Consider the following 81,397-nt stretch of genomic DNA (forward strand, 5'->3'; position numbering starts at 1 on the left):
CTCCCACTTGCGATTTACAAGTAACAAGCATAGCGCCGTTTGTGCGGTTCAGGTGCGCTGACAACCCGCCGGCAGCCCTTGACCCAGCAGTTTTTGCTGGTGGTCGTAGAGTTTTATCCAAGGGCGGAAGCCAATGCTGCCAGCCTGCAGTTGATAACGCTGCCCGGCGCTGAAGTCCTTGAAGGTCAGCTTGACCTGGCAATCGCGCCATAGTGGCTCATTGACGGGGCCGATATTGCTGGGATTAACCGGAAACTGATAGCGCACGGTCAGTTCGTGGCTGCCGGGTTGAACCTCGAAATAGCGGCTGTCAGCCCAGTCACGCTCATCTACCTGCACGGCGTACAGCGAGGTGTTGCCGTAGCGCGTGAGGTCGACCCACGCCTGATTCGGGTCTGGGTCTGGCAATGTTGAACAGGCAGAGATCAACAACAGTGAGCCGGCGACCAACAATGCACGCATGGCGAAACTCCCCCTTGGCGAGATAGTCTTGGAGCGAAATGGTCTTGAGCGAGTCAGACAGTACCGGATGCTTCGACTTTTTCTTATGCAGCGCTCAGGCCTTGGGGCACTCGACCGCATTTTCACCCGTTTGGTTCCGCTGCTTGCGGCGCTCCTGCTGAACGGTTGCAGCAATGCCGCCTACTATGGGCAGCTGGCCCAGGGACAGTGGCAATTGCTGCGGGCGCGGCAGCCTGTAGAGCAGGTATTGGCCGACCCTGCTACCCCTGCACCTTTGCGCGCGCACCTGCAACAGGCCGAACAGGCGCGGGTGTTTGCCAGCCAGCAATTGAAACTGCCAGACAACCGCAGCTACCGGGTATACGCCGACCTTGGCCGCCCCTACGTGGTGTGGAATGTGTTCGCCACGCCCGAGTTGTCGTTGCAACCGGTAACGCACTGCTTTCCGATAGCAGGGTGCGTGGCGTACCGCGGCTACTACCAGCAAGGCGCGGCGCGGGGCGCGGCGGCGTTGATGCGCCAGGATGGCCTGGATGTTTACGTCGGCGGCGTGGAAGCTTATTCGACCCTGGGTTGGTTCGATGACCCGATTCTGTCGTCGATGGTGGGCTGGGGCGATGAGCGCCTGGCTACGTTGATCTTCCATGAACTGGCCCACCAGCGCTTCTACGTGCAGGACGATACCGAATTCAATGAATCCTTCGCCTCGTTCGTCGAGCAGGAGGGCACGCGGCAATGGCGGGCGGCGCGCGGGCTGGCAGCGGTTGGCGCAGGGCAGAGGCAGCAGCAGCGTGACCAGTTCATCCGCCTGGTGCTGGCCTGTCGTGAGCGATTGCAGGCCATTTATGACGGGCCTTTGGATGATGCGCACAAGCGGCTGGCCAAGCGGGCGGAGTTCGACCGGTTAAGGCAGGAATACCGGCAGTTGCGTGATGGCCAATGGGGTGGGGACAAACGCTATGACGCCTGGATGCATGGGCCGATGAATAATGCCAAGTTGTTGCCGTTCGGGCTGTATGACCAGTGGGTGCCGGCGTTTGCCGCGCTGTTCCATGAGGTTGATGGTGACTGGGCCCGGTTTTATGAGCAAGTCGAGCAATTGGGGCGTTTGCCCATTGATGAGAGAAAGGCAGCGCTACAGGGGTTGATGGCTGGCCGGTAAGATCCAGGGGGCCGCAAGGCAGCCCCCAGGGCCGTCACGCCTTGAGGAATGCCTGATGCATCTCGGCCAAGGTGGCAAAGTGGAAGGCAGGCTCCTCTGCCATCAACTCTTCCCGGCTGCCAAACCCGTACCCCACCGCTACTGCCTGCAGCCCGTTGCTGCGCGCGCCGATCAGGTCATGCTTGCGGTCACCGATCATCAGCGTCTGTGCAGGGTCCAGCCCTTCTTCATCCAGCAAATGGCGAATCAGCTCGACCTTGTTGGTGCGCGTGCCGTCCAGCTCACTGCCGTAGATCACCTTGAAGTGATGATCGAAGGCGAAGTGCCGGGCGATTTCGCGGGCGAACTCCCACGGTTTTGACGTGGCAATGTACAGCGTGCGGCCCTGGCCGTTCAGGGCTTCGAGCAATTCGGGGACGCCAGCGAACACCAGGTTTTCGTACAGCCCGGTCACGCGGAAGCGCTCCCGGTAGAAGTTCACCGCATCCCAGGCCTTGGCTTCGTCGAAGTTGTAGAACTGCATGAAAGCCTGCAGCAGGGGTGGGCCGATGAAATGCTCGAGGCGGGCCAGGTCCGGTTCATCGATGCCCAGTTTGGCCAGGGCGTACTGGATCGAGCGAGTGATGCCCAGGCGTGGGTCGGTCAGGGTGCCGTCGAGGTCGAAGAGGATGTTTTGCTGGTGCATGTACAGGGTTCCACTTGAGTGCTGCGTGGCCTTCTTCGCGGGCATGCCCGCTTCCACAGGTACAGCGCAGGCCTTGATGGCTCCACTGAACCCGTGGGAGCGGGCGCGCCCGCGAATGCGGTCATTCAGGTTGATCGTAGCCTTCGGCCAGGTGCTGGTCCTTGAGCTTCACGTAGTTGCCGGCGCTGTAGGAGAAAAATGCGCGCTCCTTGTCATTCAGCAGCCGGGCCTGTTTCACCGGGCTGCCCATGTACAGGTAGCCACTGACCAGGCGTTTGCCTGGCGGCACCAGGCTGCCAGCGCCGATGATCACTTCGTCCTCGACGATGGCACCGTCCATGATAGTGCTGCCCATGCCCACCAGGATGCGGTTGCCCAAGGTGCAGCCATGCAGCATCACTTTGTGCCCGATGGTCACTTCGTCACCGATGATCAGCGGGAAACCGTCCGGGTTGAAAGGCCCGGCATGGGTAATGTGCAGCACGCTGCCGTCCTGCACGCTGGTGCGCGCGCCAATGCGGATGCGGTGCATGTCGGCGCGCACCACGGTCAACGGCCAGACCGAACTGTCTTCACCGATCTCCACGTCGCCCAGCACCACCGCCGAACGGTCGACGAAGGCCCTGGGCCCAACTTTCGGAGTGTGTTGCTGGAAGCTGCGAATGGCCATGATAGCGTCTCTCATCTGTGCCGATAGGCAGGCTGCCTGCTGCGGTCGGCGTCGATTGTAATTAAGATGGGGCAGTGTTTCTTCTGCCAAGGTATCCAAACCGTGACTGCGAACAACCCGCTTCTGCAATCCCACGATCTGCCGCCCTTCTCGCAAATTCGTGCCGAACACGTGTTGCCGGCGATCGAAGCGATCCTGGCCGACAACCGTAAAGCCATTGCCGAGATCCTAGAAAAGCAGGGCAAGAACCCTACATGGGCCGGCCTGGTGCTGGCCATGGACGAACTGAACGACCGCCTGGGCGCGGCCTGGAGCCCGGTCAGCCACCTCAATGCGGTGTGCAACAGCGCCGAGCTGCGCGAGGCTTACGAGTCTTGCCTGCCAGCCCTGAGTGCCTACTCTACCGAACTGGGCCAGAACCGCGCGCTGTTCGAAGCCTACCAGGCGCTGATCAACAGCCCGGAGGCCGCCAGCTTCGACGTGGCGCAAAAGACTATCCTCGAGCACGCCCTGCGTGACTTCCGCCTGTCGGGTATCGACCTGCCAGCGGACAAGCAGCAGCGTTACGCCGAGGTGCAGAGCAAGCTCAGCGAGCTGGGCAGCCGTTTCTCCAATCAGCTGCTCGACGCCACCCAGGCATGGACCAAACATGTTACCGACGAAGCTGCGCTGGCCGGCCTGACCGATTCGGCCAAGGCGCAGATGGCCGCTGCAGCCCAGGCCAAGGGCTTGGACGGCTGGTTGATCACCCTGGAGTTCCCCAGCTACTACGCGGTGATGACCTACGCCAGTGACCGCGCCCTGCGCGAAGAGCTATACGCCGCCTACTGCACCCGCGCCTCCGACCAGGGCCCGAATGCCGGCCAGTTCGACAATGGCCCGGTGATGCGCGAAATCCTCGACCTGCGCCAGGAGCTGGCCGAACTGCTGGGCTACAAGAACTACGCCGAGCTGAGCCTGGCCACCAAGATGGCCGAGTCCAGCGACCAGGTGCTGAGCTTCCTGCGTGACTTGGCCAAGCGCTCCAAGCCGTTCGCCGCCCAGGACCTGCAACAGCTCAAGGCCTACGCTGCCGAACAAGGCTGCCCCGAGCTGGCCAGCTGGGATGCCGGCTACTTTGGCGAGAAGCTGCGCGAGCAGCGCTACAGCGTGTCGCAGGAAGCCCTGCGCGCCTATTTCCCGATCGACAAGGTGCTGGGCGGCCTGTTCAGCATCGTGCAGCGCCTGTACGGCATCGAAATCGCCGAGCTTGAAGGCTTCGACAGTTGGCACCCGGACGTACGCCTGTTCGAGATCAAGGAAAATGGTCAGCACGTTGGCCGTTTCTTCTTCGACCTGTACGCCCGCGCCAACAAGCGTGGCGGCGCCTGGATGGACGGCGCCCGTGACCGTCGCCGCACTGTCGGCGGCCAGCTGCAGAGCCCGGTGGCCAACCTGGTGTGCAACTTCACTCCGGCCGCGCCCGGCAAGCCCGCGTTGCTGACCCACGATGAAGTCACCACCCTGTTCCACGAGTTCGGTCACGGCCTGCACCACATGCTGACCCGCATCGAGCATGCCGGCGTGTCCGGCATCAACGGCGTGGCCTGGGATGCGGTCGAGCTGCCAAGCCAGTTCATGGAAAACTGGTGCTGGGAGCCGGAAGGCCTGGCACTGATTTCGGGTCACTACGAAACCGGCGCCGCCCTGCCCCAGGACCTGCTGGACAAGATGCTGGCCGCGAAAAACTTCCAGTCGGGCATGATGATGGTGCGCCAGCTGGAGTTCTCGCTGTTCGATTTCGAGCTGCACGCCAGCCATGGCGACGGCCGCAGCGTATTGCAGGTGCTCGAAGGTGTGCGTGATGAGGTGTCGGTCATGCGCCCGCCGGCTTACAACCGCTTCCCCAACAGCTTTGCGCACATTTTCGCGGGCGGTTACGCGGCGGGCTACTACAGCTACAAGTGGGCCGAAGTGCTGTCGGCTGACGCCTTCTCGCGCTTCGAGGAAGAAGGCGTGCTGAACGCCGAGACCGGCCGCGCCTTCCGCGAGGCGATCCTGGCCCGTGGTGGTTCGCGCGAGCCGATGGAGCTGTTCGTCGACTTCCGTGGCCGTGAGCCTTCCATCGATGCATTGCTGCGCCACAGTGGTCTCACCGAGGACGCTGCAGCATGAGTGAGGTAGCTGTGAACAAGACAAAGAAGCGCTTCATTGCCGGTGCCGTGTGCCCGGCGTGCAGCGAGCCCGACAAGCTGATGATGTGGAACGAAGACGGCATACCGCACCGTGAGTGTGTGGCTTGCGGCTTTACCGACACCCTCAACGAGCAGGGCTTGTCGGTGCCGAAAGAACTGGGCACCCGGGTCAACCACCTGACGCCGAAAGCCGCGCCGGCCAAGGTGCAGACCGTGCAGTTCTTCCCTAATCCGAAGCTGAAAAAGCCGGCTGAGTAATACGGTCATGCCGCCCGGGTGCAATGCCCGGGCAGGCATGGACAGGTGTTAGATAGTCAGGCCACCTGGCGCACGTTGGCCATGCAAGCTCTCTTGCTCATTTCTACCAGCAAGGTGTGCGTCATGGCCAACCCTCTTCTGCAAAATAGCCATATCCCCGTCGATTACTCCTCCATCACCCTCGAAAACATGCAGGCGGCATTCGCTCACGTGCTGCTGGCACACGAGAACGGTGTAGAACGCATCATCCGTGATCAACGAACCATGCCCACCTGGGATGACATGGTGCTGGCGGTGGATGGGCTGGATAGCCGGCTGCTGGCAGTGTTGTATGCCGCTTCACCACTGGTCGGCCGGGATACGGCCTGGGCCAACGCCATCATCGATTTCTACGGCAGAGCGACGGCATGCTTCGAACAGAAGTTCGCCAACACTGGCTTGCATGAGTTGTATGAACGCTTGGCCTGCAGTGACATCGGCAAACAACTGGATGCCGGGAAGCGCGCCACCTTGCGTTGGCATCTGGACAAGTTCGCCGCTGGCGGCGCGTTACTCGACTCCGCAGGCAAAGCGCGTCTGGCAAACCTTCAGGCGCAGATTGGCACCGCACGCGAGGCGTTCCGCAGCAACATCAACCGGCCTGGGTTGAATATCACCGATGAAGCCGAGCTGAGCGGCATACCACAGCGGGTACGCGACGAATTGGCTGCAGGAGCACAACAAGCAGGTAAGCAGGGGTGGTTGATTGCGTGTGACACGGTGACTACTCGTGAGGTGCTCAAACATGCTGGCAACCGCCAGCTCCGTGAGCGTGTGTACCGGGCTTTCCACGCCCGCGGCGTCAGCCATGATCCGCAACAGGACAACGGCACGTATCTGCAGCAACTGGCGCAGTTGCTTGAGGCGAAGGCCCTCCTGCTCGGTTACTCCGGCCATCTGGAGCAGAGCTTGCAGGTGAAGAGTGCGGGTTCGGTAGCCCAGGTGTGCGGTTTTCTCCACGATCTGGCCGATCATGTGCGACCTGCCATGTTGCGGTGGCGTTCGCAGGTGGAGCGCGGGGCTGCCGAGCAGGGCCTGGGCCAACCCCTACCCTGGGATTTCGAGTACCTGCGGCGTGCTTCGCGCAGTGAGTTTCCTGCCGAAGCGCTGCGCGATTACTTCCCGCTGAATACCGTTGTCAGTGCGTTGCAGCAATTGGCGCAGAAGTTGTTTGGTGTAGTGCTGCAGCCCAAAGCGCTGCCTGCTTGGGATGACAGCGTGCAGCCGTTCGAGGTGTGGCAGGACAGCGCTTTCATTGGTTTTCTGTATCTGGATGCCGTGCAACACGCAGGCAAGCAGCCAGACGCGGTGTTTACCACCTATGTAAGGAATCGTCGGGTCGATGCAGAGGGTATCTACCAGGCAGCCTCGGTGGTGGTGTTCAGTGATGTGCCGCAAGCGCTGTCAGGTTTACAGCCGTTGCTCGATCATTTGTCACTGCGCAAGCTTTTCCATGAATTCGGCCATGCCTTGCACCACCTGCTGGTACGTACGACGAACCACGTCATGTCCAACGTGACCGAGCTGGGCACCGATGGTGTGGAGTTGTTCGGCAAGCTGTTCGAGCGTTGGGTCTGGGACGCGGACTATCTGGTGGCGATCTCGGCGCGCACGCAGGACGGCCGTCAACTATCCCGCAAGCAAGCCGATGAGTGCCTGCAGCAGTTACGACAGCAGGGCGTGGAGGAGATCGCGAGTGATCTGTGCCTGGCGTTGTTCGACATGGACCTGCATGGCACACCAAACGATGGCAGGTCCTTGGAACAGCGATTGGGTGATGCCCGCGAACGTTGTGGTTACTGGCCGCTGGCTGATTTCGAACATCCGGCGCATGCCTTCGACCACCTTGTGAACGGCTACGATGCTGGTTACTACGCCTACCTGTGGTCGGATGTGCATGCCTTCGATTTGTTCACCCGCTTCGAAGCCGAGGGCCTGTTGAACGAAGCCACGGGTCGGGCACTGCAGGAAGCACTGTTCGCTCCAGGGGCATCGCGCCCGTTACGTGAAGGCATCGAGGCGTTTCTTGGGCGGCCATCGAGCCAGGCAGCGTATCTCAGCTGGCATGGCCTGAAGTAGTCAGACCAGAGGTGCTGGAAAGATCCCGGCATGCACGATACTGTATATGAATACAGTATATAGGTGAGCCATGATTCCTCCAGCACCGCAAAAGGGCCGTGGCACGGCGCACAACCCACACAACCGCTTTGCCCCTGGTCATTCGGTGGCGGAAGATGATGGCTGGTACCAGGAAGTGCCGCAAACCCAGGGCACCGAGGTGCGGATTGAGACAGCCAAGTCGGTGATCAGCCGCAACACTTCACCCGACCTCCCTTTCGATCGCTCCATCAACCCTTACCGTGGCTGCGAGCATGGCTGCATCTACTGCTATGCCCGCCCCTCGCACGCCTACTGGGACCTTTCTCCCGGCCTGGATTTCGAGACCAAACTGATAGCCAAGACCAACGCAGCCGAGGTGCTGGCACAGCAATTGAGCAAACCGGGCTACGTGTGCGCGCCGATCAATCTGGGCTCCAACACCGACCCCTACCAGCCGATTGAGCGGGAACAGTTACTGACCCGGCGCTTGCTCGAAGTGTTACTGCGTTTTCGTCACCCGGTGACCATTGTCACCAAGGGTTCACTGGTGCTGCGCGACCTTGACCTGCTGGCTGAGATGGCCCGCCAGCGCCTGGCACGGGTGATGATCAGCCTGACCACGCTGGACGACAGCCTCAAGCGCGTGCTCGAACCCCGAGCGGCCTCACCCGGTGCGAGGTTGAGGGCCATCCGAGTATTGCGTGAAGCGGGCGTACCGGTGGGTGTTTTGTGTTCGCCAATGATTCCAATGATCAACGACAGTGAGCTGGAGCGCCTGCTGGAGGCGGCCAGGGAGGCTGGCGCACAGAGTGCGGCCTACATGATGCTGCGCCTGCCGCTGGAAGTGGCGCCGTTGTTCGAGCAGTGGTTACAGGACCATTACCCGCAGCGGGCGGCGCATGTGTTGAGCCTGATCCGCCAGAGCCGCAGTGGCGCGCTGTATGACAGCCGGTTCGGCGTACGCATGCGTGGTGAAGGGGTGTTTGCCGAGTTGCTGGCGCAGCGCTTTGCCAAGGCAATGAAGCGGCTGGATTTCGAAGGGCGCGAGGCGCAGGCGCTGGATTGCTCGGCGTTCTGCCCGCCGGGTGGGCAGATGACGCTGTTCTGACTTGATCCCGCTCACACAAGGGCTGCGCATTGCTCACAACGCTACTAATAACAACCAATAATTGCGCTAATACATATTGGCAACTGATGTTTTTTTGCTATTATCCAACTCCCGCCTTTTTCTCTGGAACGCCCGTTCTAGAGCCTTCTAATTAAGTTTCAGTTAAGTTTTCCCCGCTAGCGTAGGTAATAAGTCCACACCGACTGTGATCTATGGCCCGTGCGTGTCATCTAAAACCCTGCATAGCCTGAATCTTTCACCGGTAAAATGGATTTACCTACACACCGTCAAGAGGATGAATCATGCCCGTCAAGGACCCATCCAAGGTCGTACCGCAGGTCCCCGCGGAAAGCGCCGATGCTGCCCTTAAGCACATCGTCGACGGCTTCCTGCGCTTTCACCATGATGTTTTCCCTGATCAGCAAGAGCTGTTCAAGAAGCTCGCCACCGCGCAAACACCACGCGCCATGTTCATCACCTGTGCCGATTCGCGCATCGTTCCCGAGCTGATCACCCAAAGCTCGCCAGGCGACCTGTTCGTAACCCGTAACGTGGGTAACGTGGTACCGCCTTATGGCCAGATGAACGGGGGCGTTTCCAGCGCCATCGAGTACGCCGTAATGGCGCTTAAAGTGCACCACATCATCATCTGTGGCCACTCCGACTGCGGCGCCATGCGTGCGGTACTCAACCCGCAGTCGCTGACCAAGATGCCTACCGTTGGCGCCTGGTTGCGCCACGCTGAAGTAGCCCGCACCGTGGTCGAGAACAACTGCTCCTGCGGCAGCGAGCACGAGACGATGCAAGTGCTGACCAAAGAGAACGTCATCGCCCAGTTGCATCACTTGCGCACCCATCCTTCGGTGGCTTCGCGCCTGGCGGCCGGTGAGCTGTTCATTCATGGTTGGGTGTACGACATCGAGACCAGCAAGATCGAAGCCTACGACGCCGCCAGCGACAGCTTCCTGCCCTTGGCCGCTGGTGAACCCGTTCCCTGCGCCACTCCGAGAGGCCGCTACTAAGCGACCCGTCCGCCGCTAGAACCTTGATAGCCGGCTGCACCCTACAGGGGTGTGGCGCGGCCTTCGGCTGCCTTGAATTCCCTGACTGCCCTGCCGGCGTGCTCGCTGGCGGCCCGCGCCTGCGCGCTTGTCAGGGGCAAACGTGCCCACGGCCAGGGGAATGGCCGTGCGACTAGAGAAAGGAGAAACACGGTGAACATTACACAGTTGAAAGCGGCCCTGCCGCGTGAGTTGCTGGCATCGGTGGTGGTCTTCCTGGTGGCCCTGCCGTTGTGCATGGGCATTGCGATCGCCTCGGGCATGCCACCGGCGAAAGGCCTGATTACTGGGATTATCGGCGGCATTGTCGTCGGGTTCCTTGCCGGATCGCCGCTACAGGTCAGCGGCCCCGCTGCCGGTCTGGCGGTACTGGTGTTCGAGCTGGTACGCCAGCACGGCATGGCCATGCTTGGGCCGATCCTGCTGTTGGCCGGCTTGCTGCAGTTACTGGCCGGGCGCCTGCGCCTGGGCTGCTGGTTCCGCGTCACTGCGCCGGCGGTGGTGTACGGCATGCTGGCGGGGATTGGCGTGTTGATCGTGCTGTCTCAGGTGCATGTGATGTTCGACACGGCGCCGCAACCGTCAGGCCTGCAGAACCTGCTGGAGTTCCCGGCAACCGTGGCGGCAGCCCTGTCACAGGAGGGTGTTGGCTCAGGTTGGATGGCCGGTGCGCTTGGCCTGGGGACCATCGCCATCATGTGGGGTTGGGAGCGCCTTCGGCCGCAGCGGCTGCGCTTTGTCCCGGGTGCCCTGCTCGGCGTGGCAAGCATGACCGCCATCAGCATGTGGCTGGTCCTGCCGGTAAACCGCGTGCAAGTGCCGGCAGACCTGACTGAGGCCATTGACTGGATTCGCCCGGGTGACCTGATGCAACTGGCTGACCCTGCTCTGCTGGTCGCCGCCTTTGCCCTGGCTTTCATCGCCAGCGCCGAAACCCTGCTGTCGGCTGCAGCGGTCGATCGCATGCACAGTGGTCAGCGCTCGGATTTTGACCGTGAGCTTTCAGCCCAAGGCATTGGCAACATGCTTTGCGGGGTGCTGGGCGCCTTGCCGATGACCGGGGTGATCGTGCGCAGTTCGGCCAATGTCCAGGCCGGAGCGCAGACCCGGGCCTCGGCGATTTTCCATGGCCTATGGCTGTTGGCGTTCGTGGTGGCGCTTAGTAGCGTGCTGCAACAGATACCGGTAGCGAGCCTGGCGGGTGTGCTGGTGTTTACCGGGATCAAGCTGGTCGACTTCAAAGCGTTTCGTGGGCTAGGCCGTTATGGCCGCATGCCGATGTTCACCTATGCGGCGACGGCGCTGGCGATCATCTTTACCGACCTGTTGACTGGGGTACTGCTTGGCTTTGCCCTGACCTTGCTGAAACTGGCGTTCAAGGCTGCGCGGCTGAAGATCAACCTGGTCAGCCTGGAGAAGCCGGGACATATGGAGCTGCGGCTCAGCGGTGCGGCGACGTTCCTCAAGGTGCCGGCGTTGACCCAGGTGCTTGATAGCGTTCCGGCGGGCACCACGTTGCACGTCCCGCTGGGTAACCTGAGTTATATCGACCACTCGTGCCTTGAGTTGCTGGAGGACTGGAGCCGCAGCAATTCTGCCAATGGATCACGGTTGCGGATAGAGCAGCGGCGCCTGAAGCGGCGGATCGAGGGGCGCTTGCGGACCACGGCGGGGGTTGGGGCCTAGCCCCAGTGTAAGGAGCGGGTTCACCCGCGAATACGATGGCAGCGGCAGCGGTGAACGGCGGGTGGAAATTGGTTAGCAGGCCCGGCCCATTCGCGGGCAAGGCCGCTCCTACACCGGGCACGCTTCGGTGGTTCGGCACAGGCCGTTGTAGGAGCGGGTTCACCCGCGAATGGGCCGGGACAGGACAATCAGGCCGGCTGACCCAGCTCCACACCCAGCTGGCGCGACAGGCATGGCCAGCGCTTCCACGCCGCGCCGGTTTCCGGGCTGCTTAGCTTTTCGCGGTAAGCCTCCACCGATTCCACCGCAAAGCTTTCGTCATTGAGCATTTCGTCAACCGAGTGGTGCACCACTTCATCCAGCTGGTTGGCAAAGCTTTCGCCAATCAACTGGTGGGCAATCAGGTTGGCCACCGTGGTGTCGACCGGGATCAACGGCTGCTGGAAGTGGCGGATGTACAAGTCATTCACCTCTTCCACCAAGCGGTGCGCCAGGTAGGCCTCATCCAGTAGGCAGTCCAGGCCCACATGCCCTTGCATCACACTGGGCGGCTGAAGGAAGTAGGCCTCGGCAATTTTCAGTACCGGTTTGATCTGGGCTTCGATGCCGGCTTCGCGAGCGACCTCGTGGGCGGCCTCCAACAGTTCCGGAACCTGATCGATGTAGGCGCTGACGAAGCGCGCCAAAGTACCCTGGGCGTCCTGCTCAGGCAGTTGGATCGAGGGGTGCAGGTGGGGCAGTTGCAACTCGAGACGCTGTTTCAATTGGCCGGTCTGGCCTTCATGTTGATGGGCTTGGCTTACCTGCTCGCGTACAGCAGCGATGTTCATGACAACTCCAGGGACATTACGTTTCAAACGGAAGACACTAAATTAGCTCGGTATACAGAATACCTAAGACGTATTTGTTATAAACCACGCAAACGTGTGCTATCTCTGGCATAACCGAATGCCACTATTTTGCCATGAACTCTCAAGCGCGCGGTTTTCAGGCGTTCTGGCCATTTCGTGAAGTTCATTTCACAGGCGTCATTGCGTGCCATTGGTCGCTGTCTATACTCCCGTTGAACGTGATTCGTTGATGAGGCCCGACTGCTTTTAGCAGGGGCTCGGTCGTCGAAGCCAGGCAGTCTTGACCGCCGTTCCCTCTTGCCGCAGGCCACGCCTCCGGGACAACAAGAATTAGAAGGGGAACCCGCAATGATGCGACATCCACATGTCTGGATGGGCCTCCTGTTGTGGTCGGTTTTTGGTCAGGCGAACGCCGCCTGGACCGTGAACATGCACCCAGGGGCGACGGAAGTTTCCAACGCCGTCTTCGACCTGCACATGACCATCTTCTGGATCTGCGTGATCATTGGCATCGTGGTGTTTGGCGCGATGTTCTGGTCGATGGTCATCCACCGCCGCTCCACTGGCCAGCAGGCTGCGCATTTCCACGAGCACACCTGGGTGGAAATCCTCTGGACCGTAGTCCCCTTCCTGATTCTGGTGGCCATGGCTATCCCGGCCACCAAGACGCTGATCGACATCTACGATGCCAGTGACTCGGACATCGACATCCAGGTCACTGGGTACCAGTGGAAATGGCATTACAAGTACCTGGGCCAGGACGTCGAGTTCTTCAGCAACCTGGCTACCCCTGCCGACCAGATCCACAACAAGGCGCCCAAGGATGAGCATTACCTGCTGGAAGTCGACCAGCCGCTGGTGCTGCCGGTGGGCGCGAAAGTGCGCTTTCTGGTCACCGCTGCCGACGTGATCCACTCCTGGTGGGTGCCGGCCTTCGCGGTCAAGCGCGACGCCATCCCGGGCTTCGTCAACGAAGCCTGGACCCGTATCGAAAAGCCCGGCATCTACCGTGGTCAGTGCACCGAGCTGTGCGGCAAGGACCACGGCTTCATGCCGGTGGTGGTCGACGTCAAGTCCAAGGCCGATTACGAGACCTGGCTGGGCGAGCGCAAGGCTGAAGCCGCCAAGCTCAAGGAGCTGACCAGCAAGGAATGGACCCTGAACGAGCTGGTGGAACGAGGCGACAAGATCTACCACACCACCTGCGTGGCCTGTCACCAGGCCGAAGGCCAGGGCCTGCCGCCAATGTTCCCGGCGCTCAAAGGCTCGAAGATTGCCACCGGGCCCAAGGAAGACCACTTGAGCATTGTCTTCCATGGCAAGCCCGGCACGGCCATGGCCGCTTTCGGCAAGCAGCTGTCGGAAGTCGACATCGCCGCTGTGGTCACCTACGAGCGCAACGCCTGGGGCAACAACAAAGGCGATATGGTCACGCCGAAGGACGTGCTGGCGCTGAAGCAGGCAGAAGCCAAGTGAACCGGGTTACTCGCGGCAATCATTGGATTGCAGGAGACAGGACATGAGTGCAGTGATCGACGACCACGCCCACGGCCAGGACCATGCGCACGGCCCGGCCAAGGGCCTGATGCGCTGGGTACTGACCACCAACCACAAAGACATCGGCACGATGTACCTGTGGTTCAGTTTCATCATGTTCCTGCTCGGTGGCTCGTTTGCCATGGTGATCCGCGCCGAGCTTTTCCAGCCGGGATTGCAGATCGTGGAGCCGGCGTTCTTCAACCAGATGACCACCATGCATGGCCTGATCATGGTGTTCGGCGCGGTGATGCCAGCCTTCGTCGGCCTGGCCAACTGGATGATCCCGCTGATGATCGGCGCACCTGACATGGCACTGCCACGGATGAACAACTTCAGCTTCTGGCTGCTGCCGGCGGCCTTCCTGCTGCTGGTATCAACCTTGTTCAGCCCGGGCGGAGGGCCGAACTTTGGCTGGACGTTCTACGCGCCGCTTTCCACCACCTATGCGCCAGCCAGCGTCACCTTCTTCATCTTCGCCATCCACCTGATGGGTATCAGTTCGATCATGGGGGCGATCAACGTGATTGCCACCATCCTCAACCTGCGTGCCCCCGGCATGACCCTGATGAAAATGCCGCTGTTCGTCTGGACCTGGTTGATTACCGCGTTCCTGCTGATTGCGGTGATGCCGGTGCTGGCCGGCGTGGTAACCATGATGCTGATGGACATCCACTTCGGTACCAGCTTTTTCAGTGCCGCAGGTGGCGGTGACCCGGTGCTGTTCCAGCATGTGTTCTGGTTCTTCGGTCACCCTGAGGTTTACATCATGATCCTGCCCGCCTTCGGTGCGGTCAGCTCGATCATCCCGGCGTTCTCGCGCAAGCCGCTGTTCGGTTACACCTCGATGGTGTACGCCACCGGCGCCATCGCCTTCCTGTCATTCATCGTCTGGGCCCACCATATGTTCGTGGTAGGCATCCCGGTGGTCGGCGAATTGTTCTTCATGTACGCCACCATGCTGATTGCCGTGCCCACCGGGGTGAAGGTATTCAACTGGGTCAGCACCATGTGGGAAGGTTCGCTCACCTTCGAAACGCCGATGCTGTTCGCCATCGCCTTTGTCATCCTGTTCACCATCGGCGGTTTCTCCGGGCTGATGCTGGCGATCGCCCCGGCGGACTTCCAGTACCACGACACTTACTTCGTGGTGGCGCATTTCCACTACGTACTGGTGCCTGGTGCAATTTTCGGCATCTTCGCCTCGGCCTACTACTGGCTGCCGAAATGGACCGGCCACATGTACGACGAAACCCTCGGCAAACTGCATTTCTGGCTGTCGTTCATCGGCATGAACATGGCCTTCTTCCCCATGCACTTCGTAGGTTTGGCCGGCATGCCACGGCGCATTCCCGACTACAACCTGCAGTTCGCCGATTTCAACATGGTGTCGTCGATCGGCGCGTTCATGTTCGGTGCCACGCAGATCTTCTTCCTATTCATTGTCATCAAGTGCATTCGCGGTGGCGCGCCGGCACCGGCCAAACCCTGGGATGGCGCCGAGGGCCTTGAGTGGTCGATACCCTCACCTGCGCCCTACCACACCTTCCAGACACCCCCGGAAGTGAAATAGGAACCTGCCATGAACGGCCTGTCGCTGAAACGCCTGGTAACGCGCCTGCTGATGCTGACGGTGGTGATGTTCGCCTTCGGCTTCGCGCTGGTGCCGATCTACGACGTGATGTGCAAAGCCTTCGGTATCAACGGCAAGACCGGCGGCCAGTACGAAGGTAGCCAGGTCAGCGACCCGACGCGTGCGGTGCGGGTGCAGTTCATGTCGACCAATGCCAGCGACATGGTCTGGGACTTCTACTCCACTGCCGACCAGCTGGAGGTCAACCCGGGGGCGGTGAACCAGATGATTTTCATTGCCCACAACCCGACCGACCGGCCGATGAGTGCGCAGGCAATACCCAGCATTACCCCGGCCGAGGCCGCGGCCTACTTCCACAAGACCGAGTGCTTCTGCTTTACCCAGCAGGTGCTGCAGCCCGGCGAACGCATCGAGATGCCGGTGCGCTTCATCGTCGACCGCGACCTGCCGGCCAGCGTGAAGCAACTGACACTGGCCTACACCTTGTTCGACATCACCGCTCGCCACCCGCCGGTCGCGCACGTTGCGGCGCAGGACGTCCAGGGCGCCCGTTAAGGGAAGGAGAACAGCAATGGCAAGTCATGAGCACTACTACGTTCCGGCGCAGAGCAAATGGCCGATCATCGCCACCATCGGCATGTTCATCACGGTGTTTGGCCTGGGCACCTGGTTCAACGACATGAAGGCGGGCCACCCGGATTCGCACGGGCCGCTGATTTTCTTTGTGGGTGCGTTGTTTCTGGCCTACATGCTGTTCGGCTGGTTTGGGGCAGTGGTCAAGGAGAGCCGCGCCGGGTTGTACAGCCCGCAGCTGGATCGCTCGTTCCGCTGGGGCATGAGCTGGTTCATCTTCTCTGAAGTGATGTTCTTCCTGGCCTTCTTCGGTGCGCTGTTCTATGTGCGCGTACTGGCGGGGCCGTGGCTGGGTGGCGAAGGGGCAAAAGGTGTTGCGCACATGCTGTGGCCAACCTTCGAATTCACCTGGCCGCTGCTGCACACCCCCGACCCCAAGCTGTTCCCACCGCCCAAGGAAGTGATCGACCCGTGGCACTTGCCGCTGATCAACACCATCCTGCTGGTCAGTTCCAGTGTGACAATCACCATTGCCCATCACGCCTTGCGGCGTGACCACCGCGGCCCACTGAAATTCTGGATGGCGTTGACCATTGTCCTGGGCATCAGCTTTATCGCGCTGCAGGCCTTCGAGTACCACGAGGCCTATACCAAGCTGGGGCTGACACTGGGCTCAGGGATCTACGGTGCGACGTTTTTCATGCTTACCGGCTTCCACGGTGCCCACGTGACATTGGGCACGATCATTCTGATTGTGATGTTCGTGCGCATTCTGCGCGGGCATTTCAACCCGGAAAAACACTTCGGCTTCGAGGCGGCCAGTTGGTACTGGCACTTCGTCGATGTGGTGTGGGTGGGGTTGTTCATCTTTGTCTATGTGTTGTGAACACGAGAACGCTGTAGGGGCGGTTGAGAACTTCAGAAAGGGGCGTGAGAGACCAGTTGACCGCTGATCAAACCCCAGGCGACCAGGCCTATGGTCAGGGCTGCCAGGGTCACCCGTACGGTCAGGGCCTTGAGCAGACGGGTCGAGTTTTCATCATCTTTGACCAGAAACACCAGGCCACTGAACAGGCTGGCAATGGTGGCCAACAGCATCAGGACAATCGCGGCCTTGAGCATGATGTTACTCCGGGGGGATGCGGTGATGTGGATAAGTATAGCGAGGCGCCCGTGAGGCCGTTTCGCCCAGGCTGGGTACCGACGCTGGTAGTGCTTGCGCTGCTGCCGGGGCTGATTGCGCTTGGTTGCTGGCAACTCGGCCGTGCCGAGGAAAAGCGCGTGCTGCTGGCCACTTATGCAGAACGGCGGATTGAAGCGCCGATCACCACCGCCCAGCTCCTCTCGAAAGAAGACAACGCCTTCCGCCGCGTGCATTTGTATGGCCGCTTCGACGCCGAGCACAGCGTGCTGCTGGACAACCGCATGCGCGACGGCAAAGCCGGTGTCGAGCTGCTGCAGCCCTTCCACGACCAAGCCAGCGGCCTGTGGTTGCTGATCAATCGTGGCTGGCTGCCATGGCAGGACCGCCGGCTGCCGGTGCACTTCGAAACCCCTGCGCAGGCCTTGGCGCTGGATGCCTCTGTGTATGTCGCGCCTGGCAGCACCTTCCAGCTGCACCCGGACCCCATCGGCGGGCAATGGCCACATCTGTTGACCGCTATCGATGCCGCGCTGCTATGGCAACAGCTTGATCGCGAAGGCTTCGCCCAGGAATTGCGCCTGGAGCCGGGCCCGGCGAGCTATCGCCTGGACTGGCCGGTTGTCGCCATGAGCCCCGAAAAACACGTGGGTTACGCCGTGCAGTGGTTTGCCCTGGCGACCGCTCTGGTTCTGCTCTACCTCTTCTTCGGCTGGCACCAAAACAAGGAGAAACGCCATGGCCACCGCCACTCCACTGGACGCGCATGAACGTAGCAAACCCAGAGCCCGTGGGCGTTTGCAGCTGTTGCTTATCCTGCTGGTGGTGCTTGGGCCGATGGTTCTGGCCACCAGCATGTACAAGCTCAAATTCTGGGTGCCGGAAGGCCGCAGCTACCATGGTGCCATGATTGGCAATGGGGAAAGCCGTGCCGATCTCGGCGTGGCAGGGCAGGACAATCGCTGGCAGTTGCTGGTCAGCGCACCCCAGGCTTGCACCGAAGACTGTCAGCGCCTGGTGTACCTGGCTCGGCAGATTCAGGTCGGGCTGGGGCGTGATGCCAGCCGCGCCAGCCACGCGCTGGCCGCCGCCCAGCCGCTGAGTGCCGACTACCAGGCACTGCTCGGCCGCGAGTACCCGCAGTTGCAGCGCTACCCGCTGGATGCGCAACGTTACCAGCAGAAGGTTGTCGAGCCCGGCCCGCAGCTGTGGATCGTCGACCCGCACGGCAACCTGGTGCTGCGCTATGACGGCAAGGTCAACGGCAAGCATGTGCTGGATGACCTGCGCCACCTGCTCAAGCTGTCCAATATCGGCTAGGAGCCTGCCATGGCCAGACCTGGATTTCGCCTTGCTGTGTTCGCCACCCTGCTGGCACTGCTGGTCGTCCTGCTCGGTGCCTATACCCGCCTGACCCACGCCGGCCTCGGTTGCCCCGACTGGCCAGGGTGCTATGGCTTTATCAGCGTGCCCAAGAGCGACGCGCAGTTGGCCCATGCCGAGCTGCACTTTCCTGAGCACCCGGTGGAGGCTGCCAAGGGCTGGGCCGAAATGGTCCATCGCTATTTCGCCGGTAGCCTGGCCGTGGTGATCGCCCTGCTCGTCTTTCAGGCAGTGCGCCGGCATGCCCGCGATGGGCAGCCTTATCGCCTGCCCATGCTGCTACTGGGTGTGGTGCTGGCCCAGGCAGCCTTCGGTATGTGGACCGTCACCCTGAAGCTATGGCCGCAGGTGGTCACGGCGCACTTGCTGGGTGGCTTTACCACGTTGAGCTTGCTGTTTCTGTTGTCTCTGCGTCTGTCCCGGGCCTTTGCGCCCTTGCCGAAACTGCCGCTGAGCCTGCGCCGAATCGCGGCGTTGGCGCTACTGGTGGTAATCGGCCAGATCGCCCTGGGCGGTTGGGTCAGCGCCAACTACGCCGCCGTGGCCTGCATCGACCTGCCGACTTGCCATGGCCAGTGGTGGCCAGCGGCGGACTTCAGCAACGGCTTCCACCTGACCCAACATGTCGGGCCCAATTACCTTGGCGGGCAGCTGGACAGTGATGCGCGTACGGCCATCCACATCAGCCACAGGCTGGGCGCGCTGCTGGTGACCTGCGTGCTACTGATGCTCAGCTGGAAGCTGCACCGCTGTGGTCTCCCCGGCCTGGCACGGCTGGTGCTGCTGGCGCTGGCCCTGCAAGTGGGCCTGGGCATCAGCAATGTGGTGTTCCACCTGCCGCTGGCGGTGGCTGTTGCGCACAATGCCGGCGGGGCGATGCTGCTGCTGAGCATGGTGCTGGTGAACTACCGCATTCGAGTGGTCGACAAGGTTCGAGTGGGCGTCGGCCATGGCTGGCGTCTGCGGCCCGTGGTCGGGGTGGGCATTTCCCATCATATGAGGAACGACTCGTGGCGACGCTTCTAAGCGTACGACGGGCTCGCTGGCGCGATTACCTTGAGCTGACCAAGCCCAAGGTGGTGGTGCTGATGCTGATCACCTCGCTGGCGGGCATGTTCCTGGCCACCCGGGCGGGCGTCAGCTGGAGCGTGCTGTTGTTTGGCAACCTGGGTATCGGCCTGTGCGCGGGTGGCGCGGCGGTGGTCAATCATGTGGTGGATCGGCGCATCGATGCGCTGATGGCGCGCACCCACAAACGGCCTTTGGCCCAAGGCCGAGTCGAGCCCCTGCCGGCGCTGTTGTTCGCCTTGGCCCTGGCCCTGTTGGGCATGGTTCTGCTGCTTGTGTTCACCAACGCCCTCACCGCTTGGCTGACCCTGGCCTCATTACTCGGTTATGCGGTGCTCTACACTGGCTTTCTCAAGCGCGCCACGCCACAGAACATCGTCATCGGTGGCCTGGCCGGCGCCGCTCCACCGTTGCTCGGCTGGGTGGCTGTAAGCGGCCATGTCAGCGCCGAACCCTTGCTGCTTGTGCTGATCATTTTTGCCTGGACCCCGCCGCATTTCTGGGCGCTGGCCATCCACCGCAAGGAGGAATACGCCAAGGCCGATATCCCGATGTTGCCGGTGACCCACGGCGAGTACTACACCAAGCTGCATATCCTGCTGTACACCCTGGTCTTGCTGGCAGTGAGCCTGCTGCCGTACGCCATCCACATGAGTGGCCCGCTGTACCTGGCCTGTGCCCTGGCTTTGGGCCTGCGCTTCCTGCAATGGGCCTGGGTGTTGTACCGTAGCAGCCGGCCGCACGCAGCGATCGGCACCTTCAAGTACTCTATCGGCTACCTGTTCGCGCTGTTCATTGCGTTGCTTCTTGACCACTACCTGTTGCTGAACCTATGACCCGAACCCAGAAAACCGTCTTCATCCTCGTTGCCCTGGTCGCGTTGATCATGGGCCTGACCGTCAACAAGGTGCTTAATGGTCGTGACCAGCCCAACCCTGCCGAGCTGATCGATGCGGGCATCATCCTGCTGCCGCAGAGCCGCGCCGTGGCCGATGTCACCATGACCAACCAGGACGGCCAGCCGGTGCAGATGGATGCCCTCAAGGGCAAATGGTCGCTGCTGTTCTTTGGCTACACCTACTGCCCGGATATCTGCCCGACCACTCTGGCCCAGCTGCGCCAGGTGAAGAGCGAGCTGCCCAAGGATGCCGTCGACCGGCTGCAGGTGGTGTTGGTGAGTGTGGACCCTAACCGCGATACGCCGAACCAGCTGAAGCAGTATCTGGGCTATTTCGACAAGGACTTTGTCGGCGTGGCGGGGTCGATCGAGGATACCCAGAAGCTGGCCAATGCCTTGAGCATTCCGTTCATTCCTGCGGATACCAGCAAGCCGGGGTATACCGTGGATCACAGCGGTAACCTGGCGATTGTCGGTCCGGATGGACGACAGCGTGGGTTCATTCGGGCGCCGTTCAACAACCAGAAGCTGGGGGCGCAGCTGCCGGGGCTGGTCAAGCGGGATTGAGTCAGCCCCAAAAGCTTCGCGGGTAAACCCGCTCCTACAACGATGTGTGTAGGAGCGGGTTTACCCGCGAAGAGTCCAGCGTGATAGTTCGGCTCAGAACGCCGGAACCACAGCGCCTTTGTACTTCTCGATGATGAACTGCTTCACCTCTGGCGAGTGCAGTGCAGCCGCCAGTTTCTTCATGTCGTCCGAGTCCTTGTTGTCCGGGCGGGCAACCAGAATGTTCACGTAAGGCGAGTCGCTGCCCTCGATGGCCAGCGCGTCTTTTTCCGGGTTCAGCTTGGCTTCCAGCGCGTAATTGGTGTTGATCAGGGCGGCATCTACCTGGGTCAGCACGCGCGGGATGGTGGCGGCTTCCAGCTCACGGAACTTCACGTTTTTCGGGTTCTCGGCAACATCCTTCACGGTCGACAGGATGTTCTTGTTGTCCTTGAGCTTGATCACGCCAGCCTTGTCCAGCAGCAGCAAGGCGCGGCCGCCGTTGGTGGCGTCGTTGGGGATGACCACGGTGGCGCCGGAGGACAGCTCGTCGAGCTTCTCGATCTTGGTCGAATACACGCCCAGTGGCTCGATGTGCACGCCAGTCACGCTCACCAGGTTTGTGCCCTTGGCCTTGTTGAACTCATCCAGGTAAGGCTGGTGCTGGAAGAAGTTGGCGTCCAGGCGCTTTTCGGCCACCTGCACGTTCGGCTGGATGTAGTCGGTGAATTCCTTGACCTTCAGCTCTACGCCTTCTTTCGCCAGTTGTGGTTTGACGAAGTTGAGGATCTCGGCGTGCGGCACCGGGGTGGCGGCGACGGTGAGGGTATCGGCCTGGGCCGAGAAGGCCGCGACAGCGGCAGCGACAGCAAGCAGCTTCTTCATTGATCACTCCTTGTGAGGGCCGCGACGGCCCCCGAACGGGTCGGCCAGGCCGACCCCATTGGGGTTACTTACGGGAAAAATGCACGACCAGTTTGTCGCCCACGCTCTGCAGTACTTGAACCAGTACCAGCAGCAGTACCACGGTCACTACCATCACATCTGTCTGGAAACGCTGGTAACCGAAGCGGATAGCCAGGTCGCCAAGGCCACCGGCACCCACCACACCGGCCATGGCGGTGTAAGAAACCAGGGTGATGGCGGTTACGGTAATGGCCGCGAAGATGCCCGGACGGGCCTCCGGCAGCAGCGCACTGGTGATGATCTGGCGGGTGGTGGCACCCATTGACTGGGTGGCCTCGATGATGCCGCGGTCCACTTCACGCAGGGCGGTTTCAACCAGGCGCGCAAAGAACGGCGTGGCACCCACTACCAGCGGCGGGATGGCGCCCGCAACGCCCAGCGAGGTACCGGTGATCAGCACGGTGAACGGGATCATCACGATCAGCAAGATGATGAATGGCAGCGAGCGCAGGATGTTGACCACCAGCGACAGCAGCGCATAGACGCCTTTTTGTTCGAACATCTGCTTTGGCCCGCAGAGGAACAGCAGCACACCCAGTGGCAGGCCCAGCAGCACGGTGAAGAACAGCGAGCCGAACAGCATGATCATGGTATCGACGGTGGCCAGCCAGATTTCGGCCCAGTCGACGTTGGCGAAGAAACTCAGAGCGTCCATCAACGCATTACCTCCATATGTACGTCAGCTGCCTTGAAGCGGGCGAACGCCGCTTCCATGTCTCCGCCGATCAGGGCGAGAGTGAGCTGGCCATAGGGGACATCCTTGATGCGGTCGATACGCCCGGCGAGGATGCTGTAGTCGACACCGGTTTCGCGGGCCACGGTGCCCAGCAGCGGCGCGTAGGTAGCGTCGCCCTGGAAGGTCAGGCGTACGATGCGGCCTGGAACGTGGGCAAAGTCGTCGCGCTGCTCACCTTCGTCGACCTGCTCGTCTTCCTGGACGAAGCGCTTGGTGGTGGGGTGCTGCGGATGCAGGAACACCTCGGCCACCGAGCCTTGCTCGACGATCTTGCCGGCGTCCATCACTGCCACGCAGTCGCAGACACGGCGGATCACGTCCATCTCGTGGGTGATCAGCACGATGGTCAGCTTCAGTTCACGGTTGATCTCGGCCAGTAGTTGCAGCACGGAGGCCGTGGTTTGCGGGTCGAGGGCACTGGTGGCCTCGTCGCATAGCAGGATCTTCGGGTTGGTCGACAGGGCGCGGGCGATACCGACGCGCTGCTTCTGGCCACCGGACAGCTGTGCCGGGTACTTCTTGGCGTGGTCCGACAGGCCAACGCGAGCCAGTAGCTCGGTGACGCGCTTGTCGATTTCGCTGCGCGACAGCTCGCCGGCCAGGGCCAGCGGCAGGGCGACGTTGTCGGCGACGGTCTTGGAGGCCAGCAGGTTGAAGTGCTGGAAAATCATCCCGACCTGCTGGCGGAAGCCGCGTAACTGGCTGGCGTTGAACGCGGTGACGTCTTCGCCGTCGACGATGATCTTGCCGCCGGAGGGTTCCTCCAGGCGGTTGATCAGGCGCAGCATGGTGCTTTTGCCGGCGCCGGAATGGCCGATCAGGCCGAACACCTGGCCATCTTCGATGGTCAGGCTGGTCGGATTCAGTGCGGGGATTTCCCTACCGGCAACGCGGTAGGTTTTATGTACCTGTTGGAACTCGATCACGTAGCGAACCTTGTGGGGCGCATTGAAATTTGGGTCAGCGGTTAGCTGGGGTCGCGCATTTTAGCCTTTTCCCATAGCTGTTCTTAGCATTTATTTCGTCATGTACCAATCCATCGGGCATATCGCGACAACCGGTAATCCTGATTGAACGCTCGGCAACGCCCTCCAGTCACTACTTGCACAAGCCCTGAACGGGCACGCCTTAAGACTGATGAGGAGAGCCGATCATGCCCAGCAAGAAAACGGATGCGCCCAAGCACAGCGAGGCCGCCGGCACCCAGACCCCCGACCGGGCCAACACCAATGCCAAGCTGCAGAGCCTGGAGGCCGACCGCAGCGATGCGACCGGGCATGCGCTGCGCACCAACCAAGGCGTGCGCATTGCTGACAACCAGAACTCCCTCAAGGCGGGTGATCGCGGGCCGTCGCTGCTTGAAGACTTCATCATGCGCGAGAAAATCACCCACTTCGACCATGAGCGTATCCCCGAGCGCATCGTGCACGCCCGCGGTACCGGGGCACACGGGTTCTTCCAGAGCTATGGCAACCACGCCGAGCTGACCAAGGCCGGCTTCCTGCAAGATCCGGAAAAGATCACCCCGGTTTTTGTCCGCTTCTCGACGGTTCAGGGCCCACGCGGTTCTGGCGACACGGTGCGAGATGTGCGGGGCTTTGCCGTCAAGTTCTATACAGATGAAGGCAATTTCGACTTGGTCGGCAACAACATGCCGGTGTTTTTCATCCAGGATGCCATCAAGTTCCCCGATTTTGTCCACGCGGTGAAGCCGGAGCCACATAACGAGATACCTACCGGCGGTTCAGCTCATGACACCTTCTGGGATTTTGTATCGCTGGTGCCGGAGTCGGCTCATATGGTCATGTGGGCCATGTCTGACCGCGCCATCCCGCGCAGCCTTCGAATGATGGAAGGCTTCGGCGTGCATACTTTCCGCCTGATCAATGCCAAGGGCGTGGCCAGCTTCGTCAAGTTTCATTGGAAACCACGCCAGGGCGTGCATTCCCTGCTGTGGGACGAAGCCCAGAAACTGGCGGGCAAGGACACCGACTTCCAGCGCCGTGACCTATGGGAAGCCATCGAAACCGGTGACTACCCGGAATGGGAACTGGGCGTGCAGATTGTGCCTGAGGCCGACGAACACAAATTCGATTTCGACCTGTTGGACCCGACCAAGATCATCCCGGAGGAACTGGTACCCGTCACGCCGCTGGGCAAGATGGTGCTCAACCGCAACCCGGACAATTTCTTTGCCGAGGTCGAACAGGTAGCGTTCTGCCCGGGCCATATCGTGCCGGGTATCGACTTTACCAACGACCCGCTGCTGCAGGGCCGACTGTTCTCGTACACCGATACCCAGATCAGCCGCCTGGGTGGGCCGAACTTCCACCAGATCCCGATCAACCGGCCGGTATCGCCGAACCACAACAACCAGCGTGATGCGCTGCACCAGCACGTTGTGCACAAGGGGCGGGCGTCCTACGAACCCAACTCGATTGACGGCGGCTGGCCGAAGGAAACCCCGCCTGCGGCGCAAGACGGCGGCTTTGAGAGCTATCAGGAGCGTATCGATGCGCACAAGATTCGCCAGCGCAGTGAGTCGTTCGGCGATCACTTCTCGCAGGCTCGGCTGTTCTTCCAGAGCATGAGCCCGACTGAGCAACAGCACATCATCAAGGCTTACAGTTTCGAATTGGGCAAAGTCGAGCGTGAACATATCCGCGCCCGGGAAGTGAATGACATTCTCGCCAACATCGACTTGAAGCTGGCGGCGGCGGTTGCGGCCAACCTGGGCCTCCCCGCGCCGAAAGCGGGTACGGTGCAGGTAAAGGGTAGCCAGCCGGCGCAATCGCCTGCGTTGAGCCAGATGAACCACCCAGGTTCGGTGGGTATCAAGGGGCGCAAGATTGCTGTGCTGGTGGCAGATGGCGTGGACGCTGCCAGCGTCGACAAACTGGTCAAGGCCCTGGAAGCGCACAGTGCCCGGCCGATGCTGCTGGGGCCGACCTCGGCGCCGGTGAAGGCGGCGGATGGCAAACAACTGCCGGTAGCGGCGTCGATGGAGGGGATGCCTTCGATCATGTTCGATGGGATTGTCGTGCCTGCGGGCAAGGCCTCTACGGATGCGCTGGCGGCTAGCGGATTGGCCAAGCACTTCTTGCTGGAGGGCTACAAGCACCTGAAGGCGCTGGTGCTGACCAAGGAATTGGCGAAAGCATTGGGGCTCAAGGAGGATAAGGGGCTGCTGCTCGGGGATGAGCAGAAGGCAGTGGATGCCTTTGTCAAAGCGGTTGAAGGCCACCGGGTGTGGGAGCGGGAGGCGGCAGCTGAAGCGGTTCCTGCCTGATAAGGCCTTTTCGCGGGTCAACCCCCTCCTGATATAGGAGCGGGTTGACCCGCGAAGCGTTTACTGCCGATGTGGGACCAGCACCACCTGTGCCGGCAGCGAGCGCTGGATCTGATGCTTCTGCTTCAGCTCAAACCCACTGTCAATCTTGCGCACGCGCTTCTCCAGCAAGGTCTTCAGCCAGGGTGCATCCTCGGTGCGCGGTACCTGAAATACCACTTCACACTGGTAACTCACCACATCGGCGGCAATGTCGTCCAGTTGGCGGCGCAGCGCGCGGCTGTCAGTGGTCTTCAAGGCCACCACGGTACTTGGCGCTGTCGGGTCGATGATGCGTGCCTTGGGCTTGGCTTCGGCGGCTTTCAGCGCAGCTTCCGCCTTTTCCAGCTCGGCCTTGCGGGCCTGGGTCACAGCATCCCCGCCGGTCACCGCTGGCGCCTGCGGCATCAGTGCACGGGCGCGGGCCAGCGCGGTAGCTGCCGCGTTCACATCGCCCTTTTGCAGGACGATCTGGCTACGTTGCAAGTAGGCTTCGGCCAGTTGGCGCTGGTATTGCTCCAGGCGTGCATCATCCGGCGACTGGGCCTGCAGTGCTGCAAGCTGGTCTTCGGCGGTAGCCAGCTCATTGCTGGCGATGTTCTGTTGCAACTGCTGCCAGGCATCTGCTTGGGCAGGTGCGGTGGCCTGGTCGACCGGCGCATTGGAACAGGCAGCCAGGATCAGGGAAAACGCGGCAACAAGCAGATAACGGGAGGCGAACGGCTTCATTCCTGCGACTCTCTATTTGCGCAAAAAGCGAGCAAGTCTACACCCAGGTGCGCACGCTCGAAAATAGGCCTTACAGACCCTTTACCGGCCAAAGGTTGCAAGGTGTGCCTGCACACACCCTGCCTCTCAGCGTTTTGGCAGGGCCAGGCTCAGCAAGAATAGCACCGCGGCGCAGACCACGATCGACGGCCCGGCGGGGGTGTCCTTGAACCAGGACATGGCCAGGCCGCCGCAGACCGCGGTGACGCCCAGCAGGCTGGCCCCCAGGGCCATTTGCTCTGGTGAGCGGGCGTGCCGCTGTGCCGCAGCCGCAGGGATGATCAGCAGCGAGGTGATCAGCAGCACGCCAACGATTTTCATGGCAACTGCAATCACCACTGCAATCAGCAGCATCAGCGCCATGCGTAGGCTGGCCACGGGCAGGCCTTCGACCATGGCCAGCTCTTCGTGCACGGTAATTGCCAGTAGCGGCCGCCACAGCACAGCGAGCAGCAGCAGGACCAGTGCACTGCCGCCGAGGATCCAGGCCAGGTCGGTTGGGCTGATGGCCAGCAGATCGCCGAACAGGTAAGCCATCAGGTCGATGCGCACATCGTGCATGAAGCTCAGCACCACCAGGCCCAGCGACAAGGTGCTGGGGGCCAGGATGCCCAGGAGGGTGTCGGAGGCCAACGGCTGGCGTTGCTGCAATGTCACCAGCAGAATCGCCAGCAACAGGCAGCCCACGGTTACCGCCAGTGCCGGGCTGACATCCAGGGCGAAACCCAGGGCCACACCGAGCAGGGCGGCGTGAGACAGGGTGTCGCCAAAGTAGGCCATGCGCCGCCATACCACGAAAGAGCCCAGTGGGCCTGCAACCAGTGCCAGGGACAAGCCGGCAAGCAAGGCGTAGAGAAGAAAGTCAGCCATGCTTGCAGTGCTCTCCGTGAACATGGGTGCCAGGGGCGACCACCGAGCCATGCAGGTCGTGGCTGTGGTCGTGATGGTGGTGGTAGATGGCCAGGCTCGGTGCGGTTTTGCCGAACAGTTCGACGAACGCTGGGTCACCGCTGACTTGCTCGGGGTGGCCCGAGCAGCATACGTGGCGGTTCAGGCACACCACCTGGTCGGTGGCGCTCATGACCAGGTGCAGGTCGTGGGACACCATCAGCACGCCGCAGCCGTGGCGGTCGCGCAGGCGGGTGATGAGGTTGTAAAGCTCGGTCTGGCCGACTACGTCTACACCTTGTACCGGTTCGTCGAGCACCAGCAACTGGGGTTCGCGCAGCAAGGCGCGGGCCAGCAGCACGCGTTGCATTTCGCCGCCGGAAATAGTCTGGATCGGGCTGTCGATGACTTGCTCGGCGCCCACTTCCTGCAGCGCCGACAAGGCTGCCGCGCGGTCTACACCTGGCACCAGGCGCAGGAAGCGCAGCACCGAAAGCGGCAGTGTGGCATCAACCTGAATCTTCTGGGGCATGTAGCCAATGCGCAGCTTGGGCTTGCGCCATACCTTGCCGCGATGTGGCTTGAGCAGGCCAAGTACGGCGCGCACCAAGGTAGTCTTGCCCGCCCCGTTGGGGCCAATCAGGGTGACGATCTGGCCTGGGGCGACCGACAGGTCGATGCTGTCGAGCACCGCCTCGCCGCCAAAGGTGACGCCGACCTGCTCCAGGCGAATCAGGGCCTCGCTCATGCCGCGCTCCGGCAGCTACCGCACAGGCCGACCACTTCCACGGTCTGGGTCTCGACCGTGAAACCCACGCCTTTGGCGCTGTTGATGATGGCCTCGCTGATGCTGCTCTGTTCAAGCTCGATGGCCACATGGCAGGCCCGACAGATCAGAAACTGGCCTTGGTGCACGTGCTCGGGGTGGCTGCAGCCGATGAAGGCGTTGAGCGACGCGATGCGATGCACCAGGCCGTTTTCCAGCAGGAAGTCCAGCGCGCGGTACACCGTGGGCGGCGCGGCGCGGCGGCCGTCCTGCTCACTGAGCACCGCGAGGATGTCGTAGGCACCCAGCGGCTTGTGGCTCTGCCACACCAGCTCCAGCACACGGCGGCGCAGGGCGGTCAGGCGCAGGCCCTGGCGGGTGCACAAGGCATCGGCTTCAGCCAGTGCGCTGTGTACGCAATGGGAGTGGTCGTGAGGACGGTTGGCCAGCGGTGTGATGGACATGGGCAGCGACGGTTCTGGACAGAGACGTTATTATGTTACCTGTTTCTGACGACTCGAGTATTCACCGTGTCCCGATTCCTGGTTCTGTTTGTCGCTTTCATCGCATTTTCCGCGCAGGCCGACGTGCGTGTGCTCACCAGTATCAAGCCCCTGCAGCAGATTGCCGCTGCCGTGCAGGATGGTGTTGGCAGCCCTGAAGTGCTGCTGCCACCCGGGGCTTCACCCCACCACTATGCGCTGCGCCCCTCCGACGTGCGGCGGGTAGGCGATGCCGACCTGCTGTACTGGATCGGCCCGGACATGGAGAACTTCCTTCCGCGTGTGCTGGGAAGCCGTAGCAAGGCCACAGTGGCTGTGCAGGCGCTGCCTGGCATGAAGTTGCGCCACTTTGGCGAGGACAGCCATTCCCATGAGGAAGAAGACCACAGCGACCACGACCATGACCACCGCCCAGGCAGTCTTGATGCACACTTGTGGCTATCGTCGGTCAATGCGCGAGTGATCGCAGCTAAAATGGCAGCTGATCTGGCCCAGGTCGATCCGGCCAATGCGGCTCGCTATCAGAGCAACCTGAAGGCCTTCGATGAACGCCTGGATGCGTTGGACGGGCGTATCAAGGCGCGCGTGGCCGGTATTGCCGGCAAGCCGTACTTCGTCTTCCATGAAGCCTTCGATTATTTTGAGGCTGAATATGGCTTGAAGCACGCGGGCGTGTTCAGCGTAGCGTCCGAGGTGCAGCCTGGGGCGCAACATGTGGCGGCCATGCGCCAGCGCCTGCAGGAAGTAGGGAAGACCTGCGTGTTCAGCGAGCCGCCAATACGGCCGCGATTGGCCGAGACCCTGACTGCCGGGTTGCCGGTGCGCCTGGCCGAGCTGGATGCCCTGGGCGGCACCGATCCGGTGGATGGCAAAGGGTATGAGCGCTTGCTCGAGAAACTGGGCGGTGACCTGGCAGGCTGCCTGGAGCAGTTGTAAGCCTATACCGGCCCTTCGCGGGCACGCCCGCTCCCACAGGGATAAACTCAAACATTGAGTTTATCGTTGTACCTGTGGGAGCGGGCGTGCCCGCGAAGAAGCTGAAGAGGGCTAGAGGGCGAACGGCAGGTGCAAAGCCACCTGCTGGCGCTGCGCCAGACGCACTTCGAACTCGCTCGGATCGTGGATCATCACATCCATCCCGGCGAACGACTCGGCCGCAATCAGGCGCGACAGCCAGAAACGCACGCAGCCTACCCGCAACATTTCCGGCCACAGCTCGGCTTCGGCTGCAGTGAACGGCCGTAGCGCCGCATAGGCTGCCAGCAGCGCCTGGGCGCGTGGTACATCTACCGCGCCCTGCTCATCCAGGCACCAGTCGTTCACGGTGATGGCGATGTCATACAGCATCGGCCCGGAGCAGGCATTGTAGAAGTCGATCACACCGGTCAGGTGGGTGCCTTCGAACATCACGTTGTCGCGGAACAGATCGGCATGCAGGTTAGCCCGCGGCAAGGCCAGAATCTGCGCCTTGTGTGCGCTGATTTCGTCCAGCGCCGGCTGCAGTAATGCGGCTTGCTCTGCAGTCAGGCGTGGCAGGAGCTCGGCACCCGAAGCCAGCATCCAGTCCAGACCGCGGTCGGTGCGGCGTTCGATGATGTGCTCGCGGGTGGCCAGGTGAATGTGTGCCAGCAACTCCCCGACCTGGGCGCAGTGCTGGTTGTTGGGGGCCTTGATGTGCTTGCCCGACAGCCTGGGCTGCAACAATGCCGGCTTGCCGCACAGCTCGCGCAGGCCATTGCCGTCGCGGTCACGAATGGCATAGGGCACCGGCATGTCGGCAGCGTGCAGGGTGTCGAGCAGCTCGATGAAGAACGGCATGTCCTCGCTGGGCCCACGCTCGATCAGCGTCAGGACGAACTCCCCCTGTTCGAGGCTGACGAAGAAATTGCTGTTCTCGGTACCGGCGGCAATGCCCTGGAAGTCGAGCAGACGGCCCAGCTCGTACGGCGCCAGAAAGGTTTCCAGCTCAGGCCGGGTCACGGGGGTGAAGACTGACATGATGAAAAATTGCCCATACGGGCACTTCCGCCGGGAAGTGCCGGGTTGATGTGAACGGTGCGCGTCAGCTTACCACTCGAAGATCTTCCAGGACGGAATCAGCATGTCCGGCTGGTCGGATCGAATGAAATTGGCATCAGTGCCATCGGCGCGTACCAGAAAATAAGGCTTGCCGTTTTTCGGCGTGATCTTGATCGCATACAGGAAGCCGTTCTGCCGGTATTCCTGGATGGTTTTGTCGCCTTCCGTGCGAATGGTCACCTCGGGATCGGCCGAGGGGGCGTCGTCCGCCGCCAGGGTGACGACAGGCGTGGTTGCCAACAGGCCGAGCAGTAACAGGCGATTGAGTGTGCGCATGATAACCTAGTCCCTTTGTCGTCAATGATTCTGGCTATTCTAGCGCCGGACCCGTCGAAAAGGTTGATTCTGCTCATGAGCCAAGCGCCCCTCGTCCTGGTGGACGGTTCCTCCTACCTTTATCGCGCCTTCCACGCGCTGCCGCCGCTGACCACGTCCAAGGGCATGCCGACCGGTGCGGTGAAGGGTGTGCTGAACATGCTCAAGAGCTTGCGCAAGCAATACCCCGACAGCCTGTTCGCCGTGGTGTTCGACGCCAAGGGCGGCACCTTCCGCGATGCCATGTTCGCCGAGTACAAGGCCAACCGCCCCAGCATGCCGGACGACCTGCGGGTACAGATCGAGCCGCTGCACGCCAGCGTCAAGGCACTGGGCTACCCGCTGCTGTGCGTGGAGGGTGTCGAGGCTGACGACGTGATCGGCACCCTGGCGCGCAGCAGCGCCGCCCTGGGTCGCCCGGTGATCATCTCGACCGGTGACAAGGACATGGCGCAACTGGTGGATGGGCACATTACCTTGGTCAACACCATGACCGGAAGCGTGCTGGACGTGGCTGGCGTGCACGAGAAATTCGGCGTCGGCCCGGAACACATCATCGACTTCCTGGCCCTGATGGGTGACAAGGTCGACAACATCCCCGGCGTGCCGGGCGTGGGTGAAAAAACGGCGGTGGGGCTGCTGACCGGCATCGGCGGTGGTCTCAGCGACCTTTACGCCAACCTGGACAAGGTGCCAGCGCTGGCCATTCGCGGCGCCAAGACCTTGCCGGCCAAGCTGGAGGAGCACCGCGACGCGGCATTCCTGTCCTACGAGCTGGCCACCATCAAGGTTGACGTGCCGCTGGACGTCGAGGTCGAGGCGTTGGTATGCGGTGAACCTGACCGCGAGGCGCTGTTGGCGTTGTACACCGAGATGGAGTTCAAGAGCTGGGTCGCCGAGGTGCAGCGTGATGCGGCCAAGGCCGGTGACGATGTTGCCCCGGCTGCGGAGCCGGCGGCCAAGGTCGAGCCTAGGTACGAAACCATTCTCGACCAGGCCCGTTTCGACGCCTGGCTGGAGAAGCTGCGCCAGGCACCGCTGTTCGCCTTCGACACCGAGACCACCGGCCTGGACGCCCAGCAGGCGCAGTTGGTCGGCCTGTCGTTCGCTGTCGAGCCGCATGAAGCGGCCTATGTGCCGCTAGCCCACGATTACGAGGGCGCGCCGGTTCAGCTGGACCGCGAGGCCGTGCTGCTGGCGCTGAAACCACTGCTGGAGGACCCGGCCAAGGCCAAGGTCGGGCAGAATGCCAAGTACGACATCAACATCCTCGCCAATGGCTCCCCCGCCATCGAGATGCGCGGCGTGGCCTACGACACCATGCTCGAGTCGTATGTGCTGAACTCCACCGCCACCCGTCATGACATGGACAGCCTGGCGCAGAAGTACCTCGACCACACCACGATCGCCTTCGAGGACATCGCCGGCAAGGGTGCCAAACAGCTCACCTTCAACCAGATCAACCTGGACAAAGCTGGCCCCTACGCCGCCGAAGATGCCGACATCACCCTGCGCCTGCACCACGTATTGCAGGCCCGCCTGGCACAGACGCCGAGCGTGCAACCAGTGCTGATGGATATCGAGATGCCGCTGGTGCCGGTACTGGCCAGGATCGAGCGCCAGGGTGCTCTGGTCGATGCCGAGCTGTTGAAAGTACAGAGCGGTGAGCTGGGCGTGAAGATGGCTGAGCTTGAGCTGCGTGCCTACGAGCTCGCCGGTGAGGCGTTCAACCTCGGTTCGCCCAAGCAGCTGGGCGCGATCCTTTACGACAAGCTGGGCATGCCGGTGCTGAGCAAGACTGCCAAGGGCCAGCCATCTACCGCCGAAGCAGTACTCGACGAGTTGGCCGAGCAAGGCTACCCGCTGCCAGAGGTGCTGATGCAGTATCGCAGCCTGAGCAAGCTCAAGAGCACCTACACCGACAAGTTACCGGGGCAGATCAACCCGCGCACCGGGCGTATCCACACCTCCTACCAGCAGGCCGTGGCGGCCACCGGCCGGTTGTCGTCGAGCGACCCAAACCTGCAGAACATCCCGATCCGCACCGCAGAAGGCCGGCGTATCCGCCAGGCGTTCGTCGCCAGCCCGGGTTACAAGCTTCTGGCGGCGGACTATTCACAGATCGAGCTGCGCATCATGGCCCACCTGGCCAAGGACGAAGGCTTGCTGCATGCCTTCCGCAACGACCTGGACGTGCACCGCGCTACGGCAGCCGAAGTGTTCGGAGTGGCCCTGGAAGATGTCACCACCGACCAGCGCCGCAGCGCCAAGGCCATCAACTTCGGCCTGATCTACGGCATGAGCGCCTTTGGCCTGGCCAAGCAAATCGGCGTCGATCGCAAGCAGTCACAGGACTACATCGATCGCTATTTTACCCGCTACCCGGGCGTGCTGGCCTATATGGAGCGCACCCGCGCTCAGGCGGCCGAGCAAGGCTTTGTCGAAACCCTGTTTGGCCGCCGGCTGTACCTGCCAGACATCAATGCCAAGAACCCTGCCCTGCGCAAGGGCGCCGAGCGCACGGCGATCAACGCGCCGATGCAGGGGACTGCTGCCGACATCATCAAACGGGCAATGGTCAAAGTAGACAACTGGTTGAGCGAGAGCGGGCTGGATGCCCGGGTGATCCTGCAAGTGCACGACGAACTGGTGCTCGAGGTACGCGAGGACCTGGTGCAGCAGGTGAAAGATGAAATTCGCCACCACATGAGCCAGGCCGCGCAGCTGGATGTGCCGCTGCTGGTCGAGGCGGGAGTTGGTGCGAATTGGGACGAAGCTCACTGATTGAGCAGGTAAAACTGTGTAGGATCTGCGACGTAGTGACGCAGATCCAGGCACCGCTCAGTGCCGTGGATGCTTAAGTTTCATGAAACTATCGCAAATAGTTTTATGGGCTTCGGAACTAAACCGGTGAAGCGGAACTCAGAGTAACTGAATGGCTGGTGAAGCCCTTCGATGCTCCTATGTTGTGTTAAGTGTTGGCAGATATCTGGACCCCGCCCTAGCGGTCCGGACTTGGACCCCGAACTTCCCCCTCCCCATACGAAGTCCGGGGTTTTTTTTGCCCGGAATTTGCCGTTTGGCTTGTACTGAGCCCCGTAGGAGCGGGTAAACCCGCTCCTACGGTTCAAGTGCAAAGCATTAAACGACCGGCTTGTCTTCCAGTTCCATCCAGTCGGCCAGCACCCGGTAGGCATCCTCCACACCCAGACGCTTGGGTGCCGAGAACAGCTGGATGGTCACGCCATCGCCCCAACCCTTGCGGATTTCCGACTGCACTTTCAGTAGTGTGTTCTTGCCCGCGCCGTGGGTCAGCTTGTCGGCCTTGGTCAGCAGGATGTGCATCGGCATGCTGCTGGCCTTGGCCCAGTCGAGCATCATTTTGTCGAAGTCGGTCATCGGGTGACGCACGTCCATCATCAGGATCACGCCACGCAGGCACTCACGGCTGCCCAGGTAGGCTTCCAAGTGTTTCTGCCAGTGCTGCTTGAGCGGAATCGGAACTTTTGCATAACCATAGCCTGGCAGGTCGACCAAACGCCGTTCATCGTCCAGACTGAAGAAATTCAACAGCTGGGTGCGCCCGGGAGTTTTCGAGGTACGCGCCAGGCTGGCATGAGTCAGGGTATTGAGGGCGCTGGATTTGCCGGCGTTGGAACGGCCGGCAAAAGCCACCTCGTAACCCTGGTCGTCCGGGCATTGTTCGACCTTGGCTGCGCTGAGGGCGAATTTGGCTTTCTGGCAGAGGCCGAGGATGGGGTTCTTGACTTGCATGGGATATCCGATGTGGGTGTTGCCTGACTTTGTAGAGCCAAGCCTGGCAAGCGGTGTCGTTTCCGTTTGGATGGCGGAAGTATATAATGCCCCAGTTTTTGTGTGCTCATTCTCCCAGCGAAGGAGAACGGGCATGGGGTGTCGAACAATAGCTCGCGCAACAGAACGCAGCGCGGCCCCCAACCCTGAAGGTCGTTCCGCATGGCGAAATGGCTGCTTGCTGTCGGTATGTTCCTGCCGTTTTTCAGCGCACAGGCTACACAGGATCCCGAGGTGTTGTACAACCGCACGTGTGCGGCCTGTCACACCGGGCAGTTGCCACAGGCACCCAGACGGGGTGACCGGGCAGCATGGGAGCCAAGGCTGGCGCAAGGCATGGATGTACTGGTGAAGCACGTGACCCAGGGTTTCAAGGCTATGCCGCCGCGTGGATTGTGCATGGACTGCAGTGCCGAGGACTACCGTTTGGTCATCCTTTGGATGAGCGGCAGTCCCGATACATAACATTTCACCCTTAGCCGTGTTGGATTAGCTGATGAACAAACTAGTCGTGAGTCTGCTGTTGACCTTGGGTGTCGCTGGTGCGGCCACTGCTGCGCAACCTATCAAAGGCGATGCCGCCGCTGGCCAGGCCAAGACCGCCGTCTGTGGCGCCTGCCACAATCCCGACGGCAACAGCCTGGCACCGAACTTCCCTAAACTGGCCGGCCAAGGCCAGCGCTATCTCGAAAAACAACTGCACGATATCAAATCGGGCAAGCGTACCGTGCTGGAAATGACCGGCATGCTGGCCGCATTCAGCGACCAGGATCTGGCCGATATCGCTGCCTACTTCTCCAGCCAGAAAGGCAGCGTGGGTGCCGCCGATCCCAAGCTGGTCGAGCGCGGCCGTGCGCTGTTCAACGGCGGCGACCTGGAAAAGGGCATGCCAGCGTGCACTGGCTGCCACTCGCCTAACGGCGCGGGCATCGCCCTGGCTGGCTTCCCGCACCTGGGCGGGCAGCACTCGCAGTACGTGGCCAAGCAGCTCACTGACTTCCGCGAAGGCAACCGCACCAACGATGGCGATGCCATGACCATGCGCACTATCGCTGGCAAGCTGAGCAACCATGATATCGAAGCGTTGGCCAGCTACATCCAGGGCCTGCATTAACTTTCGGTTAATGTTGTAGGCCAATGATGAAAGGGCGGCCGGGCTGCCCTTTTTTCCGTCCGCAGCCGTTACACTACAGAACTCGAGCCCTTCCCGGCCTGTCTCAGTGCAGGTCGCGTCGTGGCGACTCATGACTGCTCAGGAGTAAAGCATGCGTAAACTGATTCTCAGCGCTGCGCTGGTCGCCGCCAGCGTATTCGGTATGACTGCCGTTCAGGCCGCCGAGCCTGTTGCTGGCAAGGAATACATCGAGCTGAGCAACCCTGTTCCGGTTTCCGTACCTGGCAAGATCGAAGTCGTCGAGCTGTTCTGGTACGGCTGCCCACACTGCTACCACTTCGAGCCGACCATCAACCCTTGGGCTGAAAAGCTGCCCAAGGACGTCAACTTCAAGCGCGTACCTGCCATGTTCGGTGGCCCGTGGGATGCGCACGGCCAGATGTTCCTGACCCTCGAAGCCATGGGCGTCGAGCACAAGGTGCACGCGGCGGTGTTCGATGCCATTCAGAACCAGCACAAGCGCCTGACCGACAAGAACGACATGGCCGACTTCCTCGCCACTCAAGGCGTTGACAAGGACAAGTTCCTCGCTACCTTCGACTCGTTCGCCATCAAAGGCCAGGTCAAACAGGCCAAGGAACTGGCGAAGAAGTATGAAATCACCGGCGTACCGAGTATGGTCGTCAACGGCAAGTACCGCTTCGACCTGGGTACTGCCGGCGGACCGGAAGGCGTGCTGAATGTCGCCGACCAGCTGATCGACAAGGAGCGCGCCGCCAAGTAGGCGGCGCCATCCATGCCCCGCTTCAGAGCTACGCGTGGCATTGGCCTGCACGAGCCGCAGGTCAACGAGCATCACCTGCAGGCCCCGGGCCTGCCCGAGGATGGCCGCCTGCGGTTGCTCAGTTTCAACATCCAGGTGGGCATAAGCACCGAGCGCTACCGGCATTACCTGACGCGTAGCTGGCAGCACCTGCTGCCGCATAACGGGCGTGCCGGCAACCTGCAGAAAATCGGCAGGCTGCTGGGCGACTTCGACCTGGTGGCCCTGCAGGAAGCCGATGGTGGCAGCCTGCGCTCGGGTTACGTCAACCAGGTCGAACACCTGGCCCACTTGGGGGCCTTCCCCTATTGGTACCAGCAGCTCAACCGCAACCTTGGGCGTTTTGCCCAGCATAGCAACGGTGTGCTCAGCCGCCTGAAGCCTCAACTGCTCGAAGACCATCCGTTGCCTGGCCCGGCCGGGCGTGGTGCGATCCTGGTCCGGTTTGGCGAAGGTGACGATGCGTTGATAGTGGTGATGATGCACCTGGCATTGGGGGCCAAGACCCGCGCCCTGCAGCTGGGGTATATCCGCGAGCTGATTGGCGGTTACCGTCACCAGGTGCTGATGGGCGACATGAACACCCACGCCACTGACCTGCTCGAGCACTCGCCGCTGCGCGACCTGGGCCTGGTCGCCCCGCAAGTCGAGGCCACTTTCCCCAGCTGGCGACCGCAGCGTTGCCTTGATCATATTCTGCTCAGCTCAAGCCTCACACTGGAACGTGTCGAGGTGCTGGCGCAGCCAATTTCGGACCACCTTCCCGTTGCAGTCGAGATTCGATTGCCTGATGCATTGACTGTGGATACGCTGCCGGTTTTGAGCTAATTGCCATCACCGTTTGCGGACCCGGGCATGACTGAAGACGCTGAGCGCTGGAAAGAAAAATACCTTAAAAGCATCGAGCAGCAAGAAAAGCTCGAGCGTCGTTGGGACGCCCGCCTTGACCTGCTGCGTCGAGGTCTGGTGCGCAGCACCCTGGCTGCTGAAGGCAGTGACAAGGTGGTAGACGAGTGCATGAAGGAAATGCGCGACGTCATTCGCAGCAGCAACATGGACGCCGGCCTCGCCGGCTTGATTCCGCGCCTTGAGAAAGCGGTACTGGATTCCGAACAGCGTCGCGAAGCCCGCATGAACCAGGTCAGCGATGCGCTGACCGCACTGGTTGGCCAACTGCAAGGCCTCCCGCTACCCAGTGATATCTCGCGGTCATTGAAAAAACTGGCGAAGAAGCTCGACGGTGGGGTTGCCCAGTCACGCGAGCTGCCGCCACTGTTGGGCGAGTTGAGTGGCCTGCAGGGGCGCGCGCTGTCGGCCCTTGGCAAGACGGGTGAAGAAGCCCGACCGGGTTTTCTGCAGCGGTTGTTTGGAAGCCGCGAGGAAGATGTACAGGCAGGACCAGAGCTTGCGCCGGTGGCGTTGCCAGTTGAAGAGGTTGTGCCCTTGGCAGCCGGCAGTACCGAGCCCTCGCAGCCCGATGACGTCGATGCGCTACAACCGCTGGCGGCCCCTGCTGCTCCGACTGTCGAGGTGGCCGAAGCGCCCGAGCTTGAGATGGAGGCGCTTGGCCCGGCTCTGATCGAAACGGCGGAAATGCCGCCAGTCCCGTTGCCACAGCATAAAGTGCCACTGCCAGAGGTTGCAGTTGCCGTCAGCGAGCCGTTGGCTGACGCAGAACCATTACAAGCCCTTGAAGAAATCCTTGGTGAAGACGGTCCCTATGCACTGCCCTACGCAGTGGAGCCGCCTTACAGCCAGGTTGCCGCGCACATTGAGCAGACCCTGATCGGTCTGCTCGATGACCTCAGTCTGCCCGAGCGACACAAGGCTCAGGCGCTGGAAATGCGCGAGCGGGTTGCCCGCGGATTGAACTGGTATGAGCTGATTCCGGTGCTGGATGACTTGGCAGTACTCATGTTGGCGATCACCGACAGCGGCCAGCACGAATTCGAAACTTACCTGCAGCAGCTCAATGAACGCCTGGAAGGTTTCCAGAGTCATCTGCACGAGGCCAGCGCCGGCCATGCTGACAACAGCACCGCTGCCCGCGAACTGGATAGTCAACTGCGTGAACACGTCGACGGCCTGCAGAGCAGCGTGCAAGGTGCCGCCGATGTAGACAGCCTCAAGCACATTCTGGAAAACCGCCTGGAAGGCTTGCTGGTGACCATGGACGAGCACAAGCACGAGCGTGATCGCCGCGAGCAGGAACTGGCCGATCGACTGCAAGGCTTGTCGGAGCGGGTGGCGAGCATGGAGCATGAAGCACTTGGTTATCGCGAGCACCTGGAGGAGCAGCGCCAGAAAGCTCTGCTGGACCCGCTCACCGGCCTGCCCAACCGTGCGGCCTGGAGCGAGCGAGTCGAACGCGAAATGCTCGAATGGAAGGAAAACGGTGGCCATCTGGCGATGGCGATTCTTGACCTGGACCATTTCAAGCGCATTAACGACAACTATGGGCATCTGGCTGGGGACAAGGTCCTCAAGATCGTTGCCGACCAGTTGCGCAAGCGTCTTCGGGCCCGTGATTTTATCGCCCGGTTTGGCGGCGAGGAATTCGTCTTGCTGCTGCCGCAGACCACGCCGGCAGTCGCCGCGCAAATGGCCGAGGTGTTGCGCGCCACAGTCGAAGCCTGCCCATTCCACTTCAAGGGTGAGCGGGTGGTGATCACCACCTCCATCGGCTTGGGCGCATTCCACTCTGGCGAGCGCAGCGACCAGGTGCTCAAACGAGCCGATGCAGCGCTGTACCGGGCAAAGGAGCAGGGGCGAAATCGCGTTGAGCAGGGCTAGCCAGCCGCCGTCGCCTCGGCAGGCACAGCGCAGGCGAGCACGTTATACTGTAGCACTCGTACGCTGAGGCCACTGACGTGCTTTCCACGCTTAAGAAAACCCTGATTTCCTTTTTGCTGTTGTCTGTCGCCGGTTGCTCGACAGGCCTGCGCATCGACCGCAGCCACCCTTCGGTCAATCAGGACAACCGCATCCAGTTCATTGTCCTGCATTACACCAATGCTTCGCTGGAGCGCTCCCTGGCGCTGCTTACCCATGGTGAGGTCAGCAGCCATTACCTGATCGGCGATGGTCCGGCCAAGGTGTATCAACTGGTGGATGAAAACCGTCGTGCCTGGCATGCCGGTGATAGCCAGTGGCAGGGGCGCACCTGGCTGAACTCCTCGTCCATTGGTATCGAGATCGTCAATCCGGGCTTCACCGACACCCCGAACGGCCGGGTCTGGCACCCTTACAGCGAGGCGCAGATCCAGTCGTTGATCGCGCTGCTCAAGGACATTGTCAAACGCAACAACATCGAACCACGCCATATCATCGGCCACAGTGACATCGCCCCGTTGCGCAAGCTGGACCCGGGACCCTTGTTTCCGTGGAAGCGCTTGGCCGATGCCGGGCTGGGTGTCTGGCCGGATGCCAACGCCGTGGCACGGCAGCAGGCCTACTTCAGCGTCAACCCGCCAAGCGTTGGCTGGTACCAGCAGGAGCTGGCACGGTTTGGCTATCAGATCGATCAGACCGGTGTGCTGGATGTAGCCACACGCCATGTAATCGCCGCGTTCCAGATGCGCTTCCGCCCGCAGCGTTTCGACGGCATGCCGGATGCGCAGACAGCAGCGATGCTGCAGGTACTTAACCGCATGCGTTGAGACACGGCGGGCGGGGTAGTTGTTGCAGCGGCCTTGCGCTGCGAAGAGTCGGGTTTGGTCGACGCAGTCGTACCAACGTTAATGGTCTCATCACGGCCACGAGGCTGCCTCTAAAAAGAGCGTAGGAGGATTGCAGCGAAGCGCCAAACGGTGAAGGTGATTCTTGATTCAGTTGCTATACCTTGGTTATCAACTGGATGCCATTGATGTCAGCCTTCATCGCCTTGCTGCGCCAAATTTTTTACCGTCCCTGGATGCTGGCCACTTTGGCAGCGCTGGCCAGCGCCGCGGTGTTGCTCTCTGCCAGCATCGGCATTGCCCTGCAACAAATGAAACAAAGCGAAAGCGAACAAATGAATGCTCAGGGCGAGCGTTTTCTGGAGCGGCTCGAACAGGTGTTTGGCCAGTTACGCGAAGGGGTCGATCTGCTGCAGGCCCAACCCCTGCGTGGCTGCAGCCCGGCAATGCTGGCAGCCTTGCAACAGGTTGGCCTGAACTCGCGGTTCATCTATGAAGCTGCTTATGTGGATGGTGATGTTGCCTGCTCCAACCGCGGTGATGAGCGAGCGTTCGTTCCCTTGCGGGCGCCGGATATCCAGGGGCCGACTTACAGCTACTGGCTTAACACCACCACCGAGCCGAACGAGAACCTGGCAGCACTGATGCTGGGTCGGGGCAAGTTTCTGGTTTCCACCTCCCGTGGGCATTTGACCGATGTGGTGGACCTGCCCCCGGGCGGCAGCCTGGTCGTGGTGCTGGACAACGGTGCCCGGGCCATTCCGGTGCTCGGCCCGCCACAGGTATGGCCGCCGCCCTCGGCCTGGTCGACCAGCCAAAAGTCGTTGCTGGAACTCAGTGACCGGCTTATCTACCGAATGCCGACCAAGTCGCCGGATTACCAGTTGGTGCTGATTGCCCCGAGGGCCAGTCTGCCGCTGAGGATGAACGGCATGCTCTGGTTGCTGTTCCCCGGCAGCGTGCTGGCGGCCTGCTGCATCGGTTGGTTGGTACTCCAGTTGATTCTGCAACGGCGGTCGATGAGCTCAGAGTTGCAGAATGCCTTGCGTCGTGGAGAGCTGCAGGTGCTCTACCAGCCAATCATCGAGCTCGACAGCCGGCGCTGTGTGGGCGCTGAGGCCTTGGTTCGCTGGCGCCGCCCGGACGGCACCCTGACCAGCCCGGACCTGTTCATCCCGCTGGCGGAAAATACCGGGCAGATCCGCCAGATCACCGACTTTGTCCTGCAGCGTGTGCTTGAACAGCTAGGGCAGCTACTGCGTTCGCACCCCAAGCTATACATCTCGATAAACCTGGCGGCCTGCGATGTGATGGTGCCCCGTATTGGCCGGGTGGCGGCGCGCTTGTTGGCCTTGCATCGAGTGGCGCCCAGCCAGATTGCCTTCGAGGTGACCGAGCGCGGCCTGATTGACGTGGTGGTCGCCCGTGACAACCTGCAGGCGCTACGCGCCGTGGGGCACCAGGTGCTGATCGACGATTTTGGTACCGGTTATTGCAGCCTGGCCTACCTGCAAACCCTTCCAGTGGACTGCCTGAAGATCGACAAGGCATTCATCGACGCTCTGGGCCACGATGCCGCCAGTAGTGGCGTGGCCCCGCATATCATCCGCATGGCCCATGACTTGCACCTGCGGGTAATTGCCGAAGGTATCGAGTTCGAGGACCAGGCCGTGCTGCTGAACAGCGAGGGGGTCAATTATGGCCAGGGCTGGCTGTTTGCCCGGCCGCTGAACGCCCGGCAGTTTGCCGAGTTGGTGACTCGCGGACACCTGCCGCGGCGGGTGTAGGTGCGGTAAAGCAGTCAGACCGGCAACGCCATGTAGAATTGGGTCCCCTGCCCTGGCCGGGAAAACACGCCCATGCGCCCTCCGTGCAACTGCACAATCTCCTTGCACAGCGCCAGGCCCAGCCCAGCGCCGCCTTTCTTGCGACCTACCTGCACGAAGGGCTCGAAGATGCGCCCTTGCTGCCCATAGGAAATGCCCTCGCCGTTGTCCTCGACGCTGATGATCACCCGTTCTGCATGGCGTCGGGCATGCAGGCGTATGCGCCCGCCGTTGGCAGTGTGGCGGATGGCGTTGTGCAGCAGGTTGTCCAGCACGCGGTCCAGTTGGGCGACGTCGGCCTGGATACGCGGTAGCGGCGGGTCCAGTTCCTTGATCAGTTCGATCTGCTTGTTCGCAGCCTGTTCGGCAAAGCGCAATTGCGCCTGCTCCAGCAGTTCGTCGATGGCACAGGGGGCCAGCTCGAGCTTTTGCAACCCGCTTTGATAACGGGAGAAGTTGAGCAGGTCATTGATCAGTTGGGTCAGGCGCTGCATTTCTTCGCCGATGGTTTCCAGCAGGTCGTACTCGCGGGCCTCGGGCGGGAACTTGACCCGCTCGCGCAGCAGGCCGAAGGCCATGTGCATGCCGGTCACCGGGGTGCGCAGTTCGTGGGAGGCGCGCAGCACGAATTCGCTGCGCACCCGCTCGAAGGCCCTTTGCTCGGTCACATCGTGCAGTACCATCACCGCGCCGAGGATTGGCCCCTGCGGGTGGCTGACGGGGGTCAGGCTGTAGGTGAGCAGGCGTGATTCTTCATCGACCTCCATGTTCAGGTCGTCCGGTGGGCGGTCGAGGCTGCCCCCGCGCAGAACCTGGCGCAGTTGTTGCTCAAGCTCGGGTCGCTGCAAGGCTTCGACCAGGCTGCTGCCCACGCGGCTGTCGTTCCAGCCCAGCTGACGCTGTGCCACCGGGTTGAGGTGCTCGAGGCGGCCCTGGCGGTCGATGATCAGCAGGCCGTCGTCGATGCTGTCGAGCACGGCTTGTAAACGCTGCTGGCCGGCCAACAGTTCGTCAACGTTGGTGGCCTGGTGCTTGCGCAAGGCATCGGCCATCAGACCAAAACGGCGGGTCAGCTGGTTAAGCTCGGCGGCCTGGGTGACCGGCAAGGTAACGTCGAAATTGCCCTTGCCCAATTGGTCGGCTGCCTTGGCCAAGGCTTCGATCGGTTGGCCGAAACGCCGGGCGATGTTGTGCGCGGTGATAAAGCCCAGTACCAATACCACCAGCCCCATCAGGCCGAGTACACCACTGACCAGCAAGGCGCGGTCACGGGTGCGTTCCTCGCTGCGGGTAATCAGGTCCAATGCTTGCTTGTGGGAATCGATCAGGTCGGTGCGCACCTGATTGAACGCAGCTCCAAGCGGCTGATCGACACCCATGCTACGAGCGGGTGTGGCGCTGTCGCGATAGGTCTGGAGGAAGGACTGGTAATTGCTGCTGGCTTTGCTGAAACCGGTGCGCTCACCGCCTTGCTCCAGCCCTTGGTTGAGCAGGTCCTGGAAATTGTCCTGCAGCAGCCGCAGGCTTTCCGGGGCGGTGTTCTCATCGAGAATGAGCATCAGCTGTTCGCCCAGGTTCTGGCGCAACTTCAGCCCCACTTCCAGGGCATGGGTGGTATCGCGCACCAGCTGCTGTTGCACTGTAGCCATCTGCAGCATGCTGACCAGGCCCAGCAGCAGCCCTAGCAACGCCACAGTGATGAGCGCCGAGATGCTAAGGAAAAGCCGCGTGCGCAGCTTCATGGGCGGCCATTTCATAGGTTGTACTGCTTGCGCTTGCGGTACAGGGTAGAAGCATCGATGCCCAAGGTCTTGGCGGCTTGATCGAGGGTATCGCTGGCGGCCAGTACGGCACCGATATGGGCACGTTCCAGCTCATCCAGGCTAAGCGCGGCACCTACGCGTGGGGCATTGCCGGCGGGTTGTTCACCCATGCCCAGGTGGCTGAGTTCCACGCGCTCCTGCGGGCAGATGATGCTGGCCCGTTCTACTACGTTGCGCAGTTCGCGAATGTTGCCGGGCCAGCGGTAATTGAGCAGGGCGGCGCGCGCCTCATCACTGAAACCACGAGCGGGGCGGGAGTATTCCTTGACGAAACGGGCGAGGAAGCGGTCGGCCAGGATGAGGATGTCTTCACTGCGCTCGCGCAGGGGGGGCAGGTGCAGGGTAATCACGTTCAAGCGATACAGCAGGTCTTCGCGGAAGCGGCTTTCGCGCACCATCTCTTCAAGGTTGAGGTTGGTGGCAGCCAGGATACGCACATCGGCACGTCGGGTAACCGGGTCACCGACGCGTTCGTATTCCTTGTCCTGGATGAAACGCAGCAGTTTGGGTTGCAAGGTCAGCGGGAAATCGCCGATCTCGTCGAGGAATAGCGTGCCCCCGTCAGCCTGGCTGACCCGCCCCAGGGTGCTTTCGCTGGCGCCGGTGAAGGCGCCGCGGGTATGGCCGAATAGCTCGCTTTCCATCAACTCGGCGTTAAGCGATGGGCAGTTGATGGTCACACAGGCTTTGCGTGCACGTTTGCTCCAGCCATGGATGGCCCGTGCCAGCTCGCCCTTGCCGGTACCCGATTCGCCAAGGATGAGGATGTTGGCGTCGGTGATGGCGACTTGGCGGGCAGTTTCAAGCACCGCCATCATGGCCGGGCTATGGGAATCGAGGCCGTCCTTGGGTTTGCGTACTTCACCTTCCAGAGCTTCCAGGCGCGCAGAAAGCTGGCGCACCTCCAGTTGCTTGGCGGTGGCCAGGCGTAACTGGTCGGGGCTGCACGGTTTGACAAGGTAGTCGGCAGCGCCGGCCTGGATGGCGTCTACTGCGGTGTCGATCGCCGAGTGCGCAGTGACGATCACCACCCGCATCCACGGGGCCTGGATACGCATTTGCGCCAGCACGTCGAGGCCGTTGTCTTCACCCAGGCGCAAATCGAGGAAGCACAGGTCGAACACCTGGCGTTGCAGCAGGCTCTCTGCCTGGGCGGCACTGTTGGCCGTGGCCACGCTGTAGCCCTCGTCTTCCAGGCAGTAGCGGAAGGTGCGCAGGATTGCGGACTCGTCATCCACCAGCAGAATGCGGCCTTGGTTGTCCTGGGCTGATTCCATTTCCTGTGCTCCTTAGGATAGATCTTTATTTAGTGTGGGAAAAATCGGGCAAGTTGCATGGTCAATTCTGAAGGATTCTGTCCTTTGCATGCTAGCCAATGGCCAAACGATGCCCACGAGCCGCGATTCTTCAATGATTTGCTTAGAGGCACACGCTGGCACATTGGTTGCGATGATTTTCAGATTTTGCCCACGAAGGAGGCACTGTCATGCCCTTTTCCCTGCGTACAGCCGTTTTGGCCGTCACCCTGTTGCCAATATTTACCCCAGCATTCGCCGACCCTGTGCAGGACGCGCGCCTGGAAGGCGCCCTGCAGACCGCTTTGTCACTGAACCGGATGCTCGACCCGTTTCGTATCAAGGTTGAAGTGAACGGCAAGCAGGCGCGGCTTTCCGGTGAGGTGGAGAACGAGGTCGAGCGGCAGTTGGCCGAGGATGTGGCCCGTGCTACCCGGGGCATCGAACAGGTGGAGAACCTGCTACAGCTCAATACCCAACTGGTGGAGCGTCCGCTGGAGCTGCGTGCCTACGCTCAGCGCCTGGAAGACGTGACCCTGTCTGCTGTGGTGCGTGCACGGCTGTTGTGGAGCCGTACCACCGAAAAGGCACCAATAGAAGTACAAAGCAGTGAGGGTGTGGTGACGTTGCGTGGCAAGGTCGACAGTGCCGAAGCCAAGGAGCTGGCGGGTGTGATAGCGCGAACCACCGACGGCGTGTATCTGGTCAACAACCTGGTCAGCCTCGATACCGCCGCCATGGCCAAGGCGCGGGAAACACCAGTGGGCGCACCAACCGGGCCGCAACCAAGCGACAGCTGGATCGTCGACAAGGTCCAGAGCAGCTATCGCTTCAGTCGCAACCTTGATGGCCTGAACCTGAGGGTGGTCAGCGAAGCAGGCATGGTGCGGCTCTCGGGCGAGGTGGTTAGCGCGGAGCAGAAAACCATCGCTGTTGAGATCGCCCGGCAGATCATCGGCGTACGTGGCGTGGATGCTGACCTGCTGAAGGTGGCCACCAAGGTCGAAGGCTGATCGTGCAATTCGCACGACCCCACAGGCGTCATCGTGCAGGATACGTCCTCGTGGTGTAACTGTTAATTGCATAACTTGTTGATTTATAAAGATTTTATCAAAATCAAAAGGCTGGCATGCAGGCTGCAATTACCTGTTCAGGTTTGAACAAAAATTACAGCAGGAGGAGCCAGCATGAATCGCCAACCCGTCGCCCGCTCGCAGAGCGCCGCACTGCCTTTGCGCCAGGTGCTGACCCTCGGCATGGCGATGCTGCTGACCTTGGCCGCTGGCCTCTTCTATTACAGCTTGCAGACGGCGCGTCTGGCTGAGCAGGTGGCAGCTCAAACTGCCCTGTTGACGCAGATTCAGGCAACTCGTGCCAACACCTTGGTCAAGGCCGCTGACTGGCAGCCAGCTGGCCAGGCCATTGCCTCACCGGCCACTGTGGAAAAAGTTGTTCCTCAGGAACGCTGGGTTTTTTGACCTGACGGCCGGATCGATTCCGCAAAAAGAAAGGAGAACTACCATGCTGAGTTGGGCTATCACTTTCCTCATCATCGCCATTGTCGCCGCCGTACTGGGCTTCGGTGGTATCGCGGGCGCTGCTACAGGTATCGCCAAGATCCTGTTCATTGTCTTCCTGGTGTTGTTTGTAGCCTCCTTCTTCTTTGGACGCGGGCGAGGTTGAAGATGGGCAGGAAGCTTCGTTCAGCCGTGGTCGCCGCCCTGCTGCTGGGCGGTAGCGCGGCAGCCATGGCGGCAAATGACGGCCAGGTTCGGGTCGACCAGCTACTCGGCTCGGACCCGGAGTACCGGGAAACCTGGCAGGACACCATTGAAGGCGAGGAACGCCTACCCGATTGGGTGGTCAACCTGACCGGCAGTGCCCAGCAGCAGATGTCTGCCGTTACTGAAGACGGCGACAAGTACCTGGTCGGCCCGTTGTGCGAAAAACAGGACAATTGCACCTACAAGCGGCTGATCGTGGCGTTCAGTTGGGACAAGGATGATGCCTACGGGATGCTGGTGGAGGTACCCGAAGGTTTGCCGAGCGACAAGTCGCCCACCCGTCACGCGCAGTATCGCTGGCTGGGCGAACCCGACGACGGCATGAAGGCAATGCTGCAGGAGCAGCTCAAGCGTGACCCGAACTGGTACTGAGAGCATTTGTTGCCGGTACGGATGAAAGGTCACTCACTGTCACGTAATAGAAGCTGAAGCTTTCTATAGTTCAGCCTTCTATGATGCGCCGCCCCGAGGAGGGGTAGCACATGACCAAGGGGCCGGGCTGTTCTGGTTGTTACAGGATCGGAGTGGCCTAGGGGTACAGGGAGTGCCTCCAGTAATGGGCCGGGTCAGGAAAGGCGAAATCGGAAGTCTCAGGTCGGCGGTGTCACAGGGATACCTTGCGAGACCTGACTTCCGAGGAGCCTGTACGAAACGTCGCTTCCCTTGCGCGTTTTTTCCCTTGAGACACATTTTGTCTCGACCGTACATCAAATTTTTTTCGACTATCTCGGTGCGTCTACAAGTGGCATTTCCGCCATTCGGATTGTCGAACAGGCCATCTTTCATACCCAATCTGTACTGCCAAATCTGCCGAAATATGGCGGTTTGGTCTTGTTCGGGATTCCGAATGTTATAAATCAAGCACTTGCGAAGCTGCCGGCTAGGTCGAAAATGGTATGCATAAACGGCATGGGTTATGCGTTTCCGGCATTAGCTTTCGCCCCTTGCCGTCGCAATAGTTGCCGCCTTTTTCGCTGGCCAGAGCGCCTTGTCGCTCGCCTGCGGTGTCCTTACATGACGTCGCCTTACGGAAGCCCTTACTGCCCGTGACCTTGCCTATGGCTCTGTTACGCGCGTTTCCGCCAGGTGCCATGACCACTAAAACAAAGGGTAAAGACATGAAGAAGGCAAAACTGAGCCTCGCCTGGCAGATCGTCATCGGTCTGGTCCTGGGTGTTGCAATCGGCGCTCTACTGAATCATTTCAGTGCAGAAAAGGCATGGTGGATCAGCAACGTCCTTCAGCCCGCTGGTGACATCTTCATCCGCCTGATCAAGATGATCGTTGTCCCGATCGTGATTTCGTCGCTGATCGTGGGTATCGCCGGTGTTGGCGACGCGAAGAAACTGGGCAGCATCGGCCTGAAGACCATCATCTACTTCGAAGTAGTGACCACGATCGCCATCGTCGTAGGCCTGGTGCTGGCCAACCTGTTCCATCCGGGCGCCGGCATCGACATGAGCACTCTGGGCACTGTGGACATCTCCAAGTACCAGGCGACAGCGGCCGAAGTGCAGCATGAGCACGCGTTCATCGAAACCCTGCTGAACCTGATCCCGTCGAACATCTTCGCAGCGCTGATGCGTGGCGAAATGCTGCCGATCATCTTCTTCTCGGTGATGTTCGGTCTGGGCCTGTCGAGCCTGCAGGCAGAGCTGCGTGACCCGCTGGTTCGTACCTTCCAGGCCGTCTCGGAAACCATGTTCAAGGTCACTCACATGATCATGAACTACGCCCCGATCGGCGTGTTCGCCCTGATTGCCGTGACCGTGGCCAACTTCGGTTTCAGCTCGCTGCTGCCGCTGGCCAAGCTGGTGCTGCTGGTGTACTTCGCGATCGCCTTCTTCGCCTTCATGGTGCTGGGCCTGGTGGCCCGCGTGTTCGGCTTCTCGGTGATCAAGATCATGCGCATCATGAAAGATGAGCTGATCCTGGCCTACTCCACCTCCAGTTCGGAAACCGTGCTGCCGCGGGTGATCGAGAAGATGGAGAAGTACGGTGCGCCAAAGTCGATCTGCTCGTTCGTGGTTCCGACCGGCTACTCGTTCAACCTCGACGGTTCGACCCTGTACCAGAGCATCGCGGCGATCTTCATTGCTCAGCTGTACGGTATCGACCTGTCGTGGAGCCAGCAACTCCTGTTGGTACTGACCCTGATGGTCACCTCCAAAGGTATCGCTGGTGTGCCGGGCGTATCGTTCGTGGTACTGCTGGCCACCCTGGGCAGCGTGGGCATCCCGCTGGAAGGCCTGGCCTTCATCGCCGGTGTGGACCGCATCATGGACATGGCCCGGACTGCGCTGAACGTTGTGGGCAACGCCTTGGCTGCGTTGGTCATTGCTCGCTGGGAAGGCATGTACGACGCGGTCAAGGGCGAGAAGTACTATGCCTCGCTGATGGCCGAGAAGCGGGAAGCTGTAGTGGTTGGCGAAACCGCCAAGCGCTGAGCCTGATGGCTGTTTGACCAAGAGCCCCGACCTGTCGGGGCTTTTTGTTATCTGCGAGATTTTGAGCCGCACCTGCAAAGGCTCTCGATCGCCAGTCACAGGCTGCGATACGCTATTATTCGGGCACTTTTGAGGGGGAACATACGGATGCTCAACGGCCTTTGGCTCGGCTTTTTCCTGGTGGCGGCGGTGTCCGCCCTGGCCCAATGGCTGGTAGGTGGCAACGCTGGCATCTTCGCGGCAATGGTCGAAAGCATCTTCGCCATGGCCAAGCTGTCGGTCGAGGTAATGGTGTTGCTGTTCGGCACGCTGACCCTATGGCTGGGCTTTCTCAAAATCGCCGAAAAAGCCGGCATCGTCGAATGGCTGGCCAAGGTTTTGGGCCCGCTGTTCGCTCGTTTGATGCCGGAGGTGCCGCCTGGCCACCCGGCCCTGGGCCTGATCACCATGAACTTCGCCGCCAACGGCCTGGGCCTGGACAATGCCGCCACGCCGATTGGCCTGAAGGCCATGCGGGCGCTGCAGGAGCTGAACCCCAGCAGCACTACGGCAAGCAATGCGCAGATTCTGTTCCTTGTGCTCAACGCCTCGTCGCTGACCCTGCTGCCGGTGACCATCTTCATGTATCGGGCCCAGCAAGGTGCGGCAGACCCGGCCATGGTGTTCCTGCCAATCTTGCTGGCTACCAGCGTCTCGACCTTGGTTGGCCTGCTGTCAGTGGCGGTGATGCAGCGCTTACGCCTGTGGGATCCGGTCGTGCTCGCCTACTTTATTCCCGGCGCTTTGCTGCTGGGTGGTTTCATGGCTTTTCTTGGCTCGTTGTCGGCGGCTGCGCTGGCAAGTCTGTCGTCAGTCCTGGGCAACCTCACGTTGTTTGGCGTGATCACGTTGTTCCTGGTGATCGGCGCCCTGAGACGCGTGCAGGTCTATGAAGCCTTTGTCGAAGGCGCCAAGGAAGGCTTTGATGTGGCCAAGAACCTGCTGCCTTACCTGGTGGCGATGTTGGTGGCGGTGGGTGTACTGCGTGCGTCAGGCGCCCTCGAGCTGGCCTTGGAAGGCATTCGCCATGCGGTGAACTGGATGGGCATGGATACACGCTTCGTCGAAGGCTTGCCGACGGCGCTGGTCAAACCGCTCTCTGGCAGCGCTGCACGGGCGATGCTGATCGAGACCATGCAGACCCACGGCGTGGACAGTTTTCCGGCGCTGCTGGCGGCGACTATCCAGGGCAGTACCGAAACCACCTTCTATGTGTTGGCGGTGTACTTTGGTGCCGTGGGAATCCAGCGCGTGCGCCATGCGGTGGGATGCGCGCTGCTGGCTGAGTTGTCCGGCGTGATCGCGGCGATCTTTGTCTGCTATTGGTTCTTTGCCTGAACCTTCAGCTGTGCCTGATTGGCCTGGGTGATGGTCCAGTTTACGACTTGCCCCACCAGCTGGTCGCTGGCCTGGCCGAAGCCTGCGACCACTGCTGATACCTGTTTGTCGTTCAGCGGTTGGCGGATTTCGAAGCGCTTGCTAGCCAGGATACGTTGGTTGCGGCCCTGGACCAAGCGAGCGTCATAGCGGATCACCACCTCCACAACCCCATCTGTGCGGTATTCACTCTGAAATGCCAGCAGCTCGCCGGCCAACTCGTAGTCAGCCTGCAGGTTGCTGTCGTCGGCGCTGAGGCGCTGTACCTGGCCCTCTCGCTGGAACCCATCGAGCAAGCGGTTGCGCAGCAGCACCGGGGCCGCATCGCTCCAGCGCGCGCCCTTGTAGCTGCTCACCACATTGCCTTGGGGAATCACGGCAATCCTTGGCCCGGCCAACACTTCACTGGCCAGCGGCTTGTTCAGGCGCAATGACCAGTCCAGCGCCGGTGCCGTGCGGCTGGGTTGATTCACCGGCAGGCGATAAAGGTCCACAGGTTCACTTTTCGGCAGGATCGAGCAGGCGCTGGCCAGGCTCAGCGCAACCACAAGGGTCAGCAGGCGTAACGGATTCATGGCTGGAACTCCTTGTTATTGTCGCGGCCCAGCAGGTAGCCGCTTGGATCGGCTTCCAGTTGCCGGGAAATGCCTTTGAGTGCGTTAAGGGTTTCGCGCAGTTCGCGAATGGCTGGGGCGAGTTGGTTCAGGCTCTGGGCGCCGTCACCGATAGCCTCGCTGTTGTTCTTGAGCAGGTTATTGATGGTTGCCGTGCTTTGGGCCAGTGACTGCATGGCCTGTTCGGCGCTGCCGATCGCCTGTTTGCCTTCGCTACCCAGCAGGCCGTTGGCATTTCGCATCAGCGCCTGGGTTTCGGCCAGGGTGGCACTGGCCTGCTTGCCAACCTGCACCAGCTGCTCGATGGCCTCGGCGATGCTGCCGTGCTGGCCGGCAAAGGCGCCGGTGGTCTTGTCGAGGTTGGCCAGCGTGTTGCTGAGGTGGCCTATGTTGTCCTCGGAGAACATCTGGTTGGCGTTGTGTAGCAGCATGTTGATGTTGGTCACCAGGTCGCTGCTGTCGTTGAGCAGACGCGAGATTGGCGATGGCGAAGCGACGATCACCGGCAGCTTGCCATCCTTGCCTTTAAGCTCGGGGCTTTGCGGGGTGCCGCCGCTGAGCTGGATGAACGAGTTGCCGGTGACGCCGGCCAGGGTCAGTTTGGCCTGGGTGTCTTCCTTCACCGGGGTATCGGCGCTCAGACGCACCCGTGCCAATACCCGGCGCGGGTCTTTCGGGTCCAGGCGCAGGGTGGACACGTCGCCCACCTTGATGCCGTTGTACTGCACCGTGCTGCCACGGGAAAGGCCAGACACGGCTTCGTTGAACACTACTTCGTAATCCTTGAAGGCGTCGTCGACACTGGACTTGGCCAGCCACAGGCCGAACAGCATGGCCCCGGCCACCACCAGAACGGTGACCAGGCCGATGAGGACGTGATGGGCTCGGGTTTCCATTGCTCAGCGCTCCTGCCCGGCACGGGTGGCAGCCTGTTCGGCTGCACGCCCGCGTGGGCCGTGAAAGTATTCTTGGATCCAGGTGTCGTTGGTTTTCTCGACCTCGGCCAGCGGGCCGGCCACCAGGACTTTCTTCTGCGACAGCACCGCGATGCGGTCGGTGATGGTGTACAGGGTGTCGAGGTCGTGGGTGATCAGGAACACCGACAGGCCCAGAGCATCGCGCAGGGTAAGGATCAACTGGTCAAATGCCGCAGCACCGATCGGGTCCAGGCCAGCCGTGGGCTCGTCGAGAAAAAGGATGTCCGGGTCCAGGGCCAAGGCGCGGGCCAGCGCTGCGCGCTTGATCATGCCCCCCGACAACGAGGCCGGGTACTTGTCGGCAGCCGAGATCGGCAACCCGGCAAGGGCCAGTTTCACCCCGGCCAGGTGCTCGGCATCATTGCGCGACAGCCCGGCGTGCTCGATCAGCGGCAAAGCCACGTTTTCGGTCACCGTCAGCGAAGAGAACAGCGCGCCCTTCTGGAACAACACGCCAAAGCGCCGTTCGACCAGTGAACGCTGTTCTTCGCGCAGGCCGGTCAGGTCCTGGCCGAGTACCTTGATCTGCCCTTCATTGGGCCGGCGCAGGCCAATGATGCTGCGCAGAAGCACCGACTTGCCGCTGCCTGAGCCGCCTACCACGGCGAGGATTTCGCCGCGGTACAGGTCAAGGTCAAGGTTTTCATGCACCACCTGGCGGCCGAAGCGGTTGCAGATGCCGCGGGCTTCGATTACGCAATCCTGGCCACTCACCAGCCCATCTCCATGAAGAACAGCGCTGCCACCGCATCCAGCACGATGACCACAAAAATCGACTGCACCACTGCCGAGGTGGTGTGTGCCCCCACTGACTCGGCGCTGCCGCTGACCTTGAAGCCTTCCAGGCAGCCGATGGCAGCGATCAGGAAGGCGAAGAACGGTGCCTTGGCCAGGCCTACCAGGAAGTGCTGCACGCCAATGTCGCTTTGCAGCAGTGACAGGAACATGGCCGGCGAAATGTCCAGCGTCAGGGCGCATACTACTGCACCACCAACGATGCCGCAGATCATCGCGACAAAGGTGAGTAACGGCAGCGAAATCAACAGGGCCAGTACCCGCGGCACCACCAGCAGCTCCATGGGGTTGAGGCCCAGAGTGCGGATGGCGTCAATTTCTTCGTTGGCCTTCATCGAGCCGATCTGTGCGGTGAACGCGCTGGCAGTGCGGCCGGCCATGAGAATGGCTGTCAGCAGCACGGCGAACTCGCGCAGGAACGAGAACGCAACCAGGTCGACGGTGAAAATGGTCGCGCCGAAGTCGGCCAGCACCGTGGCACCGAGGAACGCGACTACGGCGCCCACCAGGAATGTCAGCAACGCAACGATGGGCGCGGCATCCAGCCCGGTCTGTTCAATGTGTGCCACCACAGGAGTGAAGCGCCAGCGATGTGGCTGGAAGGCGCGGCGCAGCAAGGTTTCGAGAATCACACCGACGAAACCAAGCAATTGCATGCTGTCCTGCCAGAGCGTGCCGACGGCGCAACCGATACGCTCCAGCAGCTGCAACAGTACATTGCGCTCGGGCTCTTTGACCGGGATGCAGTAATCCTGGACCGAGCAGTAGACATTCTTCAGCAGCGCCCGGCTGGCTTCAGGCAGCTCGAGGGTGCAGCGCGACAGGCGCTCGGAGCCTAGCAGTTCGGCCAGCAGCGAAGCGCCGGCGGTGTCCAGGCGGCCCAGCTGGCTGAGGTCGGCGATGGTGTCGTCAGGGCACTGCGTGCGCAGGCGCTCGCTCTCGCGCTTGAGGTTGGCGTAGTGTGCCAGGGTCCAGTCGCCGGTAACCCGCAGGCAGGCCGGTTGGCTGCGGGTGTCCAGGGTGGCGCTGGGGGTGGTCATAGGCTCCATGCAATTGACTCGGCGCTAAGGCTTAGGGCCTGATCATAGCGCAGGGGGCATGGGGTGTTTGGTGATTATGTGCTGTATGTACGCTTGGCAACAGTGACCTGGGCCTGCTTGTGCTGCGCAAGGCAGGGGTCAACTAGCAGCTGGTGCATCATTGACCACCTTGAAGCGCAGCACGCCGATCACTTGCCCATCCTCGGTCAGCACCCTCACCTGCCACTTGCCTACCGGGTTGGGCGGGAAGTTCTGCTTGTGGGTCCAGGCCCGATAGCCTTCCTTACGTCCGCCGTGGATGTCCAGGGCAATGCGGTCGACCTCCTGGCCGTCCTTCTGCCACACATGGTAGATCCGCTCGTTCAGGCCGCGTGGAGCGTTGATGGCGGTGTAGGCATACAGGCCACTGCTGCGGATGCGGCTGGCGGCAATTTCGTCCAGCGAATCGCCCGGTTGGCGGTTCAGTACCTCAGTACTCACTGCCACCTCGGTCATCCACAGGGTTGCCGGCGGTACCCAGGAGCGCAGCAGCCAGCCCCCGGCACCGACCGACAGGGTAACCAGCACCAGTGCCACCGCGCGGCGCCAATTGTTGACCGGGAAGCTGCTGGCCAGGCTGGGGAAAGACAGGGCCATGGCCGCGATCAGGGCCAGCTTGAAGCTTTGTGCGGTGGTCAGGTGCAGGATGATCGGGAGAGCGGTCAGCAGAGCGGCGAACAACGTCAGGGTATGCAGCGCCAGGAACAGCCAGCGCCGCGGTGCCAGCCACTTGTAGTACAGCGGGTCGATGATCGAGACCAGGCCGGCGGCGCCGAGCAGGCCTGTGAAGACAAGCTGTCCGCTGTTCCAGGTGGTGGTGATGAAAAAGAACGGCAGCACGAAGAACAGCGTTTCCTGGTGGATCATCTGCGTTGCGTAACGCAACAGCGGCTGAGGGATCTCGCGGTTGAACGTGCGCGCGAACAGCCCGGTGAGGGTGTTCTCCAGCATCAGCCAGACCCAGCTGACCAGCATGAGCACGGCGACCCAGCTGGCCAGGCCAGCCTGGCGGTCGACCAGGATGAAACTGCCGATGCCGGAGAGGAAACCGCCGAGCGCGATGATGCCGGGGTAGCGCTTGAGGAGTTCGATGATGCGCTGAACGATTTGGGGGATTTGGGGCATTGGGGGCTACAACAGAAAAGTGAGGTGGCTGTGCCAGCCTCTTCGCGGGCAAGCCCGCGAAGGGTCCGGTACTGGCAAAAGGATACCGCCGAATCACCGCTGCCGTGTAGCACCACTGGGCCGCTCAGGCCTTTGCCGCCGCCAGCGCAACAGCCCCGCCGCCAGGACCAGCCCTACAAGCAAGGCCATCAGCCCGTAAAGCTCGTCATAGCCTAGCAACGGCTTTTCGATGCGCACATAGCCATCTTCCTTGAGTAGATCCTTCAGCGCCTCGTTGGCCTGTTCCAGGCTGACCTGGCGCAGCTTGCGCACCGGGTTGGCAAAGCGCCCGTCGGTGTAGTCGTTCAGCGCCCCCCAGTAGTAGTCGGCCAAGGCACTGTTGCCTTGGGTGCTCCAGCTTTCCTTGCCGATGCTGGCTTCCTTGATGCGGGCGAAGGTGTCTGGGTCCAGGCCTTCTTTGCGCAGGTGGTCGAACAGGCCCTGCATCACCTTGATTGCCTTGTCGATGTCATCGCGCTCAAGGTCCGCATTGAGGCTGAGCAGGCCGGTGTCGCCAAAGCTCTCACGTTGTACGGAGGGGCCGTAGGATAGCCCGTTGCGCAGGCGCAGCTGGTCGTACAGCGCCCAGTCCAGGTAGCGCGACAGCAGGTCGAGGGTGGCTTGGTGGTCGTTGTCCAGCACCGGTTCGATGAACAGCCAGTGCAGTTTGACGCCATCGCCCAGCCAGCCGCGGGTCAGGTTGCGACGCTGCTCGGCCTGTCGGGTGATGCTTTCTAGGTTGCGGCGCTCTTCGGGTTCAGTAGTGGGCAGCTCGCCAAAGGACCGCTCCAGATAGGCCGGAAGCAGGCGGTCGAGGCCGCCGACCATGATCAGGGTCATGTTGTTGGCCGCGTACCAGCGGTCACGCAAAGCCTGGACTTGCGCCAAGGTCATGTCGTCGAGGTTGGAACGCTCCGGGCATTTCAGACCCAGCTCGGTGGCCAGTTGACTGCTGGCGGGATGGCCGATGTCCTGGCGGTCGAGCCAGCGCTGCAGGTGGCCATAGTGGCCGCCATCCTCGCGCTCTATGATGCGCTTGGCGGTGGCCAAGGCCTTGGCGTCGATGCGGGTATCGCGGATTACTGCCAACAGCAGGTCCAGGACCTTGCGCTGGTTGCGCGCCGGGGCCTCGATGACAAAGGTGGTGTCGGCACTGCTGGTATAAGCGTTCCACTCGCCGCCAAGCGCTTGCAAGCGCTCTTCCAGCCCACCTTCGCCTGTTTCGTCGATACCACTGAACAACAGGTGCTCAAGCAGGTGTGGCAGCTCTTTCTGCTCGCAGTCGAAATCATCCAGGCCCACGCCGACCACCAGCCGAATCGCCACATGGTCACGTTCGTAACCGTTTTTCAGGATGACCTGCAGACCATTAGGCAACAGGTAGCCTTCAACCCGCGAGCGGTCGAGGGCGAACGAGGACAGGCTGCAGATCAGCAGGCAAACGAACATCAGGCAACGCATGGGCGAGCGAGGGTCCTCAGCAAGGAGAAATCAGGGCTGGCGGGCTTCATCGGGCACACTGTCGAGCATCAGCCCTCCGGTGTCCGAGCCGCCTAGTACCACATAGGCACTACTACAGAACAAAGAGTTCAACCGCTTCATGTCGGCGATCAGCTCCAAGTGTAGCGAACTGGTTTCGATACTTTGCACGATCTTGCGCTGCAGGCGGCTGACATGGGCGTGGGCGAGGCGCCGTTCCTGGGCACGGAACCGACGTTTTTCCCGCAGCAGCAAGCGGGCGCTTTCCGGGTCGGCACTGAGGAACACCGACAGGCCCAGGCGCAGGTTGGCCAGCAATTGCTCCTGCAGGCCGGACAGCTCTTCCAGGCCTACTTGGGAGAATTCCCGGCGCTGGCTGGTTTTTTGCTGCTGGACCTTGCGCAACATGCGTTCGATCAGGTCACAGGCGAGTTTGAGGTTAATTGCCAGTTCGATGATTTCGGCCCAGCGGCGGTTGTCCTGTTCGCTGAGGTCTTCCCGTGACATCTGCGCCAGGTACAGCTTGATTGCGCTGTACAGGGCTTCGGCGTCCTCGCCCAAGGCGCGAACTTGCTGTGGCAAGGCGGCCTGGGTGCCACGCAGGGCTCCGAGCATGGCTTCGAGCAGGCTATCGACGATGTCCCCCAGGCGCAAAGTCTCGCGCGCGGCGTTGGCCAAGGCCAGGCTGGGCGTTTCCAGGGCCGAGGCGTCAAGGTGGCGCGGACGCATCTGGCCATTGCCGGTTTCCCGTTCCGGCAGGAGGACGTTGCACAGTCGCCCCATCGGTTTGACCGTCGGCAGCATGATCAGACAGCGCAGCGTGTTGTAGAGCAGGTGAAAGCCGATGACCAGCTCCTGAGGGCTGAAACTCAACGAGTCCATCCATTCCACCAGCGGGTGCAGCACAGGGATGATCAGCACCAAGCCGATCAGCTTGTACAGCAGGCTGCCCAAGGCTACCCGACGCCCGGCGCCGTTCTGCATGCTGGTACTGATGAAAGCCAGCAGCCCGCTGCCGATATTGGCGCCGACCACCAGCCCGATGGCTACCGGCAAGCTGATCAGTTCGGCGCCGGCCAGTGTTGCTGTGAGCAGAACGGCTGCCAGGCTGGAATAGGAAATCATGGCGAACATTGCCCCGACCAGAGCGTCGAGCATGATGTCGCCGGTCAGTGAGGCAAACAGCACTTTCACGCCTTGAGCATGGGTGATCGGTGCAGCTGCCTGCACGATAAGTTCAAGTGCCAGGATGATCAGGCCAAGCCCGATGCCTACCCGGCCCAGTTGGCCGGCCCGTGTCTGCTTGCGCGAAAGGAAGAAAATCACGCCAAGGAAGATCAGCAGCGGCGACAGCCAGGACAGGTCGAAGGTCAGCACCCGGGCCATCAGCGCGGTACCCACGTCGGCACCCAGCATGATCGCCAAGGCCGGGGTCATGGCCATCAGGCCTTGGCCGACGAAGGAGGTGACCAGCATGGCCGTGGCGTTACTGCTTTGAACCATGGCAGTGACCAGAATACCGGCGATGAATGCCAGTGGGCGCTTGTCCATGTTCTGGCTGATGATGCGCCGCAAGTTCGAGCCGAATACCCGAAGGATGCCGGTACGCACAATGTGGGTACCCCAGACCAGAAGCGTCACGGCCGAGAGCAGGTTGAGCAGGGTCAGCATGGCGAAGGCCCCCTGTTGCAAAGGCCCATTGGGCCAAGAAAAGAAACGTGAGCGTTTGAATAATTTTCAGTGCTCACTCAAAGCTTTAGTTGTTTTGCCCAGGTGTCGCCAGCTTCGCATGGCAGTCATTTATTTGAAACAGATCTGAAATGAATGATTGCTTGTACGGGTAGCTTCGCGGGCAAGCCCCCACTGTGACCCCACACAAAAAAACGGGCATGAAAAAGGGCCCTGCGAAGGGCCCTTGTTGTGCTGCACTTCCTTGGCCTTATTGACCCGGAATGTCCTTGCGCAGTTTCACCGGTTCATGATCTTTGCCCTCCTTGCGGGCCATGGCGGTGCGCATGCGTATGTTGATGGCTTCCACCCCCAGCGAGAAGGCCATGGCGAAGTAGACATAGCCCTTCGGCACATGCACATCGAACGCTTCAGCGATCAACACCGTACCGACCACGATCAGGAACGACAGCGCGAGCATCTTCAGCGACGGGTGCTTGTCGATGAAATTGCTGATGGCGCCGGCGCACAGCATCATCACCAGCACGGCCACGACGATGGCGGCGATCATCACCGGTACGTGGGAAACCATGCCCACAGCGGTGATCACCGAGTCCAGCGAGAACACGATGTCGATGATGGCGATCTGGATGATGGTGTAGAAGAACTTGCCACCTGCGCCTTTGGGCTCCTCTGCGTTCTCGTCCTCGCCTTCCAGGCCGTGGTAGATCTCTTGCGAGCTCTTCCACAGCAGGAACAGGCCTCCGAAGAACAGGATCAGGTCACGCCCGGAGATGCCTTGGCCAAAGACCACGAACAGGTCGGCGGTAAGGCGCATCACCCAGGTAATCGACAGCAGCAGCATGATACGGGTGACCATGGCCAGGGCCAGGCCGAAGATCCGGGTGCGTGGCTGCATGTGCTTGGGCATGCGGCTGACCAGAATCGAGATCATGATGATGTTGTCGATACCGAGGACGATCTCAAGCGCGGTAAGGGTGAAAAAGGCAACCCAGATTTCCGGGCTGGTCAGCCATTCCATGTATTTTCCTTCGAGCGGTAATGGCAACGCGCCCCGGTCAGGGCGCGTCGCGTATGTGATACAGATGTATTAAAGACTACTGAACAGCGGGAAAATCCCCATCAGCAGTGCGCCGAGCATTATGCACAGGCATACCAGCACTGCCCACTTGAGCGTGAAGCGCTGATGATCGCCGAACTCGATACCGGCCAGGGCCACCAGCAGGTAGGTGGAGGGTACCAGCGGGCTGAGCAGGTGTACCGGCTGCCCGACGATCGACGCACGGGCCATTTCTACCGGGGTAATGCCGTAGTGGCTTGCGGCTTCGGCCAGCACCGGCAGCACGCCGTAGTAGAACGCGTCGTTGGACATGAAGAAGGTGAACGGCATGCTCACGATCGCGGTGATTACAGCCAGGTATGGGCCTAGCGCTTCAGGGATGACCGACAGCAGGCTCTTGGACATGGCGTCGACCATGCCGGTACCGGACAGGATGCCGGTGAAGATGCCGGCGGCGAAGATCAGCCCGGTTACGGCCAGCACGCTGCCGGCGTGGGCAGCAATGCGGTCCTTCTGTTGTTGCAGGCATGGGTAGTTGACGATCATGGCGATACTGAAGGCAATCATGAACAGCACTGGCAGCGGCAGTACACCGGCGATCAGTGCGGCCATCAGGGCGGCGGTCAGGGCACCGTTGAAGTACAGCAGTTTGGGCCGACGTGCGTCCGGGTACTGCGAGACGGTGATTTCGCTGTGGTCGATGTCGTCGGTAGGCAGATGCAGTTCGCCCAGGCGGGCACGTTCACGTTTGCCATACATGTAGGCAATGGCCAGGATCGCCAGCACACCGAACAGCATGGCCGGGATCATCGGCACGAAGATGTCTGACGGGTCTACGTGCAGGGCGCTGGCAGCACGGGCGGTCGGGCCACCCCAGGGGGTCATGTTCATCACGCCGCCGGCGAGGATGATCAGGCCGGCCATGATCCGCGGGCTCATGCCCAGGCGGCTGTACATCGGCAGCATGGCGGCGCAGCAGATCATGTAGGTGGTAGCACCGTCACCGTCGAGCGAGACCACCAGGGCCAGTACAGCGGTGCCCACCGAGACTTTCAGCGGATCGCCCTTGACCAGCTTGAGGATCTTGCGCACGGCCGGGTCGAACAGGCCGGAATCGATCATCAGGGCGAAATAGAGGATGGCGAACATCAGCATCACGCCGGTAGGTGCGAGCTTGCTGATGCCCTCTAGCATCATGGGGCCGATCTTGGCGGAAAAACCGCCGAACAGGGCGAACAGGATCGGTACCAGAATCAGCGCGATCAAGGCCGACAGGCGCTTGCTCATGATCAGGTACATGAAAGTGATGACCATGGCAAAGCCGAGGAAGGTCAGCATGGCAATACTCCAGGCGTGGCGCGGCGAAAGGACAGTCGATTCGGGCGTATCAGCGCGCAGGGCGCTGTGCAGAGAGCATGCGGAGGGGGGCTACGAAAAGGCGGTCGCAGGAATACATCAGAATCACCATTGTTGTTGTTGATTGGGCCGGGCGCGGTATTGACCGGGTGCCCTGGCTGACCGGTCTTGTGCCGGTAGTGGGCGCTATCCTAAGAGGGCAAGCTTTCAGCCAGCTTTCGCTGAAGCAAAGGTGACGAGAGGTAGGTGATGCAGGATGTAACCGAAGGTGGCTGCCATTGTGGAGCCCTGCGTTATCGACTGGAGGGCAACCTGACGGACATTGCCCACTGTCATTGTTCGATCTGCAGGCGGGTCAGCGGTGGACTGGTGGTCACCTGGCTTACCCTGCCCCGTTCCGGGTTCCAGTGGTTAACGGGCGAGCCGAACTGCTATGTGGCGCCTGCCAGTTGCAGCCGCTACTTCTGTGGGCAGTGTGGGGCGCATGTGGCGCTGGTGACCACGCATAGCCCGCAGACGATCGATGTGACGGTGGCGACGCTGGATCACCCTGAGCGGGTACGAGCCAACCGACATATCTGGGTAGGCAGCCGGTTGCCTTGGTTGCATCTGGATGAGGATTTGCCCTCGGAAGATGAGGAGAGCCTGTAGGCGCGGGCTTGCCCGCGAAAGGGGCAGCCCTGCATGCATCACAGCTGCAGGCCACCAGCAGCTTTGTGCAACGCCCGCAAGTGCTCGCCGATCTGCTTCACGTTGGCCTCGACCGCTGCAATTTCCCTGGCTCGCGTCGGCTCCAGAAGCGCCCTCACCTCTTTGTCCAGGCTGGTGCTCAAACGCAACAGCTGTGCCTGCCGCTCGCTGCTCACCTGCTCCAGGTGCTTGCGCTCTTCCGGCTGCGGCAGCCCGTAGCCTTTGGAGTCGAGCAACTCTGCCGGGCGGCTTAGAAAACCGCTGTTGGCAAGCATTTGCTTGAGCGTGGCATCGGCTTTGTTGATGCTGCCATCTTTCAATGCTGCGGCATTCAGGTAGCGCTGCTTGACCTCGTCCTGGGCCAGCAGAAGCTGCCGGCGCAGGCTGGCCTGCTCAAGCAGAAGCAGTGCCGCGCTGGTGCGCAGGTCGGCCTTGGCGAACCAGCTGCGACGCTGCTCCGCATCGAGGGCCAGCCAGTCCTCAACCAAAGCTTGCTTGATCGGCAGCTGTTTTCTCAGCACCTCGAACATCGCCTGGTAGCGGTCGCGGTAAGAATCGAAGCGGTAGCCCAGGCGTAACGCTTCGCGCGGGTTATCAAGCACGCTGGTGTCTGCCAGCCCCCTGCCCTTGAGCACGGCCAGCAAACCGTTGGGCATGATGCTGTCCAGGTCGTTAAGGCGCGGATTGGCGGTGCCGCTGCGCAGCAGCTTCAACGACTCCACTGCACAGTTGTTTGACAGGAACCAGTAGTTGCCGTCGTAGCTCCAGTGCATCTCGGCGGCCTGGCGCACCAGGTTTTCGATTTCGTCGCGGTTGAGTTTCAAGGGCACCGAGGCCAGGCTGCGCAGCTCGGTCTTGGTGTATTCGTCGATCACCTGGCCCAGCGGCAGCACGAATAGCCGCGACGGGTAGTTGCCGACCAGGCCGTCCCAGCTGGACAGTTGCACGTCGTTGACGAAGGCGCGGTACGACAGCACCAGGCTTTGATCGAGGTCCAGGCGGCAATCTGGTCCGCGTGGGCGGCCTGGCTTGCAGATCACTAGGCGCAGCATGCTGTGCCCCCAGCGGCTGACCAGGTTCTGATTGGCTTCAGCCAGCAGGTAGTCCACTTCGTAGACCCGCTCCGGGTCGATTTCACCTAGTGGCTGGCGGGCGAAGTCGCTGCCGGCATTGATGAATGGTAAGCCTTTGGCACAGGTGCTCTGTTGCGGTGCCCAGCCGAAGTGTTCGTGAAGGTATTGGTACAGCGCCGGGCGACGGCAGCTGTAGCTCGGGTCGAGGAGGAAATACTCCATGTTGACCGCGATGTATTCCTTGGGACTGCTCAACTCATAGCTGTCGGGGCTGCGCACGAATTGACCATTGTGCTGCTCGCGCTCGCCACGTCGGCCCACATACTGCTGCCATCCGGCCAGGTCGAGCAGCCGTGGGTCGTCGCTTAGGGTGAAGCGGCGCTCGGCCTGGCCGCGGCATTCTTCCGGCAGGCCGACCTTGCCCAGCGTGCCTTGCTGGCGTTTGCAGCGTGCAATCAGTGTTTTTTCGGCGCTGGGCCACAGGCGGGCACGGTCGTAGAGATGGGTGAGCTCGTGTAGCACGGTGGCCAGCAGCTCTTCACGCACCGTGCCATGTGGGCGACTGGTGCGCTCGTTGGCTGCGCTGCCATCGGTTAGGCTGGGCAGCAAGCGACGGTTGAGCTCGAGGGTGGATATCAGTGATGCCTGCCCGTAAGTGTCGGCAGGCATGTTGTCGCTCCAGCTGACCCGTACGCGGCGGTCCAGCTGTTGCTTGAAGCGCGGTGGCAGCTTGCCCATGGCCTCGTCGAGCAGGGCTTGGGAGGCTTGTGCTTGTCGCGGGTCGAGGCCGGACGACTGCAGCTCAAGCTGCAGGTCGGCCAAGGCGGGCGTGCCGAGCAGCGTCAGGGCGCAGCCGAGCAGCCAGGCACGCACGCGCTTCACAGGGCGAGTATGGCTTCAGCCAGTACCTGGTCGCTGGCGCTGCGCGCTTCCGGTACGCGCTCGCGCAGGGTATTGAAGGCGGCCTCGAGTTGGACGCCGCGGATGTCACCATCACTGGCGACGAAGCTTGCAGCGTCGTCGTGGGCTTCGCGCACCACTTTGGAGTCGCGGATCGATGTGGTGGTGTCCGAGGTGAAGTCGATCGAACGGCCAAAGGCACGCACGATGATGTTGCTGGTGGCCACCAGGGTCTGTGCCTGGGCCAGGTCGGCCAGCAGCAGCATGCCGAGGGAAGCGGCAATCAGCGGTTTGCGCATGGAGCATCTCCGAAAAATACAGGGAGTCAGGTGTGGTTATTGGACGAGAATTGCCTGCGCCAGTTCCAGATCGCCGACGGCGTGCCGTGCGCAATTGTGGCGTAATGATTCCAAGGCAGCTTCCAGGCGTGCCCCACGGATCCGCCCGTCGCTGGCAACGAATGCGGCGGCATCGTCGCGGGCCTGTGTGACCAGTTTGCGATCGAACGGTGCGGTTGTGACCTGGCTGGTGACATAGCCGGTGATGACCAGGCTTTGTGTGGTGGTATCCATGGCATGGGCGCTGGCCATGCCTGTGGCGGCGAACAGCAACGGCAACAGATAACGCATGAGCTTTCTTGAAGGCTGGAAAAATGAACGGCGAAGCCTACCTCAGGTGCGAGGGCCGAAGCCAACGCACCTGTTTTGCATGGCGTGTATCAGAGCGCCAGGATGGCCTGGGCCAACTGTGTATCGCTAGCTTGCAGGTCGGGCATGCTCGAGCGGATGTGAACAAAAGCGCTTTCAAGTCGGGCGCCGCGGATAGAGCCCTGAGTGCCGACGAAGCTGGCTGCGTCATCGCGGGCGGCCTGGACGATCTTGTCGTCGCGGAACGAAGAGCTCAGGTCGGAAGTGGCGTCGGTGGAGGCGGCAACGGCACGTACTACCGTATCGGTGGTGACAACGAAGCTGGTGGCGTTGGCAGTGCCGGCCAGGCCAAGCAACAGCGCGGCGCCAAGCAAGTGTTTGCGGGACATGGTCGTGGACTCCTGGGTAGGTCAGGTTGGTTCTGCTGTATCGGACGTTTGCAGGGCTCGTTACGTTACGTTTTCAATAATTGGTTCTAGCAGACGGTTAGGCCAAGCGTACCACGCGGTGCTGCATGGAGATGATGACGGATGCTGAGCCGGAGAACTGTTCAGGCCAATATGAAGTTTTGTAAAACTGTACTGGTCGAATCATAAGTACTCTACAACGGTGCGTCTTTCGGGCATTAAAAAACCCGCTGCAGTCACCTGCAACGGGTTTGAGGAATTCACGGTGCCGGCCAAAGCCGGCAAGCCGGGAGCTTAGCGCCAGAAAGGCTTGCTCAGCTCTTCGTAACGCTGCGACTCGCTGATACCGGCGTCTGCAAGCAGGCGGGAGTCCAGGCGAGCCAGTTGACGACGGCTGGTCATGCGACGCTGCCACAGCAGCAGGGTCGACAATGCACGCAGTGGCATCGAGGCGTTGGATTGTTGGGCGTTGCTTTCAAAAACCAGACCGGAACTGAGGGTACGTTCCATGATGCTTCATCCTTCCGCTTATGGCGGGATTAGGTAGTGATTTAACTGATGCCAATGATCCTCCTCTGTCGTCCATAACAGTAGATACAGTTCGGTTGAAAGACGATGGCTCAGTTAACTGTGTAACCCTACTGTTGCACTCGAAATAGGCGTAACTGTACTGGTCCGCACTTCTTTGGTGCATTATTGTTCGAGAAATGGGATTTGTCAGTCGAGAAGGTCTAAAAACACCAGTACAGTAGTACAGAATGTGTTGTTGATAGCGGAAAGGGTGTATTGATAGAAGGGTTTGACTGTTATGGTCCATACGAGAGCTTGCCCGCTCCCACAGGGAAAGTGCTGCCCTTGAGGGTTGCACATCACCTGTGGGAGCGGGCAAGCCCGCGAAGAGGCCGGAACAGCGGAGGCAGGGCCGCCGTTCCGTACCACATCTGGATCAGCTTGCCAGCATGCGCCCGGTTTCTTCCAGGTTTTCGTGCCAGCTCAGGGCCTCACGCAGGATGTGCGGGGTATGCCCGCCACGCTGGCAGGCGCGGTCGAAATAGTCGTTCAGCGCAGCGCGGTAGTCTGGATGCACGCAGTTGTCGATGATCGCCCGCGCCCGTTCGCGCGGCGCCAGGCCACGCAGGTCCGCCAGGCCCTGCTCGGTGACCAGGATATCCACGTCGTGCTCGGTATGGTCGACATGGCTGACCATTGGCACCACGCTGGAAATCGCCCCGCCTTTGGCAATCGACTTGGTGACGAAGACCGCCAGGTGAGCGTTTCGGGCGAAGTCGCCGGAGCCACCGATGCCGTTCATCATCCTGGTGCCGCAGACGTGGGTGGAGTTGACGTTGCCGTAGATATCGAACTCCAGTGCGGTGTTGATACCGATGATGCCCAGGCGACGTACCACTTCCGGGTGGTTGGAGATTTCCTGCGGGCGTAGCACCAGCTTGTCCTTGTAGCGTTCCAGGTTGCCGAACACATCGGCATTGCGGCGCGTCGACAGGGTGATCGAGCTGCCCGAGGCGAAACTCAGCTTGCCGGCGTCGATCAGGTCGAAGGTGGAGTCCTGCAGCACTTCAGAGTACATGGTCAGGTTTTCGAACGGCGACTCGATCAGGCCGCACATCACCGCATTGGCAATGCTGCCAATGCCGGCTTGCAGCGGGCCGAGCTTGTTGGTCATGCGGCCGGCATCCACTTCCTTCTTGAGGAAGTTGATCAGGTGGTCGGCGATGCCCTGGGTTTCATCATCTGGCGGCAGCACAGTGGACGGCGAGTCTGGCTGGTCGCTGATGACGATACCGACGATTTTGGCCGGGTCGATCGGGATGGCGGTGCTGCCGATTCGGTCGTCGACCTTGACCAGCGGGATTGGTGTGCGGGTCGGGCGGTAGGTTGGGATATAGATGTCGTGCAGGCCTTCGAGGTTGGTGTTGTGCGAGAGGTTGATCTCCACAATCACCTGCTTGGCGAAGATCGCGAAGCTGGCCGAATTGCCCACCGAAGTGGTTGGCACGATGTGGCCTTGCTCGGTGATGGCCACGGCTTCGATGACCGCGATGTCCGGCAGCTTCAGCTGCTGGTTGCGCAGTTGCTCGACGGTTTCCGACAGGTGCTGGTCGATGAACATCACCTGGCCGTCATTGATAGCCTTGCGCAGGGTGCTGTCGACCTGGAATGGCATGCGGCGGGCCAGTACACCGGCCTCGGTCAGTTGTTTGTCCAGGTCATTGCCCAGGCTGGCGCCGGTCATCAGGCTGATTTTCAGAGGCGATTGCTTGGCACGTTCGGCCAGTGCATGCGGTACGGCCTTGGCCTCGCCGGCGCGGGTGAAACCGCTCATGCCGACAGTCATGCCGTCCTCGATCAGACCAGCGGCATCAGCCGCACTCATTACCTTGCTGTGCAGGGAGGACAAGCGGATACGATCACGGTACATGGATTGTTATCTCGGGCTACTGAAACTACTGCAGCGCAGTCTAGAGATTTCGCCCATTGCCGTCCCACGACCATGGTCGTATGAGAAGCCTTGTATTTGAGCCGTTGATCCGGATCAACAAAAGAAAAGCCCCGGCAGATTCTGTCCGGGGCTTCCTTTATATCAGCTGGTTTGTAGCGACTGTTGTCACTCCACCGCCTTGACCATGTCCTCGATGACCTTCTTGGCGTCACCGAACACCATCATGGTCTTGTCCAGATAGAACAGCTCGTTGTCCAGGCCGGCATAGCCGCTGGCCATCGAGCGTTTGTTGACGATGATGGTCTTGGCCTTGAACGCTTCGAGGATCGGCATACCGGCGATTGGCGACTTGGGATCGTTCTTCGCCGCCGGGTTGACCACGTCGTTGGCGCCCAGCACCAGCACCACGTCGGCCTGGCCGAACTCGGCGTTGATGTCTTCCATCTCGAATACTTGATCGTACGGCACTTCAGCCTCGGCCAGCAGTACGTTCATGTGCCCGGGCATACGGCCCGCCACCGGGTGAATCGCATACTTCACGGTCACGCCGTTGTGGGTCAGCTTCTCGGTCAGCTCTTTCAGCGCGTGCTGGGCACGGGCCACCGCCAGGCCGTAGCCTGGAACGATGATCACGCTGTCGGCATTGCTGAGCAGGAAGGTGGCATCGTCAGCCGAGCCGGACTTCACCGGCCGCTGCTCTTGCGAACCTTGCGCCGCGCCACTGTCGGTATCGCCACCAAAACCGCCAAGGATGACGTTGAAGAACGAACGGTTCATCGCCTTGCACATGATGTACGAGAGGATGGCACCGGACGAACCTACCAGGGAACCGGCGATGATCAGCATCGAGTTGTTCAGCGAGAAGCCGATACCGGCCGCTGCCCAGCCCGAGTAGCTGTTGAGCATCGACACCACCACTGGCATGTCGGCGCCGCCGATCGGAATAATGATCAGCACACCCATGATGAAGGCCAGGACCAGCATCAGAGTAAAGGCACTGTAGTGGCCAGTGAAAGTGAACAGAAGGCCGAGGGCGATGGTGGTCAGGCCAAGGATCAGGTTGAGTTTATGCTGGCCAGCGAACTGTACCGGTGCGCCTTGGAAGAGGCGGAACTTGTACTTGCCCGACAATTTGCCAAAGGCGATCACCGAACCGGAGAAGGTAATGGCACCGATGGCAGCACCGAGGAACAGCTCCAGGCGGTTGCCGGTGGGGATCGGATCGCTGATGGCAGCCACAATGCCCATCGACTGTGGCTCCAGCACGGCGGCGATGGCAATGAACACCGCGGCCAGGCCGATCATGCTGTGCATGAAAGCGACCAGTTCGGGCATTTTGGTCATTTCGACGCGCTTGGCCATGATGGAACCGGCGGTGCCGCCGACCAGCAGGCCGACGATGACATAGCCGATACCGGCAGTGGCAAGTTCAGCCCCAAGCTTATAAATGAGGCCGACCGTCGTGAGGATGGCGAGACCCATGCCGATCATGCCGAACAGATTGCCGCGCCGCGAGGTAGTCGGGTGCGACAGGCCCTTGAGCGCCTGGATGAAGCACACCGAGGCGACGAGGTAGAGGAGCGTTACCAGATTCATGCTCATGCTTACTTCTTCGCCTCGTTCTTGGTTTTCTTCTTGAACATTTCAAGCATGCGGCGGGTGACCAGGAAGCCACCGAACACGTTGACTGCGGCAAGGGCCACGGCCAGGGTGCCCATCAGCTTGCCGGCCGGGGTCACGGTCAGGGCCGCGGCCAGCATGGCGCCGACGATGACGATTGCCGAGATGGCATTGGTGACCGCCATCAGTGGGGTGTGCAACGCCGGGGTGACGTTCCACACCACGTGGTAGCCCACATAGATGGCCAGCACGAAAATGATCAGGTTATAGATGCCGTGGGAAATCAGCATGTCTTCCATTGTCGTGCTCCTTAGCCGTTCTTGCGGACGACCTGACCATCACGGCACATCAGGCAGGCCGCGACGATGTCGTCTTCGAGGTTGATGATCAGCGCGCCGTCCTTGTCGAACAGCAGCTTCATGAAGTCCAGCAGGTTGCGTGCATACAGTGCCGAGGCATCGGCACCCACCTGGGCCGGCAGGTTGGTAGGGCCGACGATGGTCACGCCGTTCTCCTGCACCACTTGGTCTGCGACGGTCAGCGGGCAGTTGCCGCCTTGGGCTGCAGCCAGGTCGATGACCACCGAGCCAGGCTTCATCTGCGCCACGGTTTCGGCGCTTAGCAGGGTCGGCGCCTTGCGCCCGGGGATCAGCGCGGTGGTGATGACGATATCGGACTGCTTGGCGCGCTCGTGCACGGCCTGGGCCTGGCGCTGCATCCAACTGGCCGGCATTGGTCGGGCATAGCCGCCAACACCTTCGGCGCACTCTCGCTCCTCGTCGGTCTCGTAGGGTACGTCGATGAATTTTGCACCCAGTGATTCGATCTGCTCTTTCACCGCCGGGCGAACGTCGGATGCTTCGATCACCGCACCCAGGCGCTTGGCGGTGGCGATGGCCTGCAAGCCGGCAACGCCAGCGCCCAGTACCAGGACGCGTGCGGCCTTAACGGTACCGGCAGCGGTCATCAGCATTGGCATGAAGCGTGGGTAGTGATGGGCTGCCAGCAACACGGCCTTGTAGCCGGCGATGTTGGCCTGCGACGACAGCACGTCCAGGCTCTGCGCCCGCGAGGTTCGCGGCGCGGCTTCCAGGGCGAAGGCGGTAATACCGCGTTCGGCCATCTTGCCGATCAGCTCACCGTTGAAGGGGTTGAGCATGCCCACCAGAAGGCTGCCGCTGTTGATCAGGGCCAGTTCCTGGTCGTTGGGGGCGACCACTTTGAGTACCAATTGGGCGCCGTAGGCATCGGCGGCGCTCCCAAGGGAAGCACCCACGGCTTCATAGGCACTGTCCGGAATGGCGGCGTTGAGCCCTGCCCCCCGTTGAACGGTGACCTGATGGCCCTGGCCAATCAGTTTCTTGATGGTTTCGGGGGTCGCAGCGACCCTTGTCTCACCGGTCTGCGTCTCGAGAGGAACACCAATGTGCACGACTATTTCTCCTGCGGTGACCTTTTGTCTTTGTAGAAGCCAGCACACTTCGGATGGTGTGCTGGGGCGGCTGTGGAGCGCCAACCCGCCGGATCCCGGGCGGGGCGAAGCATTTTGCAGACGAACCCGAAGGCCTTCAACCGGTTCTGGAGCGAAACGAAGTCAAAACTACAAGTCACCCTGTGACCGCTTGTCGCAGCAATAGGGTTGCAGCCCGTCAAACATGCGCCATTGGCAGATTAGGAGAAAAAATCAAAAAAAAAGCGGCCAATTCGCTTACGACTAGTTGGATGTCGCAAAATAACCCGCAAAGCCGCGTACTGAGCACGGTTAAAGGGTGTTTTTATGCTTGCGTTACAGTTTGCGAATATGCGACATATACATATATCTGTAGGTGTTTAAAATAATTGACTACAGGGTCAATTTGTCGCGCTTGCCCCTGATCTATTCAGGTAGGCCTGAGCCTGGCTTACCAACCAGTCGCGAAAGGCGCGTAGCGACGCCGACTCCACCTTGCGCTCTGGAATCATCAGATAGTAGGCCTTGTCGCTACTCAGGGCATGCCTGTTAGCGACCACCAGCCTTCCCTCCTCCAACTCCCGCTGGATCAGGAACGGTGGTATCAGGGCAATGCCCATGTCGTGCATGGCCGCCTGGGCGAGCATCGAGAATAGTTCATAGCGCGGGCCTGTCATGTCGCGCTCCACATTCATGCCCACACTGCCGAACCATTGCCGCCAGGCATACGGGCGCGTGCTCTGCTGCAGCAGTGGTAGCTGCGCGATGTGGCGTGCCTCGAGCATGCCCTGGCCGTTCAGCAGTGCCGGGCTGCACACGGGTACTGGGTTTTCACCCATCAGTTGGTGCGACTGGGTGCCTGACCAGTCCGCATCACCAAAATAGATGGCGGCATCGAAGGTAGTGTCGGCGAACAGGAATGGCCGGGTGCGGTTGGTGAGGTTGACTGTGACCTCCGGGTGGCGCTGCTGGAAGTCCTTGAGCCGTGGCAGGAGCCATTGAGTGCCAAACGTCGGCACTACCGCCAGCTCGATCACATTGGCGCCTTGCTGGCGCATGACCGACAAGGTATCGCGCTCCACGGCGTCCAGTTGGGCCGCCACCTGGCGACTGTAGGATAGGCCGGCTTCGGTCAGCCTTACGCCGCGGCGCGAGCGACGGAACAGTTCCACATTAAGGAAGGCTTCCAGGCCACCGATCTGTCGACAGACGGCACCCTGGGTCAGCGCGAGTTCCTGGGCAGCCTTGGTAAAGCTCTCGTTACGGGCTGCCGCCTCGAAGCAAATCAGGGCGGCGGTACTGGGGATCTTACGGCGCATGTACGTCAACCTCACTTGTAAGGCTGTCAATAAGGCGTTTTGCCGATTTACGGAGTGACAAAATATCACTAATTGGTGCGCAATCCTCGTTTGTCCCGGCGGCCGATCAGGCCTAGGCTCAAAGGCACAAGAAACTGACCCCTATTTCGAGGATTCGCTCATGGCCGGTAAAGCAAGCTTCAACTGGATCGACCCGTTGCTGCTGGATCAGCAGCTCACTGAAGAAGAGCGTATGGTGCGTGACAGCGCTTATCAGTTCGCCCAGGACAAGCTGGCCCCGCGTGTGCTTGAGGCCTTCCGCCATGAGCAGACCGATCCGGCGATCTTCCGCGAGATGGGTGAAGTAGGCCTGTTGGGTGCAACCATTCCCGAGCAATACGGTGGCAGTGGCCTGAATTATGTGTGCTATGGCCTTATTGCTCGCGAAGTGGAACGTATCGACTCAGGTTACCGCTCGATGATGAGTGTGCAGTCGTCGCTGGTGATGGTGCCGATCAACGAATTTGGCACCGAAGCTCAAAAGCAGAAGTACCTCCCCAAGTTGGCCAGTGGCGAGTGGATCGGTTGCTTCGGTCTGACCGAGCCTAACCATGGCTCCGATCCTGGTTCGATGATTACGCGCGCGAGGAAGGTCGACGGTGGCTACCGGCTGACCGGCAGTAAAATGTGGATCACCAACAGTCCCATCGCCGATGTGTTCGTGGTGTGGGCCAAGGATGATGCGGGCGATATTCGTGGCTTCGTACTGGAAAAAGGTTGGCAAGGCCTCAGTGCCCCGGCAATCCATGGCAAGGTTGGCCTGCGCGCGTCGATCACTGGTGAAATCGTCATGGACAATGTGTTCGTGCCAGAAGAGAACATCTTCCCGGACGTGCGTGGCCTCAAGGGCCCGTTCACCTGCCTGAACTCGGCTCGCTATGGTATTTCGTGGGGTGCGCTGGGTGCCGCTGAAGCCTGCTGGCACACCGCTCGCCAGTACACCCTGGACCGTCAGCAGTTTGGTCGTCCACTGGCCGCCAACCAGTTGATTCAGAAGAAGCTTGCCGACATGCAGACAGAAATCACCCTGGCGCTGCAGGGCTGCCTGCGTCTGGGTCGCATGAAGGATGAAGGGACGGCTGCGGTGGAAATCACCTCCATCATGAAGCGCAATTCCTGCGGTAAGGCGCTGGATATCGCCCGTATGGCGCGTGACATGCTGGGCGGCAACGGCATCTCCGACGAGTTTGGTGTGGCCCGCCATCTGGTTAACCTGGAGGTGGTCAACACCTATGAAGGTACCCATGATGTGCATGCACTTATCCTGGGTCGTGCGCAGACCGGTATCCAGGCGTTCTATTGATAAGGAGCAAACCATGGGCGCGCTATCACATCTGCGGGTGCTAGACCTTTCGCGCGTGTTGGCCGGCCCGTGGTCTGGTCAGATTTTGGCTGACCTTGGCGCCGACGTGATCAAGGTCGAGCGCCCTGGCAGTGGCGACGATACCCGCTCATGGGGGCCGCCTTTTCTCAAGGATGCCGAAGGTGAGGACACCAGTGAGGCGGCCTATTACCTGTCGGCCAACCGCAACAAGCGCTCAGTGACCATCGACTTTACCCAGCCGGAGGGACAGCGGCTGGTGCGTGAACTGGCGGCGAAGTGCGATATCGTGATAGAGAACTTCAAGGTAGGTGGGCTGGCAGCGTATGGCCTGGACTACCAGAGCCTGAAGGCGATAAACCCGCAGCTCATCTATTGCTCCATTACCGGCTTCGGTCAGACCGGGCCCTATGCCAAGCGCGCTGGCTATGACTTCATGATCCAGGGGTTGGGTGGGCTGATGAGCCTGACTGGTCGTCCGGAGGGTGAAGAGGGCGCCGGGCCGGTCAAGGTGGGGGTGGCGCTTACCGACATTCTGACCGGGTTGTATTCCACGGTCGCCATGCTGGCTGCTCTCGCCCACCGGGATCAGGCCGGGGTCGGTCAGCATATCGACATGGCATTGCTCGATGTGCAGGTGGCCTGCCTGGCGAACCAGGCAATGAACTACCTGACCACGGGCAGCCCTCCTCGTCGGCTGGGTAATGCGCATCCTAATATAGTCCCTTATCAGGACTTTCCGACGGCAGATGGCGATTTCATTCTTACCGTGGGCAATGATAGCCAGTTCCGCAAGTTCGCCGAAGTGGCCGGACAGCCGCAGTGGGCGGAAGACCCTCGATTCGTTACCAATAAGCTGCGGGTGGCCAACCGGGCCGAACTGATTCCATTGATTCGCCAGGCTACGGTGTTCAAGACCACGGCGGAGTGGGTGGCCCATTTGGAGGCGGCAGGGGTGCCATGTGGACCTATCAATAACCTGGCGCAAATGTTCCAGGACCCCCAGGTGCTTGCACGCGGGTTGGCGGTGAGTATTCCCCATCCATTGGCGGGTAGTGCGCCGCAGGTTGCGAGCCCGATACGGTTGTCGGAAACGCCAGTAGAGTATCGCCGGGCGCCACCCTTGTTGGGCGAGCATACCGAAGCAGTGCTGGGGGAGGTGTTGGGGCTGGATGTCGGCGAGGTGCAGCGCCTTCGTGGTGCTGGTGTGCTCTAGATGAATAGCGGGGAGGCCGTCAGGCCTCCCCGCTTTGCTTTTCTGCGCAATCAAGGTTTCTTGAAATTAAAGGTTGACGCGCTTTCGAATCCCCTTATAATGCGCCCCACTTCCAGCGACATCGGAACGAAAAACTCCTTGATATTCAACGAGTTAAGTAGTTAAGGCGAAAGCTGGAGGGGCTACGATCGAATGATCGAAAGCGGTTGAAAAGGTGGTTGACAGTGCTTCTAAGTGCTGTATGATTCGCCTCCCGCTACGAGAGATCGCAGCGAGCCAAGTGTTTGAAGCTAAACGAGTTTCTCGCAAAAAACTTCAAAATAAACGCTTGACAGGCTCTGAGGAAAGCGTAGAATGCGCGCCTCGGTTGAGACGAAAAGCTCTTAACCAAACGCTCTTTAACAAATCGAATCAAGCAATTCGTGTGGGTGCTTGTGAGTACGGACTGATAGTCAAAAAGATTATCAGCATCACAAGTGGCCATGCGAGAAATCACATAGTCATTTGAGATTGCTGAGCCAAGTTTAGGGTTTCTTAAAAACCCAAGCAGTATTGAACTGAAGAGTTTGATCATGGCTCAGATTGAACGCTGGCGGCAGGCCTAACACATGCAAGTCGAGCGGATGACGGGAGCTTGCTCCTTGATTCAGCGGCGGACGGGTGAGTAATGCCTAGGAATCTGCCTGGTAGTGGGGGACAACGTTTCGAAAGGAACGCTAATACCGCATACGTCCTACGGGAGAAAGCAGGGGACCTTCGGGCCTTGCGCTATCAGATGAGCCTAGGTCGGATTAGCTAGTTGGTGGGGTAATGGCTCACCAAGGCGACGATCCGTAACTGGTCTGAGAGGATGATCAGTCACACTGGAACTGAGACACGGTCCAGACTCCTACGGGAGGCAGCAGTGGGGAATATTGGACAATGGGCGAAAGCCTGATCCAGCCATGCCGCGTGTGTGAAGAAGGTCTTCGGATTGTAAAGCACTTTAAGTTGGGAGGAAGGGCAGTAAGTTAATACCTTGCTGTTTTGACGTTACCGACAGAATAAGCACCGGCTAACTCTGTGCCAGCAGCCGCGGTAATACAGAGGGTGCAAGCGTTAATCGGAATTACTGGGCGTAAAGCGCGCGTAGGTGGTTTGTTAAGTTGGATGTGAAAGCCCCGGGCTCAACCTGGGAACTGCATCCAAAACTGGCAAGCTAGAGTACGGTAGAGGGTGGTGGAATTTCCTGTGTAGCGGTGAAATGCGTAGATATAGGAAGGAACACCAGTGGCGAAGGCGACCACCTGGACTGATACTGACACTGAGGTGCGAAAGCGTGGGGAGCAAACAGGATTAGATACCCTGGTAGTCCACGCCGTAAACGATGTCAACTAGCCGTTGGAATCCTTGAGATTTTAGTGGCGCAGCTAACGCATTAAGTTGACCGCCTGGGGAGTACGGCCGCAAGGTTAAAACTCAAATGAATTGACGGGGGCCCGCACAAGCGGTGGAGCATGTGGTTTAATTCGAAGCAACGCGAAGAACCTTACCAGGCCTTGACATGCAGAGAACTTTCCAGAGATGGATTGGTGCCTTCGGGAACTCTGACACAGGTGCTGCATGGCTGTCGTCAGCTCGTGTCGTGAGATGTTGGGTTAAGTCCCGTAACGAGCGCAACCCTTGTCCTTAGTTACCAGCACGTTATGGTGGGCACTCTAAGGAGACTGCCGGTGACAAACCGGAGGAAGGTGGGGATGACGTCAAGTCATCATGGCCCTTACGGCCTGGGCTACACACGTGCTACAATGGTCGGTACAGAGGGTTGCCAAGCCGCGAGGTGGAGCTAATCTCACAAAACCGATCGTAGTCCGGATCGCAGTCTGCAACTCGACTGCGTGAAGTCGGAATCGCTAGTAATCGCGAATCAGAATGTCGCGGTGAATACGTTCCCGGGCCTTGTACACACCGCCCGTCACACCATGGGAGTGGGTTGCACCAGAAGTAGCTAGTCTAACCTTCGGGAGGACGGTTACCACGGTGTGATTCATGACTGGGGTGAAGTCGTAACAAGGTAGCCGTAGGGGAACCTGCGGCTGGATCACCTCCTTAATCGACGACATCAGCCTGCTGATGAGCTCCCACACGAATTGCTTGATTCATTGTCGAAGACGGTTTTTCCTGGTCAGAACCTGGAAATGAGCATTCGTATCGAATGTTGATTTCTGGCTTTTGTCAGATCGTTCTTTAAAAATTCGGATATGTGATAGATATAGACTGAACACCAGTTTCACTGCTGGTGGATCAGGCTAAGGTAAAATTTGTGAGTTCTGCTCGAAAGAGCAACGTACGAATTTTCGGCGAATGTCGTCTTCACAGTATAACCAGATTGCTTGGGGTTATATGGTCAAGTGAAGAAGCGCATACGGTGGATGCCTTGGCAGTCAGAGGCGATGAAAGACGTGGTAGCCTGCGATAAGCTTTGGGGAGTCGGCAAACAGACTGTGATCCAGAGATCTCTGAATGGGGGAACCCACTCAGCATAAGCTGAGTATCTTGTACTGAATACATAGGTGCAAGAGGCGAACCAGGGGAACTGAAACATCTAAGTACCCTGAGGAAAAGAAATCAACCGAGATTCCCTTAGTAGTGGCGAGCGAACGGGGACCAGCCCTTAAGTTGATTTGAGATTAGTGGAACGCTCTGGAAAGTGCGGCCATAGTGGGTGATAGCCCCGTACACGAAAATCTCTTATCAATGAAATCGAGTAGGACGGAGCACGAGAAACTTTGTCTGAATATGGGGGGACCATCCTCCAAGGCTAAATACTACTGACTGACCGATAGTGAACCAGTACCGTGAGGGAAAGGCGAAAAGAACCCCGGAGAGGGGAGTGAAATAGAACCTGAAACCGTATGCGTACAAGCAGTGGGAGCCTACTTTGTTAGGTGACTGCGTACCTTTTGTATAATGGGTCAGCGACTTATATTCAGTGGCGAGCTTAACCGAATAGGGGAGGCGTAGCGAAAGCGAGTCTTAATAGGGCGTTTAGTCGCTGGGTATAGACCCGAAACCGGGCGATCTATCCATGGGCAGGTTGAAGGTTAGGTAACACTGACTGGAGGACCGAACCGACTACCGTTGAAAAGTTAGCGGATGACCTGTGGATCGGAGTGAAAGGCTAATCAAGCTCGGAGATAGCTGGTTCTCCTCGAAAGCTATTTAGGTAGCGCCTCATGTATCACTGTAGGGGGTAGAGCACTGTTTCGGCTAGGGGGTCATCCCGACTTACCAAACCGATGCAAACTCCGAATACCTACAAGTGCCGAGCATGGGAGACACACGGCGGGTGCTAACGTCCGTCGTGAAAAGGGAAACAACCCAGACCGTCAGCTAAGGTCCCAAAGTCATGGTTAAGTGGGAAACGATGTGGGAAGGCTTAGACAGCTAGGAGGTTGGCTTAGAAGCAGCCACCCTTTAAAGAAAGCGTAATAGCTCACTAGTCGAGTCGGCCTGCGCGGAAGATGTAACGGGGCTCAAACCATGCACCGAAGCTACGGGTATCATCTTATGATGATGCGGTAGAGGAGCGTTCTGTAAGCCTGTGAAGGTGAGTTGAGAAGCTTGCTGGAGGTATCAGAAGTGCGAATGCTGACATGAGTAACGACAATGCGAGTGAAAAACTCGCACGCCGAAAGACCAAGGTTTCCTGCGCAACGTTAATCGACGCAGGGTTAGTCGGTCCCTAAGGCGAGGCTGAAAAGCGTAGTCGATGGAAAACAGGTTAATATTCCTGTACTTCCAGTTATTGCGATGGAGGGACGGAGAAGGTTAGGCCAGCCTGGCGTTGGTTGTCCAGGTTTAAGGTGGTAGGCTGAAATCTTAGGCAAATCCGGGATTTCAAGGCCGAGAGCTGATGACGAGTTGCCTTTAGGCGACGAAGTGGTTGATACCATGCTTCCAAGAAAAGCTCCTAAGCTTCAGATAACTGGGAACCGTACCCCAAACCGACACAGGTGGTTAGGTAGAGAATACCAAGGCGCTTGAGAGAACTCGGGTGAAGGAACTAGGCAAAATGGCACCGTAACTTCGGGAGAAGGTGCGCCGGCGAGGGTGAAGGACTTGCTCCGTAAGCTCATGCCGGTCGAAGATACCAGGCCGCTGCGACTGTTTATTAAAAACACAGCACTCTGCAAACACGAAAGTGGACGTATAGGGTGTGACGCCTGCCCGGTGCCGGAAGGTTAATTGATGGGGTTAGCGCAAGCGAAGCTCTTGATCGAAGCCCCGGTAAACGGCGGCCGTAACTATAACGGTCCTAAGGTAGCGAAATTCCTTGTCGGGTAAGTTCCGACCTGCACGAATGGCGTAACGATGGCGGCGCTGTCTCCACCCGAGACTCAGTGAAATTGAAATCGCTGTGAAGATGCAGTGTATCCGCGGCTAGACGGAAAGACCCCGTGAACCTTTACTATAGCTTTGCACTGGACTTTGAATTTGCTTGTGTAGGATAGGTGGGAGGCTTTGAAGTGGGGACGCCAGTTCTCATGGAGCCATCCTTGAAATACCACCCTGGCAACTTTGAGGTTCTAACTCAGGTCCGTTATCCGGATCGAGGACAGTGTATGGTGGGTAGTTTGACTGGGGCGGTCTCCTCCCAAAGAGTAACGGAGGAGTACGAAGGTGCGCTCAGACCGGTCGGAAATCGGTCGTAGAGTATAAAGGCAAAAGCGCGCTTGACTGCGAGACAAACACGTCGAGCAGGTACGAAAGTAGGTCTTAGTGATCCGGTGGTTCTGTATGGAAGGGCCATCGCTCAACGGATAAAAGGTACTCCGGGGATAACAGGCTGATACCGCCCAAGAGTTCATATCGACGGCGGTGTTTGGCACCTCGATGTCGGCTCATCACATCCTGGGGCTGAAGCCGGTCCCAAGGGTATGGCTGTTCGCCATTTAAAGTGGTACGCGAGCTGGGTTTAGAACGTCGTGAGACAGTTCGGTCCCTATCTGCCGTGGACGTTTGAGATTTGAGAGGGGCTGCTCCTAGTACGAGAGGACCGGAGTGGACGAACCTCTGGTGTTCCGGTTGTCACGCCAGTGGCATTGCCGGGTAGCTATGTTCGGAAGAGATAACCGCTGAAAGCATCTAAGCGGGAAACTTGCCTCAAGATGAGATCTCACTGGGATCTTGAATCCCCTAAAGGGCCGTCGAAGACTACGACGTTGATAGGTTGGGTGTGTAAGCGCTGTGAGGCGTTGAGCTAACCAATACTAATTGCCCGTGAGGCTTGACCATATAACACCCAAGCAATCTGCTACGCAGATTGTGGTGGTGAAGACGAAAGACCCGAAAATTCGTAAGACCACAAATATCGCATATCCGGATTCGCTGGGCTGTCCATCTGGACATTCTGGCTACAGAATTTCTTGACGACCATAGAGCATTGGAACCACCTGATCCCATCCCGAACTCAGTAGTGAAACGATGCATCGCCGATGGTAGTGTGGGGTTTCCCCATGTGAGAGTAGGTCATCGTCAAGATTCATTTCGCAAAACCCCTATCTGCACATGCAGGTAGGGGTTTTGTCTTTAAGTAGAAGCTCATGCTTCGTCCTGGTTGGCCGCAAGGTTAGCCAGCTGTAGTTAAAAGGTGGTTGACAGTGTTTTTGAATGCTGTATTATTCACCTCCCGCGACGAGAGATCGAAGCGAGTTAAGTGTTTGAAGCTAAACGAGTTTCTCGCAAAAACTTCAAAATAAACGCTTGACAGGCTCTGAGGAAAGCGTAGAATGCGCGCCTCGGTTGAGACGAAAAGCTCTTAACCAAACGCTCTTTAACAAATCGAATCAAGCAATTCGTGTGGGTGCTTGTGAGTACGGACTGATAGTCAAAAAGATTATCAGCATCACAAGTGGCCATGCGAGAAATCACATAGTCATTTGAGATTGCTGAGCCAAGTTTAGGGTTTCTTAAAAACCCAAGCAGTATTGAACTGAAGAGTTTGATCATGGCTCAGATTGAACGCTGGCGGCAGGCCTAACACATGCAAGTCGAGCGGATGACGGGAGCTTGCTCCTTGATTCAGCGGCGGACGGGTGAGTAATGCCTAGGAATCTGCCTGGTAGTGGGGGACAACGTTTCGAAAGGAACGCTAATACCGCATACGTCCTACGGGAGAAAGCAGGGGACCTTCGGGCCTTGCGCTATCAGATGAGCCTAGGTCGGATTAGCTAGTTGGTGGGGTAATGGCTCACCAAGGCGACGATCCGTAACTGGTCTGAGAGGATGATCAGTCACACTGGAACTGAGACACGGTCCAGACTCCTACGGGAGGCAGCAGTGGGGAATATTGGACAATGGGCGAAAGCCTGATCCAGCCATGCCGCGTGTGTGAAGAAGGTCTTCGGATTGTAAAGCACTTTAAGTTGGGAGGAAGGGCAGTAAGTTAATACCTTGCTGTTTTGACGTTACCGACAGAATAAGCACCGGCTAACTCTGTGCCAGCAGCCGCGGTAATACAGAGGGTGCAAGCGTTAATCGGAATTACTGGGCGTAAAGCGCGCGTAGGTGGTTTGTTAAGTTGGATGTGAAAGCCCCGGGCTCAACCTGGGAACTGCATCCAAAACTGGCAAGCTAGAGTACGGTAGAGGGTGGTGGAATTTCCTGTGTAGCGGTGAAATGCGTAGATATAGGAAGG

Annotated in this window: 71 protein-coding genes and 4 rRNA genes (1 of these 75 running past the window's edge); 39 read left to right on the forward strand and 36 right to left on the reverse strand. The window is 60.3% G+C overall.

From position 1 onward, the window contains the following. Positions 1-48 precede the first annotated feature (48 nt). Positions 49-462 carry a hypothetical protein gene (locus GST84_00540; GenBank protein XGB10927.1) on the reverse strand — a complete coding sequence of 138 codons (414 nt, stop codon included), beginning with the start codon at positions 460-462 and terminating at the stop codon, positions 49-51. An 85-nt stretch (positions 463-547) separates the two neighbouring features. On the opposite strand from GST84_00540, the gene GST84_00545 reads away from it, so the two are divergent. After that, positions 548-1,624, forward strand: coding sequence for an aminopeptidase (locus GST84_00545; GenBank protein ID XGB10928.1), 1,077 nt, complete (start codon positions 548-550; stop codon positions 1,622-1,624). A gap of 34 nt (positions 1,625-1,658) precedes the next feature. On the opposite strand, the gene GST84_00550 is transcribed toward GST84_00545, so the two are convergent. Next, a complete protein-coding gene (locus GST84_00550) occupies positions 1,659-2,309 on the reverse strand; it encodes an HAD hydrolase-like protein (GenBank protein ID XGB10929.1) in 651 nt (216 codons plus the stop codon). 121 nt (positions 2,310-2,430) lie between these two features. Further along, a complete protein-coding gene (locus tag GST84_00555) occupies positions 2,431-2,979 on the reverse strand; it encodes a gamma carbonic anhydrase family protein (protein ID XGB10930.1) in 549 nt (182 codons plus the stop codon). Between the two features lie 66 nt (positions 2,980-3,045). Between GST84_00555 and prlC the strand changes: the two genes are divergently transcribed. From prlC to GST84_00585, 6 genes are all read left to right on the forward strand, one after another. Then, positions 3,046-5,133, forward strand: a complete 2,088-nt coding sequence (gene prlC / locus GST84_00560) for an oligopeptidase A (GenBank protein XGB10931.1) — start codon at positions 3,046-3,048, stop codon at positions 5,131-5,133. Further along, positions 5,130-5,411, forward strand: a complete 282-nt coding sequence (locus GST84_00565; GenBank protein ID XGB10932.1) for a YheV family putative metal-binding protein — start codon at positions 5,130-5,132, stop codon at positions 5,409-5,411. The genes prlC and GST84_00565 overlap by 4 nt, the downstream gene beginning before the upstream one ends. Before the next feature lie 123 nt (positions 5,412-5,534). Further along, positions 5,535-7,529 (forward strand): peptidase M3, encoded by a 1,995-nt coding sequence (locus GST84_00570; GenBank protein XGB10933.1) that lies wholly within the window; start codon positions 5,535-5,537, stop codon positions 7,527-7,529. 70 nt (positions 7,530-7,599) lie between these two features. Beyond that, complete coding sequence (locus GST84_00575; GenBank protein XGB10934.1) at positions 7,600-8,658, forward strand: PA0069 family radical SAM protein; 1,059 nt, start codon at positions 7,600-7,602, stop codon at positions 8,656-8,658. Between the two features lie 302 nt (positions 8,659-8,960). Beyond that, complete coding sequence (locus GST84_00580) at positions 8,961-9,680, forward strand: carbonic anhydrase (protein XGB10935.1); 720 nt, start codon at positions 8,961-8,963, stop codon at positions 9,678-9,680. 192 nt (positions 9,681-9,872) lie between these two features. Beyond that, positions 9,873-11,405, forward strand: coding sequence for a SulP family inorganic anion transporter (locus tag GST84_00585; GenBank protein ID XGB10936.1), 1,533 nt, complete (start codon positions 9,873-9,875; stop codon positions 11,403-11,405). 188 nt (positions 11,406-11,593) lie between these two features. On the opposite strand, the gene GST84_00590 is transcribed toward GST84_00585, so the two are convergent. Continuing rightward, positions 11,594-12,235 carry a hypothetical protein gene (locus GST84_00590; protein ID XGB10937.1) on the reverse strand — a complete coding sequence of 214 codons (642 nt, stop codon included), beginning with the start codon at positions 12,233-12,235 and terminating at the stop codon, positions 11,594-11,596. A gap of 369 nt (positions 12,236-12,604) precedes the next feature. On the opposite strand from GST84_00590, the gene coxB reads away from it, so the two are divergent. The 4 genes from coxB to GST84_00610 are packed head-to-tail and all read left to right on the forward strand — an operon-like array spanning position 12,605 to position 16,845. After that, complete coding sequence (gene coxB, locus GST84_00595) at positions 12,605-13,732, forward strand: cytochrome c oxidase subunit II (GenBank protein XGB10938.1); 1,128 nt, start codon at positions 12,605-12,607, stop codon at positions 13,730-13,732. A 43-nt stretch (positions 13,733-13,775) separates the two neighbouring features. Next, on the forward strand, positions 13,776-15,365 hold the full coding sequence (ctaD, locus tag GST84_00600) for a cytochrome c oxidase subunit I (GenBank protein ID XGB10939.1): 1,590 nt from the start codon (positions 13,776-13,778) through the stop codon (positions 15,363-15,365). A gap of 9 nt (positions 15,366-15,374) precedes the next feature. Beyond that, positions 15,375-15,941, forward strand: a complete 567-nt coding sequence (locus GST84_00605) for a cytochrome c oxidase assembly protein (protein XGB10940.1) — start codon at positions 15,375-15,377, stop codon at positions 15,939-15,941. Positions 15,942-15,957: 16 nt separating this feature from the next. Beyond that, entirely contained in the window at positions 15,958-16,845 is an 888-nt protein-coding gene (locus tag GST84_00610) for a cytochrome c oxidase subunit 3 (GenBank protein XGB10941.1), read from the forward strand. Positions 16,846-16,877: 32 nt separating this feature from the next. Here the strand turns inward: GST84_00610 and GST84_00615 are convergent, their stop codons facing one another. Continuing rightward, positions 16,878-17,081 (reverse strand): twin transmembrane helix small protein, encoded by a 204-nt coding sequence (locus tag GST84_00615; protein ID XGB10942.1) that lies wholly within the window; start codon positions 17,079-17,081, stop codon positions 16,878-16,880. 51 nt (positions 17,082-17,132) lie between these two features. Between GST84_00615 and GST84_00620 the strand changes: the two genes are divergently transcribed. From GST84_00620 to GST84_00640, 5 genes are read left to right on the forward strand one after another with little or no spacing between them, the layout of a single operon-like run. Continuing rightward, on the forward strand, positions 17,133-17,870 hold the full coding sequence (locus GST84_00620; protein XGB10943.1) for an SURF1 family protein: 738 nt from the start codon (positions 17,133-17,135) through the stop codon (positions 17,868-17,870). Continuing rightward, the gene (locus GST84_00625; GenBank protein ID XGB10944.1) at positions 17,839-18,420 is read left to right on the forward strand and encodes a hypothetical protein; all 582 of its coding nucleotides are present in this window, start codon (positions 17,839-17,841) and stop codon (positions 18,418-18,420) included. The genes GST84_00620 and GST84_00625 overlap by 32 nt, the downstream gene beginning before the upstream one ends. A gap of 9 nt (positions 18,421-18,429) precedes the next feature. Then, positions 18,430-19,509, forward strand: a complete 1,080-nt coding sequence (locus tag GST84_00630; GenBank protein ID XGB10945.1) for a heme A synthase — start codon at positions 18,430-18,432, stop codon at positions 19,507-19,509. Continuing rightward, complete coding sequence (locus tag GST84_00635) at positions 19,494-20,387, forward strand: protoheme IX farnesyltransferase (protein ID XGB10946.1); 894 nt, start codon at positions 19,494-19,496, stop codon at positions 20,385-20,387. The genes GST84_00630 and GST84_00635 overlap by 16 nt, the downstream gene beginning before the upstream one ends. After that, positions 20,384-21,016: a redoxin domain-containing protein gene (locus GST84_00640; GenBank protein XGB10947.1), complete on the forward strand. Its 633-nt coding sequence runs from the start codon at positions 20,384-20,386 to the stop codon at positions 21,014-21,016. The genes GST84_00635 and GST84_00640 overlap by 4 nt, the downstream gene beginning before the upstream one ends. A gap of 93 nt (positions 21,017-21,109) precedes the next feature. Here GST84_00640 and GST84_00645 read toward each other — a convergent pair whose 3' ends face one another. The 3 genes from GST84_00645 to GST84_00655 all read right to left on the reverse strand — a co-directional run bounded on the left by GST84_00645 (position 21,110) and on the right by GST84_00655 (position 23,623). Continuing rightward, positions 21,110-21,880, reverse strand: coding sequence for a methionine ABC transporter substrate-binding protein (locus GST84_00645; protein XGB10948.1), 771 nt, complete (start codon positions 21,878-21,880; stop codon positions 21,110-21,112). Positions 21,881-21,944: 64 nt separating this feature from the next. Beyond that, positions 21,945-22,616 (reverse strand): methionine ABC transporter permease MetI, encoded by a 672-nt coding sequence (gene metI / locus GST84_00650; GenBank protein ID XGB10949.1) that lies wholly within the window; start codon positions 22,614-22,616, stop codon positions 21,945-21,947. Beyond that, positions 22,616-23,623 (reverse strand): ATP-binding cassette domain-containing protein, encoded by a 1,008-nt coding sequence (locus GST84_00655; GenBank protein XGB10950.1) that lies wholly within the window; start codon positions 23,621-23,623, stop codon positions 22,616-22,618. The genes metI and GST84_00655 overlap by 1 nt, the downstream gene beginning before the upstream one ends. 227 nt (positions 23,624-23,850) lie before the next feature. On the opposite strand from GST84_00655, the gene katE reads away from it, so the two are divergent. Continuing rightward, positions 23,851-25,986, forward strand: a complete 2,136-nt coding sequence (gene katE / locus GST84_00660) for a catalase HPII (protein ID XGB10951.1) — start codon at positions 23,851-23,853, stop codon at positions 25,984-25,986. Between the two features lie 60 nt (positions 25,987-26,046). Here the strand turns inward: katE and GST84_00665 are convergent, their stop codons facing one another. The 4 genes from GST84_00665 to GST84_00680 form a co-directional block, all read right to left on the reverse strand. After that, positions 26,047-26,754 carry a hypothetical protein gene (locus GST84_00665; GenBank protein ID XGB10952.1) on the reverse strand — a complete coding sequence of 236 codons (708 nt, stop codon included), beginning with the start codon at positions 26,752-26,754 and terminating at the stop codon, positions 26,047-26,049. Between the two features lie 126 nt (positions 26,755-26,880). Continuing rightward, positions 26,881-27,663: a zinc ABC transporter permease subunit ZnuB gene (gene znuB, locus GST84_00670; protein ID XGB10953.1), complete on the reverse strand. Its 783-nt coding sequence runs from the start codon at positions 27,661-27,663 to the stop codon at positions 26,881-26,883. Further along, positions 27,656-28,429: a zinc ABC transporter ATP-binding protein ZnuC gene (znuC, locus tag GST84_00675; protein XGB10954.1), complete on the reverse strand. Its 774-nt coding sequence runs from the start codon at positions 28,427-28,429 to the stop codon at positions 27,656-27,658. The genes znuB and znuC overlap by 8 nt, the downstream gene beginning before the upstream one ends. Beyond that, complete coding sequence (locus GST84_00680) at positions 28,426-28,911, reverse strand: transcriptional repressor (protein XGB10955.1); 486 nt, start codon at positions 28,909-28,911, stop codon at positions 28,426-28,428. The genes znuC and GST84_00680 overlap by 4 nt, the downstream gene beginning before the upstream one ends. A 66-nt stretch (positions 28,912-28,977) precedes the next feature. On the opposite strand from GST84_00680, the gene GST84_00685 reads away from it, so the two are divergent. Continuing rightward, on the forward strand, positions 28,978-29,886 hold the full coding sequence (locus GST84_00685; GenBank protein XGB10956.1) for a zinc ABC transporter solute-binding protein: 909 nt from the start codon (positions 28,978-28,980) through the stop codon (positions 29,884-29,886). A 111-nt stretch (positions 29,887-29,997) separates the two neighbouring features. Here GST84_00685 and GST84_00690 read toward each other — a convergent pair whose 3' ends face one another. Both GST84_00690 and GST84_00695 read right to left on the reverse strand, forming a co-directional pair. Beyond that, on the reverse strand, positions 29,998-30,948 hold the full coding sequence (locus tag GST84_00690) for a homoserine kinase (protein ID XGB10957.1): 951 nt from the start codon (positions 30,946-30,948) through the stop codon (positions 29,998-30,000). A gap of 69 nt (positions 30,949-31,017) precedes the next feature. Beyond that, a complete protein-coding gene (locus GST84_00695) occupies positions 31,018-31,305 on the reverse strand; it encodes a DUF2782 domain-containing protein (protein ID XGB10958.1) in 288 nt (95 codons plus the stop codon). A gap of 75 nt (positions 31,306-31,380) precedes the next feature. Here GST84_00695 and polA point away from each other — a divergent pair, with 75 nt between their 5' ends. Beyond that, positions 31,381-34,128, forward strand: a complete 2,748-nt coding sequence (gene polA / locus GST84_00700; GenBank protein ID XGB10959.1) for a DNA polymerase I — start codon at positions 31,381-31,383, stop codon at positions 34,126-34,128. Between the two features lie 357 nt (positions 34,129-34,485). Here the strand turns inward: polA and GST84_00705 are convergent, their stop codons facing one another. Next, positions 34,486-35,118, reverse strand: coding sequence for a YihA family ribosome biogenesis GTP-binding protein (locus tag GST84_00705; protein XGB10960.1), 633 nt, complete (start codon positions 35,116-35,118; stop codon positions 34,486-34,488). Between the two features lie 201 nt (positions 35,119-35,319). Between GST84_00705 and GST84_00710 the strand changes: the two genes are divergently transcribed. From GST84_00710 to GST84_00740, 7 genes are all read left to right on the forward strand, one after another. Beyond that, on the forward strand, positions 35,320-35,622 hold the full coding sequence (locus GST84_00710) for a cytochrome c5 family protein (GenBank protein ID XGB10961.1): 303 nt from the start codon (positions 35,320-35,322) through the stop codon (positions 35,620-35,622). A 31-nt stretch (positions 35,623-35,653) separates the two neighbouring features. After that, positions 35,654-36,271: a c-type cytochrome gene (locus tag GST84_00715; GenBank protein ID XGB10962.1), complete on the forward strand. Its 618-nt coding sequence runs from the start codon at positions 35,654-35,656 to the stop codon at positions 36,269-36,271. Positions 36,272-36,422: 151 nt separating this feature from the next. Next, positions 36,423-37,055: a thioredoxin domain-containing protein gene (locus GST84_00720; protein ID XGB10963.1), complete on the forward strand. Its 633-nt coding sequence runs from the start codon at positions 36,423-36,425 to the stop codon at positions 37,053-37,055. Positions 37,056-37,067: 12 nt separating this feature from the next. Continuing rightward, entirely contained in the window at positions 37,068-37,922 is an 855-nt protein-coding gene (locus GST84_00725; protein ID XGB10964.1) for an EEP domain-containing protein, read from the forward strand. Positions 37,923-37,949: 27 nt separating this feature from the next. Next, entirely contained in the window at positions 37,950-39,887 is a 1,938-nt protein-coding gene (locus GST84_00730) for a diguanylate cyclase (GenBank protein XGB10965.1), read from the forward strand. 77 nt (positions 39,888-39,964) lie between these two features. Continuing rightward, on the forward strand, positions 39,965-40,753 hold the full coding sequence (locus GST84_00735; GenBank protein ID XGB10966.1) for an N-acetylmuramoyl-L-alanine amidase: 789 nt from the start codon (positions 39,965-39,967) through the stop codon (positions 40,751-40,753). A gap of 206 nt (positions 40,754-40,959) precedes the next feature. Further along, positions 40,960-42,558, forward strand: coding sequence for an EAL domain-containing protein (locus GST84_00740; protein XGB10967.1), 1,599 nt, complete (start codon positions 40,960-40,962; stop codon positions 42,556-42,558). 14 nt (positions 42,559-42,572) lie between these two features. Here the strand turns inward: GST84_00740 and GST84_00745 are convergent, their stop codons facing one another. Beyond that, positions 42,573-44,354 (reverse strand): PAS domain-containing protein, encoded by a 1,782-nt coding sequence (locus tag GST84_00745; protein ID XGB10968.1) that lies wholly within the window; start codon positions 44,352-44,354, stop codon positions 42,573-42,575. Then, complete coding sequence (locus GST84_00750) at positions 44,351-45,697, reverse strand: response regulator (GenBank protein ID XGB10969.1); 1,347 nt, start codon at positions 45,695-45,697, stop codon at positions 44,351-44,353. Before GST84_00750 ends, GST84_00745 begins: the two co-directional genes overlap by 4 nt. 209 nt (positions 45,698-45,906) lie before the next feature. Here GST84_00750 and GST84_00755 point away from each other — a divergent pair, with 209 nt between their 5' ends. From GST84_00755 to GST84_00780, 6 genes are all read left to right on the forward strand, one after another. After that, positions 45,907-46,728, forward strand: coding sequence for a BON domain-containing protein (locus GST84_00755; GenBank protein XGB10970.1), 822 nt, complete (start codon positions 45,907-45,909; stop codon positions 46,726-46,728). A gap of 174 nt (positions 46,729-46,902) precedes the next feature. After that, positions 46,903-47,193 carry a hypothetical protein gene (locus tag GST84_00760; protein ID XGB10971.1) on the forward strand — a complete coding sequence of 97 codons (291 nt, stop codon included), beginning with the start codon at positions 46,903-46,905 and terminating at the stop codon, positions 47,191-47,193. A 43-nt stretch (positions 47,194-47,236) separates the two neighbouring features. Next, complete coding sequence (locus GST84_00765; protein ID XGB10972.1) at positions 47,237-47,398, forward strand: DUF1328 domain-containing protein; 162 nt, start codon at positions 47,237-47,239, stop codon at positions 47,396-47,398. Between the two features lie 2 nt (positions 47,399-47,400). Further along, a complete protein-coding gene (locus tag GST84_00770; protein XGB10973.1) occupies positions 47,401-47,871 on the forward strand; it encodes a hypothetical protein in 471 nt (156 codons plus the stop codon). Positions 47,872-48,617: 746 nt separating this feature from the next. Next, the gene (gltP, locus tag GST84_00775; GenBank protein ID XGB10974.1) at positions 48,618-49,946 is read left to right on the forward strand and encodes a glutamate/aspartate:proton symporter GltP; all 1,329 of its coding nucleotides are present in this window, start codon (positions 48,618-48,620) and stop codon (positions 49,944-49,946) included. Between the two features lie 147 nt (positions 49,947-50,093). After that, the gene (locus GST84_00780) at positions 50,094-51,323 is read left to right on the forward strand and encodes a hypothetical protein (GenBank protein ID XGB10975.1); all 1,230 of its coding nucleotides are present in this window, start codon (positions 50,094-50,096) and stop codon (positions 51,321-51,323) included. On the opposite strand, the gene GST84_00785 is transcribed toward GST84_00780, so the two are convergent. From GST84_00785 to GST84_00825, 9 genes are all read right to left on the reverse strand, one after another. Beyond that, complete coding sequence (locus GST84_00785; GenBank protein ID XGB10976.1) at positions 51,305-51,937, reverse strand: hypothetical protein; 633 nt, start codon at positions 51,935-51,937, stop codon at positions 51,305-51,307. The genes GST84_00780 and GST84_00785 overlap by 19 nt on opposite strands. After that, positions 51,934-52,872, reverse strand: coding sequence for an MCE family protein (locus GST84_00790; protein XGB10977.1), 939 nt, complete (start codon positions 52,870-52,872; stop codon positions 51,934-51,936). Before GST84_00790 ends, GST84_00785 begins: the two co-directional genes overlap by 4 nt. A 3-nt stretch (positions 52,873-52,875) precedes the next feature. After that, on the reverse strand, positions 52,876-53,667 hold the full coding sequence (locus tag GST84_00795; GenBank protein ID XGB10978.1) for an ATP-binding cassette domain-containing protein: 792 nt from the start codon (positions 53,665-53,667) through the stop codon (positions 52,876-52,878). Beyond that, positions 53,664-54,797, reverse strand: a complete 1,134-nt coding sequence (locus GST84_00800) for an MlaE family lipid ABC transporter permease subunit (GenBank protein ID XGB10979.1) — start codon at positions 54,795-54,797, stop codon at positions 53,664-53,666. The genes GST84_00795 and GST84_00800 overlap by 4 nt, the downstream gene beginning before the upstream one ends. Positions 54,798-54,926: 129 nt before the next feature. After that, positions 54,927-55,952, reverse strand: a complete 1,026-nt coding sequence (locus tag GST84_00805) for a DUF2914 domain-containing protein (GenBank protein XGB10980.1) — start codon at positions 55,950-55,952, stop codon at positions 54,927-54,929. A gap of 93 nt (positions 55,953-56,045) precedes the next feature. After that, entirely contained in the window at positions 56,046-57,452 is a 1,407-nt protein-coding gene (locus tag GST84_00810; GenBank protein XGB10981.1) for an insulinase family protein, read from the reverse strand. 30 nt (positions 57,453-57,482) lie between these two features. After that, positions 57,483-59,141 carry a Na/Pi cotransporter family protein gene (locus GST84_00815; GenBank protein XGB10982.1) on the reverse strand — a complete coding sequence of 553 codons (1,659 nt, stop codon included), beginning with the start codon at positions 59,139-59,141 and terminating at the stop codon, positions 57,483-57,485. 268 nt (positions 59,142-59,409) lie between these two features. Further along, complete coding sequence (locus GST84_00820) at positions 59,410-60,180, reverse strand: TerC family protein (GenBank protein XGB10983.1); 771 nt, start codon at positions 60,178-60,180, stop codon at positions 59,410-59,412. 69 nt (positions 60,181-60,249) lie between these two features. Beyond that, positions 60,250-61,557: a citrate transporter gene (locus GST84_00825; GenBank protein ID XGB10984.1), complete on the reverse strand. Its 1,308-nt coding sequence runs from the start codon at positions 61,555-61,557 to the stop codon at positions 60,250-60,252. Positions 61,558-61,824: 267 nt separating this feature from the next. Between GST84_00825 and GST84_00830 the strand changes: the two genes are divergently transcribed. Beyond that, positions 61,825-62,226: a GFA family protein gene (locus tag GST84_00830; GenBank protein ID XGB10985.1), complete on the forward strand. Its 402-nt coding sequence runs from the start codon at positions 61,825-61,827 to the stop codon at positions 62,224-62,226. A 38-nt stretch (positions 62,227-62,264) separates the two neighbouring features. Here GST84_00830 and GST84_00835 read toward each other — a convergent pair whose 3' ends face one another. The 10 genes from GST84_00835 to GST84_00880 all read right to left on the reverse strand — a co-directional run bounded on the left by GST84_00835 (position 62,265) and on the right by GST84_00880 (position 72,142). Further along, complete coding sequence (locus GST84_00835) at positions 62,265-64,220, reverse strand: DUF4105 domain-containing protein (protein XGB10986.1); 1,956 nt, start codon at positions 64,218-64,220, stop codon at positions 62,265-62,267. Further along, positions 64,217-64,537, reverse strand: coding sequence for a DUF2388 domain-containing protein (locus GST84_00840; GenBank protein XGB10987.1), 321 nt, complete (start codon positions 64,535-64,537; stop codon positions 64,217-64,219). The genes GST84_00835 and GST84_00840 overlap by 4 nt, the downstream gene beginning before the upstream one ends. A 36-nt stretch (positions 64,538-64,573) precedes the next feature. Further along, positions 64,574-64,867: a DUF2388 domain-containing protein gene (locus GST84_00845; protein ID XGB10988.1), complete on the reverse strand. Its 294-nt coding sequence runs from the start codon at positions 64,865-64,867 to the stop codon at positions 64,574-64,576. Between the two features lie 89 nt (positions 64,868-64,956). Then, entirely contained in the window at positions 64,957-65,274 is a 318-nt protein-coding gene (locus GST84_00850) for a DUF2388 domain-containing protein (protein XGB10989.1), read from the reverse strand. A gap of 312 nt (positions 65,275-65,586) precedes the next feature. Continuing rightward, entirely contained in the window at positions 65,587-65,802 is a 216-nt protein-coding gene (locus GST84_00855) for a DUF1127 domain-containing protein (protein XGB10990.1), read from the reverse strand. A gap of 436 nt (positions 65,803-66,238) precedes the next feature. After that, a complete protein-coding gene (locus tag GST84_00860) occupies positions 66,239-67,732 on the reverse strand; it encodes a succinate CoA transferase (protein XGB10991.1) in 1,494 nt (497 codons plus the stop codon). Positions 67,733-67,918: 186 nt separating this feature from the next. Further along, positions 67,919-69,355, reverse strand: coding sequence for an NAD synthetase (locus GST84_00865; protein ID XGB10992.1), 1,437 nt, complete (start codon positions 69,353-69,355; stop codon positions 67,919-67,921). A 2-nt stretch (positions 69,356-69,357) separates the two neighbouring features. Then, the gene (locus GST84_00870; protein XGB10993.1) at positions 69,358-69,672 is read right to left on the reverse strand and encodes an NAD(P) transhydrogenase subunit alpha; all 315 of its coding nucleotides are present in this window, start codon (positions 69,670-69,672) and stop codon (positions 69,358-69,360) included. Positions 69,673-69,683: 11 nt separating this feature from the next. Continuing rightward, the gene (locus tag GST84_00875) at positions 69,684-70,805 is read right to left on the reverse strand and encodes a Re/Si-specific NAD(P)(+) transhydrogenase subunit alpha (protein ID XGB10994.1); all 1,122 of its coding nucleotides are present in this window, start codon (positions 70,803-70,805) and stop codon (positions 69,684-69,686) included. A gap of 419 nt (positions 70,806-71,224) precedes the next feature. Further along, on the reverse strand, positions 71,225-72,142 hold the full coding sequence (locus GST84_00880) for a LysR family transcriptional regulator (GenBank protein ID XGB10995.1): 918 nt from the start codon (positions 72,140-72,142) through the stop codon (positions 71,225-71,227). Between the two features lie 160 nt (positions 72,143-72,302). Between GST84_00880 and GST84_00885 the strand changes: the two genes are divergently transcribed. The 6 genes from GST84_00885 to GST84_00910 all read left to right on the forward strand — a co-directional run. Continuing rightward, positions 72,303-73,484 carry an acyl-CoA dehydrogenase gene (locus GST84_00885; protein XGB10996.1) on the forward strand — a complete coding sequence of 394 codons (1,182 nt, stop codon included), beginning with the start codon at positions 72,303-72,305 and terminating at the stop codon, positions 73,482-73,484. A gap of 13 nt (positions 73,485-73,497) precedes the next feature. Then, on the forward strand, positions 73,498-74,718 hold the full coding sequence (locus tag GST84_00890; GenBank protein XGB10997.1) for a CoA transferase: 1,221 nt from the start codon (positions 73,498-73,500) through the stop codon (positions 74,716-74,718). Positions 74,719-75,272: 554 nt separating this feature from the next. Further along, positions 75,273-76,810 (forward strand): 16S ribosomal RNA (locus GST84_00895). 285 nt (positions 76,811-77,095) lie between these two features. After that, a 23S ribosomal RNA gene (locus GST84_00900) occupies positions 77,096-80,009 on the forward strand. Positions 80,010-80,125: 116 nt separating this feature from the next. Further along, positions 80,126-80,241: ribosomal RNA gene (gene rrf, locus GST84_00905) — 5S ribosomal RNA — on the forward strand. A gap of 448 nt (positions 80,242-80,689) precedes the next feature. After that, positions 80,690-81,397 (forward strand): 16S ribosomal RNA (locus GST84_00910) (it continues 830 nt past the right edge of the window). Together the 16S, 23S and 5S rRNA genes form the textbook arrangement of a ribosomal RNA operon.

This window comes from Pseudomonas putida (genome assembly GCA_041879295.1).
Lineage (GTDB): Bacteria > Pseudomonadota > Gammaproteobacteria > Pseudomonadales > Pseudomonadaceae > Aquipseudomonas > Aquipseudomonas putida_Y.

What these genes read in the sequence shown, in the direction of transcription:
- GST84_00630 (XGB10945.1), top strand. Translation starts at nt 18,430, where the DNA reads ATGGCCAGACCTGGATTTCGCCTTGCTGTGTTCGCCACCCTGCTGGCA.
- znuB (XGB10953.1), bottom strand. Translation starts at nt 27,663, where the DNA reads ATGGCTGACTTTCTTCTCTACGCCTTGCTTGCCGGCTTGTCCCTGGCA.
- GST84_00830 (XGB10985.1), top strand. Translation starts at nt 61,825, where the DNA reads ATGCAGGATGTAACCGAAGGTGGCTGCCATTGTGGAGCCCTGCGTTAT.
- GST84_00870 (XGB10993.1), bottom strand. Translation starts at nt 69,672, where the DNA reads ATGGAAGACATGCTGATTTCCCACGGCATCTATAACCTGATCATTTTC.
- polA (XGB10959.1), top strand. Translation starts at nt 31,381, where the DNA reads ATGAGCCAAGCGCCCCTCGTCCTGGTGGACGGTTCCTCCTACCTTTAT.
- GST84_00825 (XGB10984.1), bottom strand. Translation starts at nt 61,557, where the DNA reads ATGCTGACCTTCCTCGGCTTTGCCATGGTCATCACTTTCATGTACCTG.
- GST84_00715 (XGB10962.1), top strand. Translation starts at nt 35,654, where the DNA reads ATGAACAAACTAGTCGTGAGTCTGCTGTTGACCTTGGGTGTCGCTGGT.
- GST84_00770 (XGB10973.1), top strand. Translation starts at nt 47,401, where the DNA reads ATGGGCAGGAAGCTTCGTTCAGCCGTGGTCGCCGCCCTGCTGCTGGGC.
- GST84_00880 (XGB10995.1), bottom strand. Translation starts at nt 72,142, where the DNA reads ATGCGCCGTAAGATCCCCAGTACCGCCGCCCTGATTTGCTTCGAGGCG.
- gltP (XGB10974.1), top strand. Translation starts at nt 48,618, where the DNA reads ATGAAGAAGGCAAAACTGAGCCTCGCCTGGCAGATCGTCATCGGTCTG.
- GST84_00690 (XGB10957.1), bottom strand. Translation starts at nt 30,948, where the DNA reads ATGTCAGTCTTCACCCCCGTGACCCGGCCTGAGCTGGAAACCTTTCTG.
- GST84_00570 (XGB10933.1), top strand. Translation starts at nt 5,535, where the DNA reads ATGGCCAACCCTCTTCTGCAAAATAGCCATATCCCCGTCGATTACTCC.
- GST84_00780 (XGB10975.1), top strand. Translation starts at nt 50,094, where the DNA reads ATGCTCAACGGCCTTTGGCTCGGCTTTTTCCTGGTGGCGGCGGTGTCC.
- GST84_00575 (XGB10934.1), top strand. Translation starts at nt 7,600, where the DNA reads ATGATTCCTCCAGCACCGCAAAAGGGCCGTGGCACGGCGCACAACCCA.
- GST84_00865 (XGB10992.1), bottom strand. Translation starts at nt 69,355, where the DNA reads ATGAGCATGAATCTGGTAACGCTCCTCTACCTCGTCGCCTCGGTGTGC.
- GST84_00745 (XGB10968.1), bottom strand. Translation starts at nt 44,354, where the DNA reads ATGAAATGGCCGCCCATGAAGCTGCGCACGCGGCTTTTCCTTAGCATC.
- GST84_00860 (XGB10991.1), bottom strand. Translation starts at nt 67,732, where the DNA reads ATGTACCGTGATCGTATCCGCTTGTCCTCCCTGCACAGCAAGGTAATG.
- ctaD (XGB10939.1), top strand. Translation starts at nt 13,776, where the DNA reads ATGAGTGCAGTGATCGACGACCACGCCCACGGCCAGGACCATGCGCAC.
- GST84_00665 (XGB10952.1), bottom strand. Translation starts at nt 26,754, where the DNA reads ATGAAGCCGTTCGCCTCCCGTTATCTGCTTGTTGCCGCGTTTTCCCTG.
- GST84_00750 (XGB10969.1), bottom strand. Translation starts at nt 45,697, where the DNA reads ATGGAATCAGCCCAGGACAACCAAGGCCGCATTCTGCTGGTGGATGAC.
- GST84_00785 (XGB10976.1), bottom strand. Translation starts at nt 51,937, where the DNA reads ATGAATCCGTTACGCCTGCTGACCCTTGTGGTTGCGCTGAGCCTGGCC.
- GST84_00740 (XGB10967.1), top strand. Translation starts at nt 40,960, where the DNA reads ATGTCAGCCTTCATCGCCTTGCTGCGCCAAATTTTTTACCGTCCCTGG.
- coxB (XGB10938.1), top strand. Translation starts at nt 12,605, where the DNA reads ATGATGCGACATCCACATGTCTGGATGGGCCTCCTGTTGTGGTCGGTT.
- GST84_00580 (XGB10935.1), top strand. Translation starts at nt 8,961, where the DNA reads ATGCCCGTCAAGGACCCATCCAAGGTCGTACCGCAGGTCCCCGCGGAA.
- GST84_00755 (XGB10970.1), top strand. Translation starts at nt 45,907, where the DNA reads ATGCCCTTTTCCCTGCGTACAGCCGTTTTGGCCGTCACCCTGTTGCCA.
- katE (XGB10951.1), top strand. Translation starts at nt 23,851, where the DNA reads ATGCCCAGCAAGAAAACGGATGCGCCCAAGCACAGCGAGGCCGCCGGC.
- GST84_00890 (XGB10997.1), top strand. Translation starts at nt 73,498, where the DNA reads ATGGGCGCGCTATCACATCTGCGGGTGCTAGACCTTTCGCGCGTGTTG.
- GST84_00705 (XGB10960.1), bottom strand. Translation starts at nt 35,118, where the DNA reads ATGCAAGTCAAGAACCCCATCCTCGGCCTCTGCCAGAAAGCCAAATTC.
- GST84_00800 (XGB10979.1), bottom strand. Translation starts at nt 54,797, where the DNA reads ATGGAGCCTATGACCACCCCCAGCGCCACCCTGGACACCCGCAGCCAA.
- GST84_00725 (XGB10964.1), top strand. Translation starts at nt 37,068, where the DNA reads ATGCCCCGCTTCAGAGCTACGCGTGGCATTGGCCTGCACGAGCCGCAG.
- GST84_00550 (XGB10929.1), bottom strand. Translation starts at nt 2,309, where the DNA reads ATGCACCAGCAAAACATCCTCTTCGACCTCGACGGCACCCTGACCGAC.
- GST84_00720 (XGB10963.1), top strand. Translation starts at nt 36,423, where the DNA reads ATGCGTAAACTGATTCTCAGCGCTGCGCTGGTCGCCGCCAGCGTATTC.
- prlC (XGB10931.1), top strand. Translation starts at nt 3,046, where the DNA reads ATGGGGCAGTGTTTCTTCTGCCAAGGTATCCAAACCGTGACTGCGAAC.
- GST84_00555 (XGB10930.1), bottom strand. Translation starts at nt 2,979, where the DNA reads ATGGCCATTCGCAGCTTCCAGCAACACACTCCGAAAGTTGGGCCCAGG.
- GST84_00640 (XGB10947.1), top strand. Translation starts at nt 20,384, where the DNA reads ATGACCCGAACCCAGAAAACCGTCTTCATCCTCGTTGCCCTGGTCGCG.
- GST84_00645 (XGB10948.1), bottom strand. Translation starts at nt 21,880, where the DNA reads ATGAAGAAGCTGCTTGCTGTCGCTGCCGCTGTCGCGGCCTTCTCGGCC.
- GST84_00885 (XGB10996.1), top strand. Translation starts at nt 72,303, where the DNA reads ATGGCCGGTAAAGCAAGCTTCAACTGGATCGACCCGTTGCTGCTGGAT.
- GST84_00540 (XGB10927.1), bottom strand. Translation starts at nt 462, where the DNA reads ATGCGTGCATTGTTGGTCGCCGGCTCACTGTTGTTGATCTCTGCCTGT.
- GST84_00810 (XGB10981.1), bottom strand. Translation starts at nt 57,452, where the DNA reads ATGCGTTGCCTGATGTTCGTTTGCCTGCTGATCTGCAGCCTGTCCTCG.
- GST84_00680 (XGB10955.1), bottom strand. Translation starts at nt 28,911, where the DNA reads ATGTCCATCACACCGCTGGCCAACCGTCCTCACGACCACTCCCATTGC.
- GST84_00710 (XGB10961.1), top strand. Translation starts at nt 35,320, where the DNA reads ATGGCGAAATGGCTGCTTGCTGTCGGTATGTTCCTGCCGTTTTTCAGC.
- GST84_00565 (XGB10932.1), top strand. Translation starts at nt 5,130, where the DNA reads ATGAGTGAGGTAGCTGTGAACAAGACAAAGAAGCGCTTCATTGCCGGT.
- GST84_00765 (XGB10972.1), top strand. Translation starts at nt 47,237, where the DNA reads ATGCTGAGTTGGGCTATCACTTTCCTCATCATCGCCATTGTCGCCGCC.
- GST84_00625 (XGB10944.1), top strand. Translation starts at nt 17,839, where the DNA reads ATGGCCACCGCCACTCCACTGGACGCGCATGAACGTAGCAAACCCAGA.
- GST84_00805 (XGB10980.1), bottom strand. Translation starts at nt 55,952, where the DNA reads ATGCCCCAAATCCCCCAAATCGTTCAGCGCATCATCGAACTCCTCAAG.
- GST84_00820 (XGB10983.1), bottom strand. Translation starts at nt 60,180, where the DNA reads ATGGAATGGCTGACCAGCCCGGAAATCTGGGTTGCCTTTTTCACCCTT.
- GST84_00855 (XGB10990.1), bottom strand. Translation starts at nt 65,802, where the DNA reads ATGGAACGTACCCTCAGTTCCGGTCTGGTTTTTGAAAGCAACGCCCAA.
- GST84_00695 (XGB10958.1), bottom strand. Translation starts at nt 31,305, where the DNA reads ATGCGCACACTCAATCGCCTGTTACTGCTCGGCCTGTTGGCAACCACG.
- GST84_00845 (XGB10988.1), bottom strand. Translation starts at nt 64,867, where the DNA reads ATGCGTTATCTGTTGCCGTTGCTGTTCGCCGCCACAGGCATGGCCAGC.
- znuC (XGB10954.1), bottom strand. Translation starts at nt 28,429, where the DNA reads ATGAGCGAGGCCCTGATTCGCCTGGAGCAGGTCGGCGTCACCTTTGGC.
- GST84_00730 (XGB10965.1), top strand. Translation starts at nt 37,950, where the DNA reads ATGACTGAAGACGCTGAGCGCTGGAAAGAAAAATACCTTAAAAGCATC.
- GST84_00610 (XGB10941.1), top strand. Translation starts at nt 15,958, where the DNA reads ATGGCAAGTCATGAGCACTACTACGTTCCGGCGCAGAGCAAATGGCCG.
- GST84_00850 (XGB10989.1), bottom strand. Translation starts at nt 65,274, where the DNA reads ATGTCCCGCAAACACTTGCTTGGCGCCGCGCTGTTGCTTGGCCTGGCC.
- GST84_00815 (XGB10982.1), bottom strand. Translation starts at nt 59,141, where the DNA reads ATGCTGACCCTGCTCAACCTGCTCTCGGCCGTGACGCTTCTGGTCTGG.
- GST84_00840 (XGB10987.1), bottom strand. Translation starts at nt 64,537, where the DNA reads ATGCGCAAACCGCTGATTGCCGCTTCCCTCGGCATGCTGCTGCTGGCC.
- metI (XGB10949.1), bottom strand. Translation starts at nt 22,616, where the DNA reads ATGGACGCTCTGAGTTTCTTCGCCAACGTCGACTGGGCCGAAATCTGG.
- GST84_00590 (XGB10937.1), bottom strand. Translation starts at nt 12,235, where the DNA reads ATGAACATCGCTGCTGTACGCGAGCAGGTAAGCCAAGCCCATCAACAT.
- GST84_00605 (XGB10940.1), top strand. Translation starts at nt 15,375, where the DNA reads ATGAACGGCCTGTCGCTGAAACGCCTGGTAACGCGCCTGCTGATGCTG.
- GST84_00615 (XGB10942.1), bottom strand. Translation starts at nt 17,081, where the DNA reads ATGCTCAAGGCCGCGATTGTCCTGATGCTGTTGGCCACCATTGCCAGC.
- GST84_00760 (XGB10971.1), top strand. Translation starts at nt 46,903, where the DNA reads ATGAATCGCCAACCCGTCGCCCGCTCGCAGAGCGCCGCACTGCCTTTG.
- GST84_00790 (XGB10977.1), bottom strand. Translation starts at nt 52,872, where the DNA reads ATGGAAACCCGAGCCCATCACGTCCTCATCGGCCTGGTCACCGTTCTG.
- GST84_00545 (XGB10928.1), top strand. Translation starts at nt 548, where the DNA reads ATGCAGCGCTCAGGCCTTGGGGCACTCGACCGCATTTTCACCCGTTTG.